The following is a 110065-nucleotide window of genomic DNA, read 5'->3' on the forward strand; positions in this document are numbered from 1 at the left end:
TATTTCGTCAGCATCGGTTACTTCCCGACTGGCAACTGCTTCCAATCGTTCAAACCAGTCCGGGAACGGATCAGCACCATCGAATTCACCATAGACCTCCCAATCCGTACGCTGGACCGTCGAAATATAATCCCCAATACTCGCTTCGAGATTGTCTCCTTCGTCATGGAACTCAAGTAGAAGTTCACCAGTCGACAGAGACGTATCATGGTTCCCGAGAATGACACCGAGAATCTCGTTTCGAATATTCCGTCCTGTCCGTGTTTCACGAGCTCCGTACTTCCCGGTATTGAGGATGTTATGAAGCGTGTAGAGTAGCATCGGACCGGTCGCCGCTTCGAGAGTGATGAAATGAACGAGATCGTTTCCGGGCTGTACCTTCACGAAGTCGAACAAAGCCTCGGATTGGTTGCCTTCATCATCTCTCATCGTTCCCGATTCGTAGACAGCATTCCGGGTTTCCTTATTCATTAGGTCGTACTCCTCGGTCGTGTACGTGTAGCCTTCCACAACTCGTGATTTGATGGCGAAGTCCTGGTCCCCAGTTCCTGCCAGCCCGTAGGTTAGGGTTCCAACGTTCAGCGAACTTTCGAGATCCGTGGGTTCGTTGTACGCGTAGTCATCATCAACGAAGTCGTCATCAAGCTCTCTGAGTAGCGAAAGACCAGTCAACCGTTCCTTGCTGGTGAATTTCTCGCCGTTGACCTGTGCGTGTAGCTTGTCGCCGAATTCCTGTGTTTCAGCACGGTCGTGACTGGAGTTGCGGAACAGAGTCGGCTCTGTTACGTTTCGTTTGACGACGAGTGTGACCGAGGGCTTTCGCTTACGGTAGATGTCGAACGATTCTTCGAGGCCTGTTGGTGGGTATTGGAGTGTCATTGTCGGATTATAGTGATTGCTCGTATGCGTAGTAGTACGAGTTGACCAGTGCGTTCTCCCAGTCGGAGAGCTTCTTGAGGTCGTACAGATCGTTTTCGACGAGGTATTCGCGGATCGCCTCAACGAAGGCTTTGGCCTGTTCAGGCGTTGCGTGTCCCGCGTAATCTTCTCGATCAGCAGCGGCGTACACCTGGCTCTCGACGTACTCAATAAGCCGGTCATCATCCATCTGCTGGTTCTTTCCGCTGAGGAAGGCATCGAGTGCCTCGCGGAATATTTTTGTTTTCTTATACTTGCTGTCGAACTGTTTACCGAAGAGGTCGATACCTCGTTCGGCGACGGTTTTCATTTCCATGAATTCGGTTTCATGATAGTTTTCGAAGTACTCTTTGAGGTCTGTCAGCCTGACTGCGTGGTCGTGGTTGACAACCGCGAAGTTCGCAATGCTGTGGAACGTGTCACGGTCGAGTTGGAGGTACGGATTGCTCATACCAGCATCCTGTCCGACCATGCTCATGAGTTTGAACAGCTGGAGTGCGCGCCGAAGGTGGGAATCGGTTCGGTCGTTCTCAATGAACGACGGTAGTGGCCCAAACCGTTCGGCTTCATCCAGCCCGAGGAGTTCTTGTGGTCGGGTGGTCTCCTCGTCAGCGAAGACCGCATCCGCGCTTTCAAAGCGCGTGAACGGCCGTCCGATGACCACCTTCATCCCTGATTCCTGGGCGGCTCGCATCACCTGCCGAACCACCGCCATACGGTGGTTTTCGTCCAGCACGTAAACCGGCTGGAGGAAGTACTGCGGTTGGATGAGACTGTTTGCTATCTCCGGATCGTCCAGTTCATCTCCATCTCCCTGAACGATATTCCCAACGCGGTTACTCCGTAGTCGAACATCGCCGAGGAAATCATCGAAATAGAAGTAGGCGATCTCAAGACTGTTGTTGGTACTTACATCGTACTGCTCACAGATAGAGGAGAGAAGTGCATATTCGAGGTTACAGACTTCACAAATGGATTTGTATTTCGCGTGAGGTGGAACACGGCGTGAGTATTCCTGTGTCCGGTAGACAGCACTCAATCCTTTCTGGTATTTAGTGTCCGCCTGTGCCCCACAGAGGAAACACATCTCATCCTTCGAACCGAGAGCCGGAGCGATCCGTCCCTCGAAGAGGCGGTCTACGACAGCCCCGATCGCGTCGATCTCAGGTTCAAGATCATCATGGAGAGAGTGCTGTACTTCATCACGCAAAATTTCCAAATCAGATCTGTAGTCTTCATAATTCTCACAAAGATGTGCGAGAAATTGTACCTTCACTTTCTGTCCTTTGGTGCTTTTTCCCCCTTCGATGGAATCATACACCTCATTGAATGTGGTAGTTAGCCTCTCTGTGGGGTATTCCTTCCACCCATTCTCATATATCGCTTTGATTAGTACTGGAAGGTATTCCTCAAATCCATCTGGAACGCGCTCAAAAGAATCATCTCGGCCAGAGCCGGATTTGAGTAGATTCTTCGCTTTTTGTCGGATATTCTCCTCTTTTCTCTCTACAGGTATTGCAATTTCTTCAAGGATATCATAATCAAATGAATTCCAAGTGAGCTTACACTCGAACTGAAACGTACTGATCTGATCTGGAACACGTTCGGCAACGGCTTCTTTCAATGTTGATCGGTCAATAGGTTCGCCGAGATAGACGATTGAATCTGGAGAGCTACCGACGATGACACCGTAAGTATGATCCCCGATTTCACCTGCAATGACTTCTTTTGCCGTCCCCAGTAGTGTATCGTTCAAAATCGGTTGTTCAAGTCGAGTGAACTCGATACGCTGAACATCTTCAGTACTCATTAAGGTGCTGAGCTGATCATGGACACCTTCAACACCCTGTTTGAGCGCGACAGAGGCAGTACTATCCCCGATTCGGCAGTAGCGTTCTAATCCGTTGAATGAAGTGGCAACTCCTCGTGTCTCGGTACTGTTTTCTCTCGTTTCAGTCCGTTGTACGAGATACTGTAGATCGTCTCGGTAACCTTCACCGAGGAAGTCTTCTATGCCGAACGGGTCACCGTCTCGGTCTTCTCCATCTTTGTCCGGTCCCGGATCAAAATACCAGTTGAACGCTTCGCTGGTGTTGCCCTCGACATCGATGCCGTAAGCTTCGCGTACAAATTTATCCGTATCATGGAGAGCAAGTGCGGCAGCGAGAACCTGTACATCCTCGCCGTAATCTTCATACAAGTCTTCGTCCTCTCCCACAGCTTCGTAGACAAATGCGTTCACACCAACCGTGACCGCGTTCAGTATATGCGCCGCCAGAGAACAGTTCGCGGAGGAATCGACTTTCGCATCATACTGTCCAGCCGCATCAATGACGTTCGCATAGAGATCTGTACTCCCAACGATCGTTTCATGCGCGTCACGAGCAGCATCCGGATTCATTGATCAGTCACCTCTGTAGTAATATCACCACATCCGCGAGCAACGGCACTTCCGACACCTGAGTACTCACCGAATAACGCGAGTGCGGTCACCGCGTTCTGTACGGAGTCACTTGCGTCTTTGAACGCGTACTCACAGGTACCTGAAAATCCCTGTCGAAATATCGGACGGGCGTTCCCGTCGCTGTCGTCGACACGGTTCACGAGCACGCTGTGAGTCCGATAGCTTCGGGCATCGGGTTTCTCGATCACCGACGCGGCCAATGTCTCGCGATCGATGTCGAGTTCCAGCTCATCCGGAGCCGTCTTGTTCCACTTGCCGAGCAAGCTCGAAAACACAGCCGTCCGAGTCGGGAACATCGTTGTCACCGAGCCAGCCTCCTCGATACACGTCGCCGTCCGAAACTCGATCTCGACGCTCGGGTCATCGTGAGCCGCCGCCTCCGAGAGCAACGTCTCATGGGACGTGTTTTCACTCTCGAACGAATCGATGTGGAGCCGGCCGTGCGTCAGTTCAAGTGGTTCGTCGGCGAGAACCAACGCCGAGACGAGTCCCTCGAAGATCGCCTCATCCTCGGGATCGGTGATGCCGAGCGCAAGCCTGTACTCGCTATCGGGGAGTACGCGTTTGTGGTGAGAACGGTTGCCCTCGCCGAACGGTCCCTGAAGCCCGCTGTTGTGAAGGCTTCCGATCTCCGAGTCGTGGACACGGGCACTGACGTCTTCGTCCGCCGACTCCAACAGGGCCAACAGCGCGCTGTAAACCGAATAGCCGTCGGACTGTGGTACGTCGAATCGCTCGTCGGAATGGAGCGATAATTCGACCTGTCGAAGACGGCTCGCCGATTCCGAATGGGTTTCCATGTGATCGACACCGAGAAATTGCGATCAACTATCATAAAACCAGCGACCTATCGGATCTGGAACTGTTAGGACACGATTACAGGATACTGCAACGTTATACGTCTACGATCAGACGTGATCGACGAATGACTACGTACGTCTCGCCGATAGGGTTCAACACGACCAGTGTGACGCGGACGTTACTTGACTACGGTATCGACGGCGAGGATACGGTTATACTGGTCCGACCTGCCACTGAGACAGACGACAACCGGGCTGCCGAGGCTGTTTCAGATGTCGAGCGACTATTGCAAGAGATCGAACCGCAGATCTCGGTTACTGTCCGTCGGATCCCCCACGATGATTTTGAGACTGCGGTCATGAACTGTAGTGAATTGATTCGGACAGCCACGGGAAGGGTCGTTGTAAGTCTCAGTGGCGGCGCTCGTGACGTGTTGCTTCCGTTGACGGTTGCGACGATGGCTCATCATGGTGAGATCGAATCAACGTTGGGATACAGCGATATCGACGGTCAGGTCCGTGAGTGGATGCTCCCAAATATTACGGTTACGCCATCAGATGGAGCCCATCAGACCCTTGCGGTGATCGGAAATCATGATTCCGAGATATCGATACCAAATCTCACGAAGCGATCGGGATCCGCGAAAAGTACGATCACGAGACATGTGAACGTACTTGAGGAGGATAGATTGGTTACAGCACGAATCAAAGACCGAGTTAAGTACGTCTCGATTACATTTACTGGTCAACTCTTCCTTGTAACAAATGAAAAACCAGATTAGTCTGAGATATTTGAATACGTATGTTTAAAACAATCATTCGTCCGTCTCCTCAATTTTGACCTGGATCGAACGATCTGGAACCTGGGGATAGTATTGGGACGCTCACGGACACCGAGAACATACATGACTGAATCCGGTCACGACAGCTAACCCTACAAGTCGGTGATTCTCATATAAAATCTGATATTTTCTGACTACACTGCCGAGAGTATCAGCGCACTACGGCGATTGGATCAGTATTTGCTCGAGAAATCTAGCTCCGAATATTCGTACGTGTAACACTTGATCCCGTTCTCCTCACAGTGCTTCGCAAGCTCTCCCGGCGAGACGTTCTCCTCCTCGAAATCAGCCAAGAACGCGACTACCACGTTGTCATCGCCACGCTCCTCGGAGCCTTCCACCACGACGGCCGTGTTCGGATCGTTGTGGCTGGTCTTGAGTACCCGGTCCCCCGGCACATACGGGTTCTCCGCGAACGCGAGATTCTCGTGTTTGTACGTCCAGAGCTTGATGTCCTGGTCGTCACAGTACGACGCGAGGATCGCTGGGTGGTAGTCCCGCCACGCACCCGGCCCTTCATCGAGCGAACTCGGGAACGCGACCCGCACCGCTTCCCCGTCCATTTCGTGTCCGAACGCCCCGGTGTTCTGCTCCGGCGGTAACACCTCGACGACGATCCCCACCGACGGCTCCGCGTCGCCGGCCTTCACCACTCGATCCCCCGGTGAGAACGGATTCTCCGGCTTCTGATTCATGTGGGCGGTATTAGGCCCGAGGTCGAGCAACTCGTTCATCGGTCGTGCCGCGAGGTGGTCGAGTTTCTCCGGAGAGTCCCCGGAGAAGGCCGCCTCCGTTTCGACCTTCGACTTCAGGGTCTCGAGGCGCTCCCACCCGAGTAGCATCAGACTGTCCTCGTTGTCCCGGTGCCAGACCATCACCACGATGTCGTCGTCGGGGTCCCGCTCAACCAAGGACTCGGGAAGAAAGGCAGAGACGTCCCGTGAGGACTTCACATCGACCGTGTAGTCGAACACCTCGAAGTCATATCCGGAGAAACTCTCGGAGTTACACCGCCGGATCGCCTCCTCGTTTTCCCACTCCCACATCTCGACGGGGAGGTACTCGCGACAGAACTGCTCGAACGCGAGCTCGCCGAGGTTGCCGATCCGCTTGACGTCCAGATCGTCGGCTCCCTGAATGACCGCTTGGTGGTGGGCTCGCTCGTGATCGATCTCGTCCGGAATGAACCGGTACATTACTTGAGTATTAGACACCGGATAAATATACGTTCAGTACGAGATATCAAATTAAAGAACGAGAGGAGAAGAAGCGTTGCGATCTCGTCCCCCAACGATAGCGATCGGTCGTTCGTGGGACGCCGAAGCCAGACTGCCCTGGCACGAGGAAACGGCCGACCACCCAAAGGACGTTACCACAACTCCGTCACGTGTATTTCACGAACCGCACGACGGCGACGATCACCCGCCACGCTGCGTGACGAACGCAAATTCGTCACTGCGGTTCGTCTTATATACACCCGGCCGCCGTCCTGTCAATTCATCCCCTCAGAAAACGTGACAGGCGCGACGAGCGCTGATTCGACTGTCGAACGACGAGACCGTTCAGGCGTGAGGCGGTCGAATTCGGGCTGTGGTCAGCCGGGTGGGGTCCCAACTATCGCTGAGATGGCGGCAGTCGTCGGATCGGAACTCTCGAAGACTTCCCTGTCGGAGATACCCAAAAAGAACTCTTGCTCGCCATCGACGTGTTCCAATATCGTTTCGGTCAGCGTCTCGGAATCTCGGTGGATCATCCGCTGGAAATAGGACCCCTCTCGCTGTAGGTTCGATTGTACGTACTCGGAGCGTGTGTTCAACACGAGTGTCACGAGGGTTCCCTCGGAAGCGAGGACGCGGGTCGCCTCGGAAAGTGCTGAATCGACATCGGGAATGAATTCGAGTGTTGAAACGAAGACGACAGTATCGACCGACGCCGTTGCAATGGGAAGTGCGGTCGCATCACCGAGAACGATCGGTACAGCAACTCGGTCTCGGGCTGCTTGAACCATCTCCTCCGAGCGATCTAACCCGAGTATGTCGTACTCTGGAAAGCGCTCTTCGAGTGAACCGATTCCGCATCCTACGTTCAGAATCCGGTCATCTCCGGTGACGTGCTGTTTGACGTAGGCGGCCTCTCGATCCATGATCGTAGTCCCAAACTCGGTCTCACAGAATCGAATGAAACTCTGGACGTCGGTCATCTTAGTGGGAGAGTTGTGTTGAATAACGTAAATCGTTGTCTGGAGGACCGATGACGGACTAGTCGGCGGCTCGTTCGGTCCGTCGAGTCTTCTCTACTTGTAGCGGATCGCCTGTCGATGTCGCGGTAACCAGTCGCAGGAACTGTCCCGCGTTCGTGAGGAGTTTATTCTCTGCTTTCCGGAGGTGTTCTTCGTACGTCGAACGAGCGACTGCCGTCTGATCCGCCAGATCCCGGAGCGAGGTGTTCCGCGGTTGCTCGTAGTACCCACGTTCCAGTGCTAGCTGGAGTGCTGCTAACTGCCGGTCAGTGACGTTCTCGAACAGTTGATTTGCCGGGGCCAACATACTGTGCGGAATCTGCTTCTCCGAAATCGACGTTTTCGAGAGCAGTTCGATCTCCCGATCGGAGCGAAGATCGCCGAGCAGCTCTCGGATGTCTTCGCCGTCGAACGCGACTACCGTGTAGTGCTCCCAGCCTTGGCGGTAGATCGTCGGCGACTGATACAGGCAGTTGTGTTTCTCGAAGCGGTCGATAATCGACTGTTCGAGTGAACAGAGACACGACTGTGTGACGACGTGATACCCGTCGTCATTCCTCGACTCGTGTAGAACGGTTCCGAGGTGGTCGATATCGTCACGCAGCTCGTCGGTCGGAGTCGTCTCTGAGGTGATTTCCAGCACCTGGCAGTCGCTCAGCGGCCACTCACGGACGGTCAAGTCCGGATGTCGTTCCGAAATCTCTCGGTACGGACACTCGTGTTTAACCCGAATCGAGGCCTCGTACAAGCTCATACCGATCGTTTTGAGCTAGTCAAAATTAACAGTGCCGGTCATGTCCGGCAGTATTCATATACAAGTATACCTCCGATCCACAAACACCGATGCAAGAGATCTCGCCGGAAAAACTCAGTGAGCAGTTACGAACTGGCGACGGCAAGCCACTCGTCCTCGATATTCGCCACCGAGAAGACTTCGAGGAGTGGCATATTCCGGGTAGTATCAACGTCGACGTCTACGACGAATTAACTGACAACCCTGAACAAGCCAAGGGACCGCTTTCGGACCTCCCCCGTGAAGAGGCGATCGTTACTGTCTGTGCCGCGGGTGTCGTCTCGGAGACCGCGACGGAAGCGCTCCGAGAGCTGGACTACGACGCGGTGACGCTCACGGACGGAATGAACGGCTGGAGCCGCGTACACCGACACGCGGAAGTATCGGCGGATCTCGATGGCACGCTCATTCAGGTCGCCCGTCCGGGGAAGGGATGCCTCTCACACGTCCTCGTCTCAGACGGCGAAGCCGCAGTCTTCGACCCCTCACACTATCTCGATGAGTACGATGCGATTCTGGATGAGCACGACGCCGACCTCGTCGGTGTCTTCGACACCCACGCCCACGCGGACCACGTCTCGGGTGCTGCGGAACTCGCAGGTCGTCACGGCGTCCCGTACTATCTCCATCCGAAGGATGCGCTTGCCATCGACGCGACGCCGGTTGAGGATGGACAGACTCTCACGGTCGGCAGTCTCGATATTGCGGTCATTCACACACCGGGACACAGCGAAGGGAGCGTCTCGTTCGACATCGACGGAACAGCGTTGATCACGGGTGATACGCTCTTCCACGAGAGCGTCGGGCGTGTCGAGCTCGGCGTCGAAGCCGGTATCGAAGACTCCGACGTCGAACAGAATGCTGCGACGCTTTACGAGAGTCTTCAGCGGCTGCTGAACGGGCCAGACGATGCGGTTGTGCTGCCTGCACACGATCCCGGCTCGCCTGAACCGCCGGTGACTGCGACCCTCGCTGAGGTAAAAGAACGGAATACGGATCTCGGCCGCGACCGCGACGAGTTCGTCGAAGAACTCGCGTCGGACATCCCGGATCATCCCCCGAATTTCGAGCGGGTCAAGCGAACGAACGTCGGTCGAGAGTCGGTTCCTACCGACGAGTTGGCTGAACTGGAGCTGGGTCCCAACAACTGCGCTGCCGAATGAACATGAGTACGGGAACTGAAATCAGACAGGGAATCCGCGAGCACCTCGGGCAGTTCTCGCTACACGTCCTGCTGGTGTTCGCCACCGGATTGACCATTGGGTCCGAACGGACCGTCGTCCCCGTTCTGGGAGAGGAGGTCCTCGGCGTCACGTCGTTCCTCGTTATCGGTTCGTTCGTCGTCTCGTTCGGGATCGTGAAGTCGATCCTCAATCTCTTTGCCGGCAAATGGGGCGAGGAGTACGGCCGGAAGCCAGTTCTCGTCGCCGGATGGGCGACGGCACTCCCCCTACCGATCATCCTCATCTTCGCTCCGAGTTGGGGGTGGATCACGGTCGGAAACGTCCTGCTGGGTATCAATCAAGCGTTGACGTGGAGTATGGCGATCAACGCGAAGATCGACCTCGCAGGACCCGACCAGCGCGGCCTCGCGGTCGGCATCGACGAGTCGTTCGGCTACACTGGTGTCGCCGTCGGTGCGTGGCTCACTGGCGTCATCGCCGGGCAGTGGAGTCTCCGGCCCGAACCGTTCTACTTCCTCGCAATAGTCGTCGTGCTGGCGTTCCTCATCTCGATCTTCCTGATCAAGGAAACCGTCCAGTACGCCCAAGCCGAAGGTGACGACGACCACCGCGACGCGAACTTGCCGTTCAACGAGGTGGTGAAGCGAGCGACCTACGGCGACAGAACGCTGTTCGCTGCGGCGCAGGCCGGCCACATCGAGAACTTCGTGGACACGTTGTTCTGGATCGCCGTCCCGCTGTATCTGGTAAGCCAGGGCCTCGATATCGCGGCCGTCGGTGTCGTCGTCGGCGTCCACAGCGCGATGTACTTCCTCCAGATTGCGACCGGTGGGCTCGCTGACCGTATTGGCCGCCGACCACCCGTCATCTGGGGGATGTTCCTCGCGGGAGCCGGCGTCCTCGGGATGGTACTCGTTGAGGGGTATCTCGCGTGGGCCGTCTTGGCCGCTGTCTCCGGTCTGGGTATGGCGTTACTGTATCCGAACCTGATGACTGTGCCGAGCGACGCCGCTCACCCGACGTGGCGGTCAGCGGGTATGGGTGTCTATCGAATGTGGCGTGACTCCGGCTACGCCGTCGGTGCGATCCTGATCGGGCTTTCGATGGAGTTCGTCAGCGCCGAGGCCGCATTCTACATGACTGCAGTTCTCATGTTCATCTCCGGCGCGATCGTGTACGTCTGGATGGAAGAGACTCACCCGGACTTCGGGACACACGAGCCGCCCGCCCCTGCGACGGAGCAACCAACCAAAACGGTTCCTCAAGACTAGTGTAGTATATACGCAGGCGCGTTCGCTCGGCTAATTCAAGGATTAGATGAAGAACACGTCTCGGTTCCCGTGCTGGCTATACTCTGGATACGGTAGTTGGATCTTGGTCGGATATGAAGCGATCCCTCCGACCACCTGCGGAGGATACGTCAATCGAAATTGGTTCTCTCTACTGGATCCAGTTCGGCTGTACACGAATCCCGCCGAGACACCCGTGGACGATCGCCCGTCGAACGAAAGCACGCATCTCGGAGTATCACCGTATCTACCCCGTCGCAGTCTTGCGATGAGAACGATAGGGGCGCGACGGGCGCTGGTCCAACTGTCGAACGACGAGACGGTTCAGGCGTGAGGCGGTCGAAATCGGCGTCCCGAAAACGGGGAGTTCTGACACCCTCACCCGACCTCATCCATAGCAACACCTACACTGGCGGAGCATCGAGGTCGGAACGAATGGCCGACTCGCTGTGGTACCCGTCCGTCGAAGACGTCATCGCCATCCACGGCGACGTCGTCGCGGAGTACCTCGATACTCCCGCCGGTGTTCGGAACCGTGGCGACATCGAATTCGCGGTCAACTACATCGAAGAGGGCAGTTTCGGTTCCGCACCGGACACCATCCACGAGAAGGCGTATCACCTCCTCCGGCTCCTCGTCGCCACCCACCCGTTCGTCGATGCGAACAAACGGACTGCACTCAACGTGACGGTCGTCTTCTACTTCCTTAACCGGTATCGGTTCAAATACGACAACGAAATCAGAACGATTCTGAAACGGTTCGGGACTGACGAGGTGGCCGTCGATGAGGAGGACACCACTGAGTATCTGCGATCCCACACCGAGGAACTGGATCTGGCCGGTGAGATCGAGGAACGGCGAGAGGAGCTCGTCCGGTACGGGCTCGACCGGCTGACCGGCGATTCCGTGGACCCGAACGATTAACGGCCCTCGAAGCGTCCGTTCAGACATGGACACCGAAGAAGGCGCAGAAACGACCTCTCCGCTTGACGACGTGATGGAGGACATCCGGCGGGAACTGGTTCGGCGGGTCGCGGCGGACGACCGAGATGCGAACCGAGAGGTCTACGACGCCCTCGAAGACGAATAATCGGAACTGCTGCAATTCGCCGAGTTGACTGCCCTCTACAGATCTAATCGCTCGGTGCAGGCCGTGTAGTTAGCACAACGGCACTCCGTCTTACCGAGAACTGTCACAAACAGCGTTCTCGGTCCAGACGGAATATCCGCTGCCCGGTACCCCCAACTGCGCTGGTCGAGTTGCTCAGCCGCACGAACGAGCCGTGAGACGGTACGTGAACAAAATGACTATGAGCGCTCGATGAACAGTGGTCATCATGCGCCGTCGTGCCCTCCTCTCGGCCGCTGTTGGCGTGACCGTAGGTAGCGTGGGGTGCCTCGCATCGATACGCGATTCCAACCGCCAGATGGCCCAGCTCGGCTGGTTCGGCGTCCATAACGTCGATCCAGAGTCCAGCCATACCTTCACGCTCATTGTTGAGAGAGATGGCAATGTCGTTCACGAATCATCGCATGAAGTCGATACAGCAGAAGACCATGACCCCGGCGTAGCAAGTGATGGTGCCGTCGCTGAGTGCACGTGGGGGGGCACTGCCGGTGATTACTCAGTTCGTGTTCGTAGGAACGGAGAAGAAGAGACCGAGAGATCAATCAGCGCGTTTGCGGCAGAAAGAGGAGCTAACTGCGTGGTTGCGGACGCCGAATATCAAAACTACGATGCCACCTCTGAGTTCCTCGACGGGAAGGCCTGTCCATTTCCCTTCTAGAAGCCTGTGACAACGACGACTACGTTAGACGGTGTTCCTTTTTACCCAAGAGTGACGCACTCTGAGTACCGTACTTACCGCAGAGGATTCTGCTCCGAATCTAGTCTCGGTCAAGATACGCGTCTTCTATTCCTCGGGCGATATCAACAATATCAACAATCTCGCTGTATTATCACTTCAGATACAGTTATTCTTCTTGATCAATTGGGTGCCAATCGAAGTCGTGTTGCCGTTCACAACTGGGTACGGAAAGCCGATCTACAGCCAGCTGACGGTGAGAGTCCGGATCGCGTTGCGGTGGCCTTGTTGAAATCCTTGGTCGCTGATAGTTCGTCGAGGCCGTGCTACATACAGAGCGCGTGTCGCGTGTGACGCCTTCTCAGTGTTTGGAGATTGACCAGCACAAGTTGAAACGAAAGGTGTGTGGAAAGACCTCTCACCGTCTCTGCGCTTAGCCCGCCGGCTATTACTCGCCACGGAGGATTCCCCGGATCGCACTGACAGTCTCTCTGAACGCGCTGACGTCCATGGAGTCGGTGGTGAAGAGCACGCCGGAATCGCCCTCAAGCGCCCTGACGACAAATCCGTCGTCGTGGAATCGAACGGTGAAGTTGTACGGTCCGATATCTGGACCGTCGTCACTGTGTGCGATTTCGGTCCGCGCCGACCGTTCCGCAAACCCCACCCGTTCGAGTCGGACCAGTTGCGCCTTCCGGTCTCTAGCGGCCTCATCAGACGGATAGAGGTCCTGCCGTACGTACAACAGATCGAACGACGAGGGGGTGAAGTACACAATGCTCCGGAGCGTGTCCCCGAGGCTGGTTCGGGTGGCACTCAGAATGCTGTCGGCCATCCCCTCGCTGATCCCCGTATCGAACGTTTCTGGTCTCATGCGATGTAATAACGCGCCCGGTGATGATTGGGACATCGATAGCCACGTGCGAGACTCAACTGTGGCATTTGACGAGTGCCGTCGCATACACTGTCTTGCGTTTCGAGAACAGTCCCGTGATGGTGTAACTTGGCGGTAGCATATTCTCCGAACCTGTGAAAAGTGATGTCGCTAGGGAGCGAAGAGCTACGGTACCTCCGGCCCAACAGTAGTGTATGCCCGAAGACAGTGAGGCAGCGTCTGCGGATCGAGTACTCAAACCAGGACGGCGAGTGTACGATGAGGCTGGCCGGGTGATCGGAGTCATCCAGGCTATCACGGACATCGGTGTTGAGGTTAACACCGACAGCGACGTCGAGAGGCTCTCGCTCCGGCAGTCTCCCAGCGTGAACCTCGGTGAAGGGTATCTCGTGTGGAGGTGTAGTGAGTGTGGTGAGTTGGGAGACATCAACCAGATCCCCGATCACTGTCCGAGCTGTAGGGCCAGCAAAGACACCCTCTACGCCTACTTAGAGGATTAAGTGTATGTCTGAAAATCACCCTCCACGCGATTCGCCGGAGTGGGACAGCCCCGACCTGTGTCCGTTCTGTGGTGTTGCACTGTCGGACGGCGGAATCGGATTTATCGACCACATAGCGGACGCCGCTGTGTGCGAAGAGCGATTCGACGCCTGGCGGGAGCAGATTCGGGACGATATCGGTGGGGAGTGGGGTGGTTAGCTGTGGTTTGCCTGCTAAATCCACCCTCTGTATCTCGCACGCCGATCCTATCAGCTCTTAAGAATTTCAACAGAGCCAAATCAAATTAGGCAGCCAAAGTCGATTTATAAATGACCAGCCGCCGTCTGTCAGATTTGGATCGTTCGAAAATCAAGCGGGCGCGACGGGACTTGAGTCCCGTAATTATCGTGTAGTAATCGGCTTGAATTTGTATGACACTCATTGTTGTATAATTCTCCATCGGCGATCTGCTTTCTCGCGCTCCGAGGCGCGATCGTAGTGCTTGTCGAGAACGTCCTCGCTCGCGTTGAGCTGGTCCGAAACGACACCTCGAGGAACCCCGTCGTTCCGGTACTTCGTCACCCGCGCCTTCCGGGCGTCGTGCGGTGACCGAGCGGACGGGCACCCGCTCACGTGACGGAACGTCGCGAACTTACACGACTCCGGATCCTCGTCGTGCGGGCACTCCTTTCCGATGAAACACGGGCGAGTCCATCGGTAGAACGCCTTCCGGACGGTTCCGGCCGCGATCCGGCCCGCGTCGGTCGTCACCAGCGGGTTTCGTCCGTACTCGTCGACGGTGTCCGTCCGCGGACCGTCGATGTAATCCTGTAGGATCTGGGCGACCCGGCGGCTGATACGATTGACTCGCTCGCTCGCGGCGTCGTTCTTGAGCGGCGTACCCGTTTCCGGGCGGTGAGCGAACTCGATCGAGGGCTTGTTTCCCTCCAGCTCGAGATCCTGAAGATCCAGCGATCGTACGGCACCCAACCGAGCACCCGTATGCCAGATCAACGCCCATACGACGTGGTCGCGGCTCGCGTACTCGTACCGCGAGAGGTACTCGATGATGTCTGCCGCTCGCTCCGGCCGTAGATACGAGTCGCTCACCTCGTCGTCGCGGGTGAGCTTCACGAGCGGCACCTTTTCGTACAGATCCGACGGGACCGCCTCGATCTCCCCGCAGAACCTGAGGAACGACCGCAACGTGGAGAGGTTCGAGTGAAGCGTCTTCTTCGCGAGTTCATCGACCTTGCTCTTGCTGTATCTTCCCTCCCGACGCCAGATCCGGTATTCGTAGAGGTCGCGGCCGGACAACTGGTTCATGTTGTCGACAGCTCCCTCCTCGCGACACCACTCGACGAACGGCCGGAGTTCGCTCCGGTGGGTAGTCTGGGTCCACTCGGCGCGGTCTTCTTTCATCTTTTCGAGATGCATCTCGACCGCCCGCTCCGGAGGGATCGGTTCGAGGTCGTCACTCATTCCGATCCCTCCGTCTTCCCGTCACCGTCGTCGTCCTCATCGTTCTCGTCATCCTCGTCGTCGTACATCGCGAGCTGCTCCGCGATCCGCCGGGCGTGTCCTCGCGCGTCGTCGGTCACGCCGGCCCCTCTCCGTCGAGATCGCGATCGTAAGGGCCGACCTGGGTCACGAGTCGCACCCGATCGCGTGCGAGGAGTGCGCCCGTTTTCCGGTCGCTAAGCTCCTCGAAAACGCCGTCCACGTCGTCGTGAGCGGCGCACTTCTGACACCAGAAATGGTGGTTCGTCGGCTCCCAGGAACGGTGCCCGCGAGGGCACACATACCGCCACCTGTCCTGCCGGTCTTCGATCCGCACGACTTCTTTCGAAACCATCGCCTCGGGTCGACGGACGGGGGTTAAAAAGAGCCGATCCAGACGTGCGGAGTGTAACTGAAAGTGGTCGGTTCCTGTGGTTGTGTTGCGGTTCCTCGATCGATCGGGGATTTCAAACCCCGGCGCGTTGTGTCCGAACATGGCTTTCGTGGCCTTAGCACGGAAGCCCGCGCGGACCCGAGCCCCACCTCGGGGTCCGCTTTGATTCTGCGAGGGACCCACCGACGAGCGACGGGTCCGCGTGAGTGCTTCCGTGATCTTCTCCAGGAACACCGCCGACTTAACTGTAACCCATCAAATCGTGTAGTTACAAACACGGAAAGCTACTTGAACCGAACCGAACCGGTATCTGTTATATGAACCGGTATGACGCGGACGTATGCGCCCTCGGGTGGAGTGGATGAACCAGACGGACGATCGGGTCCTCGAGCTGCTCGCCGAGTCCGATCTCATCCTCACACCCGCCGTGATCGCGAAGAATCTCGAGTACACGCGAAACTGGGTATCCCGTCGGATCGGGAAACTCGAAGCCGCCGATCTCGTCGAACCGGTCGACGCCGGATACTACCGGATCACCGGCCGCGGTCGCGCCTACCTCGCGGGCGAACTCGACGCCGACGATCTCGAGTGATCGGCGGACTGGCGTCTTCCCGTTCGTTGTGGGATCTGAAGCTCCCTCGCAGCGTCGGCCGAGATCGTGATCCCGGTAGGACCGATCGACACTTCATCGGTCACACACTCCGTGATGAGCCGGTGGAGGTCGTCGAGGTATGAGTCGGGGCGTTCCTCTTGGATCCGCGTCGTGGCCTTCCCTTCGAGGTACACCCCACGGTGGGCGACGTATATCTCGACGAACCGACGGCGCGTCGGGGCCGGGCTCTCCCACACGACGGTAGGCACGGCGGAGAGTTCGGTCTTCGAGCCCTTCGGCGCGCCCATCGCGACGAGACACCGCCCGAGGACCGACGCGTCCGTGGCCGGATAGAGTTCTGTCGACCGGGAGTCGCTGTCGGCGTGGCGCGTCCGTGCGTCGACACCGACCGCTTCGAACGCCTCGGAGATCGCCGCAGGACCGATCCGCCGGCCGGACGACACCGCCGGAACGAACACGTCGCTGACGGTCCCGCCCGCGAGGACGTGCGCGAGCAGCTCGACGAGCGCTGCCGCCACGCCCCCGTCCGGGTCGGGGTCGATCCACCCGTGATCGATCGCGGTCTGGATGCCGCGAACCGGGTCGGGCTTCCCGCCGTCGAGCCAGCCGCGGACGCGGCTCGGCGGGAGGTCGATGGCGTTCCCGACGCGAGTTCGGCCGTGGTTGGGGTGGTCGGCGGCGTACTCCCGAACGCGTCGGTAGTCGAGGACTTTCTCCCACGGGTCGGGGTACTCCCGGTCGCTGTAGGTCCGCGCGAGGGCCTGCGCCGTGGGGGACATACACGTGATTCCGCGCAAACAGGATTAGAAGATGCCGGCCCAATTTTCAGTCCTGATACGTACGCCATTAAGTACATATACCGGATCCGCTTCCGTTCAGATAGCCAGCAACCGACGAACGCGGATCGGGGGGTTCTCGTAACCGCGTTCTCGGCCCCAGCTGGGTTCAATCATGAAACCACGCAACCTGTTCAAAGCGGACGACCGCGGTGTGAGTCCCGTAATCGGGGTCATCCTGATGGTCGCGATTACCGTCATCCTGGCCGCCGTCATCGGGACGTTCGTGCTCGGACTCGGCGACTCGCTCGGCGACAGTCAGCCGACAGCACAACTGAGTGCCAGTATTGATGATGATGATAGTGATAACAAGTCGGTTGTTATTGATCACGACGGAGGCGATTCAATCGATTCTGAAACACTACGTGTGATTGTCGAAGACGAAGATAATAATCAAGTTGAGGCCACCGACCAATTCAGCGAGTCATTCGGTGTCGGAGACTCTGAATCTGGTTCGTTTGTAGCTAATGGTTCAGACGGAACTACCCTTCAGGTCCGTGTTATACATGTTCCCAGTGATTCGATTATTCTTGATCGCTCGATTGAGGTCTCCGACATAGATAATGTTGATGAGGACGAGGACGACGGTATTGATTTCTCCTAAGAATTAGTTTTTACCGCCACCGGCTTTTTATTCGCGTTCGGTACTGTAACCCAACGACTGACGTATTACACAACTCCTGAATAGTTACTGGGTCGTACTCGTCGCGAGCGTTCTGGATATTCTCTTTACTCTCCACCAGGTGCGCGAGCGCCGCGTCGATCACGACGCTCATCGGCGGGTCGTCGTCGGGACCGCTCGCCACGATCTCGCTCGCCTTTTCGAGCTGACGCTCTCGTTCGTCGGAGGGCTTCAGGCTGGTTCGACGGCTCATTCATATACCTCACCGTATGTACGGGGGTCGCGATCCCGTCGATCTCGGGTGACTGAACGCGTTGAAGTGGTCTGGGCGGATCGCCCGCGATCGCGACGACGGCCACCCGCAACCCAACCGAGTTCTATGTACTTCGGCAGTCTTCGAGGACCGCTTCATTCGGTGTATTCGGGAGTATCGATGCCTCTACGGTGCGTTCGCTGTTGGTCGGTGATCGTCCCGCGAGAAGGCGGGCGCGACGGGATTTGAACCCGCGGCATCTTGGTCCGGAACCAAGTGCTCTGTCCGCTGAGCTACGCGCCCTCACGAGGTGGTCGTCCGGGCGAGCGTTTAACGCTTCTGACTCTCGTTTCTCAGTCGACGAACAGCCCGTCGACGATGGTCTCGATCAGCCGCTCTTCGACCTCTTCGTACTCGGAGACGTGGAGGACGGAGATGGGGGAGTCCTGTGCGCGGGTGACGAAGACCAACGAGCGGAACAGCCCGTTTATCAGGTCGGGGTCGTCGTAGCGGACCTCGTCCATCGCCGCCCAGCGGCTGGCGTAGGGGAGTTCGCCCTCGCGGGGGTCGGATCCGATCGACTCTCGGTCCTCCTCGGAGAGCTGGTCGTGTAGCTGCCGGAGTTCGCCCCCGACGATCAGTCGGGAGGCGAGCGGGTTCGACCGGACCTCCCGAAACGTGGTGTGGAGCATCGTCCGCACTTCCTCGCGTGGCGTCTCGGCCTCCGATATCGCCGCTTCGATGTGCGCCTCGATCCGCTCCTGTTCGGCGTGGAGCACCGCCGCATACAGCGTCTCCTTCGAATCGAAGAACTGGTAGAACGTGCTGGTGCCGATGCCGACCGCCTCGGTGACGTCCTTGATCCGGGTGCGGTCGAAGCCGAACCGGGCGAACAGCTCGCGACCGTTCTCGACGAGCTGTGACCGGATCCGGTCGCGCTCGGACTCGGAGAACCGACTCATTGGTCTTCTCTCGGGTGGTGTCTTCGGTGGCGTATGCCTTTGCTCATGGCGGCAATACGAACTCAAAAACAAAGGCATTATTGATTCGTAGATTCACGTACGGGTATGAGACGGACACGGGACCACACCGGAGGTCGACCGAAACGCGTCGGTTCCCGCACGGATCGACCGGGCGATCGAACGGCCTCGAACCGGCCGGGGCGGCACCGCTCGCCCGCCGTCGGTCGGAGGGATAGATGAACGCGCGGTCGGTCCTCGTCGCGCTCGTGTCGGTGACGCTGTTGACGAGCGGGACGGCCGGCCTCGCCGTCGCGGCGACGACGGGCGGGGCGGGCGGGACTAGTGGGGGAGTCGGCGACGCCACGGCTCCGACGACGACCCCCCAGCAGTCCGAGGGACTGCTCCGCGGCTCTCCGGAACTGTCGGTCAGCACGTCGGACCCGACCCTCGATCCGGGCGAGGTCAACACGCTCCCGCTTCAGATCACCAACGACGGCGACCTGGACCTCGGCACCTCGTCGTCGCGGGCGGTGGTCACGACCGCGCGAAACGTCCGCGTCGAGGCGGACGCCGAGGAGACGCCACTTTCGGTCGAGACCGGGACGCTCGCGATCGGCTCCGTCACGGAGAACCGGCCGGGCGAGGCACCGATCGCCGTGAGCGTCCCCGAGGACGCCGCGGAGGGGACCTACACGATCGACGTCGAGGTGAAGTACTCCTACACCTACCAGCAGTCGGGCGGGGTTACCTACGACCGCGACGAGACGCTCTCGACCGAGGTCGACGTCGAGGTCGACGAGGACGCGCGCTTCGAGATCACGAACGCGACGACCGACGCGAAGGTCGGCGAGGAGGGCGTCCTCGAGGCGGAGGTGCGCAACGTCGGGGCGGACGGCGCGCGCGACCTCTCGGTGGCCATGGCGTCGTCGAGTCCCCAGGTCGGATTCGGCGGGGCCACGAGCGACACGGCGCAGATCGACGCGCTCGCGCCGAACGAGACCGCGACCGTCCGCTACGACGTCGGGTTCACGCCGGGCGCATCGGTGCGGGAGTACGTCCTCGACGGGACCGTCCAGTTCGAGACGCCGGAGGGCTACGCGCGCGTCGACGAGGACCCGTCGGTCGGCGTGACGCCGCGGGGAGAACAGCGGTTCAGCGTCGGCGACGTGGAGGCGGACCTCTACGTCGGCGAGCAGGGCGACCTGTACGGGACGGTGACGAACGAGGGGCCGGACCCGGCGCGCAACGTCGCCGTCCAGTTCGCCGAGGAGTCGCCGAACGTGATCCCGCGGGAGTCGTCGGTCGCGGTCGGGACGCTCGAGGCGGGCGAGTCCGGGTCGTTCCGGCTCCCGATCGACGTCGGCGGCGAGGCGGAACCGATCGATCGAACCTCCGACGTCGTCGTCCAGTACCGCAACGAGGAGAACGAACGGCGGGCCTACGAGGACCTCGAACTGCTGTACACGGTCGAGCCGCAGCGAGACCAGTTCGGGATCGCCGTCGAGACGCGCGAGATCGAAGTCGGCGGGCAGGTCGATCTGGCCGTCGAGGTGACGAACGAGCTGGACGAGCCGGTCACGGACGTGGAGGCGCGGCTGTTCGCGGACAGCCCGCTCGACAGCGAAGACGACGAGGCGTTCGCGTCGACGCTGGATCCCGGCGAGTCGACCACGATGACGTTCGACCTGTCGGCGTCCGCGTCCGGGACCGCGAAGACGTACCCCGTCTCGTTCGACTTCCGGTACGACGACGCCGACGGCGACAGCCAGCTCTCGGACACGACCCGTGTGCCGATAACCGTCGTCGAGGCCGAGGAGCGCTCCCCGCTGTCGGGGATCGGCACCCTCCCGCTCGTGCTCGGCGTCCTCGCCGCGCTCGCCGTCCTCGGGGGCGCCCTCTACGTCACACAGAGAGAATAGATGACCCGAGCCGGACGGTGGATCGAGGACGCCACCACGCGACTCAACGAGGTCATCGTCTCGCGGCCGCGAGCGGTCGTCGTCGCGTTCCTGCTCGCGACCGCGGTCTTCGTCGGCGGGATGACCGCCGTCGAGACGCAGACGAACCCGACGGAGGGGTTCTCGGAGGACCTCCCCGAACAGGAGGCGCTCGACGCGATCGAAAGCGAGTTCGACGACCCCTTCGCGGCGGAGACGGAGACGACGCAGCTGATCCACGAGGGTAACGACGTCCTCACCCGCGAGGAGACGCTGGTGATGTTGCGGCTGATAGAGCGGATCGACTCCCGAGAGGACCTCCACATGGAGTCTGCGAACGGGGCCGCGACGGCCATCGCTCGGGGGATCGATCCCTCGTCGGAGAGCCCGGCGGAGATGCGGGCGGCGGTCGCGGGCGCGACCGACTCCGAGTTCCGCCGGGTCGTCAGACGGCTGAGCGAGAATCCGGAGTTCTCCGTGAGCGTCTCGGACGACTTCAACCCGACCGAGGCGTCGGCCTCGACGACGATCACGGTGATCAGACACGACGTGCCGCAGGGGTTCGACGACCTCCAGTCGGTCCAGACCGAGATCCGGACGCTCGCGAACGACGAGCCCGCGGACGTCCGGACGTTCGGGACCGGGATCATCAACGCCGAGACGGGACGCGTCATCGCCGACTCGCTGCTCATCGTGATGCCCGTCGTCGTCGTCCTGCTGTTGGGCTTTCTGGTGGTCGCGTATCGGGACCCGATCGACTTAGCGCTCGGGCTGTTCGCGCTGTTGATGACGCTCATCTGGACGTTCGGGTTCCTCGGCTTCTCGGGGATCCCGTTCGACCAACAGCAGATCGCCGTGCCGGTGCTGCTTCTGGCGGTCGGGGTCGATTTCGGGATTCACTTCATCAACCGGTACCGCGAGGAGACCGTCCAGGGGTACGACCCGATGCCGGCGATGCGGACCGCCGCGAACCAGCTCGCGATCGCGTTCGTCATCGTCACCGTGACCGCGGTGTTCGGGTTCGGCGCGAACGTGACCTCCGGACTCGACCCGATCCGGAACCTCGGGATCGTCTCGGCGGTCGGGATCGTCTTCACGTTCCTCATCTTCGGACTGTTCTTGCCGGCCGCCAAGCTCGAACTCGACCGGCTCAGGGAGCGGTACGGCGTGCCCGAGTTCGGCACCACCCCGATCGCTTCCGAGGAGTCCGCGCTCGGTCGGCTGCTGGCCGTCTCCGTCGACGTCGGCCAGCGCGCGCCGGCGGCGTTCGTCGTCCTCCTGCTTCTCACCGGCGGGGCGTTCGGCGCGTACGGCGCGGGCGTCGACACCACGTTCGAACAGGAGGACTTCCTCCCGCCGGAGGAGGAGCCGGGGTACGTCGCGTACATCCCCGAGCCGTTCGCGCCGAGCGAGTACACGGTCACCGAGACCCTGAGCCTGCTCGAGGACAGCTTCACGGCGAGCCAGGACGCGTCGCTCACGGTGTACGTCGAGGGACCGTTCGAGGAGGACCACGCGCTGGAGGCGCTCGCCGCGCCGACCGACGACCCGCCCGACACGCTGGCGGTCGGCGAGGGCGGGCGCGCGGAGACGACGAGCATCGTGACCGTGATCCGGTCGCACGCCGAAAACGACGAGAAGTTCGCCGCGCTCGTCGCCCGCAACGACCTGGACGACGACGGGATCCCCGACCGGAACCTCGAGCGGATCTACGAGGAGCTGTTCGACTCGTCGGCGGGCGAACGGGCCGGCCGGTATCTCACCGACGATCGGCGCGGCGCGCAGGTCGAGTACACCGTCGAGAGCGGCGCGACCCAGAGCGAGATCTCCGCGGACGGCCGCGAGCAGGCGGACCGGTACCGCTACGCGGCGACCGCGACGGGACAGATCGTCGTCTTCGACGCGATCACGGCCATCATCTTCGACTCGGCGATCCAGGGGCTCGTGCTCGCCGTGGGCCTGAGCGGCGTGTTCCTCGTGATCACCTACGGCGTGTTGGAGGGGATGCCGATGCTCGGGATCGTGAACGTGTTCCCGATCACGATCTCCGTCACGTCGCTCGTCGGGACCATGCGCTTTCTCGGATACCCGCTCAACGCGCTGACGGCGACGATCCTCTCCATCGCGATCGGGATCGGGATCGCCTACTCGGTCCACATCACCGCCCGGTTCATCGACGAGTACCGCGAGAACGGCGACGTGGCGACGTCGCTGCGGACGACGCTCACGGGCACCGGCGGGGCGCTCGTCGGGAGCATGCTCACGACCGCGCTCGGGACCGGCGCGCTCGGGCTCGCGATCACGCCCGTGCTCGGCGACTTCGGCGTCCTGATCGCGATGAGCGTGTTCTACTCGTTCGTCATCTCCGTGATCGCGCTCCCGCCCGCGCTGTTCCTCTGGGACCGGATCCGGTCCGCCTCGTCGACCGCCGAGCCGGCCGACCCCGTCGAGCCGACCGGCGAGGCGTGACCGCGCCCGTCGCGTTTATTCCGGGCGCTCCCGAAACGCGGACGTGACCCCCGCCGAGGCGACGATCCGGCCGGTCGAGCGCGCCGACCTCCTGGCGGTGCTCCGGATCGAACGCGAGTGCTTCTCGGATCCGTGGCCGTACGACGCCTTCGAGCGGCTGATCGACGCGCCGGCGTTCCTCGTCGCCGAGCGTGACGGCGAGGTCCTCGGCTACCTCGTCGCGGACGTCACCCCGAACGCCGGCCGCGACATCGGGCACGTGAAGGACCTCGCGGTCCGCCCCGACGCCAGAGGACGGGGCGTCGGGCGGGCGCTGTTGCGCGCCGGGCTCGCGCGGCTCCGGGCCGCCGGGGCCGCCGTCGCCAAACTCGAGGTCCGCGAGGGGAACGACCCCGCCCGGTCGCTGTACGCGGCGGAGGGATTCGAGCCGGTCCGGCGGGCGCGGCGATACTACCGCGACGGCGAGGACGCGCTCGTGCTCGTCGTCGACCTCGCGGAGTGGGTCCGCGGCGGATGACGGTCCCGAGGGGTTCGGCTCCTCGGAGAGTTCGGGTTCTGGAGGATCGCGACCCCTCAAGGGCGTCCGACCTCGGGGCGTCGGTTCCGCCTTTGACAAGGCTTAGTGCCGAGGGGATCGACGAGAACGTATGAGTTCGGTTCCCGAGCGGTCCGAGATCGACGAGGCGTACAAGTGGGACCTCGAGAGCGTGTTCGCCGACGACGAGTCGTGGGCGGCGGCCTACGAGGCCGTCGAGGGACGGATCGACGAACTCGGTGCCTACGAGGGACGCGTCACGGAGAGTCCCGGAACGCTCCTCGAACTGTTGGAGCTCCGCGAGGAGGTGTTCCGCGAGCTCTCGAAGGTCGCGGTGTACGCTCGGCTCCGGAGCGCGGAGGACACGCGAAACCAGGAGTACCAGGCGATGTCGGCGCGGGCGTCCTCGCTCCAGTCGGAGGCCTCGAGCGCGATCTCGTACCTCCAGCCGGAGCTCCAGTCGCTGACCGAGGAGACGCTCGCGGAGTTCCTCGAGGCTGAGCCCGCCCTCGCCGAGTACGAACACTACCTCGAGGACGTGCTGCGGATGAAACCGCACACGCGGTCGGCGGAGGTCGAGGAGGTGCTCGCGGACCTCTCGGAAGTCACGAGCGCGCCGAGCGAGATCTACTCGATGCTGACGAACGCGGACATGACCTACGGCGTCGTCGAGGACCCCGACGGCGAGGAGGTCGAGATCACCCAGGCGAACTTCACGAAGCTCCAGACGAACCCGGACCGCGAGTTCCGCCGCCGGGTCCACGAGACGTTCTACGACGAGTGGGCGGACGTCCGCAATACCGTGGGGACGAGCCTCGAGAAGGCGGTGCGCGAACACGTCGCGAGCGCCGGGATCCGCGACTACGACACCGCCCGCGAGGCCGCCCTCGACGGCTCGAACGTCCCGGTCGCGGTGTACGACACGCTCGTCGACACCGTCGACGAGGAGCTCGACACCCTCCACCGACACGCGGAGTTGAAGCGGGCGGCCCTCGGCGTCGACACCCTGGAGAGCCACGACCTGTACATGTCGCTGACGGGCGACCAGGGGCCGGACGTGGAGTACGACCAGGCGGTCGAGTGGGTCATCGAGGCGGTCGCGCCGCTGGGCGACGCGTACCAGGAGCGGATGGCGGAGGGGCTCGAGAGCCGCTGGGTCGACGTGTACGAGAACCGCGGGAAGCGCTCCGGCGCGTTCTCCTCGGGCACCTACGACACCCAGCCGTACGTCCTGATGAACTACCAGGACGACGTGGCCTCGATGTACACGCTGGCGCACGAACTGGGCCACTCGATGCACTCCGAACTGGCGGGCGACGCCCAGCCGTGGCACGACGCGAGCTACGAGATCTTCGTCGCCGAGATCGCCTCCACCGTCAACGAGACGCTCCTCACCCACCACCTGCTCGAGACCGTCGAGGACGAGACGCTCCGCACGCACGTGCTCGACGAGTACCTCGAGCGCTTCCGTTCGACCCTCTTCCGCCAGACGATGTTCGCGACGTTCGAACAGCGGATCCACGAGCGCGTCGAGGCGGGCGAGGCGCTCACCCCGGACGTCCTCGACGAGACCTACGCCGACCTCAAGGGCGACTACTACGACCCCGCCGACCTCGCCGGCGGCATCGAGCGCGAGTGGGAGCGAATCCCCCACTTCTACTACGACTTCTACGTCTACCAGTACGCGACCGGCATCTCCGCGGCCGCCGCGATCGTCGAGCGCGTCCTCGAGGAGGGCGAGCCCGCCGCGGCCGACTACCGCGAGATGCTGAAGGCGGGCGGCTCCGACTACCCGCTCGACGTGGTGGAACTCGCCGGCATCGACATGGCCTCGCCCGATCCGATCGAGTCCGCCGTCGGGATCTACGACGACTACCTCGACGAGGTCGCGGCGCTTCTGGACCTGGAGTAGCGAGTTCTCACGCGTCGTACGCGTGGGCCTCGAGCGTCTCCAGGTCGACCGCGTCGAGGACGGCCTCGTTGGTCGCCTCGAGGACGACGGGCGGGACCGTCGTCTCCGGGAGCCGCCGGTCCCGCGTGGCCTCCAGCGCCTCGACCCAGCGCCCGAGACAGAGGCACCACCGGTCGCCGGGATCGAGTCCGGGGAACGAGAACGCCGGGCGGGGCGTCACGAGGTCGTTGCCCCGCTCCCGGCTGAACCGCAGGAACTCGGCGGTCATCACCGCACAGAGTTCGTGTCGGCCCCGGTCGTCGGGGTGGGTTCCGCAACACCCGTCGCGCTCGAAGCCGGTCGTCGGGTCCGTGCTACAGGCGGCGAGGTCCTCCCCGTGGACGTTCCGGTCGGCCATACGCTCGGGTGGGGATGCGTGAACAAAAAGCCACGCGCGGTGGCGCGCCTCCGAGTGCCCCAGCGGGGCACGAGGAGCCCGCGAGGGACGCAGTGAGCGCTCGGAGAGCGCGAACTGCGAGGCTGGGGAGGTGTGAGGTGCGGTGCGGTGCTGTGTGTGTGGTGCTGTATGGGTGGGGTGGGACTCAAAGGGGCAGCCGCGAGGACGCCGTAGGCGACGCAAGCACCGCAACGAGTGAGCGAACGAAGTGAGCGACCGAGTGAGGAGCACAGCGAGCGTAGGGCGTCCTCGCGGCTGGGGCTTTGGTGGTGGTCTCCGAGGTGACCTCAACTACGTATCGCCGAGCGGCTGGGGCTTTGGTGGTGGTCTCCGAGGTGACCTCAACTACGTATCGCCGAGCGGCTGGGGCTTTGGTGGTGTTCGCCCCGCGAACAACCCCGTTCAGTCGACGGCCGAGGTCGTCGTATCGTTCACCGCGCCGGCACCGATTTACCTCCCGCCCGCGACTCGCCGATCATGGACGAACGCGTACGCGAGCACGCCGACGTGCTCGTCGACTGGAGCGCGCGGGTCGATCCGGGGGACCACGTCGTCGTGAGCGTCGCGGAGGACGCCCACGACCTCGGTGTCGCCGTCGCCGAGGCGCTCGGCGAGCGGGGCGCGGCCGTGACGACGCTGTACGGCTCCGAGGAGATGACCCGCGCGTACCTGAAGGGGAGCGAGGCGGCCACCGAAAACGCCCGCGACGAGGACGGCCTCGACGACCCCGACTCCGCCGCTCCCGGCTTCCCCGATCCCGCCGTCGACCGCGCACTCTTCGAGGCGGCCGACGTCTACCTCCGGCTGGGCGGCGGACGCAACACGGCCGCGACCGCCGACGTCGGTCGGAGGACCCGCAGGGCTTACGCGAGGACCCGCCAAGGGGTCCGCGAGGCGCGGATGGACACCGACTGGGTGTCGACGGTCCACCCGACCCGAAGCCTCGCCCAGCAGGCGGGGATGGCCTACGGGGAGTACAGAGACTTCGTCTACGACGCCGTGCTCCGCGACTGGGAGGCGCTCGCCGGGGAGATGGCGGAGATGAAGCGTGTCCTCGATTCGGGCGAGGAGGTCCGGCTCCGCACCGAACGCGAGGACGCCCCCGACACCGACGTGACGATGTCGATCGCGGGCCGGACCGCGGTCAACTCCGCCGCCTCCGTCGCGTACGACTCCCACAACCTCCCCTCCGGCGAGGTGTTCACCGCCCCCTACGACGCCGAGGGCGAGGTCTTCTTCGACGTGCCGATGACGATCGACGCGACCCGCGTCCGGAACGTCCGCCTCGTCTTCGAGGCGGGCGAGGTGGTCGAGTTCGCGGCCGACTCCGGCGAGGAGGCGCTCGAGAGCGTGTTGGAGACGGATCCGGGAGCCCGACGACTCGGCGAGCTGGGCATCGGCATGAACCGCGGGATCGATCGGTTCACCGACTCGATCCTCTTCGACGAGAAGATGGGCGACACGGTTCACCTCGCGGTCGGCCGCGCCTACGACGCCTGCCTCCCGGACGGGGAGTGCGGCAACGAGAGCGCGGTCCACGTCGACATGATAAGCGACGTGAGCGCGAACTCGCGGCTGGAGATCGACGGCGAGGTCGTCCAGCGAAACGGGACCTTCCGGTGGGAGGACGGCTTCGAGGCGTGAGTCGCGGGGGCGTGCGCCGCACGATCGTACGGCGTGCTACCGAGCGTCGTGCTACCGAGCGTCGAGCAGCCGCACCGGATGCGCGGGGCGGCGCGTGAGCAGCGCGTCGAGCTGTTCCAGACACGACGTGCCGCTGGCGACGACGGTGCGGTCCGCGGCGTCGTCCGTCGTGAACTGGTCGACGAGCGTCTCGCCGACGTCCACGCTGAGGTCGTAGTACTCCGATTTGTATCCGAAACTCCCGGCCATGCCGCAACACTCCACGTCCGAGGTCACGACGTCGAACCCGCGCTCCTCGAGGACCGCCAGCGTGTAGGGTTCGAGACCGAGCGTTCGCTGCTGGCAGTGACCGTGGTAGGCGATCCGCTCGCCGTCGCCCGCCGAGAGCGCGTCAGCGTTCGCGCCGTCCTCCAACAGCCCGTAGACGTACTCCATGACCTCGTAGCTGTTCTCGCTCAGGGCGTCGTAGTTGTCCTCGGGGAGGAGCCGCTCGTACTCCCGACGGAACATCGCGAGGTCGGACGGCTCGATCACGACGACGTCGCGGCCCGCGGCGACGGCGGGCGAGAGCGCCTCGTAGACGGCCTCGGCGTTGGACCGGGCGGTCGCCACCATCCCCTGTGAAAGCGGGGCGCGTCCGCTCTCGCCGGCGGCGGGAACATCGACCCGGACGCCGAGCGACTCGAGGACGCGGACGGCCGCCTTCCCGCGCTCGGTGCGCACGTAGTTGGTGTACGCGTCGGGGTAAAGCGCCACCTTCCGGCGGGCCTCGTCGGGGTCGACGCGCGGTCCGCGGTCCGCGAACCAGTCGACGAGCGACTCGCGCTCGAACTGCGGGAGCTCGCGACGGCTGTCGACGCCGACCGTGCGCTCCATCATCGATCGGGCGGGGGCGCTCCGTGCGACCCAGTTCGAGAGCGGTGCGAACGCCGACCCGAGCCTCGCGAGCGCGTCGAAGTTCCCGAACAGGCGTTTCTGGAAGTCGACGCCACCGGGCTCCGCGTCCGGCGTGAGCCCCTCGACGAGGAAGTCGAACTTCCCCTCCTTCCCGCGATTGATCCGGTCGCGAACGACGGTGTTTATCCACGGGATGTCGATCTTCACCGGGCACTGGTTCACGCACCGGCTACACCCCGTACAGAGGTCGTTGAACTCGGCGGCGCTCTCCTGCCCGTGGACGCCGGCCTCCCAGCCGGTGGCGATACCGCCGGAGTACGTCTCGCCACCGAAGGCGTGTCCGCCGACGTGCTGGAAGTTCGCACACGAGTTCGCGCACGCCGAACAGCGGATACAGTACAGCGTCTCCCGCAGATCGTCGTCCTCGCGCATCGCCATGCGGCCGTTGTCGATGAGCACGAGGTGGAACTCGCGGTCGTCGCCCGACTCGAGTTCCCGGACCTCGTCGCTCGAACCGCGCCCGTCGTCACCGTCTGTCCCGCCGAACGTCGGCGAGTCGCCGGGGGGCGTGAAAAGCGAGACGTAGGAGGTGATGTCCTGTCCGGTCCCCGATCGGCCGATGAGTTCGACGAACGGCTGGAGGTCCTCGACGCTCGGAACGATCTTCTCGACGCCCGCGACCGCGACGTGGGTGTCCGTGGCCTGCACGCACTTGCGGGCGTTGCCCTCGCTCGTGACCAACGCGAGCGTGCCGGTGTCCGCCGCGACGAAGTTCGCGCCGGTCATGCCGACCTCGGCGTCCAGAATCTTCTCGCCGAGATATTCGCGCGCGAACCGCGTCAGCTCCTCGGCGGTCTCGAGCGGCTCGTCGGGGTCGAACACCTCGTTGAACAGGTCCGCGATCTCCTCGCGGGACTTGTGGATGGCCGGCGCGACGATGTGTGAGGGGGCCTCGTCGGCGACCTGGAGGACGAACTCGGCGAGGTCCGTCTCCCAGACGGTCGCGCCGCGCTCCTCGAGGGCGTCGTTCACGTCGATCTCCTCGCTCGTCATCGACTTCGATTTCACCACGGTCCGGCCGTCGACGACCTCCGAGACGTACCGGTTCGCGTCCGCGGCGTCGTCGGCGACGTAGACGCTGCCGCCGTTGGCCTCGACCGTCTCCGTGACCCGGTCGAGGAGTTCGGGGAGGCGTTCGATGGCGTTCTCCTTTATCGCGCGGGCCTCGTCTTTGAGCGCCTCGTAGTCGTCGAGGTCCGCGGTGGACTCGTACCGCCCCTCGTTGAACACCCGCGTGTTCTCGTGGACGCTGTCACCTTCGGTCTCGAGGAGGTGGCGGATGCGTTCGGCCTTCCGTCGGCGGTCGTCGGCGCTCATCTACCGGTCCTCCAAGAGCACGACCGCGACCTCGATCGGGCCGTGCGCCCCCTTCACGAGCGCGCCCATGTCCGCGGTCGCGCTCGGCCCGGTCGCGATGACGGCCTGTCCGGTTCCCTCGCGCGCGTCCTCGGCGAGCCGGTCGAACGTCGCGTCCATGTCCGGGAGGACGTCGCTCGCGGCGACGACGGCGACGTGTTCGTCGGCGTAGAGGCTGACCGGCTCCTCCCCGGCGGGGCCGCCCTGGATCACCACGGAGCCGTAGTCGGCGATGCCGTATCCGGCGGCGGTGACGCCGGTTCTCGCGGCCTCGAGATCCGCCACCGTCGGGTCGGTCTCCACGGCGTCCGGCAGGGAGACGCCCGCGAACGGGAGCGGCGTGCCGACCGCGGGCGCGTCGAGAAGCGGGGCGAGCGCCGACTCGAACTCCGCCGCGGGCGCCCGAACGAGTTCGACCCCGATCTCGTCGAGCGACGTCTCGAACGTCGCGATTGGCTCGACTGACATAACCGGAGATTACTGAAACGGCCTAATGGGTGTTTCCCTCCACCCGGTTCCTCCGCGAGATATGTAACATATGTTTATTATTATTCCGCCGTCGTATCCCTCGATTTCTGCCGACTGCTATCATCTAGAAAGAAAATTACATATAGTTCGTTGTCCGACGGTGGAATACGGTCGAGAACTCCAACCATGACCAACGTGCTCACACTGGCACTCGTCGGGGTCATCCCGATCGGCGTCGCGTTCGTACTGCTCGCCGGGCTCCGGTGGTCGGCGGCCCGCGCGATGGGGGTCGGATGGCTGCTCGCGAGCGGTATCGGACTCACGTACTGGCGAATGGATCCCGACTGGCTGCTGGCGTCGGCCGTCTACGGTACGCTCCAGGCAGTCGACATCATTCTCATCGTCTTCGGGGCCATCCTGCTCATGAACTACCTCGAAGGAAGCGGCGCGATCGCCACCATCAGGTGGTACTTCGGTCAGATAGAGGAGGATCGACGCGTTCAGGTGCTGCTCATCGGGCTCGGGTTCATGACGGTCATCGAAGGCGCGGCGGGATTCGGCACGCCGGGTGCCCTCGCGGCGCCGCTTTTCATCGGTCTCGGCTTCCCCCCGTTGGCCGCGGCGGTGTTCGGGCTCTTCTTTAACGCCCCGAACCCACCGTTCGGCGCGGCCGGGACGCCCGTCATCGGCGGCACCGGTGCCGTCATCGAACCGGCGCTGTCGGGCTCGATGGGCGTCTCCGAGTTCCTCTCGATGATCTCCGCGTGGTCCGGCGTCGTCACTGGGATCGCGTACACGTTCTGGGGGCTGCTCGGCGTCTTCTTCCTGACGTACTGGTTCGGCGACGCCGACGGCGGACGGAGTCTCGGAGACGCGACGCGTAGCACGCTTCCGATCGCACCGTTCGCGCTCCTTCTCGGCGCCGTCACCGGGGGGACACAGCTTCTGATCGCGTGGTTCGTCGGCCCCGCGCTTCCCGACATCGCAGCCGGGTTCGCCGTGCTCGCGGTCGGTCTCGTGCTCGCGAACAACGACGTGCTCATTCCCGAGCGGGAGTGGGATTTCCCCGACGACTCGGCGTGGAGCGACACGTGGCTCGGCGGTCTCGAGCTCGACGAGATCTCCAGGGATCGGCCCAAAAAGGAGATGTCCGTGCTGCTGGCGTGGACGCCGTACCTGCTCGTCGCGGTCGCGCTGCTTCTCACGCGGTGGCCCGACCTCACGGTCGCCGGCGTCGACGTTCTCGCGTGGATCCAGAGCTTCTCCGTCAGCATCGACTCGATCCTCGGGACCGATCTCGGGTACACGCTCCAGTACCTCTACCTCCCTGGAACGATGCCGTTCATCCCGATCGCCATCCTCACCGGACTGCTCCACGGGATGGACACGAGCGAGATGGGTGCGGCGTGGCGGCGATCGATCGAACAGGTCGCGCCCGCCGCGCTCACCCTCATCATCGCCGTGTCGATGACGCAGGTGATGATCCAGTCGCAGACGAACACGGCCGGCCTCCTGGGCATGATGGAGGCACTCAGCCGAGCGCTCGCGATGGGTGCCGGCGGGCTGCTCCCCGTCATCTCGCCGTGGATCGGCGCCATCGGTTCCTTCATGACCGGAAGCAACACGTCCTCGAACATCCTGTTCAGCGTGCTCCAGTACGACGCCGCCGAGGCGGTCGGCCTCTCCCGCACGATCGTCGTCAGTCTCCAGAACGTCGGCGGCGGTCTCGGGAACATGGTCTCGGTGTTGAACGTCGCCGCCATCTGTGGCGTCGTCGGGATCACCGGACGCGAGGGCGACCTCCTGCGGAAGGCCATCGTCCCGATGACGGTTTTCGCCCTCTTCGTCGGTCTGTTCGGCATGCTGCTGACGTACGTTCTGGTCCCCGGCCTGTTCTGAGTTCCAGGTCGACGGCCCTCGGTCGGACCGGCATACCGGGAACCGTCGGCGCGCCCGGTCGCGGGCGGGTCGCCCGCGACCGTCCGCCCGCCGAGGCTGGGGAGGTGCGAGGTGCGGAGCGGGATGGTGCGGAGCGGGATTTCGGAGGCCACCGCGCCGGCGGCGTACCGTCGATCGGCCGGAGACCCGACGAGGTTCCCGCGGGCGTGTCTCGCGACCCGAATCCGGTCAGCGCAGCGCGTCGAGGTCGAACTCGAAGGCGGCGACGGGAACCTCCAGATCGTGCTCGACGAGGACCTCCGGATGGACCTCGCCGATCACGCCGACCGACTCGCCGTCGACGACGACGCCGGCGGTCCGGCCGTCGATGAACGTCGGGTGGTCCGTTCGTGGGGTCTCGAGGTCCGCGCCGAAGTCGTCACACACCGCCTGGAGTCGGCCCTTCGCGGCCTCGTAGGAGGCGTCGCGCCGCGCGACCGCGCCGGCGACGTGACGGGACTCGGCCACGCCCGTGTTCTCCGCCTCGTCGCGCTCGGCGACGAAGCCGATCTCGGCGACGTCCTGCGGGTAGGCGTTGTGGGTGTTGCCCTCGAGCAGGATCAGAAGCGACGGGAGCGCCCACGTCCGAAGCTGGGTGTACTCCTCGCTGTACGGCTCCGTGATCTCGACGGGGTCGCCGCCGCCGAGGACGCCGCCGTCCCCGTCGACCGCCGCGCCGCCAGTGCCGGGCTCGATCCGCATGCGGTCGTAGTTCTCCTCGCCGCTCGTCATGTGGAAGTTGAGCAGGTCCTCGAAGCCGAGCCCGACGAGGCTCGTTCGGACGGCGTCCTCGAGCCGGGTGCGCTCGTGACGGCCGCCGACGGTCCCCGCGTCGGGGTAGCGCGGCTCCAGGCGGTCGAAGCCGTGCGCGCGCCCCACGTCGTCGACCAGATCGAGCGGGTGGAGCACGTCGACGCGGTACGGCGGGATCTCCACGTCGTAGGTCACCTCCTCGCCGAGCGAGTACGTCGCGTCCAGCCCGGAGCGCTCGAAGCAGTCGACGATCTCTTCCGGCTCGAAGTCGACGCCGAGCAGCGTCTCGATCCGGTCGTGGGTCACCGACTTCTCGTCGATCTCGAGGTTCGGTCGGACTAGGTCGGAGCCGTACTCCTCCGGATGGGTCGCGCCGTCGGCGTACGCGATCTCGACCTCCTCGATCGTCGCGCCGCGCGCGGAGAGCGCGTAACAGACGATCGTACACATCTTGTCTATCGTCCACTGGTCCGTGCCGGTGAGCTCGACGAGCAGCTCGCGGGATTCGGTGTCCACCTCGGTCCGTCTCCCGTTGATCACGGGCGGGAACGAGAACAGCCCGAGCTCGTCGTAGATCGCCGGATAGCGGTCGTACTCGCTCACGATGTCGGCGTACGTTCGGCCGGTGTCGTGCTCCTCGAGCACCTCGGCCGGCGTCAACTCGTCGGTCGAGTCCAGCGGGACGAACGTCTCGCCGTCCGGCTCGATCCCGCGGTAGGTGATCGAGCGCTCCGCACCCTCCCGAAGCGGCGCGCCCTTGACCATCGCCAGGTCGTGGATCCCGATCGCGCCCTTCGCGCGGCCGCGACCCATCGTGGCGTGAAGCTTCTCCTGGAGCTGGATCAGCGACTCCAGTCCGGCCTCGTCGAGGTCGACGCCGCGGACCACCGCGCCCGTGACGTAGGGACGCTCGTCGGGAACCGACTCGTCGACCTCGATCGTCCACTCGGCGTCGTTGGTGTCGGGGACGTACACCCCGCGGTCGTCCCCGTAGTGGTAGCGCAGCGAGCGGGCGACGCCCTCGACCGAGAGCCGGTCGAGCCGGTCCGGCGCGAACTCGAACCGGAGGTCGCCGTCGTCGGTCTCCCCCTCGAACTCCAAGCCGAGCCCGAACAGGTCCTCTCTGAACTCCTCGTCGGTCTTGTCGGTACGGCCGGTGAGCCCCCGGAGCGCGTCGGGGTCGACGTCGACGACGGGCATCAGTAGCTCACCTCCGCGTTCCGCAGGAAGTCGATGTCGGCGAGCGTCCCGTGGAGGTCGCGGATGTCCTCCGCGCCGGTGGTGAGCATCGCGAGTCGCTCCAGGGCGAGCCCCCACGCCATCACGTCGCAGTCGACGCCGAGCGGACCGGTCACCTCCTCGCGGAAGATGCCGGAGTTGCCGATCTCGATCTCCTCGCCGGTCTCGGGGTGGTCGCCGAACAGCTCGAAGGAGGGCTCGGTGTAGGGGTTGTAGTGCGGCTTGAAGCGGATGTCCGTGATCCCGAACTGGCGGTAGAACTCCTCGAAGGTGCCCATCAGGTCGCGGACGGAGAGGTCCTCGGCCATCACCCATCCCTCGATCTGGAAGAACTCCAGGAGGTGCGTCGGGTCGAGCGTGTCGTTGCGGTACACCTTTTCGACGGAGAAGTAGCGCTGGGGCGGCTCCAGCTCCGCGCCGGCGTACCCCGAGAGGTACCGCATCGACAGCGAGGTGGTGTGTCCGCGCAGGGCGACTTCGCGGGCGAACTCCTCCGACCACGGCGAGTGGTAGCCGTCGCCGTCCTCGCCCCACCCGTCGCGGTGGGCGGTCTCGACCCGATCGATCAGGGCCTCGGGGATCTCCGCCATCGGCTCGACGTCGAGCGCGAAGCGGTCCCAGTGGGTCCGGGCCGGGTGGTCCTGCGGCATGAACAGGCAGTCGTTGATCCAGAAGTCGCTGTCGGCGTGGGGACCTTCCATCTCCTGGAAGCCCATGCCGACGAGCACGTCCTTCACGCGGTCGGCGGTCCGCCGGAGGACGTGTTTCCGGCCGCCCTCGACCGCGGGAGCGTCCGCTTCGACGTTGTACTCGGCGAACTCGACGTCCGCCCACGTCCCGCTCGCGAGGAGGTCCGGCGTCACCTGGCCGACCGTCTCGGCCGCCTCGACGCCCTCCATCAGCGCGTCGACGGCGGCGTCGGTGAGCATGACCGCGCGCGTCGTGTGCTCCGCGAGGTCGACGAGCCCGCGCGAGGCGAGCCGGTCGAGGACGGACGCGTCGTCGACGCGCCCGCCGTCGGCGAGCGTCTCGAGCGCCGCCGCCTCGGGATCGGCGTCCGGGTCGGCGTCCGGATCGACGGCGAGCTCGCCCGAATCGATCGTCCCGAACCCCTTCCGCGGGAGGTTCGCGAGCGCGATGTCGACCTCGGGGCCCGCCAGGTCGGCGCGACCGATGACCTCGCCCATCGAAACGGCCTCGTCGGCCGCGCCGGCGTCGACCGCAGCGCGGTAGAGCCTGGTCTCGGGGAGTCCCTCGGCAACGTACTCGCGCCCCTCCTCGGTGAGTTCGGCGACCTCGGTCGTCGTCTCCGTCACGGTGAGCAGCCCCTCGTCGCGCAGATCGAAGGCCGCGCCGGTGACCGTCTCGGGTTTCAGGCCCGTCTCGGCCGCGATCTCGTCCATCGTCCGTTCGTCCGTCGCGCTTGCGGCTTCGAGGACCGCGAGCTGTCGTTCCGGGAGTCGCATTCGGTTGTGTGGATACGTGTGTGGCTGCGTGGTAACGGTTCCGGCACGTCGCCGGCGCGGTACGCGGCGATCGAACCGCGCGGTTTCACCGCCCCGCGGCGGGGCGGCTCCGCCGCGCGCGGCTCACACGAAAAACGGCCCGAACGCGTCGCCGACGGCTTCCCTGGCGATACTCACGCTGGCGCGTTCGGGTGCCATGTGCTCCCGTGAACCGTGTGCCCAATTATACGTTTCGCTCGACTCGCCGTGCCGGACGCGGGCCCTCTCGACGCGCCGGGCGATTATCCGTAGTGATAACAGAAAATGAAGTATTATATAGAGACGTGCGGTCGGGACGGTATGAGCAGCGCTACGACGGACGTCTCTGACGACGGTCCGACTTCGGAGTCGGTCCACGTCGCCCACGGTCGTGACGAGCGACCGCCGAGCCTCGCAGTCGCCGACGCGGTAGCCGACCTCGCCGGCGTCGATTCCGACGCGCTCGACGAGGAGGCGGGGATCGTCCTGTACGACCACGTCGATCCCGACGCGCTCGACGCGCTCGTTACTCATCGTTCCGACGGCGACGTCACGCTCGCGTTCACCGTGGACGAGTACGACGTGCGAGTCGACGCCGACGAGGCCGTCGCCAGACCCGCAAAGTAGCGATCTCCGCGAAACGACGCGACCTCATTCCCCGTCTGCTCGCCGACGCAGCGCCGCGATCCGGTCCCCGAGCGGGGGTTGGACCTCGAACCACGTCGACCAGTCCCCGGTCTCGGGCTCGACGCCGCGTCGTTCCGCGACGCGTTCGAAGGCGTCGGCGACTCGATCGGCCCCCACCGCGTCTGCGGCGCGATCGTCGGCCGCGTACTGGACGCGCCGCCCCACCCAGAAGGAGGCGAGCCCGATCGCGACGAGCGCGAGAAAGCCGGCGTCGAACGCGATCGTCGCCGTCACGATCGCCGCGAGGACCCCGACGACGACCGCGACCGCGACGGCACGGAACTCGGCGTAGTACGTCCCGACGCGACCCGCCTCGGCCGCGAGAAGCCCGACGGCGACGTCCTCCTCGAGACCCCCGACGACGGCCTCGGTGACGAAGAGCACCCGTCGGCGGGGCGGACCCTTCACCGAGACGTCGATCGCGTCCGGATCGGCGGCCTCCACGATCGCGACCCGGTCGACGCCGAGGCCGGCCTCGCGGCGGAGCTCGTCGAGCGCCGCACGCTCGGGATCGGTCGGATCGCGGAGGTCCCGAAACCGGTCGGCCGCGTAGAGCGGCCCGATCTCGACGGTGAGGAGCGCGAGAACGGCGACGCCAAGGAGGAAGACGGCCGTGAGCATCGGGCGATCGTCGGAGGCGTCGCCGGTAAAACCACGCGGTCTCGCCGGCTGCGGCCGCGACCGCCCCCGTCACCGCGGCACGCGACGCGCGAGCTCGCGGACGGCGTCGGCGGCCGCGCTGTCGGGGGCGGCGTCGACGACGGGGCGTTCCCCGACGACCGAGCGGCCGACGCGCGGGTCGGCCGGAACGACCGCGGCCGGCGCGCCGAGCGCGTCCGCGATGGCGTCCACGGGCGGCTCCTCGACGACCCGGTTGACCGCGCAGGCGACGAGCCCGGCGTCGAGCTCGCGCGCCAGCTCGCGGGTCCGGATCGCGTCGGCCAGCGCGAACGCCCGCGGCGAGACGACCACGAGGCAGGCGTCGGCGACCGCCAGCGGGACGCCCGCGTCGGCGCGCCGGCCCGCCGGGCAGTCGATCACGACCGTCCCGTGCGTCCGTTCGACGTCCTCGACGGCCTCGGTGAGACGGGTCGGATCGGACGCCCGCGCGCCGGCGAGCGTTCGACCGCAGGGAACCACGGCGACCGGGCCGGGGCGAAGCGTCTCCGCGACCGACGCGCGGCCGGCGAGCACGTCGTGGAGGTCGGGGCCCCGACCGGCCGGGAGGTCCGCCATGCCGAGGTCGGCGTCGACGACGACCGCGTCGAGCGCGGCCGCGACGTTGTACGCGAGCGTCGTCTTCCCGACGCCGCCCTTGCCGCCCGCGACGGCAAGGATCACGCGAGCCGCTCCAGCGCCTCGGTCGGCACGTCCGTGCCCTCCGCGCGCGAAGCCAGCGACGCCGCGCGCTCGCTCAGCCGTCGGAGCGCCGCCGCGTCGGCCGCGACGCGCTCCTCGAGGATCGCGACCGCCGCCGCGCCGCCGAGACGGTCGACCGCGTCGGTCGCCGTCGCGAGGTCGGCGCCCGTCAGCCGCTCCGCTCGCTCGATGCGCCGCTCGATCCGCCCGAGGCGGCGTTCCGCCCGCTCGAGCGGTTCGGCGAGCCCGTCCGCTTCCGACGAAACGGTGGGAGGGTTCTCGAGTTCCGATCGAGAAGCACGAGGGTCCGTCCCGTCGCCTACGTCATCCACGTCGTCGCCGGCCGGTCCGGAAGGTGGATCATCGTCCTCGATCAGCGGTGCCGCATCGTCCTCGATCAACGGTGCCTCGACGACGTCGGGGGCGTTCTCCGCGTACTCATCGACGGCTACGGACGGGGTCGTCCCTCCGGAACCGACGAGCGCGTCACGCGGCGGACGATGGTCGCCGAGGGACCGGACCGCCGCGTCCGCCGTGGCGTCGGGCGCGTCGGCGTCGTCGATCGGGTGAGCGTCCACGATCTCGACCGGCGGGTCGACGGCCGGCCCGTCGGCCGGCGGAACGACGGCGAACCCGACACCGCGGTGCTCGTCCGGTTCGAGACGGAGCGTCACGCCCGCGGCGTCCCACCCCGCCTCCGGAACGCCCGACCGCCGCGGCGGGAGGACCGGCCCCTCGGTCCGGCTCCGGACGCGCACGCGTCGAGGGACGGCGGCGGCGTTGTGGACGCGACAGGCGACGAATCGCACGCCGTCCTCGCGTTCGGCGGTCCAGGAGAGATCCACGCTCATGCGCCGGCTGGAGCCGCATCCTATCTAAAGGTCCGGGCGAGTCACGGGAACGCCGAGGACCGCCTCCGGACGCCTCCCACTCCGCGCATCGAGGGCGGTGGCCGCCGCCGGCTGGAGGGTCACCGGGCCCTCGACGTCCGCGATCCGTATCGCCGCGAGCGAGGCGGCGAGAGCGGGGCCGTCGTACTCGCTCGGGGTCGCTCCGGCGTCGGCGGGATCGCCTCCCGGAACCGCCGACAACGCCTCGCGGAACGCGGGGTACACCTCGAGCGCGAGCTCCGTCCGCGCGTCCCGCCTCCGGTTTTCCAGCCGATCGCGGAGGGCGAGCCGGCGCTCTCGTTCGTCACGCGCCGCTGCCGCCCGCTCGCGCTCCCGTGCGAGCGTCTGTTCGGCGGCGATCCGGGCGGTCTGCGCCTCGGACAGCTCCGCCGCGGCCGACTCGAGATCGGCGAGCGCCGCCGCGGGATCGGCGTCGACCGCCCGTCGAGTCCGGACGTCACCGCGGGCGGCCGCGACGCGTTCTTTCAACCGGTCCTCCTCTCCGGTGGCGTCGGCGAGGCGTCGTCGAGCGCTCTCGAGGTCGACCTCCGGGACCTCGATCGTCGTCAGATCCGCGTAGATCGCCGCGATCTCGTCGGCGACCGACGCTGTCCGGCCGCGGGAGCGGGCCGCGGCGGCGAGCTCCCGCCGCAGGCTCGTCCCGGTCGGAACCCGACCGAGAACGGCCTCCGGGTTCGGGATCGGTGCGTCGTGGGAGCCGGCAACCGACTCGCCCTCGATTCCGGGAGCGGTCACAGCTCTCGGCGTTTCATCACATCCGGATCGGGGTGATCCGTGCCGGCAGCGAACGACGCGTACGGCGTCGATCTCGCGTCCCGGTCGGCGTAGGCGCTCGCGGCCTCCCTGATCGCGTCGTCGACGAGCGCGAACTCGTTGAACGGCTCGGTCCGCTCGATCTGGACGGCGTTCCCGTGTGTCTCGCGGAGCCGTAACGCCAAGAACGCGCCGTAGGCGGTCGCTTCGAGCAGCGCCGCGCGGCCGAACCGCCTGACCACCTGATCGTCGTGGCGGCGGCACGCGTTGCGGAGCCCGGTCCGGGCCGCTTCCGAGTACGTCACGACCAGTAACACGACCGTCGGTGCTCGGTTATGGAATAAATCGTTTCCGAAGGCGGACGGCGATCGGTGGCCCTGATCGCCCGACAGAGGCCGGGCTCAGACGCGTTCGAGGTCGAACTCGGGGATATCGCGGTCCGTCGGAGGATCGGCGTCCCGGAGAGGTTCGATCCCGGCGGCCGCCAGCACTCGCTCGCGCGCCGCCGGCTCGGAGGGTGCGACGACGACGCGTCCGTCGACCGGCGGGTCGCCGACCGCGCGGAAGACGGCGTCCTCGCCGTCGAACTCCGTCGCGTACGTCCGGAGCACGGCCGCGACGCGACGCTCGGTTTCCGAGAGGTCCTCCTCGCCGTTCTCGAACGCACGGAGGGCGTCCTCGACGTTCCGTAGCGCGGAGATGCGGTCCATCTACGTCGTCCGCAGGTGGCCCTGCTGTGGCTCGTACACTTCGCCTTTGGTCCGGAGCTTCTCGATCTCCCCTTCCGCTTTCCCGGGATCCATGCCGATCTCGCCCGCGCGGTCGAGCACCTCGTCGACGGGCGCGCCCTCCTCGTACTCCGTCTCGATGTCCGCGATGAGCCCCTTGATGTTCTTGATGCGGTCGCGCTGGCTCTTCGAGGTGCCCGTCTCGACGACGTCGGCGTCGAATTGGCCCGTCTCCGGGTCGACGCCGATGTCCTGAAGACACGACTCGACGATGTCGGTCGCGCGGTCGGCGTCCTCGCGTTCGACCGTGTCCGAGAGGCGGACCCGCGCGCTCGCCTCCGAGAGCCGGACGAGCGCCTCCAGCTTCCGGGCGGTGACCGGGACGGGGGCGTCCTCGTCGGCGCCCTTCGCGCGGAGGTCGACGTAGAACTCCTCGATGAGCTCCTTCGCCTCCTCCGTCATCGTCGGGTAACAGGACCGTTTCGCGTGCGCGACGTACTTCCTGAGCAGTTCGGCGTCGATGGCCGGGGCGACCTCCTGAGTCACCTCCGCGACCTGGTCCGAGGTGAACTCCGAGGTCGCCAGTTCCTCGCGCTGGGTGTTGAGCTCGCCCGCGTAGTTCGTCTTGATGATGTGTTTCGCCAGCCGGGAGTCGTGCTCGGGATCCGGCTGGTCGGTCACGGTGAAGATCAGGTCGAACCGCGAGATGAGCGCCGGCTCCAAATCGATCTGCTCGCCGATCGGCTCGTACTGGTCGAACCGGCCGTACTTCGGGTTCGCCGCGCCGAGCAGCGAGCACCGCGCCTTGAGCGTGGCGTTGATCCCCGCCTTCGAGACGGAGATCTTCTGCTGTTCGAGCCCCTCGTGCATCGCGGAGCGGTCCGAGGAGTTGTGGACGACCAGCCCGTTCGCGACGAAGTTGTGCGTCTCCTCCACGGTCAAGTCGTACACCTTCGGCCGTCGTCCATCCTCGATCCGCGTCAGTATCGACCGGAGTTCCGGCTTGACGGCGTCGACCTCGGCCGCGACGGCCTCACGGAGCTCCGCGAGCCGGTCCGTCTCGACTGCCCCGGACAGCCACCGCGACACGGTCGCCTGGCTCACGTCGAGTCGCAACGCCACGTCCGCCTGACTGACGCCGTACGCATCGAGCGCGGCCGACAGTTCCGTCCGCGTCTCGCCGACCGGACCGCGGTCGAGCAGCTCACGAGCACGCTCTTCGACCGTCTCTATCGGTCCCTCGATGACGTCTGCGAGACGCTGTCGGAGTACCTCGCCGCGGTGTTCGGTCGATTCCGGTGGAACGGTTTCGACCGACTCCACCCGTCGCCACTTCACGTCGCCGCGGACGAACTCGCGAAGGTCCTCGAGGTCGGTCTCCGCGACTTCGGTGAGGACCTCTCGGAGTCGCTCGATCACCGTTCGACGGACCTCGTCGCACTCGCCCCACGCACGAGAGATCTGCTGTTGGGACGACGCGGTTCCGTCCGCGAGTTCGGACTGCGAGACGTGGTACCGCCATCGGAGATCCGCGAGCGCCTCCCACGTCGGTTCCTCGTCGAGTCGACGCCGGTCCTCGGCGGCCGTCTCTCGTCGGTCCTCGAACGCCGCAAGCACCCGACGGGCTCGGTGGAGCGAGACGTTTGCAGCCCCGCTCTCGAAATCGTGGTACGTGACCGCGTTGAGACCGCACTCGCGCTGGTGAAGCCGGAGCGAATCGCGAGCCCGCACGAGCGCGTCACCGACGTCCGGGATCACGTCGAGGATCGTGCGATCGCCGTCGGCCGAATCGACGACGCGGTCGAGGGCTTCGGCCTTTCGCGTGGCCGTGAATCCGACGAAACGCCGGAACGCCGCGAGCGAGTCCGCGTCGGTCACCGTGAGGTAGTACACGTCGCGACGTCCGTCTCGTTCGCGGTGCTGGAGCTGGCTCGACACGCCGAACTGTCGGAGGAGGTTCCGCGTGCCTCGAAGCAGATCCCGGCTCGCCGACGCTATCCGAACGTTTCCGGCCGACTCGTCGACGTGCCCCTCGCTGTCGGCGAGCGCCCGGACGAACGCCGCCTTCGCCGCGCGGCTTCCGGTCGAAACGAGGGTCGGGAAGCACTTCTCGTCGTACCGACCGAGGTTCATTCCGGCGTCGAGAACGGCGTCGGCGTGTGCCTTCCCGGTGATACGGACCGTCTCGACGCCACCGTCGCGTTTCTCGCTCGGCGGACGGACCGGCTCCGCGTCGAACGCTGCCCGCGCTGCGCGTTCGAAGTCATCTAGGAGTTCGTCGTCCGTGTTGGTGAACCGAACGCCGTAGACGCCCTCGTCGCGGTCGTAGAAGACGTTCCCATCGCCTGAAAGGTACCCGAGAACGCTCGCCATCGAGGCGTCTATTCCGTCGCCATCGACGGATTCGTGGTCGAGCGGTTCGACGCTTCCGGTGTCGCCCGCCATCGTCGCCGCCCCGGCGCCGTCGGCGGCCTTCGTCGGAACCTCTCGGGGAACGTACACCCAGTCGCCGTCGTCGAGCGCAGCCGCCTCGCGCTCGACGCGCTCCCCGTCGTCGAGGACGAAGAACGGATGATCGGCCGTCGCGGTCAGCGACTCGCCCGTCTCCATCGTCACTCGAGTCAGCTCCGACGGTGCGTCGTACTCGTGGACTGCGGAGACCGGTCGCTCGACCAGCTTCCCGTCCTCGTCCATCGTCCAGACGTCGAGGTCGACGTCGCGGATGTGGCGACCGTTCGAGAGTTCCTCGATGTCGCCGTCCTCGGCGGCCTCCCGCGCGAGTTCGTCGATTCGCTCGACGCGCCCGTCCGCGAGCGAAACCAGCGTGTCGCCGGTGACGCAGTCCATCTTATCGAGCTCGTCGACTGCGGCGATTCCCTTGTCGGCGAGCACGAGCGCACCGGCCTCGAGCGACCACTGCTGGCCGTCGCCGAAGTCGTCGCGGACGGCTGCAGCCGTAAGCCCCGCCGCGCTGCTGCCCTTCCCCGAGGTGTAGACCGATCGGGGCGCGATGTTTTCTACATACGAAATCATCTGGGAGTTGTGTGAGATGATCCCGTTCGAGACGTAGTTGTGCGTGCCCGTTACCTCGAGATCGTACACCCAGTCGTCCTCGGATTCGACCCGTTCGATCGACTCGATTCGATCCCATCGAACGTCTCCGTCGACGAATTGACGCAGTGCGGCAAGGTCACGCGCGGTAGAGCCGCCGTCCGCTCTAGCAAGCACCTTGGCTTCGGAGCCGTTCGAGGATCGACATGCGTCCTCGAACGCATCGGTGATCCGACGAAGCGCGGTCCGACTCGGGTTTCGATTTCCGGCTTCGTAGTGTCGGAACGTGCTCCGCGGGACGCCGCATTCGTACTGCGTCAGCCCGAGCGACTCACGTAACCGGCGAAGGGTCGGACCGACGCCGGGGACCACGTCCACGTTCGTGTTCTGATCCGTTTGGAGGTGTTCCTCCGCTGCGGTCCGTTTCCGATCGGTGATGAATCCGATCTCGGTAACGTATCGATCGAACTGTGACCCGCTGATACGGAGACGGTGACTGCCGTTGTGCCGCTCGTGTATTTGGGTAGTTATCCCGTGCTGAAGCAGGAGAGAACGAACACCCGTGAGCAACTCCTCGCTCATCGACGCGACGGTTATCTCGCGTTGTGAGGTCGAGACGTGACCTTCTCCCTCGACAAATCCTTTGACGAATGCTGCCGTGATAGCCTCAGAGGTGCCGAAGATACTCTGAGGAACTCGCCTTCCTGACGAGTTTTCGAGTATAGTCTCGTCGATCCCTTCGAGGAAGCTGACGAACTCTCCCGCGGAGCAGAGCAATTCGCGTGCGCTCTTCCCGTCGTGTGGTTTTCGGATGGTGAATTCGAGTCCGAGGTTTGCGAGCGTGTTGCCGGCGTCGTCGAGGATTGACTCGTCGTTGTTCGTGATCGAAACGAAGCCGGAGTGGTCGTCACGTTTCTCCACGTATCCCTCCGCTACGACGTATCCAATGAGACGAGCTAGCGCCGTAGTCCACTGCGTCGGAGGGTCGAGACGAACCGCGTTGTACGACCGTGCCCTACGGAAGTCGACGTCAAGCGTGTCATCGGCGTCGAGGTCGAGTCGGCCGGGAGCCGCCACGAACTCGCCCGCGTCCAGATCGTCGGCCACCACCGGAGTGAACCGTGCGTTGCGCTGGACGAACAAGGGGTGAGACGGCGTCACTTCGATCCTCCGTCCCGACGCGGTTTCTATCCGATACATCGTTTCGGGGGCTTCTCGCTTCCAGACCTTCGTCGCTCGCGACCGTGCGATCGATCCCTCCTGCTGGAGGGCAGGAACCTCGAAGTCGACGTCGTCCCAAACGCCGTCATCTACTTCCTTGGGATCGTCGAGGTTCTCCTCGACGAGTTCCCTTATTTGACGTTCTCGACCGTCTCCGAGCGTGATACGCGTGTCTCCGTGAACACACTTTCCAGTTCCCGGATCCCCGATAAGGAGCATGTGGAGGTCGCCGCGGATCCGCGAGCCGTCGGGGAGGTGTTTGGTGACGCCGGAGAAGAGCTGGAGGATCATCGCGAGCTTCTCCTCCTCGTAGCCGTAGATGGCGGGCGCGATGGAGTCGACCATCGCGTCGTAGATGTCGTCGCGGTTCGAGAGCTCGATGATCTCCCGGCGGTCCGCGTCGGTGATGTCCATGTCCTCGAACTCCTCGTCCTCGATGGCGATGGAGACGCCGTCCATGTAGAGATCGAAGATGGCGGACTTCTCGTTGCCCTGCTCGACCTGCTCGATGTGGAGGACGCCGACGCAGGTGACGTGGTCGCCGGGGCTCACCTTGCCGGTGATGTCGTCGACGATGTCGACGTCGAGCGACTGAGGCGTCTCGCCGCCGCGGAGCCCCTCGGGCGACTCCTGGATCCGGAGCTTCTGGGAGTCGATGAACTCCGACTGGTCGAAGTTGACGCGGAAGGGGCCCTGCCGTTCACACCCCTGACACTCGTGGGGCTCCTGGAAGCCGCCGTCGCTCTGTGGGATGTACGTCATCGTCCCGCAGCGCTGGCACTCGAAGGCCGCCTCCGTCACCTTCGGGCGGACGTCGGTCGCCTTGCGGACGATCCCTTGAACCGAGACGAGCTTGCCGATGTGGTCGTCGTGGACCCGGATCCCGCGAATGTCGATGTTCTCGGGCAGGTTCCGGAGCCGGACGTGCGCGCGACCGAGGCTGACGTCCGCGGGGAGGTCGTACAGCCGCAGCGCCTCCTCGGCGTACTCGCGCATCTGGTCGGGCTTCGTGAGGAAGTCCTCGGCGAGGTCGCGGTCGAACTGGAAGAGGTCGTCGTACTCGACGTACAGCGAGCGCTGTTCGTTGGGGTACTTCTGTGCGAGGGTGCCGATCTCCTCGCGGTAGTAGTTACGGTAGAACTGAATGAACCGCTCCGTGAGGTCCTGATTCCCGGCCTGAGCCATTACGGCAGCCATTCGTCGGCATCACGTATGAACCTCATGCTCGGGGCGGAGGTGGTCCGGCTTGCCGATCGCTCGCTGCCCCGTCCACGGCGTCGTCCTCACGCCTTCGTCACGAACGTCGCGTCCGCGGAGGTCCGCCCCTCGTTGAACGAGAGCACCTTCGCGCGGATCACGTCGCCCTTTCCGATATCGTTCGGGACGTCCTCCGTGAAGACGACGAACCCCTCGACCTTGCCGACGGCGACCTCGCTCCCGGAGTGGTGATCGGTGAGCTCCGTCACGCCGAACTCGTAGGTCTCGCCGATCTCGACCGGTGGATCGCGCTCCTGGGCCGCCTCGTGAGCCCGCTCGGACTCGCGCGCCTCCGAGGAGGAGCCGCGAACGCGGGTGACGACGGCTAGCAGGACGAGCAGAACGACCGCGGCGGCCGCGGCGACGACGAGCGGTGAGCCGGGTATCATACCTCCCCGTCCACCCGCGATCACCTAAACGGCCAGGGTCCGGACCGACCCTCGGGGAGACCCGTCCGCATGAGAAACGCCTTTGCCCTCGAAGCCCCCCTCTGGGAGTGATGCGAACCAGCCTCGGTTTCGGAGGGACTCCCCACGGGCGTGGTACCGAATGAAGGTCGCGGACGCGGTGCCGGAGTTCGCCGACGCCTTCGGGTTCGAGGAGTTCAACCGGATGCAACGCGAGGCGCTTCCGGGGATCGTCGAGACCGACCACAACGTCGTCGCGTCCGCGCCGACCGCCTCGGGGAAGACGGCGCTCGCCGAGCTCGCGATCTGTAAGACCCTCGCCGCGGGAGGGACGGCGCTGTTCATCGCGCCGCTGCGGGCGCTCACGAACGAGAAGGAGAGCGAGTGGGAGCGGTTCGAGGAGCTGGGGTACTCCGTGTACGTCGTCTCCGGCGAGCGCGACCTCAACCCCCGGCGGGCCGAGCGCGCCGACGTGCTCGTGACGACGCCCGAGAAGGCCGACAGCGCGACCCGCAAACACGACTCGGCGCGGTACAGCTTCATCACCGACGTCGACTGCGTCGTCATCGACGAGGTCCACCTTCTCGACTCGGAGAAGCGCGGCGCGGTGCTCGAGGTCACCGTCTCGCGGCTCCGTCGGCTCCAGGACCCGCGCGTCGTCGCGCTCTCGGCGACGATGCCGAACGTCGACGACGTCGCCGAGTGGCTCGACGCGCCGCCGGAGACCACCTACTCCTTCGGCGACGAGTACCGCCCGGTCGACCTCGAGACCGGCGTCAAGACGTACAGCCACGGGTCGAACGCGTTCGCCGACAAGTACCGCCGGCTCTACCGCGCGATCGACCTGGCCGAGCCGCACGTCCGCGAGGACGGGCAGGCGCTGGTGTTCGTCTCCTCGCGACAGGACACGGTCCAAGCCGCGAAGAAGGCGCGCGACGAGATCACGGAGCGTGACGTCCCGATCGACTCGCGGGGCGACTACGACTTCCACAACGCGGCGACGGAGCTCTCGAACGACACCCTGCGGCAGTCAGTCCTCGACGGCGTCGGCTTCCACCACGCCGGGCTCTCGAAGGGCGACCGCGACCGCGTCGAGGCGTGGTTCAAGGAGGGGAAGATCAAGCTGCTCTTCTCGACGTCCACGCTCGCGTGGGGCGTGAACCTCCCGGCGCGCTGCGTCGTGATCCGCGACACGAAGTACCACGACCCGCTGGAGGGCGAGACCGACATCTCGCCGCTCGACGTGCTCCAGATGCTCGGGCGTGCCGGCCGGCCCGGCTACGACGACGTGGGGTACGGCTGGGTGGTGTGTGACCGCGCGGACGCCGACAAGTACCGCACGCTCCTCCGGGACGGCAAGGAGATCGAGTCGCGGCTCGCGGCGGAGCTCGAGTCCCACCTCAACGCCGAGGTCGCGATGGGGACGATCCGCGGGCTCGAGGACGTGATGGAGTGGCTGGAGACGACGTTCTACTACGTCCGCGCGCGCTCGGAGCCGGAGGCGTACGACTTCGCGACCCTCCGCGACCGCGTGCGCGACACCCTCGACTCGCTGGTCGAGGAGGGGTTCGTCGCGGCCGCCGACGACCTCGGAGTCGAGCCGACGACGCTCGGCCGGCTCGCCTCGAAGTACTACATGCGCCTCGAGACCGCCCGACAGTTCCGCGACCTCGCCGGGCGCGACCGGCTCACCGTCGACGCGGTCCTGGAGACGGTCGCCGCCGCCGGCGAGTTCGACTCGGTCTCGGCGCGCTCCTCCGAGTCCGACGCGGTCGACCGGATCCTCGAGGGTCACGACACCGACCTCGAGGACGGCCACCGGAAGGTGTTCGCCATCCTGCTGGCGGGGATGGCCGACTCGACGCCGTCGGACCTCCGCTCGGACGCGTGGGTGATCCGTCAGAACGCCCTGCGGCTGCTCGCCGCGCTCTCGGAGTTCCTCGACCGCTTCTCGGGCCCGCGGGCGGCCAATCTCGCCTGCCGGATCGAGGCGCGAGTCGAACACGGCGTCTCGCGCGAGGCGGTCGCGCTCACCGCGATCGACGGCGTCGGCTCCGGGCGCGCCGAGCGACTCGCGAACGCCGGGCTCACGTCGCCGGCCGCGGTCGTCGACGCCGGGGTCGACGGGCTTTCCAACGCCGGGATGAGCGACTCCGTCGCCGAGCGGATCGTCGCGGCCGCCCGCGAGTGCCCGCGGATCGAGGTCGACTGGGGTGCGTTCCCCGAGACCATCGCCGTCGGCGAGAACGAGATCCGCGAGGTCGCGGTCTCGACCGCGGGCGGCGGCGCGCGCGTCGGGATCCGCGTCACCGTCAACGACGTGGAGATGACCGAGACCGCGACGTACCTCGACGGGGAGACGACGACCCCGGTCGGCGTGTTCGGCCCGCCGGACGCCGACGAGCTGGAGTTCGTCGTCGAGGTGGTCTTCCCCGACCTGCCGCTGATGCCCGTGCGCGCGAGTCGAACCGTTCGGGTGGAGTAGGGAACGAGTGCGGTGCGGTCGGCGCGCCTCCGAGTGCCCGATAGGGCACGAGGAGTCCGCGAGGGACGCCACGAGCGGAGCGAATGGCGAGGCTGAGGAGGCGTGAGGTGCGGTTGCGGTGCTGTACGGGGCGGGACTCAAAGGGGCAGCCGCGAGGACGAAGCACGGCGACGGAAGCACCGCAGCGAGCAATGCGAGCGAGGAGCGCACCGAGCCGCGCGAGTCCTCGCGGCTGCCCCTTTGATGGTGTCTTCCGTAGTCGTGTTCATCGCATCAGCACCAACAGATGATTGATCGGCTAGAACTTTCGCGGAGTGGATCTCGAGTCCGCCGCCGTTTCTGGACTCGGCTACCCGTACCTAGTGAGTTTAGTGAAGCGGAGTTTTTGCGAGGGAAGAACGCTCCGAGAGCGCCCTTCCGCACTGTTGCCAGTGCGAGGGGAGGGATTTGAACCCACGGACCTCTACAGGAGCGGATCTTGAGTCCGCCGCCGTTTCCGGGCTTGGCTACCCTCGCACGCACTCGTGGACTCGACGCCGCAGCCCTTTATCCCGTCGGTTCCGCGCCGACCAGCCGCGCCTCGAACCCGCCCGCCCGCGACTCGCCGACCTCCAGCGTCCAACCGTGGGCGGCCGCGACGCGCTCGACGATCGCGAGCCCGATCCCGGTCCCACCGTCCTTCGAGACCCCGAACTCGGTCACCTCGTCGCAGGCGTCCTCGGGGAGACCCGGACCGTCGTCGGCGACGTACACGCCGCGGTCGTCGACGCCGATCCGGACCGTCGGAGCCTCCCCCGCGTGTTCGAAGGCGTTCGCGAGCAGGTTCCCGAGCGCCCGTCGGAGGAGGGTCGGATCCGCGAGCACCGGTCCCGCGTTTTCCACGACGAGGGTCGCGTCGGCCGGCGGATCGCCGAAGTTTCCGGATTCCCAGCAATCGCGCGCGAGGTCGTCCAGATCGACCGTGGTCTCGGCGACGTCTATCGCCGCCGGCTCGCGCGCCAACACCAGCGCGTCGTCGATCAGCGCCCCGATCCGGTCGAGCGCCTCCTCGGCGGAATCCAACCGCTCCACTTCGCCGGTCTCGCGGGCCAGGTCGACGTACCCCTTCGCGACCGAGAGCGGGTTCCGCAGGTCGTGTGAGAGGAACCCGGAGAGGCGCTCGAGCCGCTCGTTGAGCCGCTCGAGTTCGCGCTCGCGCTCGACGCGATCCGTGACGTCGCGGATGACCCCGACGACGCCGACGACCGGGGCGTCGGATGCGTTCGACGTATCGGCGTCGTCGGAGCGTTCCCCGATCGCGACCCGATCGAGGTCGTCGGGCGTCAGCGGCGTGAGCCGCGTCTCCGTGGTCACCGACGACCCGTCGCCGAGCGTCGTCGTCAGCTGGATCCGCTCCTCGCGGGAGTCGCCCGCGAGGACGCGCTCGACCGCCTCTCGGTACCGGTCGCCCTCGCGTTCGTCCCAGTAGCCCGCCTCGACGAGCCGCTCCGGGTGTTTCGCGAGGAGGAGGTCGTCGTCGAAGCCCGTCACCTCCCGGAGGCGGTCGTTGGCGAACACGCGAACCCGGTCGGCGTCGAGCACGTACGCCCCGTCGCGGGTGGCGTCGACGACCGCGGCCGCGTACCGGGCTCGCTCGTCGTTTCGGGCCCGGTCGTGGCCCCGAACTCGTTCGTCCGCCGAGACCCCCTCGTCCGGGGTCCCCTCGTCGTCCATGGACCGAACACGGAGGCGAACGGTAAGTGTACGGCGATGTCCGCGAAACGGTTAGGTCGCTGGCGACGCGACGGGGCGGCATGGACGACCACACTCGGGATCCGGGGGTCGCCCCGCCGATCTCGGGCGAGCCCGCCGGCTGGCGGCGCGACCGGACCGCGTCGAACGGGTGGGAACACGGGACGCTCCGGCGCGCGGTGGTCCACGGCGTCCGGCTGTACAACGACGGCGCGTACCACGAGTCACACGACTGCTTCGAGTGCGAGTGGTACAACTACGGGCGCGGCACCACGGAGAGCGCGTTCCTCCACGGGATGGTCCAGGTCGCCGCCGGCGCGTACAAGCGCGTCGACTTCGGGAGCGACGCGGGCATGCGGAGCCTCTTCGAGACCGCGCTCCAGTACCTCCGCGGCGTCCCGGCCGACTACTACGGGGTCGACGTCGACGACGTGCGCGCCACGCTCGCGGCCGCGCTCGAGGACCCGACCGCGATCGACGGCTGGCGGATCGAACTCGACGGTGATCGCCCGACTGCCGGCCCGGACAGCTACGGGTACGCCGAGAAGTTCGACTGAGCGGGGAGGGCCGGAACGGAACGTCCCGCCCCGACGACCGGTTTATCCCGTCGGAGCGCGGAAGGGGGTACAACGATGGAGCGTCCCGGATCCGACTCCCGATCCCGCCGTCGATACCTCCGCGTGATCGCCGGACTCGGGGGCGTCTCGCTCGCCGGGTGCCTGAATCGCGAGGAGTCTGGTGACCCGACCGACGTCGACGCGGGCGAGGTCGACGCCGAAAGCGACGGCGACACCGGAATCGAGGGGGAGAACGCGACCGGAAGCGAGGAGGAGGAGACTGGCGCGGGTGCGGACGACGTCGACGGCGACGACGAGAGCGACGCCGGCTCCGACGGCTCCGCGGACGCGGAGAGCGATCCGATCCACCCCGGATACGAGACCCGCGAGGTCGTCGTCGAGACCCCCGACGGCGACGCCCTCGGGTCGGTGACAGCGGCGGTCGCGGACACGGGCAAACTCCGACGCCTCGGACTGAGCGACACCGAGTCCCTCCCCGAGGACCGCGGCATGCTGTTCGTCCACGCGTCGGTCCAAGATCTGACGTACGTGATGCGCGAGATGGACTTCGGGATCGACATCGTGTTCGCCGACGCCGACGGCGTCATCACCGAGATCCACCACGCACCCGAGCCCGGACCCGGAGAGGACGGCGAAGATCAGGGATACGAGGGCCGCGGGAAGTATGTCCTCGAGGTCATTTACCGGTGGACCGAGGAGCGCGGCGTGAGCACGGGCGACGTGCTCGTCTTCGATCCGGTCGAGTGAGCGGGGTCGAACTGATCGGTCGGCTTCGGTGAGTTCTGGAAGAAAGACCCATCCCGATCCAGTTCGGTCAGTACAGACGAAGCAACGAGCGATCGCGGTGGCGCGCCTCCGAGTGCCCGACAGGGCACGAGGAGCCCGCGAGGGACGCTGCGAACGCAGTGAGCAGCGAGGTTGGGGAGGCGTGAGGTGCGGTGCGGTGCGGGGTGGGTGGGACTCAAAGGGGCAGTCGCGAGGACGAAGCCCGGCGAAGCAAGGACCGCAGGAACGAGCGGAGCGAGTGACGAGGACCACAGCGAGCCGCGCGAGTCCTCGCGACTGGGGCTTTGGGGATCGTCACCGCGACAGCAAGGGTCCCGTTCTACTCACCCCGATCCCCACCAAAACACCCGTACCACAAGCACGCGAGGTATACCGACCGTCTCACACGGGAACCGTCCAAAGAGAACGGATCCAACGAAACGGCCGAATCCCGATCCGAACGCGACTTACCCGCCGGCCGCGTGGGTCGAGTATGGACGTCTACGAGCTGGGCGAGGGCCCGGCGGAGGTCGCGGTCGTCGCGGCGATCCACGGCGACGAACCCTGCGGGGTTCACGCCGTCGAGCGGCTCGTCGCCGAGGAGCCCGACGTCGAGCGGACGGTGAAGCTGGTCGTCGCGAACGAGGAGGCGCTCGAGGCGGAGGTCCGCTACCTCGAGGCCGACCTCAACCGATCGTTTCCCGGCGACCCCGACGCCGGCGCCCACGAGGTGCGGCTCGCCCACCGGCTCCGCTCGGAGCTGGTCGGCTGTACCACCCTCGCGATCCACTCGACGCGGTCGTACGCGGAACCGTTCGCGGTCGTCGACTCGATGGACGAGGTCGCCCGCGCGGTCGCGCCGCACCTCCCGGTCGACGCCGTCATCCAGACCGACGCCTTCACCGAGGGCCGGCTGATCGAACACCCGCACACCATCGAGATCGAGGCCGGCCTCCAGGGGAGCGAGGCGGCCGCCGACAACGCCTACTGGGTCACCCGCGCGTTCCTCGCGGCGACCGGCGCGCTGCCCGCACCCGGCTCCGACGACGTGATCGACGCCGGCGGACGCGAGGACGTGCCCGTCTTCCGGCTCCGCGACCGGATCTCGAAGCCCGACGCGGAGGAGTACGAGGTGTTCGCGCGCAACTTCGAGCGCGTGGAGGCCGGCGACCGCTTCGCGACCGCCGACGGCGAGCCGCTCCGCGCCGAGGAGCCCTTCTATCCCGTGTTGCTGTCGGCGTACGGCTACCGCGACCAGTTCGGGTACGTCGCCGAGCGGGTCGGCGCGATCGAGTAGTTCGGCCGTTTTTTTGAAGACCGCTTGGCCGAGCGGCCCGTCGTCTACTCGACCAGTTCGATCGTGTCGTCGCCGTTCGGGACCGCACAGAGGAACGTGCCGGGCTCGTCGCCGTCGTTGCGGTACCAGTGCTCGACGCCCGCCGGGATCAGAAGGGAGTCGCCCGCCGCGACCGTGTACTCCTCCTCGCCGATCCCGACCACGTACTCGCCCGCGAGGACGTGCTGTTCGTGTTCGACCGCGTTGGTGTGTCGCGGGACCTCGCTGCCGGCGGCGAGCTCGAACCGCCGGATCGCGAAGTTCGGCGCGCCGTCCGACTCGTCGAGGAGGACGCCCTTCCGGAGCCCGTCGGCCGCGTCGACGGACTCGTAGGATATCTCGCTCGCGCGCTTGACGACCGGTTCCGGATCGCTGATCGCTTCGCTCATACCGCTCGTGTCGTCCCGACCCGGTATAAATGGATTTATTGTGATATAGGGGCCATGGAGTCGTATGCAAGAGAACGTACCGCATGCCGGTCGCGGCGAAGCCGGCGGGGAGGCGATTCCACACTGGCACGATCCGGGAAGCGAGGCGATGACCGTCGTCGAGGGCGAGGACGCGACGGTGTACGACGACGAGGGGAACGCGTACCTCGACTTCGTCTCGCAGCTCTACTGTACGAACGCGGGCCACAGCAACGAGGCGATAACGGACGCGATGACGGCTCAGCTGGAGCGGGTCCCCTACGTCTCCTCGGCGAAGGGCAACGACGTCCGGGACGCGCTGGCGGCGGATCTCGCGGAGATCGCTCCCGGCTCGCTCTCGGAAGTGTACTTCGCTATCTCTGGAAGCGAGGCGAACGAGTCGGCCGCGCAGATCGCGCGGACGGTCCAGGACGCCCCGAAGGTGCTGACGCGCTGGCAGTCCTACCACGGCGGAACCGCCGGCGCGGGCGCGCTCACCGGCGACCCGAGCACGCGCTCGACGGTCGGCCGATACGCCGCGACGACCGGCTCCGGGAAGTTCCTGCCGCCCCTGCCGACGGCGTTCGACGCCGACTCGCCGGAGGATCTGGCCGAACAGGCGGCCGACCACGTGGAGTTCGTGATCCGGAACGAGGGGGCGGACTCGGTCGCCGCGATCATGATGGAGCCGGTCGGCGGATCGAGCGGCGGCTACCCCGCGCCGCCGGGATACTTCGAGCGGCTCCGCGAGATCTGTAACGAGTACGACGTGCTGTTGATCGCCGACGAGGTGATCACCGGGTTCGGCCGCTGTGGCGACTGGTTCGGCATCGACACCGAGGACGTCGAGCCCGACATGCTCACGTTCGCGAAGGGCGTCACGAGCGCGTACGCCCCGCTGGCCGGCGTGATCGCCGACGAGTGGATCGGCGAGACCGTCCGCGAGGAGGGGTACGACCTGGGACAGACGTTCGCCGGACATCCCGTGGCCTGTGCCGCCGGCCGCGCCGCCATCGAGGAGTACGACTCTCACCTCATCGACGACGTTCGGGAGCTGACGCCGTTGCTCGAGTCCCGCCTCGAGGAGCTCGCAGAGACGCACGACGCGGTCGAGACCGTGCGCGGCCGCGGATTCCTCTGGAGCGTCGTCTTCGCCGATCCCGAGACCGGCGAACCGTTCGTCCACCCCTGGTCCGCCGACGAGGAAGAAGCGGAGAACCCGGTCGCCGCGGTCCGGGAGGCGGCCGCCGATAAGGGGGTCATCTACGGAAGCGGGCGGCCGGACGTACAGATCCTCATCGCGCCGCCGTTCTGCGTCACCCGATCCGAGCTCGAGCGAGGTCTCGACGCCCTCGACGAGGCGATCGAGGAGACCGTCGAGTAGCCACTCCTCGCCGCCTCCTCGCGCGGTCGCCCGTATCCGCTTCCCGCGACGAGAGCGACGATCCGCCGCCCATCAACAGTTAAACGGCCGCCCGATCAACACGGAGGTATGCGTGGACTCCGGATCGGGACCGTCGTCGGCATCCCGGTCAGGCTCAACTGGACGTTCCTGATCGTGTTACCGCTTTTCGCGTACCTCATCGGGTCGGAAGTGACGACGATAGCCGGGGTGATGAACGAGACGCTGAACGCGGGCATCGACACGGCGGCGGTCGGCGCGGGGACGACCCCGTGGCTTCTCGGACTCGCCGCCGTGGTCGGGCTGTTCGCGGGTGTGTTGCTCCACGAGTTCGGCCACTCGCTCGTCGCGATGCGGTACGGCTACGAGATCGAGTCGATCACGCTGTGGCTGCTCGGCGGGCTCGCGAACTTCGCGGAGTTCCCCGAGGACTGGAAACACGAGTTCTGGATCGCGGTCGCGGGGCCGATCGTCAGCCTCGGCGTCGGGGCGGTCTGTTACGGCGCGTTCGTCCTCGCGCCCGCCGGCGCGAACGCCCTGCTCTTCGTGTTCAGTTACCTGGCGGTGTTGAACGTCGTCCTCGCCGGGTTCAACATGCTCCCGGCGTTCCCGATGGACGGCGGGCGCGTCCTCCGGGCGCTGCTCGCGCGCAACCAGCCGCACGCGCAGGCGACCCAGCGGGCGGCCGGCGTCGGCAAGGTGTTCGCGTTCCTGATGGGCGTCTTCGGGCTGTTGACGTTCCAGCTGCTGCTCATCGTGCTCGCCTTCTTCATCTACATCGCGGCCTCCGGCGAGGCCCAGCAGACGACGCTGAAGGCGGTCTTCGAGGACGTCACCGTCGCGGACGTGATGACGCCCCGCGAGCGCCTCCACACGGTGACCGAGACCACCTCCGTCGCAGACCTGATGAGCCGAATGTTCGAGGAGCGGCACACCGGCTACCCGGTGATGGACGGCGACGACCTCGTCGGCATGGTCACGCTGGAGGACGCCCGCGAGGTGCGGGAAGTCGAGCGCGACGCCTACCACGTGGAGGACGTGATGGAGACGGACGTCGCGTCCGTCACCGCGGGCACGGACGCGATGAGCGCCCTTCAGGTGATGCAAGAACACGGCGTGGGGCGGCTTCCCGTCATCGACGCGGACGGCGAACTGGTCGGGCTCATCTCACGGTCCGATCTGATGACCGCGTTCAACATCATCCAGACCGGCGGCACGCCGAGCGTGATCACCGGTCGGCGCGCCGAGGAAGAGGGTCGGCTGCTCTGAGCGGTCGAGGTCCGCACCGACCCTCCAGCCGCCTCCGAGTCAGTCGTCGGCGGAGCCGACCGGCGTCGACGTCGACGCTCCGTCCGCGTTCCCTTCGTCCCCGTCATCGCCGAGTTCCGAGAGTCGGTCCAGCGCGTCGACCATCGCGACGACGCTGGCGCGCGTGATGTCGGCGTCCGACGCCGACACCGAGACGGAGCGGTCGCCGCGAGAGAGGTCGACCGCCACGGTGACGACGGCGTCCGTCCCGCCGGTGATCGCGTCCACGTGGTAGGAGTCGAGCTCGAAGGAGACGGCGTCGACGCCGCCGGTCTCGTCGGCGAGCGCCGCGCGAACCGCCTCGAGACCGGCGTCGACCGGGCCGGAACCGGTGCCCGAGGCGACCCGCTCCTCGTCGCCGACGCGGAGCCGCACGGAGGCGGTCGGGAGATTGCCGCCGGAGGTCGCGGACAGATCGATCAGCTCGACGTGGCGGTCGCGCTCGCGACCCTGAACGTCCTCCGTGATCGCCAGGAGATCCGCGTCGGTGACGCGTTTCCCGCGGTCGCCGAGCTCCTTGACTCGGGCGACGACCTCGCCGAGCTCGTCGTCGTCGACGTCGACGCCGTGGTCGGCGAGCGCGGCCGCGACGCCCGCGCGCCCGGCGTGTTTGCCCAACACGAGCCGGCGCTCGCGGCCGACCGTCTCGGGCGGGTACGGCTCGTACATCGTCCCGTCCTTCAGCGTCCCGTCGGTGTGGATCCCCGACTCGTGGGCGAACGCGTTCGCGCCACACACCGCCTTGTTGGGCGGGATCGCGACGCCCGTCACCTCCGAGACGCGCCGGCAGAGCCGGTAGAGCCGCTCGACCGCCACCGTCTCCACGTCGTAACAGCGGTCCAACGCGATCGCGACCTCCTCTATGGCCACGTTGCCGGCGCGCTCGCCGACGCCGAGGACGGTGCCGTGGACCGTGTCCGCCCCCGCCTTCAGCCCGGCGTGGACGTTCGCCAGCCCGAAGCCGAGGTCGTCGTGGGTGTGGAGGCTCGTCGGGCCCAGGTCGGCGAGCCGGGAGGCGACCTCGGCGGTTCGCTCCGGACCGGCCGCGCCGACGGTGTCACAGTAGCAGACGCGGTCCGCGCCCGCGTCGAGGCCGGCACCCATCAGACGTTCGAGGTAGTCGAGGTCGGCCCGCGAGCCGTCCTCGCCGAGCACCTCGACCCAGAGGTCGTGCTCTTTGGCGTACTCGACGAGCTCGACGGTGGTGTCGACGACCTCCTCGCGGCTCGAGCCCACCTTCGTCTCGACGTGTTTGTCCGAGGCGGGCACGACGAGGTTGACGCCGTCGACGTCGCAGTCGAGCGCGCGGTCGATGTCGGACCGGACGCCGCGGGCGAAGCTGGTGACCGTGGCGTCGAGCCCCTCGCGAGCGACGCGACGGATCCCCTCGCGTTCGCCCTCCGATGTACACGCCGAGCCGGCCTCGATCACGTGGACGCCCGCGGCGTCGAGCTCGCGGGCGACGTCGAGTTTGTCCGCGGGCGTGAGCGAGACGCCGGGCATCTGCTCGCCGTCGCGCAGCGTCGTGTCCAGCAGCTGTACCTCCTCGAGGTCGGTGAGTGGGTTCGGGTTCAAAAGGGTCTCCGTGGTCTGCGTCGGTGTCGTTCGGTCGGGTCCGCCGTCGGGAACGAGGCCCGGTGAGTCGGCGTCGGACGCGTCGGCTGACGCGCCGTCGAACGCGGCGTGATCGTTACTGTCGGCGAATTTCACGGCCAGCCGCCGCGAGGCGACTTGCTCTATCCTCCGAACGACCACGAGTGTCTCGTGTCATTCGTACCCGTGCGGACGGTCCTCAGGGTAATAAAACGGACGGTTCGCGTCCGAACTCGCCGACCGATCGTCAGTGAGAGCACCTCAACGGTGACGATCCCTCACCGCTCACCCCAGAAGCGACCGGAGCGTTCGGCGACGAGTCCCGCACTCCTCGCGGTACTCACACGTCGTACACCGGTCGTCGTCGACGCGAGCCGGCGGGCCGTCCATCGCGCGCACGGCCCGAAGCGCCCGTCGATACCCCGCCTTCCGTCGGGTCGTGAGCCGGACCTCCCGGACGACGCCGACGGCGGGGTACTCGATGAGCGCCCGCGGGACGGGTCGTTCCCGCTCCCACGCCAGCGCCTTGGCGGCCGCGACCGCCCGGACCGACTGCGGCTCCCAGACGCCCGACTCGGGCGGCTCGCCGGGCGAGCAGATGACGGGGATCGGCGGCCCGTCGTCGACACCCGCCAGCAGCTTGTGGACGACCCCGTGACACTCGCGTCCCGAGAGGAACGCCCGCGTCTCGGTCGGATCGACCAGCCGGTCGTACGGGTCGCGCTCGCGGAGCTGAGAGAGGTTTCGGCGGTAGGCAGCCGGCTCGCGACGTATCGGGAGCCGGCGGAGGACCGAGTCCGGGGCGTCGATCAGTTCCGGGTAGCGGTAGGCCAGATCGATCCGGTCGCGGACCTCCGCCGGGAGGCTCCGGTCCTCCTCGCGGCGGCGGTAGTAGAGCTGGCGGGGACAGTACGCCGCGGCCGCGAGGTCGCTGAAGGGGGTCACGGGGTGGATCGCCGCGATATCGTGTATAAGGAGTCGGCTGGACGCTGATCGGTCGCGGTGGCGCGCGCGAAACGAGCGGCGGAGCCGCGAGTCGCGTGCGAGGGAGTCGGGGCGGCGGTGGGAAAAGCCCAGCCCCCGAGGCGGGGGGTGCGGGTGGTTGGGGGGGGGTGCCGGCGCCAACGTGGGGGGGGCGCGGGGGGGCGGGTGCGGGGGTGTGGGCTCGGCGTTCGTAAACGCCGAGCCGACGAGGCTGGGGAGGCGTGAGGTGCGGGGCTGTGCACGGCTGAGGTTTCGAAAACGATCCTCCCTGCGCTGTCGAGTCACCGAATCGGACGCGACACGAGAGTCACGATCTACAGCGACACGTCGGTCTCGATGTCCTCGGTCGCCTCCCGGAGCCCGTCGTCGCGGGCGGTCGCGGCGTGGGCGTCCTCGATGTCGGCGTCGGTGAGGAGCGTGCGGAACTCGTCGCGGAAGCGGTCGTTCACGCGCGTGGACGCGAGGTCGGCGCGAGCGGCCGGGACGAACTCGCGAACCGTCTCGACGTCGGCGTCCAGCTCCGCCGCGACCGCCTCGACCGAGCGGTCGGCCGCGAGCAGGCGCTTCAACGCCGCGTACTCGAAGGGAGCGTCGCGGTCGGCGTCGGCGACGAGGTGGAGGTCGAACCGCGCGTCGCGGACGGTTCGAGCGTCGACCGCCGAACCGGAGCCGCCGAGGGCGTCGGCGATCGCCGCGTCGCCCTCGCCCTCGAAGAAGCCGGCGACGACGCGCTCGTAGTCGGCGTCGTCGAGGCCGGCGGCGTCGACCCCGCCGTCGATCCCCGCGTCGAACCCGTACCGCTCCCGCATCGTCGCGACGAGCGCCGCGACCCGGTCGGCCGCCGCGCCGTCGTCGCGGTCGACGAGGCTTCCGGGCGACTCCGCCTGCCGCTCGGTCACCGTCTCGGAGCCCGTGGCGTCGACGAAGAGGTCCCGGAGCTCCTCGGTCTTCTCGTCCATGCCCCCGAAGACAGGCGACGAGGCGGAAAAAACGTGTCGGCGGGGCCTCGCGGACCCTCGGCCCGAACGGGGAGGCCCGAACCGAGAGGCCCGCCCGGATGCGACGGGAACGCCCCATGGTCGTAAACCAGTACTCTCAAATGGGTTTACGAGAGACGGAGGTCCATGTCGACCCGAACCGAGTCGGTGGATCTCGTCGGCGACGAGGCGGCGACCAACCTCGCGCGCGCGGCGCTCTTCGCCGCGCTCGTCGGCGCGTTCGCGTACGTCACGTTTCCGAACCCGGTCTCGCCCGTCTCCGTCACGCTCCAGGTGCTCGGCGTCTTCCTCGCGGGGGTCTACCTCGGTCCGGCGTGGGGACCGGCCGCGCTCCTCTTATATCTGGCCGCGGGCGCGCTCGGCGCGCCGGTGTTCGAGGGCGGCTCCGCGGGCGTCGGCGCCCTCCTCGGCGAGTCCGCCGGCTACCTCTGGTCGTACCCGCTGGCCGCGGGCGTCGTGGGCGCGGTCGTCCACCGCGGGACCGCCCTCCGCGACCCCTCCGCGGCCGGGCTCGGGACGCTCGTCGCCGCGATGGTCCTCGGGACGGTCGTCATCTACGCGCTCGGGGTCGCCGGCCTCGCGCTCGTCCTCTCGCTCGGGCCGGTCGAGGCGGTGGCGGTCGGAGCCGTCGCGTTCCTCCCCGCCGAGGCGCTGAAGATCGCAGCCGCGGTCGGGATCGTCCGATCCGACGCGATCACGGCCGCCTGAACGGTGATCGCCCTCGAGAGCCTCACGTGTCGGTACGAGGGTCGCAACCGCGAGGAGGGCGACGAGAACGGGACCGACGAGAACGGAGTCGACGACGTCGGGACCGTCGCCGTCGACGACGTCACCCTCACGGTTCCCGACGGCGAGTTCCTCGTCGTCGCCGGGGCGAACGGCTCGGGCAAGACGACGCTCGTTCGCACGTTCAACGGGCTCGTTCGGCCGGATACGGGGACCGTCTCGGTGAACGGGACGCCCGTCGACGAGGACCTCGTCGCCGCCCGCGCCGCGATCGGGATGGTGTTTCAAGAGCCCCGCGACCAGCTGGTGTCCGCGACCGTCGGCGGCGACGTCGCCTTCGGCCCGGAGAACCTCGGGTGCTCCCGCGCCGAGATCGACCGGCGGGTTTCGGCCGCGCTCGACGCGGTGAACATGGTCGGCCGCGAGGACGACCGGATCGCGGCGCTGTCGGGTGGCGAGCGCGAACGCGTCGCGATCGCCGGCGCGCTCGCGATGGAGCCCGACCACCTCGTCTGTGACGAGCCGTTCGCCGGGCTCGACGATCCGGCGCGCGAGTCGGTCCTCGCCCGCCTGCGCGTCCTCCACCGCGAGGGGACCGGCGTCGTCGTCGTCACCCACGACCTCCGCGACGTGGTCGGTCTCGCCGACCGCGTCGTCGGTCTCGCCGACGGGCGGGTCGTCGTCGACGGATCGCCCGGCGCGACCCTCCCGGATCTCGCCGCGCTCGGCGTGCGGATTCCGGAGACCTGCGACACCGACGCCGGCGGCGAGGCGGGGAGGTCGACGGACCCGTGACGCTCGCGTACGTCCCTGGCGACTCGCTCGCCCACCGGCTCGATCCCCGGACGAAACTGCTCGTCCAGATAGGGTTCGCCGCGGCGGCCTACGCGCACGCGACTCCGCGGGGATTGGCGGCGCTCACGGCTCTCGCCGGCGGCTGTCTGTGGGCCGCCGACGGCGATATCGCCGACCTGTGGGCGTACCGGGTCGCGTTCCCCGTCCTCTTTTTGGCCCCCCTCGTCGCCGGCGCGACGCTCGGCTCGCCGTGGTTCCGGGCCGCCCGCGCCGCCGAGACGGCGCTCGCGAGCTACCGGGTCCTGCTCCTGCTCGTCGTCGCCGCGGCCTACGTGCGGTCGACCCCGGTTCGCGACTCGCGGGCGGCGCTCCAGCGGACCGTTCCGGGGCGGGCCGGAACGTTCCTCGGGGCCGGCGTCGCGCTCGTGTTCCGCTTCCTCCCGCTGCTCCGTCGCGACCTCCTGACCGCCCGCGAGGCGGTCCGCGCCCGTGGCGGGGACCGGCTTCCGGTCCGCGAGCGGATCCGGCTCGTCGCGGTCGCCGGGACGAACCGGGCGTTCGGCCGGGCCGATCGACTGGGAACCGCGCTGGCCGCGCGGTGTTTCGCGTGGAACCCGACGCTCCCGCGGCTGTCGTTCGAGCCTGCGGACTATCCCGCGCTGGCGCTCGGCGTCGGACTGCTCGCGGTCGCGGCGGCGGCCGTGATCTGACCGCGCGAGCGACCACGACCAGGCCCGGAGGGCGGGCCCGTCCCGGCTCCCGCGTGGCAAGCTTTAACCCGACCGTATGCCCGTGATAGATCATGACCGCGCTGCAGGCGGCCACCCGCGAGACGTTCTGGACCATCAGTCCGGTCGGGAAGGCCGCGTTCTACTGGCTCGCCGCGGTGGCGATCCTCGCGTTCGGCTACGGCGTCTACGCCCGATTCGCGGCGTACGCGCGCGGGTGCGAGGACCCGCGTGATAGACTCTCGAACCTCCCCGGCCGCGTCGTCACCGCGACGCGGACCGTCCTCTCGAACGAGAACCAGTTCGACGGGGACCTGTACGCCGGCGTGATGCACACGTTCGTGCTCTGGGGATTCCTCGTCCTGCTCGTCGCCACGACGATCCTCGGGATCGACATCGACGTCTACCGCCCGCTCGCCGGCGAGTCCTTCTGGGTCGGCGACTTCTACCTGGTCTACCAGTTCGCCGTCGACGCGTTCGGCCTGCTGTTCGTCGTCGGCGTCGGGATGGCGATGTACAGACGCTACCGGGAGCGAGAAGGACGGCTGTGGGGCAAACACACCTCGCTCGAGGACGACGCGTTCGTCTGGATGCTCCTCCTGCTCGGCGTCGGCGGCTTCGTCCTCCAGGCGATCGGTATCGTCGGCCAGCCGGCGCGCGCGGACGAGACGGTGAGCTTCGTCGGCATGGCGATGGCGGCCGGCTTCGAGGCGGCCGGGCTGACCACCGCCGGGGCGGAGGCGGTATACGGCGTCGTCTGGTGGAGCCACTCGCTTCTCGCGTTCGCGTTCATCGCGTGGATCCCGTACGCGAAGCCGTTCCACATGATCTCCTCGTTCGCGAACGTCGTCGTCCGCGACGAGAAGGCCGGGGCGCGGCTCCCGAACGTCCCCGCCGACCTCGATCACACGAACGCGGAGTCGCTCGAGGACTTCACCTGGAAGGAGCTGCTGGACGGCGACGCCTGTACCAAGTGCGGCCGATGTACCGACGCCTGCCCGGCGGACACGGTCGGACGGAACCTCGACCCGCGGGACGTCATCCTCGATCTCAAGGCGTACCGCGAGTCCGTGGTCGACGACCCGGTCGCGGGGAGACGCGACGACGCGGCGGTCGCGACCGACGGCGGGAGGGGCGGCACCGTCCCCATCGTCGCCGACGAAGGGGGCGTCATCGCGAGCGAGTCGATGGAGTCGTGTATGTCCTGTATGGCGTGTATGGACGCCTGTCCCGTCGACATCGAGCACCTCACCTCGTTCACGCGCATGAACCGCCAGCTGGTCGACGAGGGCGCGGTCGACTCCACCCTCCAGGACGTCTTCCAGGACGTGATGCAGAAGGGGAACACCTTCGGCGAGTCGCAGTCGAGCCGGGGCGACTGGGCGGACGAGCTCGAGTTCGAGGTCGACGACGCCCGCGAGACCGAGGTGGAGTACCTCTGGTACGTGGGCGACTACCCGAGCTTCGACGACCGAAACGAGAAGGTCGCCCGCGCGCTCGCCCGGCTGTTCGAGGAGGCCGACGTGTCGTTCGGGATCCTGTTCGACGACGAGCGGAACGACGGCAACGACGTCCGGCGGATCGGCGAGGAGTTCCTCTACCTCGAGCTCGCCGGCCACCACGTCGAGACGTTCGCCGACTGCGAGTTCGACTCGATCGTCTGTACGGACCCGCACTCGTACAACACGATGAAAAACGAGTACCCCGAGGTCGACTTCGCGGAGTTCGCCGACGACCCGATGATGCCGTTCGACCGCGAGGAGCCGTGGAACCCGGAGGGGGAGATCGACGTGCTCCACTGGACGCAGGTCGTCGAGGAGCTGGTGAACGACGGCCGGCTCGGTCTGTCCGGCGACGAGCTCGACTACACCGTCACCTACCACGACCCCTGCCACCTCGGGCGGTACAACGACGAGTACGAGGCCCCCCGCGAGCTGATCCGCGCGACCGGCGCGGAGCTGTACGAGATGCCGCGCTCCCGATCGGACTCCTTCTGTTGTGGCGGCGGCGGCGGCGGGCTCTGGACGGAGCACGACGAGGAGGTGAAACCGAGCGAGGAGCGGCTCCGCGAGGCGCTCGAGGACACCGACGCAGGCGACGCCGTCGAGAAGTTCGTCGTCGCCTGTCCGATGTGTACGACCATGTTCGAGGACGGCCGGAAGACGGGCGGCTTCGAGGACGACGTCGAGATCGTCGACGTCGCGGAGCTGTTGATCGAGGCGGTGGAGACGGGACGGTAACGCGAAAGCAGCGGAGTGAGGACCGGCCGGGTTCAGGCGCGACGCGGGGTCGAATCGACGGCGTCGTCGGTCCGGCGGAGCAGCGCTCGGCCGGGCGCGCGATCGCGGACGGGCGCGTCGCCGAGGTAGTCGACGAGAGCGTCCCGGAGCAGCGCCGTCCCGTCCGCGTCGAGTTCGTCCCCGCGTTCGATGCGGGCGATGGGCCGGCGGTACGGGGAGGCGTCCCCGCCGGCGTCGACGGCGCGCTCGCAGGCGTCGAGCAGCGCCGCGTGCGCGACCCACGCCTCCTCGCGGGAGAGCGTCAAGTCGATCGCGTCGGTCCTCCGGGAGGGCATTCACCTGGGTCCTCCAGAGGGAGGGTCTTAAAAGTATGCCCGAGTTCGATGGTTTAAGAGTCGTCGCACGAAAGCGCCGGTATGGCGCGGGATCCGTCGCACGAGGAGGACACACCCGACGCCGCGGAGGTGCTCGACGCGCTGGCCGACGAGTCGGCTCGGCGGATCGTCGCGGCGCTCTCGGAGCCGAAGACGGCGAGCGAACTCTCCGAGGAGTGTGACGTCCCGCTCTCGACGACGTACCGGAAACTGGAGAAGCTCACCGACGCGTCCCTGTTGAGCGAGTCGACCGACATCCGGCGCGACGGCCAGCACACCACGCGGTACAGCGTCGCGTTCGAGGAGGTGGTCGTCTCGATCGACGAGGAGGACGGACGCGACCTGGCCGTCGAGTTCGAGCGTCCGGAACCGACGCGCGACGAGCGGCTGGCCGACCTGTGGTCGGAGCTTCGTGAGGAAACATGACAACGCAAATCGATTTGACGATAATCGTGGCAAAGACTGCCATCCTCGTGTTGGGTGGCTCGATCACCTACTACGCGCTTCGGGCGTTCGAGCGCACCGGTGACCGCTCGCTGCGGGCGCTCGGGATCGGCTTCGGCGTGGTCACCGTCGGCGCGTTGGTCGGCGGCGTCTCCCACCAGATCATCGGCGCGGACCTGGCCGTGGGGATCGCGATCGACAGCCTGCTGACGGCCGCCGGGTTCGCGGTGATCGTCTACTCGCTGTACGTGGAGTGATCGGTCGGTCGCGGATCCCCGGTCGAGCCCGTCGACGAACGGTAGCCTTTTGCGGGGCTCACGCGTGGTACCGGACAGATGAGCGAGGCCGCACGCGAGGATCTCTCCCGCCGGATCGCCGGGGAAATCACGCTCAGCGACGATCCGGGAGCGACCCTCCGGAAGTGGCGGACCGACTTCGACGTCTCACAGACGGAGCTGGCCGACCAGCTCGGTGTGTCCTCCTCCGTGATCTCCGACTACGAGAGTGGCCGGCGCGAGAGCCCCGGAATCGGCGTCGTCCGCCGGACCGTGGAGGGGCTTCTCGACATCGACGAGAAGCGCGGCGGCGGCCGACTCCGCCAGTACGCCCGCGTCCTCTCCGCGGGGTTCGAAAGCGACATCGTCCACGACCTCCGGGAGTACGCGACCGCCGTCCCGCTGGAGGACTTCTACGAGGCGATGGGCGCGACGGAGGTCGTCCGCGGCGACCGCGACCACGTCAACGGCCACACCGTGATCGACTCCATCCAGGCCATCACCCGCCTGTCGAGCGAGGAGTTCTATCGGCTGTACGGCCAGTCGACCAACCGCGCGCTGGTGTTCACGCGGGTCACCCGCGGGGAGTCGCCGCTCGTCGCGATGCGCGTCGTCAGCCCGACACCGAACGCGGTCGTGCTCCACGGGATCGACGCCGACGACCTGTGGGAGCACGCCGGTGACCTCGCTCGCGTCGACGGCTTCTCGCTCGCGACCTCAACGCGCGATTTGGAGGCGTGCCTGGCGGACCTCCGGGAGCTGTGAGCGGCGTCGGGTCGACGCCGGAGGCGCCCTCGAAGCCGCGACCGGGGATCTGAAACCGTTGGCCCGTCTCGGTTCGCCCATGAGCGACCGAGGATACGCCGACCGGCTCACCGCCAACCGCGAGGAGAAGGACGAGTTCTTCGCCGAACACCCGCAGTCGCCGATCCCGCCGGAACACCGGGAGGGGTTCGACGGCCTCGAGTACTTCCCGCCCGATCCGGACTACCGCGTCGAGGCGACCGTAACCGTCCACGACGAGCCCGACCCCGTCGAGATGGAGACGACCGCGAGCAACCCGGTCCGCTACCTCCGTGTCGTGACGTTCGCCTTCGAGATCGACGGCGAGGAGCACGATCTCGCGGGGTATCGACAGGAGGACGAGGAAGGCGAGATATTCGTTCCGTTCCGCGACAAGACCACCGGCCAGCAGACGTACTACCAGGGGCGGTACATGGAGCTGGATCCGGCCGAGGAACTCGAGGACGGCGACGCCGTCATGATAGACTTCAACCTCGCGTACAACCCCTTCTGTGCGTACAGCGAGACGTTCGCGTGCCCCCTCCCGCCCGAGGAGAACTGGCTGGAGATCGTGATCCCCGCCGGCGAGAAGGCACCGCAACTCGACTGAGCCGATCGCCCCGATCGCCCCGATGGACGCCCCGGCGCGCCGGCGAGCGCCCGATAGGGCGCGAGTCGACCGCGAGGGAGGCGGCGGACCGGTGCGACATCGCCCGCACCGGTCCGTCCGCCGAGGCTGGGGAGGCGTGAGGCGCGGTCGCAGTGCGGTCGCGGGCGGTCGCAGTGCGGTCGCGGGCGGTCGCAGTGCGGTCGCGGCGCGGTCGCGATATCAGTACACCCGACGGTTCACGGTCGGCTCGCGGCTCGAACGCGACGGATCGGTCCCGCCGGTCTCGAGGCCGCGACGCGAACCGACACGGGTCGACACGAGCCGAGCCGACCGACCGGACACGAGCCGAGTCGATCCCGTCCGGAGGACCCGACTCGATTCAGACGCGCTCCTCGAACCGCTCGATCGCCCGGTCGGCCCCCACGGAGAGGAAGCCGATGTCGGTCCCGGCGATCAGGTAGTCGTAGCCCGCCTCCACCCATCGGTCGATCTGGGCGTCGCTCGTCGCCAGCGTCCCGACCGGCACCCCCTCGTCGTTCGCGGCGGCGAGGGTCTCCTCGATCGCGTCCGCGAACGCGGGATCGTCGTACTCGCCGAACCGCCCCAGCGATGCCGAGAGGTCGGCCGGGCCGACGAACAGCGCGTCGATTCCGGGAACCGCCGCGATCTCGCCGGCCGACTCGACCGCCCGCGGAGTCTCGATCTGGGCGATCACCGCGATGTCGTCGGCCCCGCTCCGGAGGTAGCCGTCGAGCCGCCGACCGAAGTCGGACGCCCGGCTGCCGGCGACGCCGCGCCGGCCGCGGTAGCCGTCGCTGTCGACGCGGTCCGCCGGGTCGGTCGAATCCGTCGCGTCGGCCGACCCCCCCGCGTCGCCCTCGGCTCCGTCCCCGACCTGCGGCGGATATCGGCACAGCTCGACGAGCTCGCGCGCCGCCGCCGGCGAGTTGATCTGCGGGGCCATGATCGCCGACGGTCCAGCGTCGAGGACGCGCTTGATCCGGGCCGGCTCCGCGTCGGCGACGCGCACCAGCGCCTCCGCGTCGCCGGGAGCCGCCTCGATCGCCCGGAGCATGTTCTCGACGGACTCGGTCGTGGCCGACGAGTGCTCGGTGTCGACGGTCACGAAGTCGAAATCGGCCGTCGCCAGGGCCTCCGCGACGCCCGGCGAGGGCAGCGCACACCAGCCGCCGACCGGACGGTCACCCTCCGCGAGCTTGCGTTTCAGGTCCATGCGCCACGTTCGCGGACGGGACACAAAAACGCCGGTGCGGCGGCCATCGTCGGGGGGTTCGGGGACGCCACGGCTCACCGACACGGCGCGCGCTCGCGGGGGGAGCGCGAAAACGTGAACCAGGAAAAACGCGGGTCGGTCCGGCCTACAGCCGGCCGACGTTCTCGACGGCGACGGACTCGACGTCCTCGACCGCCGCGAACGCCTCCTCGACGGCCTCGGTGCCGCCCGCGTCGTCGGGGACGATCACGGTCGGGAGCAGCGCGACGAGTCCGAAGGCGACGTCGTCGCGTTCGAAGCCCCGGATGCGCGCGCCCTGTGGGAGGGCGGCCTCGAGATCGTCTTGAAGCTCGTCGAGGTCGACCTCCGGGCTGTTCGGCATGACCTTGATCTTGGCGGCGACGTCCCCCATCTCAGGGCCCCCGGAACCCACAGTCGTGACACTCGTAGAGGTTGCTCTGCTTCCGGCACTTCGCACACCGGTGGATCGTCGCGCCACAGTCCGGGCAGGCGAACCGCGCGGCGTTCATCCCGGACACCTGGATGCCACAGGAGACACACTGCTTCGTGCCCCGGCTTTCGGTATCGCTCATACCAGTTCTCACCGGCGCGCGACGTTTAACCGTTGTTCTTTGCCCTCGATTCCGGGTTCGATCGCGCGAACGACCGCACGCTCGACCGATCCCGATGGCCCGGTCGACCGACCTCGACCGCTCACCCCAGCATCAGCGGCCCGATCAGCACGCCCATCAGGTGGACGCGCCGCGCGCCGAGCCGCGGCGGAACGAGGCCGAGGACCGCGGCGACGAGGAAGACGCCGACGCCGAACGAGCCCGCGAACGCGTAGGAGACGCAGCCGAGCAGACAGAGGACGCCGACCGAGAGCCGAGTGTAGTCGGCGTTCCCGACCACCCGCAGGTACGCGTCGCCGACGAGGAGGAGGAGCGTGAACCCGCAGGCCGCCGCGGTGGCGCAGGCGACGAGGAGGATCGGAAGCGCGAGCGGCACTTCGGCGCGGTCGACGGCGACCGTGACCCCGGTCCGCGGCGTGCCGAGCGCGGCGAGCGCGAACAGCGCGAAGACGGTGTTCGCCGTGTTGGCCCCGCTCGTGGCGACGATGAACCCGCGGTCGGCCTCGCTTTTCGGGACCGCGGGCAGCGCCGCGACGCTCGCGATCGCCGCCGAGATACCGGGAACGTAGCCGACGACCGCGCCGGCGAGCGAGCCCGCGGTCGCGCTGACGCCGAGGTCGCGTCTCCCCATCGTGATTCGTGCGTCCGACTGCGGGGGGACGCCGTCGCCGCCGAGCGCGTCGACGAGGACCGGCGCGCCGAACAGCCCGGCGAAGAGGGGCGCGAGCACCCCGCCGGCGTCCAGCGGTGCGGACGGGTCGACGTCGAGGGTGGCGACGCCGAGCGCCGCGCTCGCGAGGAAGGCGACGAGCCCGACGACCGCGGCCCGCCTCGACGACTCGGTGACGACGAGGAAGGCGACGACCGCCCCGAGCAACAGCGGGAGGTGCGCTCGGACGATCGGGTAGCCCCGCGCCATGACCCAGGTGACCGGGACCGCGAAGGGTACCGCCAGCGCGACCGCGAGCCCGGACCCGACCGCAGAGAGACGGAGCGCCTCGCGGCCGCGACCCGCGATCACGAGCCGGTGTCCGGGGAGCGCGGCGACCGCGGTCGCGGCGTCGGGCACCCCGAGCGCGAGCGCGGGGACGATGTCGAGAAACGAGTGGACGACCCCCGCGCCGAGCATGGCGATGCCGACGAGCAGCGGGTCGGCGGGGATCGAGGGGGCGAGCCCCGCGAGCAGCAGCGCGAAGTTGTTCGCGTGGAGTCCGGGAACGAGTCCGCTCACGGTTCCGAGCGCAGCGCCACAGAACAGGAAGGCGAGTGCGGCTCCGGCGAAGGTCGGATCCAGCACCGGCCGGACGAGCGCGTCCATCCCGGCGAGGTGGCCGCGGCTTCGGGCATAAAGGTGCGCCGGCGTGTCGGGCTATCGGAGCGGACGACGAGATCCGAGAATCAGGCCGAAGCGGCCGCCTGCGACTTCTTCTGGGTGATGTAGCCGGCGATGCGGTTGCGGACGCCCTTGGACTCGACGGTCGTCAGCGCGGAGACGCTCTCCTTGTTCGTCTCGAAGTCGGTGTTGAACGACTCCGGATACTGCTCTAAGAGGACGTTCGCGAGCTGTTTGATGTACTTGGGCTTGATGGCCATACCGAGCGATACCGGCGGACCGAACTAAAAGGGTTCGTTCCCGCGCGAGCGGCCCTACGGGGGAACGACGCCCCCGTAGCACCGCGACGGCGGATCACGGCGAGTCGACCGAGTCATCCGAATCGACCGAGTCGTAGTCGTCGTCGTCCGCGACCGCGTCCGCCTCGAGTCCGCGTTCCGCCGCGATCGCCCGCCAGCCGGTCGCCCCGTCGATCCGCGCGAACGCCTCGCGCTCCGCCGGACCGCCGCACCGGTCGACGACGTCGGCGAAGTATCGCAGACGATCGAGCAGCTCCGCCGTGTCGTACGCGGGGACGTCGAGCCGCGAGGCCGCCACCGTGGCGTCGACGACCGCGCCGAACCCCCGATTGATCGTGGGCACCCGCTCGGAGACGACCGCGCTCTCCACGGGGTCGAGCGCCCACGTCCGCACGGTGAGGTCCCCCCGCGTCTCGTCGGCGACCTCCCTCGCGTCAACCTCGACCCAGGCGTCGGCGCCCGGGAGGACGGGATCGGTCTCCTCGCGGACCGTGAGCGCCGCGTCGACGAACTCCCGCGGGTCGGCGGTGAACTGGACCACGCCGCCGCCGCGCTCGGTGAAGTTCCGCCAGGTTCGGGTCCGACCGTACGTCCGGGCGGTGACGGGGTCGCCTGCGGTCTCGGGCGCGTGGAGTCCGAGCGCGGCGACGTTCCACAGGCCGTTCGGGCCCAGGGTGGCGACGACCGACTCCGTGACGCCACGGAGGTCGACCGGCCAGCCGTCGGGGCTCGCGGTCACGGGTCGTCCCCCGTTCGTTCGCCCACGCCGCCACCCATCTCCGCCCCGCGCCGGAGCGCGACGTACAGCGCCGCGCAGGTGAGATCGGCCGTCGTCCCCGGATTGATCCCGCGCTCGAGGAACGACGCCGCGAGCGACTCGACCGCCTCGAGGTCGATCGCGTGGACCGCGCCGGCGTCGGGTGGGGTTCCGGCGAGGGGTTCCGTACCCGGAACATCCGTCGTGTCCGCCTCCGCCACCGGGTCCGCCTCTGCCACCGGGTCCGCCGCCGAGACGAGCGCGCGCGCCTCCGCGCTCGCCTCCCGCGCGACCGCCGACCCGTGGGCCGTCGCGACGAGCGTGTCCGGCTCGGTCGCGAGCAGGCCGAGGAAGGCCCTGGCGGCTCGGTCCGCCAGCGGTCCCTCGTCGGCGAGGATCCAGTCGGCCGCGCGGAACGTCCGGGGAAACCCCTCGACCCACTCCTGGGCGTTGCGGTCGGGGACCCGGTCGGTACCGTCGGCGTTGCTTCCGCCCCCGACGCTCGCCGACGTGGCCATCACGTCGTGGAGCGTGAGCCCACGGTCGCGGAGGACCGGCGCGGCGTCGGCCCCGCGGCGCACGTCGAGGTCGGTCGCGTCCTCGGGGGGATCCCCGACCGCGACGTCGACGCGCTCGAACGCCCGGTAGAACGCGACCGCGTCGTCGACCGTGGCGTCTCGGGTCACGCGGTCGAGGCCCTCCGGCGAGAGGTCGTCGCTCCGGGTCGCACGGAGGAGCGGGACGAGGAGCAGGAGACAGCCGAACTGCGTGTTCGTCCGCGCTCGACCGGCCATCCCGGCGACTGCACGGTCGAAGGCGTGACCGATCGCCGCGCCGCGGGCCGCGCGGGCGAGCCCCTCACGAGCGCCGACGGCACCGCCGAGGAAGGACTCGAACCGGAGGTCCGCGAGGTCGCGCCGGCGGTCGACGTTCCCCGGCTTCGGCGTCCCCGCGACCTCGAGCAGGAGCGCGAGGACGGCGTCGTCCGCGGGAGACCGCCTCGTCACCGGGACACCTCTCTCCGCCCATCGGGACCATCGGTCAGGTCCCCGTCGCGCCACGCGTCGACCGCGTCCGCGACTCGAGACAGGACCCGCGGGTCGTCGCTCGGCCGGCCGACGCTCACTGCGTCGGCCCCGTACGCCGCGTACTCGCGAACCGTCTCGCGATCCCTGACGCCGTTGTTGGCGACGATCGTCGGGGAGACGAGGGCGTCCGTTTCGGCGGACGCGGACGCGCCGGCGGCCGCCGAGCGCGCCGCCGCCGTGACCTCGGCGACGACCGCCTCCGAGTCCATCGCGTCGACGTGGATCCACTCCGCGCCCGCCTCGACGACCGCGCGGGCGACCGCGGCGAGATCGACGCCTTCGACCTCCGTGCGGACCTTCACGCCCGTCGTCGCGCCCGTTTCGGCCGCGGCCGCGACGTAGTCGGCGAGACGCTCGCGGTTCGCGAGCAGGGCTTCACCGCAGCCGACCGCGCGGAGTTCCGGCTGCCGACAGTGGGCGTTTATCTCACAGATCGCCCCGTGATCGGCACACACCGCGGCCGCGTCGCGGACCGGCTCGACCGTCGCGCTCCGGACGTTGACCGCGGAACGGACCGGGGCGTCGGCGAGCGCTCGCAGCTGTCGGTCGATCCACGCGATCGGCTCCGCCGGGAGGAACTCGGACCGGCCGCGGGCGACGAGGTCGCGGGCGGCCTCGCGGCTCGCCGGGTCGAGCGCGATCCCGCCCACCACCGCGCCGTCGACGTGGTCGGCCGCCGCCCGCGCCCACGCCGCGTCCGACGCGCCGCTGAGGCTGGCGGCGACGAGGAACGGGCGGGCGCGGGAGGACGGGCCACCGGCGGTCTCGGAGTCGGCGTCGGCCGGCGAGTTCGACGGGGAGGGCGGGAGCGTCACGACGCCGCCTCCAGCGCCCGGTCGCACGCGCGGGCGACGCGCTCGGCGTCGTCGGCGTCGTCGATCCGGGTGTCGGTTCGCTCGACGTGGCGGTCGGGATCGGTCGGGTCGTCGCGGTCGAGGACGAACGCGTCCGCGAACGGGTAGGCGTCGACGACGCCCGCGGTCGAGGGGTCGAGCCCGACGCCCGCCATTAGCTCGGCGGCGGGGCCGGAGAACACCTCCTCGCCGACGAACGGCGAGACCGCGACGACGGACGTCGCCTCCAGGGCGGCCTCGATCCCCGGCACCGCGAGCATCGGTCCGATGCTCGTCACGGGGTTCGACGGCCCGATCACGACCGGCTCCGCGAGCGCCTCGCGGACCGCGTCGGTCGGCTCGGCCGCGTCCGCGCCGCGGAACTCCACGTCGACGACCGCCGGCTCGCCGCGCCGGGCGACCCAGTACTCCTGGAAGTGAAGGGTCTCGCCCTCGGCCGTGTGGACCAGCGTCGCGATCGGGTCGTCGGACATGGGGAGCAGGTCGACCGCGAGGCCGAAGGCGTCCGCGAGGATTCCGATGACCTCGGTGAGCGTGTGGCCCTCGTCGAGGAGGCCGGTCCGCGTGAGGTGGACCGCGCGGTCGCGGTCGCCGATCTCCATGAACTCCGCGACGCCGGAGAAGCGCCGCCAGCGGGCGAGCCGCCGACCCGCGACCTGGGCGTCGTCGTCGAGGTATCGCGGGCCGGAATCGAGTCCCGCCGCCTCGGCGAGCCGGACGAGTTCGTCGTGGGTCTCGGTGGTGTCGTCGGCGATCCCCCACCAGCGCTCGCGGTCGAGGACGTCGCCGCCCGCGAACAGCACGGTGTCGACGTCCGGACAGACGAGGTGGCCGCCGAGCTCGACGTCGTCGCCCGTGTTGGCGACGACCGTCACGTCGTCGAGGTCCCAGCGGACGCTCGCGCCCTCGAGCAGCTTCGGCGTTCCCGTGCCGCCCGCGAGGAACGTGACCATACGCCCGCAAGGCGGGGGGCGGATTTGTATCCTCGGCTCCGCGACGACGGCGATGGCGACGACGCGATCGGCCGTCGGCGCGCGCCTCCGAGCGCCCCAACGGGGCGCGAGGAGTCCGCGCGAGGGAGGCGAGGCGACCCGCCGGCGGCTCCGGCGGGTCGCCGAGACCGAGGCTGGGGAGGCGCGAGGTGCGGGGCTGTGGCGGGGGCGGGACTCAAAGGGGCAGTCACGAGGGCGAAGCCTGACGACGCAAGGACCGCAGGAGCGAACGAAGTAAGCGACGAGGACCGCAGCGAGTCACGCGAGCCCTCGCGACTGGGGCTTTGGCGGTGTTCTCCGCCGGGAAATCGACTGCGTAGTACCGAGCGGCTGGGGCTTTGGCGGTGTTCTCCGCGCTAGCAACCGCGTATGGTCGAGCGACTGTGGATCTCGCGGTGGTCACTGCGTCAACAGCGTCGATCACTCGCGCCGATTCCACGCTCGCTAGACCGGATCTCGATCGCCGATCGTAGTCAGGATCGAGCCGCTCACTCGCTCGTGGCGACGCTCGTCTGCATCCCGGCGGAGTTGAACGCGCTGCCGACCTCCTCGTCGCCGAGGACGATGACCCCCGCCTCCGCCCCGGTTACGTCGTCGAACTCCGCGATGGCTCGCTCGGCCGCGGCCTCGGCACCGACGCCCTCCTCTAACAGGTCGACCGCCCGGCGCGTCAGGGTGACGCGCGTGATGTCCTCGCCGGCCCCCGTCGCGCTCGCGCCGCCAGCCTCCGTACAGAAGAAGCCCGACCCGACCTGGGGGACGTCGCCGACGCGGCCCGCGAGCGCGAACGAGCGCCCGCCCGTCGAGGTCGCCGCCGCGAACGTCTCGCCGTCGGACGCGACCGCGCCGACGGTGTCGTGGTCGGGCGCGCCGCGCTTCGACTTCCCGTCGCCGCCCACGTCCGTCTCCCCGCCGTCCGCCTCCGTACCCTCCTCTCCGTCCCCCACCCCGCCCACCTGGTCCGCGCCCGAGGCGAACCGGGTCTCCAGCCATTCGAGGTGCTCGCGCGGGGAGCCGTCGGGCGGGGACTCGGCCTCGTATCGCTCGCGCGTCTCGTCGGTGAGGAGGTCGACGCCGGTCTCGACGCCGAACGCCGCGGCGAGGTCGACCGCGTGGTCGCCCGAGACGAGGACGTGCGGGGTCTCCTCCATGACGACGCGGGCGGCCGAGACCGCGTGTTCGACCCCCGGCATCGAGCAGACCGCGCCGACGGCGCGCTCGCTCGTCATCACGCCCGCGTCCGTGCGGACGACGCCGTCGGACTGGACCGCGCCGCCGACGCCCGCGTTGAACCGGGGGCTCGACTCGAGGACCCGGACCCCCGCCTCGACCGCGTCGAGGGGGGTGGACGCGGCCGCGCCCGCCTCGGCCGCCTCGTCGAGGACCGACTGTCTTGGTTCCGGTTCGTCGGGAACGCCGCCCGCGCCGCCGTGAAGTATCACGCGCATGGTCGCCCCCTCCGCGGGCGAGCCCATAAGGCTCCGGAAAGCGGCGGGGTTGGTGGTCGCGCGCGGGACCGCTCGAACGCCGGAAACCGGGATACGCGGCCGGGCGCTCGCGGCCCCGTTCCGGGCTCACACTACTGGCCGAAAGCGGCAGGCACTTTACCGGGGTGTGAGAACCTCCGACCGTTATGAGCTACGACAAGGTCGACGTACCCGAAGACGGCGAGCGGATCACCCTCGCCGACGAGGAGACCGGCGAGCTGGACGTTCCCGAGAACCCGATCATTCCGATCCTCCACGGGGACGGCATCGGGACCGACGTCGGTCCGGCCGCCCAGCAGGTGCTCGACGCCGCCGCCGAGGCGACCGGCCGCTCCATCGCGTGGATGCGCGTGTACGGCGGCGAGAGCGCCCGCGAGAAGTACGACGAGAACCTCCCCGAGGACACCGTGAACGCGATCCGCGAGTTCCGCGTCGCGATCAAGGGCCCGATGACGACGCCGGTCGGCTCCGGCTTCCGCTCTTTGAACGTCGCGCTTCGGCAGACGCTCGACCTGTACGCGAACGTCCGCCCCACCTACCACCTCGAGGGCGTCCCGTCGCCCGTGAAGAACCCCGAGGCGATGGACATGATCACCTTCCGGGAGAACACCGAGGACGTCTACGCCGGCATTGAGTGGGAGGCCGGCACCGACGAGGTCGAGCAGGTCCGCGACTTCCTCGAGGAGGACATGGGCGTCGAGGACGTGCTCCACGACGGCCCCATCGGGATCGGCGTCAAGCCCATCTCCGAGTTCGCCTCCAAGCGGCTCATCCGCGAGGCGCTCGACTACGCGCTCGCGAACGACCGCGACTCCGTCACGCTCGTCCACAAGGGGAACATCATGAAGTTCACCGAGGCGCAGTTCCGCGACTGGGGCTACGAGCTCGTCGAGGAGGAGTACGGCGACGAGTTCATCACGGAGGACGAGCTCTGGGAGGAGTACGACGGCGAACAGCCCGAGGACGCGATCGTCGTGAAGGACCGCATCGCCGACAACATGCTCCAGCAGCTTCTCACCCGGACGGACGACTACTCCGTCATCGCGACGATGAACCTCAACGGCGACTACATGTCCGACGCCGCCGGCGCGCAGATCGGCGGCCTGGGGATCGCGCCCGGCGTCAACTACGGCCACGGCCGCGCGCTCGCCGAGCCCGTCCACGGCTCCGCGCCCAAGTACGCCGGCGAGGACAAGGTGAACCCCACCGCGATGATCCTCTCCGGTCGCGAGATGCTCGAGTACCTCGGCTGGTCGGAGGCCGCCGACCTCGTGCGCGACGCCGTCGAGGAGACCATCTCCTCCGGGAAGGTCACCTACGACCTCCACCGGCAGATCGAGGGCGGCGAGAAGCTCGCGACGAGCGAGTTCGCCGACGCCGTCGTCGAGAACATCGAGAAGCTCGCGTAACGCGAGCCACCCCGTCCGTCGGCTGACGACGGCGACACCGAAAACCCCGCGCAGGCGACTCGCCGCGTGCCCGGAACTTCCCGATCGTCCGGATTCGAGTATCATCGCGGAGAATCGATCACCGTGTTTTAAATACGGATAGCGCCTAGTTGGAGTAATGAAAGTCCAGTTCGAGTGCTCGTGTTCCGAGGAGATCTCGGAGTTCACTCGGGGACAGACGAGCCGGGGGGTTCACGTCGAGTGCGGCAACTGCGGAGCGGTGTACGCGGTCACGATCACCGAACTCGAGTGACGGGACGGCCTCGGAGCTTACCCGTCCGGCGGGCTCTCCGCCGATCGAAACCGGAGCAGGACGGTGGTGCCGTCGTCGGTGGCGTCGAACCGTACCGTACCGCCCTGAAGCTCGCACATCCACTTGACGAGCCACAGCCCGATGCTGCTGGCGTGTGAAAGCGGGGTCTCCTCTTCCGCCCGCAACACCGCCCGCTCGTCCTCGGGTATCCCCGGCCCGTTGTCGTGGATCTCCAGGCGGGTCGTCGTCCCGTTCGTCTCGACCCGTGCGCGGACTCGTCGACCGGGGTCGTCGTTGTGGGCGACCGCGTTCTCGAACACCTCACGGACCGGATAGCTCACCGACTCGTCCGCACGTATCCACGCGCGCTCGGGGAGGTCGAGCGAGACCTCCGCGTCCGTCCGTTCGTCGTGTAGCTCCTCGACCGCCTCGTGGACGACCGTCGTGAGATCGACGCGGTCCTCGACGGGGCCGGTCGAGGCGTCCTCGATGACCCGGAGCTTCTCGCTTATCTCGACCATGTCCTCCGTGGTCTCGCGGATCGTCGCCAGACACTCGCGGCTGCGCTCGTCGTCCAGCCGACGCTCGAGCAGGTCTGCGTACCCCTGGACGACGTTGAGGTCGTTCCGGACGTTGTGTCTGAACACCCGGCTCAACACCTGGAGCTGCTGGTTCGAGGTCTCCAGCTCCTCGCGAGCGGTGACGGCCCGACGGGAGTGGTGACGCACCGCGCCGTAGACGAAAAGCGAGGAGGCCCCGACGAGCGCCAGACCGCCCGCGAGCCGGGCGGCCGAGAACGGAACGGCGGAGTCCGAGAGGGTCCCGACCGCGACGTCGACCGCGACCACGCACGCCGCGCCGAAGAGGAGGTACAGGCCGGCGACGGCGCGGGGTGACCGATCGAAGAGCCGGTCCGGGTCTGACTTCATATATCACTTAACCCCAGCGGATATCGTCCGTAACTAACGGGTCGATCCGACGTGTATTAAGTGTTCACCGTAGCGGAACGAGGCGGTAAATCGGGGGACAGAGCGCCCGTTCTCCGGGTGGCGGGTTCCGTAAGTCGGTACCGGAACCGGTTACCACTCCGTACAGTCGGCACAGACGAGATCGTCGCCGTCGCGCCAGCGCCGCTCGACCGTCGCGCCGCATCGGTCGCAGTCGGCCCCGTCCGCCGACCACGTCGACGTCGACTCGGCGGGCTCGACGTCGGCGGGAGCGTGTCCCTCCGAGTCGTCCCCGCCGGAGCCGTCCTCGCCGGAACCGTCCTCGTCGGCCGGATCGTCCTCGACCCTCGAACCGTCCTCGACTGCCGGGTCGTCCTCGACCCTCGAACCGTCCTCGACTGCCGGGTCGTCCTCGACCCTCGAACCGTCCTCGACTGCCGGGTCGTCCTCGACCCTCGAACCGTCCTCGTCGGCCGGATCGTCCTCGTCGGTCCCGGCGGATGCGAAGTCGTCGAGCGAGCGGTCCTCGGGCATTCACGCCTCCCGCCGGAGCCTGGCGACGACGAACTCGCGTTCCAGCTCGCCAAGGAACTCGCCGAGCCGGGGGCCCTGCGGCTGGTCGAAGAAGAGGCGGTAGCCCGCCTCGAAGAAGTCGGCGACCTCGACCCCGTGGTCGCGGGCGGTCTCGTACATCGCCGCCTGGATCGCCTCGCCGTCGTGGCCCGCGGCGACGAAGTCGGCGAGGTCGTCGAGCGCGGCGGCCACGTCGTCGTCGAGGTCGACGGCCGGGAGATCGGTCTGGAGCCGGTAGTTGTACTCGTTGTCGGTGCGCTCGGCCCACGTCCTCGCGCGCTCGACGCGGGCGAGCGCCTCCCGGACCGCCCACTGCGGGGTGTCGTCGTCGACGTGCCCCTCGTCGCGGGCGAGCTGCTCGCGCAACTCGTCGTCCTCGACCATGCCGAGGACCGCGGCGAAGGTGTACGGGAACCGGACCCGGTCCGCCGGATCCGCGTCGTCCGGGCGGTCGGCGTCGGTGGCCGGATGGCCGGACCCCCACCCCATCACGAACGGATACGCGCGCTCGGCGAACCGGGTCAGCTCCTCGTCGTCGACCTCGCCGAAGTACGCCCGCTCGAAGCGGTCGAAGCGGTCGACGAGCAGGTCGATCCGCTCGAGGTCGAGGTCGCGCGCCTTCTTCGGGTGGAGCGCGAAGAAGTACCGGATCACCTCCGGCTCGAGGACCTCGAGGAGTTCCGGCACCGTGACGACGTTGCCAGCCGACGAGGAGAGCGCCTCCCCGCCGAGCGTGAACCACTCGTACACCATCGGCACCGGGGGCTCGATGCCGAAGACGGTCCGCGCGAGGGCGACGCCGGAGGGCCACGACCCCTCGGCGTGGTCCTTGCCGAACGGCTCGAAGTCGACGTCGAGGACGTCCCACTGGGCGGGCCACTCGAGACGCCACGGGAGCTTCCCCTCCCGGAACGTGGCGGTTCCCTCGTGGCCGCAGCCCTCGATGACGTCGTCGCCGACCTCGAGGTCGGTACACGCGTACTCGACGGTTCCCGCCTCGAGGTCGACCGCGGTCACCGTCTCCGTGACCTTCCCGCACGCCGCACAGACCGGGTTGAAGGGGACGTACTCGTCGTCGACCTTGTCCTGGTAGCTCCCGAGCGTCTCGCGGACCGCCTCCAGGTCGGCGAGGACGGTCCGGACCGCGTCGTCGAAGCTCCCGTCGGCGTACAGATCCGTGTTCGAGACCATCTCGACGGGGACGCCGAGCCGCTCGGCGTCGGCGGAGAGCAGCGCCGCGAAGTGCGCCGCGTACGACTCGCGCTCGCCGAACGGGTCCGGGATGGACGTGTACGGCTTCCCGAGATTGCGGCCGAGCGCGCCCGCGTCCACGTCGCCGAGGCCGACGATCTCGCCGTCGGCGTTCGCCAGCTTCCGCGGGAGCTTCCGGAGCGGGTCCTTGTCGTCGGAGGTGAACAGCTGTCTGACCTCGTGGCCGCGGTCGCGGAGCACCTCGGCGACGAAGTAGCCGCGCATGACCTCGTTGACGTTGCCGACGTGCGCGACGCCAGAGGGGGAGACGCCCCCCTTGATCACGATCGGGTCGTCGGGGTCGCGCGCCTCGATCTCGTCGGCGACGACGTCCGCCCAGAAGGCGTGGAACTCGTCGTCGCTACCCGAGACCGCACTCTCGGAGTCCGTCTGCTCGGAGAGGATGTGGGGGGAGTCGGCGTTCGTCGGGTCGTCGCCCGCCGGGCCGTCGCTCGCCGGGTCGGCGTCCGCCGGGTCGTCGCCGGTCATCGCTCCCTCGCCCACGCCGCCGGCTCGGTGCTCCCCTCGGGGATCACGTTCGTTCCCGTGTGCTCGCCGCGGAGGACCGCGTCGACGACGGCATCGGGATCGGTGCCGTCGAGGACGACGGAGCGGACTCCGGCGCGGTCGATCAGCTTCGCCGCGAGCAGGTCGACGGGCGCGGAGGAGCCGGCGTCCCGGCTCATCGGGAGCACCACGTCGACGAGTTCGGCGGGCGACAGCGACTCGAACCGGGTCGCGTCGTCGTGGCGGTTCGGGTCGACGTCGTAGACGCCGTCGGCGCTCGTCGCGAACACGAGCAGGTCGGCGTCGACGGACTCCGCGAGCGCGACCGCGACCGCGTCGGTCGTCTGTCCGGGCGTGATCCCGCCCATCACGGGGACCTCGCCCCGGCGGAACGCGGCGGCGGCCTCGTCGTACCCCGTCGCCGGCGCGGGCGCGGCCGCGTCGTCGAGCGCGGCGATCAGCAGGCGGGCGTTGAGCCGCGTGGTGCCGATGCCGAGCTCGTCGAGTTCGACCTCGTTGCCGCCGAGCTCGCGGGCGGTCGTGATGTACTCGCGGGCGACGCCGCCGCCGCCGACGACCGCGGCGACCGAACACTCCTCCGTCGTCAGCCGCCTGACCGCGTCGGCGTAGGCGGCGACACGTTCGGGATCGAGCTCCGGCGCGAGCACGCTCCCGCCGATGGAAACGACGACTCTCATTGCGGCGAGGTAGCCGTGTCGCCGGCTTAAGGATTGTCAAGCGGGGACGGCGAGGGCGGAGATATCCGGAGGTTCCCCCATGGAAAACAGTTTAGGACCGTCCGAGAGTCCACCCGCCATGAAGGTCCACGTCGGGTCGGCGGCGACGCCCGAGGAGGCCGAGGCGATCGCCCGATCGCTCGCGGCGCACCTCGGCGTCGGCGTCGAGGTCCACCTCGGGGAGAGCGGGGAGCCCGCGGCGAGCGCCGATCCCCCGGAGACGGCCTATCCCCTCGAGGACGATCTCGGACCGACCGACCGGGAGCGGGACCTCCGAGCGGAGATCGCGGACGTCCGGGAGGGCGGCCCCGCGAAGTACCGCGAGCGGCTCGAAGAGCAGGGGAAGCTGTTCGTCCGCGACCGGCTCGACCTCTGGTTCGGCGGCGAGGGGGGAACGCGCGGCGCGGGCGATCCGAGCTCCTCGGACGACGGCCCCGTCGGGATTCGCTTCGAGGACGGCACGTTCGCCGCGTTCGACGACTGGCACCCGAACGCGCCGGACCACAGCGGAGACGAGGCGTCCGAAGGAACGGACGACCGCCTCCCGGCGGACGGCCTCCTGACCGGGGGCGCGGAGTTCGAGGGACGCGACGTCCACTTCATGGCCAACGACTTCACCGTGAAGGCGGGATCGATGGCGGCGAGGGGCGTCGAGAAGTTCCTCCGGATGCAACAGCGCGCGCTGAAGACGGGCAACCCCGTCCTCTACCTGATGGACTCCTCGGGCGGGCGGATCGACCGGCAGTCCGGCTTCTTCGCCAACCGCGAGGGGATCGGGAAGTACTACTACAACCACTCGATGCTGTCGGGGGCGGTCCCGCAGATCTGCGTGCTCTACGGGCCGTGTATCGCCGGGGCGGCCTACACCCCCGTCTTCGCCGACTTCACCGTCATGGTCGAGGGCGTCTCCGCGATGGCGATCGCCTCCCCGCGGATGGTCGAGATGGTCACCGGCGAGGAGGTCGATCTGGAGACGCTCGGGGGACCGCGGCTCCACGCCGAGGAGTCGGGATCGGCAGACCTGATCGCTCGCGACGAGGAACACGCCCGCGAGCTCGTCGCCGACCTGATCGCCTACCTCCCGGACCGGGCCGGCGAGAAGCCGCCGCGCGCGGAGCCGAAGCCGCCGAAGTTCTCTCCCGAGGGGATCGACGAGCTGATCCCCGAGTCGCCCACCCGCCCGTACGACGTGCGCGACCTCCTCGACCGGATCGCGGACGCGGAGTCCGTCTTCGAGCTGCGGTCGGGGTACGGCTCCGAGATACTCACCGCGTTCTGTCGGATCGACGGGCGACCCGTGGGCGTCGTCGCCAACCAGCCGACGGAGCGGGCCGGGGCGATCTTCCCCGACGCCGCCGAGAAGGCCGCGGAGTTCGTCTGGACCTGTGACGCCTACGAGATCCCGCTTCTGTACCTCTGTGACACGCCGGGGTTCATGGCCGGCTCGCAGGTCGAGCGGGACGGCATCCTGGAGAAGGGAAAGAAGCTGATCTACGCCACGTCGTCGGCGACGGTCCCGAAACAGACCGTCGTCGTCCGGAAGGCGTACGGCGCGGGGATCTACGCGATGGGCGGCCCCGCCTACGACCCCGAGAGCACCATCGGGCTCCCCTCCGGCGAGATCGCGATCATGGGACCGGAGGCCGCGATAAACGCCGTCTACGCCCGGAAGCTGGCCGAGATCGACGACCCCGAGGAGCGCGCGGCCGAGGAAGCGCGGCTCCGCGAGGAGTACCGCGAGGAGATCGACGTCCACCGGATGGCGAGCGAGGTCGTCATCGACGAGATCGTCCCGCCCTCGGACCTCCGCGCCCAGCTCGCCGCCCGCTTCGACTTCTACGAGGACGTGAAGAAGGACCTCCCCGAGAAGAAACACGGGACGGTGCTGTGACATGTTAACATTTTTGAGATCTCGAATCCCTATGGATCTCCATGGACGGGGAAGAAACGGGTGATGACGGCGGCGAGTGGAGCGACGAACTCCGGGAGGAGTACCGAAACGCGTTCGTCGAGGCGTCGAAAGAAGACGTTCGGGACCTGAGGGTCGTCCTCTCTGATGGGTCACTGGACGGGAGCGGACTCGTGGAGAGGTATCCGATCTCGGCGGGCGATGGACAGGACAGTCGTCCGAGAACGGAGCCGGAAGGTCGGATAGATCGGGAGCTGGCGGAGTATCACGACGTCAAACGGGAGCAGGAAACCGTTCTGAAACGCGAAGAGCAGTTAATCCGGTCACTGGATCTCCTCGAGCGAGGATTCGACGAGGTGGATGGATCGAACGACGCCGACGGAGCCGTATCCATTCGGGAGGCCGCCTACGCGACGCAGTTGTGTTCCCAGCGGCTCACGATGTTGCGCTCGTCCGTCACCGCGAGTGTGGGGAGTAGACTCAAGAACCTGTTCGGCTGGCTCAAAAACGTCATCTCGTCGGTGTCGGCGAAGCTGTGGACCCTGGTCTCCTCACACACCAGTCTCCGGGAGTGGAGCGTCACCGGCGGGGCCGGCGTCTCGATGTTCGGCCTCCAGGGCAACGCCGATCTGTCGTTGACGTTCGGTCCCTGATCGTCTCCGGATCGGTCCGATCGTTGGAGCCCCGCGGATGGTGATTTTATACGTGGCGCACGCGACCGTGAGCGAGCGATGATCGAGACCGGCGTCAAAGCCCCCGACTTCGCCGCGCCCACGGTCGCCGACGGGAGAGGGACCGAGATCGCGCTGTACCGGCTCGTGGAGTCGCACCGCGCGGTCGTCCTCGCGTTCGCGCCGGCGACCTTCGTCCCGACGAGCACGGCGGCGTTCGCGGCGGTCCGGGACGCCGGGTGGCACGACCGCGAGGACCTCGCGGTGGTCGCGCTCACCGGCGACTCGCTGTACGCCGGGTTCGCGTACGTCGACCGCTTCGATCTCCCGTTCCCCGTCGTCTCCGACTTCCACGGCGGGATCGCCGACTCCTACGACCTGCTGGCCGACTCGTGGGAGGGGCACGCCGACATCCCGCGCCGCGCGACCGTCGTGATCGACGGCGACTGGCGGGTCCGGTTCGCCGAGGCGACGACCGACGCGCTCGACCGCCCCGCGCCCGCGCCGGTCGAGAACGCGACCGCGACGCTGCGGGACCTCGGCGTCGACGTCGACCGCCCCCGCGTGAACTACGACGGGCCGTGGTGAACGACGGACCATGGTGAACGACGGGCCGTGGTGAGACCGGCGGAGTCGTTCCCACCGCCGAGTTCACACCACCGATACGACCGGCGCGCGCCGGTGAGCGCCCGACGGGCGCGAACCGACCGTGCGAGGGAGCCCGCGGCCGCCGGCGGCGGCCGCGGCGAGGCTGGGGAGGCGTGAGGTGCGGGGGCTGTGCGGTTGCGGTTCGGGTGGCTTTTTGGCTGTTCGTCTCTCCGTCGCCCGCGGATCGGTCTCGGATCGGTATCAGATCGGGATCGCGACGGTCGTTATTTGTGTCTCGACGAAGACGCACGCACGATGCCCTCCGTCCTCTCCGATCTCGTGTTCAGCGAGCCGTCCGGCCGGACCAACGCGCTCGTCCAGTTCGCGGGAGCGCTCGCGTTCCTGGGGCTGTACGGCTACTCCCGGATCGCGGGCGACGCCGACCCGAGCGACTGGCTGCTCGTCATGGCTCTCGGGGCCGTCCTGGCGGGGACCGCCGAGTCCCTCCCGAACGACCGGAAACGCACGGCCGGCGTGCTTCGGCTCGCGGCGGTCCTCGTACTGCTGTGTCTGCTCGTCGCCATCGTCCTCGCTCCGGAGTTCGTCGTTGGATAGTGTGGGACAGCTTGTCTCCGTTGAAACGCTCGTTTTCAGAGACGATTTGGGCTGAAACGGCCGTTCTATTTCGAGTGCTTGTAGAACGGGTGTTTCGTGAGAGGCCGAGGTGATACGAAGGGGATCCTGGCTGGTGCGGTGACCACCGCCAAAGCCCCAGCCGCGAGGACTCCTGCGCCTCGCTGCGCGCTTCGGTCGCTCACTTCGTTCGCTCCCTCCAGTGCTTACGTCGGCGGAGTTCGTCCTCACGACTGCCCCTTTGAGTCCCACCCCGCACAGCCCCGCAACCGCGCCTCACGCCTCCCCAGCCTCGCCGCTCGCTCGGGCTCCCTCCGGTCGCCCCAGTCGCTCGCGGCGTCCCTCGCGGTCGGGTTCGCGCCCTCCGGGCGCTCACCGGCACGCCACCGCAATCGCTCGCTCCTTCGTCTGTACTGCCCACCGCCGGAGTATGACATCTCATCTACGGAGGATTTCAACAGAGCCACGAGTGTTATATCGGTACTGCCGATCGAAAGCGGTCGATAGCGTCGAACCTCTCGGTGATTTCGACCACTTGGTTCACAAAAGCACCGGCCGAGACTCCCGCGAGTGAAACGAGCGGGAGTCAGGCCGGTGGATCTTCGAGCGTAGCGAGAAGATGCACCGGCCGAGATTTGAACTCGGGTTGCAACCATGGCAAGGTTGCGTGATACCACTACACTACCGGTGCGTGCTTCGCGATCGATGCTCCGCCGGTGAGACACTTAAACCTGTCACATTCCCGGCTCCGTGAGATCGATCGTCACCGACTCGGTCGACAGGTCGTAGAGGTTCATCTCGCGTCCCTTCGTCGAGTAGCGCACTCCGACGGGCGTGATGAGGTCGACGCGCTGGAGCCGGCGCAGGTGGTAGGTGACCGCCTGAAGCGAGACGTCGAGTTCGTCGGCGATCTCGGAGGGCGTCGACGGCGACTCGCGGACGACGGCGATCACCTCGCGGGCGGTCGCCGACGCGAGAACCTCGAGGAGCGCGTCGGATCCCTCGAGCGAGGCGGTCCGGCGGTCCCGGTCGGCGTCGGACGTCGTCGGCGGCGGGGAGAGCTGTTCGAGCGTCATCGTCGGAGATCGGTGAGGGGCGATCGGCGGGCCGCGACGCCTCCGTCGTCGACTGAGGCGTCGGCGGGAGCGTGGGAGGGCCGTCGGTCGAGGGGGAACCGCTCGTTCGGCTGATCGTTCACTCTCGATGAAGCGAGCATCGGCTCTCTGAAGCGACGGGATGCGGCCGCATAGGTATTATGTCGTCACAAACGTCACGATCGACTGTATCGGCACAACAATCAATACCTGCGGCCCGTATCCGCGAACATGGCGGAACTAGACGCACCGAGACGGGTCCACGTCGTCCCGCTCGGGTACGAGAAGGACCGCATCGTGGAGCCGGTCGTCGACGCCGACGCCGACGAGGCGCTCTTCCTCGAGCCGAACCCCGACGACGAGGGCGTCGACCGGCCGGCCTACCACGAGGAAGTCAGAGAGCGAATTCGGGCGGCCGGGATCCGGACGGAGACGATCGAGTGTGACATCTTCGACCTGTACAGCTCGCTGGGGACGATCGCGGAGGTGGCAAACCGGTTCCGCGAACACAGCGTCTACGTCAACCTCGCGTCCGGCTCGAAGGTGACCGCGATCGGCGGGATGATCGCGTGTATGGCGACAGGAGCCGTCCCGTACTACGTGCGCGCGGAGACGTACGCGGGCGGCGAGGATCGACCGGTCGCCTCGGGCGCGAAACCGCCGGAGACGCTCCCGAAGTACCACATCGAGGAGCCGAAGCGCGAACACGTCGCGGTCCTCGGCCACGTCGAGCGCGAGGGGTCCGTCACGAAGCGAGAGCTCATCGAGTACGGCCGTCGCGAGGGGCTCCCGTTCGTGGATCGGTACGACGCTGAGGGCGTCCAGAACCCCGACCGGGGGTACTACCGCCGGCTCAACGCGCGGATCGTCGACCCGCTCCGGAGCCGCGGGTTCATCGAGATCGAGGAACACTCCAAGTACCAGTACGTCTCGGTCACGGAGAGCGGCGAGAACCACCTCCAAGCGTTCGGATACCTCCTCGAGGAGTGAGCGGGGAGCTCGGGCCACCACTCCGCGATCCGCGACCCCCGTCAGCCCTATGTCGCTCTCGTGCCGAGGGGACCGCATGGGGATCCATGACACGCTCTCGGCGGCCCTCGACCGGCTCGAGCCGCCGGAGCGGCTCGTCGACTGGTCGCTCCTCGCCGTCGTGCTCGCGGAGACGGCCACCGGACTGGTCTCGTTCACCGTCGGAACGCCCGCCGGCTGGCCGGTCTTCTGGCTCCACCGCGCGCTCGGGCTCGCGATCGTCGTCCTGCTCGGCTGGAAGCTCGCCCGCGTGCGTCACCGCCTGACCGACCGGACGCTGTGGCGGCCGTCGACCGCCCTCTCGGTCCTCACGCTCGTCGCCGCGGTCGGGACGGTCTCGACGGGGGTCGTCTGGGTGTTCGGGCTCGACGTCCGGCTCTCCTACTGGACGCTGCTGTCCGTCCACGTCGGCTTCGGGCTGGCGCTCGTCCCCCTCGTCGCCGCCCACGCCTCGACCCGGTTCCGGCCGCCGAGGCGGGTCGACTTCGAGGGGCGGCGGACCGCGATCCAGTACGGAGCGTTGTTGATCGCGGGCGCGGTCGTCTACCGGCTCCAGCAGGGCGCGAACCGGCTGCTCTCGACGCCCGGCGCGGACCGCCGGTTCACGGGCTCTCAGCCGCGTGAGGGTGAGGGGAACGGCGCGTTCCCGGTCACCTCCTGGGTCGCCGACGACCCGGACCCGATCGACCGGGCGAGCTACCGGCTCTCGGTGAGCGGGCTCGTCGCGGAGCCGCGGGAGTTCGCCACGGACGACCTCGAGCGCGTCGGCGGCGACGAGACCTCGGCGTTGCTCGACTGTACGAGCGGCTGGTACACGGTCCAGGAGTGGGGCGGCGTGCGGGTCGGCGACCTGATCGCGGCGGCCGGCGGCGTGGAGGGGAACGGCCGGGCGGAGGGGGACGACGGGGTGGAGGGAGGCGACGGGGCGGAGGACGACGAGCGGTACGTCCGGTTCGTCTCCGTCACGGGGTACCGGTGGACGCTCCCGCTCGCGGAGGCCGAGGACGCGCTGCTCGCGACCCACGTCGGCGGCGACCGACTCGCGCACGGCCACGGCGCGCCCGTTCGGCTCGTCGCGCCCGGCCGTCGAGGGTTCCAGTGGGTGAAGTGGGTGACCCGGATCGAGGTCCGTTCCGAGCGCGACCCCGCGCAGTGGATCGTCACGCTGGTGAGCGGGTTCGACTGAAGCGCCTCGGTGAAGTCTGTTTTCAGGCCGTTTGCGAACGAAACGCCCGGTACAGGTCTCGTACTTATCTAGCGGGATAGGGCGCTAAAACCTCGCGCTTCAGCGCGGGGATACAGCGCCCGCATGTGGTTTTAAGGGATTCTACGACGTGTTGAATGCTAACCGAGGCGGTCTACTCGCCCTATCCCAATGAGACAGTATCGGGATTCGCCCTTTCGTCGTGGAAGGCACCCTTCCATCAGACGAACAGGGTGTAAGAAGCCCAAGATACCCCCGAATCCCCGCCTCACCGCCGAGGATAGGGGTAACGGTAGCGTGGCACTGCCAGCATTCCCTCGGGAATGTTAAACCGTAAATCTCCCAAACTAGCAAGCTTTCGCTTGTGGGAAGCTCCGCCGTTTACGGCGGAGAGGATGTCACAGAACGGTTGTTTTGGTGGAGATTGAGGTGAGTAGAAGAGGATCGTTGCTGGCGCGGTGAACGCCGGCAAAGCCCCAACGCCGAGAACTCGGGGACCTCGCTGTGGTCCTCAGTCGCTCACTGCGTTCGCTCCCTGCGGTCCTTGCGTCGGCCGCCGTCGCCCCCGGCGTTGCCCCTTTGAGTCCCACCCCACCCCGCACAGCCCCACACCTCACGCCTCCCCAGCCTCGCGGCTCGCTATCGAGGTGCTCGTTTCACTCGCACCTCGCTCGCCGCGTCCCTCGCGGGCTCCTCGCGAGCCGATGGCTCGCTCGGAGGCGCGCCACCGCAGGATCGCTCGTTCACCCCCCTGTCTTGACTACAACCACTCCGAACCGTCCCACGCGCCGAGGACGTCGGCGAGGGTAACTGGACGATCGACGACCGATCGATCCCGAAACCTCCGGATAGCCCCGTGTGAACGCTCCACAGCCCGGAAACCGGACCGCTATCCTTTTAGTCCGTCGTCCGGAATCACGGGGTACAGTCTCGCCACGATGCGCACCGAGGACGGACTCACGATCTGTGTCCCGTCCTCGGTCGTCCGGGAAGCCGAGGACGATCGCGAGGCGACTCGCAAACTCGGCTACGTCGCCCGCGCGGCGGCGGTGTTCCGGGCGGACCGGCTCGTCGTCTTCCCCGACAGGGAGGGCGAACGACGCCGGGGCGGGGAGTACGTCCGCGCCGTGCTGGGGTACGCCGCGACGCCCCCGGAGCTCCGAAAGGACCTCTGGGGCGAACGCGAGGAGCTCCGGTACGTCGGCGTGCTGCCGCCGCTGCGCGTGCCGTGGCGGACCGGCTCGGCCCCGAACGGGGACGAGTCGACAACACAGGGACTCGTGACCGAGGTCGGACCTGAAGGCCGCGTCCGGGTCAATTCCCCGCTGGGGGAACACCCGATCTCCCTGCTCGTCCCCTCCGGAATGGAGGTCGAGCGAGGAGAGCGCGTCACCATCAGGGTCTCTTCGAGAGAACCGGTCCGCGCCCGCATCACCGGGAAGCCGGAGGTCGGCTTCCAGGTCGTGGAAGCGGACCTGTCGGAAGCGCTCGCCGCCGACGACGTCGCCGTCGCCACGTCGCGACACGGGGAGGAACTCTCCGTCTCGCGGCTCGGCGACCTCGTCGTCGACGCGCGGGAGGCCGGCGGATACACCGTCGCCTTCGGCGCACCGGAACGGGGGCTTCCGGAGATGCTCGGGCTCTCACCCGAGGACGTTCGGGCGGCCGTCGCCGACGGCCGCCGAGTCGAACCCGATCCGGGGTTCGACCTCTGGCTGAACACGATCCCGGCACAGGGCAGCGGGGTAGTCCGAACGGAGGAGGCTCTGTTCGCGACCCTCGGCTCGCTCACACTCACGGAGTAAACACATGCCACAACCAAGCCGACCACGAAAAGGCTCGCTGGGCTACGGCCCACGCACCCGCGCGGACAGCGAGGTACCGCGCATCCGCTCGTGGCCAGACGACGACGGGGCGCCCGCACTACAGGGCTTCGCCGGCTACAAGGCCGGAATGACCCACGTCATGATGGTCAACGACGAGGCGGACTCGCCGCGTGAGGGGATGGAGGAGTCCGTCCCCGTCACGGTGGTGGAGACGCCGCCGATGCACGCCGTCGCCGTGCGAGCCTACGAGGAGACGCCGTACGGACAGAAGCCGGTTGCCGAGGTCTGGGCGACCGAGTTCCACGAGGAGCTCGACCGCGCGCTCGACCTGCCGGCGGAGGACACCTTCGAGGAGGACCGAACGGAGCTCGAGGAGCTGCTGGAGGAGGACGTGATCGACGACGTTCGCGTCATCACCCACACCAGCCCCTCGGAGCTCGCGAACGTACCGAAGAAGAACCCCGACGTGATGGAGACGCGCGTCGGCGGCGGTTCCCTCGAGGAGCGCGCCGACTTCGCGCTCGAGCTCGTCGCGGACGGCGGTGCCCACGAGTTCGGCGACGTCTTCCGCGCCGGACAGTACACCGACGTCTCCGGCGTCACGAAGGGGAAGGGGACGCAGGGTCCCGTCAAGCGCTGGGGCGTACAGAAGCGGAAGGGCAAACACGCCCGCCAGGGATGGCGGCGTCGGATCGGCAACCTCGGTCCGTGGAACCCCTCCCGCGTTCGCTCCACCGTTCCCCAGCAGGGCCAGACCGGCTACCACCAGCGCACCGAGCTCAACAAGCGCCTCATCGACTTCGGCGAGGGCGACGACGCCTCCGTCGACGGCGGCTTCGTCAACTACGGCGAGGTCGACGGCGAGTACGCGCTCATCAAGGGCTCGCTACCGGGGCCGAACAAGCGCCTGCTGCGCTTCCGCCCGGCCATCCGGCCGAACGACCAGCCGCGCCTCGACCCCGAGGTCCGGTACGTATCCACCGCATCCAACCAGGGATAATCCATGAACACGACAGTACACGACCTGGACGGCGGGGACGCGGGCAGCGTCGAGCTGCCGGCGATCTTCGAGACCGCGTTCCGACCGGACCTCATCGGTCGGGCGGTCAGCGCCGCACAGGCTAACCGGAAACAGGCCTACGGGGCCGACGAGTTCGCCGGACTGCGAACCCCCGCGGAGTCGTTCGGCTCCGGACGTGGGCTCGCCCACGTTCCGCGCTCCGAGAACGTCGCCCGCCGCGTCCCGCACGCGGTGTCGGGCCGCGCCGCACACCCCCCGAAGGCCGAGAAGGACCAGACGAAGAAACTGAACGACAAGGAGCGCCAGCTCGCGGTTCGGTCGGCCATCGCCGCCACCGCGGACGCGGAGCTCGTCGCCGAGCGCGGTCACGCGTTCGACGAGGACCTCGACCTCCCGCTCGTCGTGAGCGACGAGTTCGAGGACCTACAGAAGACCCAGGAGGCCCTCGGCGTTCTCGAGGCCCTCGGCGTCGACGCCGACGTCGAGCGCGCCGACGAGGGGCGCTCCGTCCGCGCGGGTCGCGGGAAGACCCGCGGTCGCAAGTACAGCCAGCCGAAGTCCGTGCTCGTCGTCACGAGCGAGGAGCCGTCGCGCGCCGCTCGCAACCTCGCGGGCGTCGACGTCGCGACCGCTGGCGAGGTCAACGCGGAGGACCTCGCGCCCGGCACGCATCCGGGTCGGCTCACGCTGTGGACCGAGTCGGCGATCGAGGAGGTGGCCGACCGATGAGCTCGCTCATCGAACACCCGCTCGTGACCGAGCAGGCGATGAACGAGATGGACTTCAAGAACAAGCTGCTGTTCTTGGTCGACATCGACGCGACGAAACCGGAGATCCGCGACGAGGTCTCCGAACGGTACGACGTCACCGTCACCGACGTGAACACGCAGGTGACGTCGAAGGGCAAAAAGAAGGCGACGGTCACGCTCTCCGAGGACGACGACGCGACCGACGTCGCCTCCCGGATCGGGGTGTTCTGACGATGGGACGACGAATCCAAGGACAGCGGCGAGGACGCGGCGGCCCGACGTTCCGGGCCCCGTCCCACCGCTACAAGGCGGAACTGTCGCACAAGACGCTCGAGGACACCGACCTGATCACCGGCGAGATCGTCGGGATCGAACACGACCCGGCGCGTTCCGCGCCGCTCGCGGAGGTCGAGTTCGACGACGACGACCGGCGGCTCGTGCTCGCGCCGGAGGGCGTTCGCGTGGGCGAGACGATCCAGGTCGGCGTCTCGGCGGAGATCAAGCCGGGGAACACGCTTCCGCTCGCGGAGATCCCCGAGGGAGTCCCCGTCTGTAACGTCGAGAGCAACCGCGGCGACGGCGGGAAGTTCGCCCGCGCCTCGGGCGTCTCGGCGACGCTTCTCACCCACGACCGCGACGTCGCGGTCGTCCAGCTTCCCAGCGGGGAAGTCAAGCGGCTCGACCCGCAGTGTCGCGCCACGATCGGCGTGGTCGCGGGCGGCGGTCGGACGGAGAAACCCTTCGTCAAGGCCGGCAACAAGTACCACAAGATGCAAGCACGCGGGACGAAGTACCCGCGCGTTCGCGGCGTCGCGATGAACGCCGTTGACCACCCCTTCGGCGGGGGCGGTCGCCAACACCCCGGCCAGCCGAAGTCGGTCTCGCGGGACGCCCCGCCGGGACGCAAGGTCGGTGACATCGCATCCAAACGGACCGGACGAGGTAGCAACAAATGAGTTCCGAATACCGCACCGGCCGCGAGGGCGAGGAGTTCGCCTACCGCGGTCACTCGCTCGACGAGCTGCAGGAGATGGACGTAGAGGAGGTCGCGGAACTGCTCCCCGCACGCCAGCGGCGAAGCATCACCCGAGGGCTGAGCGTCGAGAAGGAGAAGCTCCTCGAGAAGGCTCGAAGTCGCGACAAGGAGACGACCGCCGACGACCCGATCCGGACGCATCTGCGCGACATGCCGATCCTTCCGGAGTTCGTCGGCGTCACGTTTGCCGTGTACAACGGTCACAGCTTCGAGCGCGTCCAGGTCGAACCCGAGATGATCGGCCACTACCTGGGCGAGTTCCACCAGACGCGAAGCACCGTCGAACACGGTCAGGCCGGCATCGGCGCGACCCGGTCCTCGAAGTTCGTGCCCCTCAAATAATCCATGGGAATCAACTATAGCGTCGAGGCCGACCCGGAGACCACCGCCAAGGGGATGCTCCGCGACCGGCCCATCAGCGTGAAGGACAGCAAGGAGATCTCCAGGGAGATCAAAGGCGAGACGGTCGCCGACGCCGAGGAGTTCCTCCGGGCGGTAATCGACGAGGAGACCTCGGTACCGATGCGCCAGCACAACGCCGGCGCGGGCCACCGCTCCGACATCGACGGCTGGGACGCGGGTCGATACCCCGCGAAGGCCGCCAAGGACTTCCTGAAGCTCCTCGAGAACGTCAGCAACAACGCCGACGAGCAGGGGTTCGACGGCGAGGAGATGGTGATCAAACACGTCGCTCCCCACAAGGTGGGCGAGCGACCCGGTCGGAACCCGCGCGCGGCGGGGGCCACGCAGTGGAACACCACGCTCGCGGACGTCGAACTGATCATCGAGGAGCCGGAGGCTGAGAACTAATGGCTGACGAACACCAATTCATCGAGGACGGCCTTCGCCGTTCACAGATCAACGAGTTCTTCGCGGACGAGCTCGGCCGAGCCGGCTACGGCGGCATGGACGTCGCCAAGACGCCGATGGGCACGCAGATCGTCCTGAAAGCGGAGAAGCCCGGCATGGTGATCGGGAAAGGCGGGAAGAACATCCGAAAGATCACCACCGAGCTGGAAGAGCGGTTCGACATGGACGACCCGCAGATCGACGTTCAGGAGGTCGACGAGCCCGACCTGAACGCCCAGATCGTCGCGGACCGGCTCGCGAACGCCCTCGAACGCGGCTGGTACTTCCGGAAGGCGGGCCACACCACGATCGACCGGATCATGGACGCCGGCGCGCTCGGCGCGGAGATCGTGCTGAGCGGGAAGGTCACCGGGGCGCGATCGCGCGTCGAGAAGTTCAATCGCGGCTACATCAAACACAACGGCGAGCCCGCGGAGGAGGTCGTCGACCACGGCAAGGGAGTCGCGGTGATGAAGCTCGGCACCATCGGGGTCAACGTCAAGATCATCCCGCCGGGCGCGAAGCTGCCCGACGACTTCGGCGTCCGCGAGGACGCCGAGGTGCCCGAGGTCGACCAGGCCGACGCGGCCGGCGACGAGGGCGTCGAGTCGCTCCTCGAGGAGGAGCCCGAGGAGGTCCCGGACGTGGGAGCCGACGACGACGACGTCGACGTCCCGGACGACGATCCGGCGGACGTCATCGACGAGGAGATCGTCGAGGAGGTCGTCGAGGAGACGGGCGAGACCGCGACGGAGGCGACCGACGCCCGCGCGGAGGAGCCGGGCGAGACCGGCGACGTCGACGAGGAGTCGGAGGAGCTCGACGAGCTCGACGAGGAGATCGAATCGGAGGCGGCCGACCTGGTCGCCGAGATGGAAGAAGCCGACGAGGAAGCCGAGGAGGACGAGTAACATGGCGATCCTCTACACCGACGAGATCCGCGACATGACCGCGGCGGAGCGGGAGGTCGAACTCGAGGAGCTCGAGACCGAACTCCTCAACACGAAGGCACAGCAGGCGGCCGGCGGGATGCCCGAGAGCCCCGGCCGGGTGAACGAGCTGAAGAAGACGATCGCCCGGATCAAGACGATCCAGGCGGAAGAAGGCGACTTCGACGACGAATAAGATGATCTCCCCCGAAACCCTCGCACGGCACGAACTCGTCGGCCTCCCGGTTCGGGTGGCCGACGCCGACAGCGATGCCCACGTCGGGATCGCCGGTCGCGTGCTGTTCGAGACGGAACGCACCCTCGTGGTGCGGACCGGACGGGGGGAGAAACCGAAGGACAAACGCGTGCCCAAATCGGGCACGACCTTCGAGTTCGCGGTCGTCGAGACGGCGACCGCACGCACAGATGAAGCCGCCGACGACGGCCAGTCGTCGGGGTCCGCGTCCCAACTCGGGTCGGATACTGCGGGGGTCCGCCCCCGTCAGTCCGGCCCGTCCGCGGCCGGCGCACGGAGCGCCGACGCGGCGAGCCGGCGAGGCGAGTGCAAAGACGCGGTCTACGTAACGGTGGATGGCACGCGGCTGCGGGACCGGCCCGCCGAACGCACCGAACGAGGTGTCTCACAATGGCGATAGGAATCGACGTACCCATGCCTCCGGAGCCAGACGACCCGGAGGATTACGACTACGAGAAGTGTCCGTTTTACGGACAGCTTCCCGTCCGCGGCCAGCTCCGAGAGGGGACGGTCGTGTCGACGGATATGGAAAAGACCGTCATCGTCGAGCGAGAATACGACGTGTTCGTACCGAAATACGACCGGTACATGAAGCGTCGGTCGCGCATCCCGGCACACGTGCCGGGCGTGCTCGACTCGCTCGAGGAAGGTGACGAAGTGACGATCGCGGAGACGCGGCCGCTCTCGAAGACGAAATCACACGTCGTCGTCGAGAACCTGTCGGGTGATGCGTGATGGAGGCGCTCAAAGCCGACGTCACGCAGGGGCTCTCGAAGGGCTCCCTCATCACGTGTGCCGACAACACGGGCGCACGTGAGCTGAAGGTGATCTCCGTCGCCGGCTACTCCGGGACGAAGAACCGCCACCCGAAGGCGGGCATCGGCGACAAGGTGACCGTCTCGGTCACGAAGGGGACGCCGGAGATGCGGCGGCAGGTGCTGGAGGCGGTCGTCGTCCGCCAGCGCAAGCCGATCCGCCGTCCCGACGGCACGCGCGTCCGCTTCGAGGACAACGCGGCCGTGATCATCGACGACCTCGACGAGCCGCGGGGCACGGAGATCAAAGGCCCCGTCGCCCGCGAGGTCGCCGAGCGCTACGGGAGCATCGCGTCCACCGCGACGATGATCGTGTAACCATGACGAAACAGCCACGCAAACAACGAAAACAGTCGGAGACCGCGTCGCTTCACGAGCGACAACGGAAGGTCCGATCCCCGCTCACGCCCGAGCTCCGCGAGGAGTACGGCCAGCGGAGCGTCCGCGTCAACGCGGGCGACACCGTCGAAGTGCTCCGCGGCGACGCCGCGGGGACCGAAGCGGAGGTCCTCTCGGTGGACCTGTCCGCCGAGCGGATCACCGTCGAGGACGTCACCGTCGAGCGAGCGGACGGGGAAGAGGCTCCCCGTCCGATCCCGGCGAGCAACGTCCGCGTGACGGAGCTGGACCTCTCGGACGACCGCCGCGAGGCGCGGCTCCAGGAGGACAACGAATGACGCGACATCAGAAACGACTGGCGGTACCGAACTCCTGGCCGGTCGAGCGGAAGACCCAGACGTTCACCGTGAAGGCCGGCGCAGGCCCGCACGGCGAGGCTGGCGTCCCGCTCGTCGTCCTGCTGCGGGACGTGCTCGGCTACGTCGACTCGACGAAGGAGGCGCGCTACGCACTGAACAACGACTCGGTCCTCGTGAACGGGGACGCGGTGTCGGACGAGCAGCGTCCGATCGGGATGTTCGACATCCTGGCGTTCCCCGTCCGCGGGGAGTACTTCCGGGTGTTCCCCGACGAGGGGGGCCGACTCGCGTTGACCCCCGTCGACGAGGAGTCCGCGGGCAGCCGGCTCGGGAAGGTGGCGAACAAGGCTGTCGTCCCCGGCGGGGACGTCCAGCTGACGCTCCACGACGGGACGAACGTCCGCGTGGACGCCGACACCGAGTACGACACCAAGGACTCGATCGTCATCGACAACGAGTCGAAGGAGATCGTCGCCCACTTCGAGTACGAGGAGGGTTCCCTGGTCACCGCCATCGCCGGCCAGCACGCCGGTCAGATCGGCGAGATCGAGACGATCGACGTCACGCTCGGCTCCGGCTCCAACACGGTCGTCGTCGGCGACGGCGAGGACCGCTACGAGACGGTCGAGGAGTACGTCGTCGTCATCGACGAGAACTTCACCGACGACGAGGACGCCGCGGACGCGGCGGCCGACTCCAACGCCGACGAGGCGGGTGACACGGATGAGTGACGCCGAGAGCGCGTCCCACGAGATGCGCGAGCCGTACCTGGAGAAGGTCGTCGTCCACATGGGCGTCGGGCAGGGCGGCGAGCCGCTCGCGGACGCCGAGGAGATCATCGAGGAGGTCACGGGCCAGCAGTCGGTCCGGACCACCTCCAAGCGCACCATCGCCGAGTTCGGGATCCGCAAGGGCGACCCGATCGGCGTCAAGGTGACGCTGCGCGGCGAGGACGCCCACGCGTTCCTCGAGACGGCACTCGAACTGGTCGACGTCTCGTCGAGCCAGTTCGACGACACGGGGAACCTGAGCTTCGGGGTCGACGACCACACCGACTTCCCGAGCCAGGAGTACGACCCGAACATCGGCATCTACGGGCTCGACGTGACGACGACGATCGTCCGACCGGGTTACCGCGTCTCCAAACGTGACAAGGTGACCCGCTCGATCCCGTCGAACCACCGGATGACCGCCGAGGACGCCATCGCGTTCCTCGAAACCAACTTCGACGTTGAGGTAACGGAATGAGCGAAGCGAACAACGAGACGGGCGAGCACGCGGCGAAGCGCACCGGCCAGGAACACGAGTGCCGGCGGTGCGGCCGCGAGCAGGGGTTAGTCGGGAAATACGACATCAACCTCTGCCGGCAGTGCTTCCGCGAGGTCGCTCGAGACATGGGATTCGAGAAGTACAGCTGATCATGACGGGAAACGATCCATTCGCCAACGCACTCGCCGGCGTGGACAACGCCGAGAGCGTTGGCCACCTGTCGTACACGGTAGAGCCCGCTTCGAACATCATCGGCTCCGTCCTCGAGGTCCTCTACGACCGCGGGTACGTCGACGGCTTCGAGTACGTCGACGACGGGAAAGCCGGGAAGTTCGAGGTCGAACTGAAAGGCGCGATCAACGAATGTGGCGCCGTCAAGCCCCGCTACTCCGCGGGTGCGGACGACTTCGAGAAGTGGGAGAAGCGATACCTCCCCGCCCGTGACTACGGGACGCTGGTCGTCACGACGAGCCACGGCGTCATGAGCCACTACGAGGCCCGCGAAGAGGGCATCGGCGGCCAAGTGATCGCATACGTCTACTAACAATGAACAGAGTCGAAATCGAGATTCCGGACGACGTCTCCGCCGAGACCGATCACCTCGAACTCACCGTCGAGGGCCCCAACGGGAGCGTCACGCGACGCCTCTGGTACCCCGACATCGAGGTGTCGGTCGAGGACGGCGCGGTCGTTATCGCCTCGGAGAACGAGGACGCGAAGACGAACGCCACGGTCGGCACCTTCGAGAGCCACGTCTCCAACATGATCCACGGCGTGACCGAGGGATGGGAGTACACGATGGAAGTGTACTACGCCCACTTCCCGATGCAGGTCGGCGTGGAGGGCGAGGAAGTCGTCATCGAGAACTTCCTCGGCGAGAAGGCGCAGCGACGCACTCCGATCCGCGGAGACACGGACGTACAGGTAGACGGCGAGACGGTCACCCTCTCGGGCTCCGACAAGGAGGCCGTGGGACAGACCGCCGCCGACATCGAACAACTGACCAAGGTGACCGACAAGGACACGCGCGTCTTCCAGGACGGCGTGTACATCGTCGAGAAACCGGCCGGAGGTGCCTGACATGGCCGAGGAACTCGAAGACATCAGCGGCGTCGGTCCCTCGAAGGCGGACGCCCTTCGAGCGGCCGGCTACGAGACGGTCGAGGACGTGAAGGCCGCCTCCCAGTCGGAGCTCTCGGAGGTCGACGGCGTCGGAAACGCGCTCGCCGCGCGGATCAAAGCCGACGTCGGCGGCCTGGAGGTCGACGAGGAGGCCGAAGCGGAGATCGAAGACGAGACCGACGAGGAGGAGGCCGCGGCGGCCGACTCCGACGAGGCGGTCGAGACTGAGCTTCGTCCCCGCGGCCACGCCGAGAAAACGCCGGAACTGGACGAGGAGACCGCTCGCGCGCTCGCACAGAAGCACCGCGAGGGGAAACCGCAGTTCAACCGGCAGGACTACCACAAGAAGAAGCGGATCCCGACGTCGTGGCGCAAGCCGCGCGGCGGGCTCTCCAAGCAGCGCCGTCGCATGAAAGCGAAGGGGCCGATCGTCGAGGCCGGCTTCCGCTCGCCGACGGCGTCGCGCGATCTCCACCCGAGCGGCTTCGAGGAGGTCCGCGTCCACAACACGGACGACCTCGAGGGCGTCGACGGCGACACGCAGGCGGTGCGGATCGCCTCGAAGGTCGGCGGTCGGAAGCGCGAGCTGATCGAGGACGAGGCGGAGGAGCGCGGCATCCGCGTGTTGAACCCGACCTACGTCGAGGTGGAGGTGAACGATGAGTGACCTGAAAGCCCAGAAGCGACTGGCCGCGGACGAGCTCGACGTCGGCAAGGGCCGCGTCTGGCTCGACCCCGACGCCCAGGAGGAGATCGAGGACGCGATCACCCGCGAGGACGTTCGCGAGCTCATCGACCAGGGAACGATCCGCGCGAAGGACGCGAAGACGAACTCCCGCGGTCGGGCCCGCGAGCGCGCGGAGAAGCGCTCGTACGGCCACAAGAAGGGTGCCGGATCCCGGAAGGGGAAGGCCGGCGCGCGACAGAACACGAAGGACGACTGGAAGGCGCGGATCCGCGCACAGCGGGCGCGCCTGAAGGAACTGCGTGACGAGGAGGACGTCCTCGACGCCACGGAGTACCGCACGTTGTACAACAAAGCGAGCGGCGGAGAGTTCGAGGACGTCGCCCGGCTGGAGGCGTACATCCGGACGCAGTACGGTTACGAGGTGAACGACTAATGGCGACAGGACCACGATACAAGGTGCCGATGCGGCGCCGCCGCGAGGTCCGGACCGACTACCACCAGAGGTTGCGCCTGCTGAAATCGGGCAAGCCTCGCCTGGTCGCCCGGGTGAGCAACGCTCACGTCAGGGCGCAGCTGGTCACCCCCGGACCCGACGGCGACGAGACCCACGCGGCCGCCTCCAGCGAGGACCTCGCGGAGTACGGCTGGGAGGCCCCCACGGGCAACCTCCCCAGCGCGTACCTCACGGGGTACCTCGCGGGCGCTCGCGCGGTCGAGGCCGGCCTCGAGGAGGCGGTCCTCGACATCGGGCTCAACACGGCGACGCCCGGCAACAAGACGTTCGCGGTACAGGAAGGAGCTATCGACGCGGGCCTCGAGATCCCCCACAACGACGACGTGCTGGCCGACTGGTCGCGCACGCGAGGCGAGCACATCGCCGCGTACGCCGATCAGCTCGACGAGCCGCTGTACAGCGGGGAGTTCGACGCCGGCGAGTTACCCGAGCACTTCGACTCCGTGCTCGACGAGCTACAGGAGGACCATGAGTAGACACAACGACGGCTGGGAACCGCGAACGCGGCTCGGCCGCAAGGTACAGGACGGCGACATCACGTCGATGGAACAGGCGCTCGACTCCGGCCTCCCGCTGAAGGAGGCCGAGATCGTCGACCAGCTCCTTCCGGGGCTGGAAGACGAGGTGCTGGACATCAACATGGTCCAGCGAATGACCGACTCCGGCCGGCGCGTGAAGTTCCGGTGTGTCGTGGCGGTGGGCAACCGCGACGGCTACCTCGGCTACGCACAGGCGCGGGACGACCAGGTCGGCGGCGCGATCCAGAAGGCGATCGACGTCGCGAAGCTGAACATCATCGCGGTCGACCGCGGCTCGGGGTCCTGGGAGGACCAGCCCGGCGGCACGAACTCGCTGACCCGGACGGCGAAGGGGAAGGCCGGCTCCGTCACCGTCGAGATCAAGCCCGCTCCACAGGGACTGGGCCTCGCGGCCGCGGAGACGGTCCGGAACATCTTGGAGCTTGCCGGCGTCGAGGACGCCTGGACGAACTCCGACGGCAACACCCGGACGACGGTGAACCTCGCGAAGGCGACGTTCAACGCCTTAGAGAACGCGGCGCAGTCCCGCACGCCCCAGCACGCGCGCCAGGTCCACTACGACGAGGTGAGCGAGTGATGCAGGCGATCGTTCAGCTCCGCGGAGAGGTCAACGTGAACGAGGGCGTCGTCGACACGCTCGACATGCTGAACGTCGGGCGCGTCAACCACGCGACGTTCGTTCCGGAGACCGACTCCTACCGCGGCATGATCACGAAGGTGAACGACCTCGTCGCCTTCGGCGAGCCGAGCGTCGAGACGGTGGCGGCCACCATCGAGCGGCGCGGCGAGCCCCTCGAGGGCGACGCCGACGTCGACGACGCGTGGGTGGCGGAGCACACCGACTACGACGACGTGGCGGCGCTGGCGGAGGCGATCGTCGACGAGGAGACGACGCTGCGCGAGCAGGGCCTCTCCCCGACGCTCCGTCTTCACGCCCCGCGTGGCGGTCACGACGGCATCAAACACCCGATCGTGGAGGGTGGCGAACTCGGTCGCCACTCCACGGAGGAGATGGACGCGCTCCTGGAGGCGATGCGATGACGGACAAGAACCGTCGACAGCGCGGCTCCCGGACGCACGGCGGCGGCACGCACAAGAACCGGCGCGGCGCAGGTCACCGCGGCGGCCGCGGCGCGGCCGGTCGCTCGAAACACGAGTACCACAACTACGGGCCGCTCGGCAAACACGGCTTCAAGCGTCCCGAGGACTCGAAGACGGACGTCCTCGAGGTCAAAGCCCAGAAGCTCGACGAGGACGCGGCGCTGTACGTCGCGGAAGGTCTCGCCGAGGAGGACGGTGACGCGTACGTGATCGACGCCCGCGACGTCGTCGACGACGGGTACGACGTCGACGTGGTGAAGGTGCTCGGCGGCGGACAGGTCCGCCGCGAGCTCCGCGTCACCGCCGACGCGTTCACGGCCGGGGCGGTCGAGGGGATCGAGTCCGCCGGCGGCGAGGCGACGCTCTCCGAGCGCGCCGAGACCGCGTCGGACGGATCAGAAAACACTTCCGACGACGAGACTGACGAGGCGTAACGATGAGTTGGAAGGAGGTCGCCGAACCGGTGCTCTCGCGGATGCCCGTCGTGGAGCGGCCCGCTGGTCACGTCCCGTTCAGGCGCAAGCTCATGTGGACGGCGGGGATCCTGCTCGTCTACTTCTTTTTGACCAACATCAATCCGTTCGGCCTCGCCGCCGAACAGGGGAGCGACTTCTTCGGGCAGTTCCGCTCGGTGTTGGCCGGCCAGCAGGGATCGCTGTTACAGGTCGGCATCGGGCCGATCGTCACCGCGTCGATCGTCTTACAGCTGCTCGGCGGCGCGAACCTGCTCGGGCTCGACACCGACGACCCGCGCGACCAGGTCCTGTATCAGGGCCTCCAGAAGCTGCTCGTGGTCATCGTGACCGCGCTGACGGCCGCACCCATGGTGTTCACCGGCGAGTTCCTTCCAGCCGATCAGGCCGTCGGACAGGCGCTCGGCATCGGCGAGTTCGGCGTTCAAGCCCTGATATTCGCACAGATCTTCGTCGGCGGCATCCTCATCCTGTTCATGGACGAGATCGTGAGCAAGTGGGGGGTCGGCTCCGGCGTAGGGCTGTTCATCATCGCCGCCGTGAGCCAGCAGATCGTCGGCGGGTTCTTCAGCTTCTCCGCGCTCGGCGCGACCGGCTTCTTCGCGAGCTGGTACGGGATCGTCTTCGGCGACGTGCCCGTCTCGCTGTCGCCGTTCACGGCCGAAGGGCTCCAGAACCTGCTTTTCGCGCCCGGTAACGTCCTGGCGCTGTTCACGACGGTGTTCATCTTCGGGATCGTCGTGTACGCGGAGTCGGTCCGCGTCGAGATCCCGCTGTCGCACGCCCGCGTGAAGGGCGCTCGGGGACGGTTCCCGGTGAAGCTCATCTACGCGTCCGTGCTGCCGATGATCCTCGTCCGGGCGCTCCAGGCGAACGTCCAGTTCCTCGGGCAGATCCTCTCCTCGCAGTGGGCGGGGATGCCGACGTGGCTCGGCGAGTACAGTGACCGGGGCGAGCCCCTCTCCGGGCTGTTCTACTACCTGAACCCGATCCAGGCGCGGACCGAGTGGATGTGGTTCCTCGGAGAGATCCCGGCGTCGGTCGAGCCGTGGATGATCGCCGTCCGACTGCTCATCGACCTCACGTTCATGGTCGTCGGCGGCGCGATCTTCGCGATCTTCTGGGTCGAGACCACCGGCATGGGGCCGGAGGCGACCGCCCAACAGATCCAGAACTCCGGGATGCAGATCCCCGGCTTCCGACGGAATCCACAGGTCGTCGAGAAGGTCATGGAGCGGTACATCCCGCAGGTGACCGTCATCGGCGGGGCGCTCGTCGGACTGCTGGCCGTGATGGCGAACTTACTCGGCACCATCGGCCAGGTCTCCGGAACCGGTCTGCTGCTCGCGGTCTCGATCACGTACAAGCTGTACGAGGAGATCGCAGAGGAGCAGCTGATGGAGATGCACCCGATGATGCGCCAGATGTTCGGCAACGAGTAACACGATGTGTACACACTCGGTCTGACGATCGAGTGCTTCCACGTCGGCTATTTTATCTGGCTATCTGAAGTCGGGCAGTCGTGACTGATTACTCCCGATGACGCGGCAGCAGTGGCGCGCTCACAGGGGCACACACCGGCTACTGGCGATGAGAAATTACCAGCTTTCGTATAACTGATTAATTGACGTACTCAAAACACAGGAGGGTTGTCGAAGCGATAATGAAGAGGTTGACCGACCGGTGATTGAATCGCAGAGGTACAACTAACCAGGTCTCAACGTTCCGGCTCGGTCGCGTCGTTCGCCGCTACGCTCCGCCGCCCCTCCATCCCTTCCCCTACCGTGCCCGGAACGCGGCCCTTTTGTCCCATATCGACGAAGCCGACGCATGGACATCGAGGAGGGCGGGGTCACGGTCGAGGTCCCAGAGGCCCGAGACGGCGCGAGCGAGGGGACCGGCGGCGGCGTCTTCTTCAACCCTACACAGGAGCTGAACCGGGACGTCACGGTCGCGGCCTTGCGCGCCTACCGCGACCGCGAGCCGCGCGCGGCGACGTACCTCGACGCGATGGCCGCTTCGGGGGTCCGAGGCGTTCGCGCCGCCGCCGAAGGGTACGACGTGACCTGCGCCGACGTCGACGCCGACGCGGTCGACCTCGCCGAGCGGAACCTCGAGGCGAACGGTCTGGAGGGAGAGGCCGTCCGCCGGGACGTCAACGCCCTGTTGTACGACGAGGGACCGTTCGACGTGGTGGATCTGGACCCGTACGGGACGCCGGTCCCCTTCGCCGACGCCGCGTTCGCGAACGGGCGGAACCTCGTCTGCGTCACCGCCACCGACACCGCGCCGCTGTGTGGCGCACACCTCAACAGCGGGATCCGCAAGTACGGCGCGGTGCCGCGCAACACCGACTACCACCCGGAGATGGGACTCCGGACGCTGGTCTCGGCGCTGGTCCGGACAGCCGCGCGGTACGACAAGGCCGCGCGGCCGATCCTCTCGCACGTCTCACGGCACTACGCGCGGACGTACCTCGAGCTCGAGTCGGGGGCACGCGCGGCCGACGACGCCGTCGGGGAGCTGGGGTACGTCGACAACTGCGAGGACTGCCTCTGGCGGGAGGCGACCGCCGGGCTGATCGCGGATCCAGTCGACGCCTGTCCGGTCTGTGACGGCGACCGCGTGCTCACGGCGGGGCCGATCTGGCTGGGGCCGGTCGCGGACGTCGAGTTCGCCCGCGCGGTCCGCGAGCGCGTCACGGACGACATGGGCGAGGCGAAACGGGCGCGGAAGCTGCTCGGAACCGTCGCCCGCGAGCTGGACACGCCGACCCACTACGACCAACACCGGCTGTACAAACAGTGGGGCGAGCCGGCGATCGGCATGGAGGAGTTCGTCGAGCGGCTCCGCGCGGCCGGCCACGAGGCGAGCCGCGCCCACTACCGCGGGACGGCGGTCAAGTCCTCGGCGTCGATCCCGGAGATGCGCGAGGCGGTCCTCGGCGACGGGGCGTAGCCGGTCGGCGAGAGGAGCGCCTCCGAGCGAGGGAACCGATCGAGCCCGGCGCGTTTTTGGTTCCGTCGTCCGAACCCCGGACGTGTCCCGCCGCCAGACAGCCGCAGTCGACACCGTCCGTCGCGTCGTCGACATCTCGTTCGACCGACAGGTGACGTTCCTCGCGGCCGCGATAGCCTACTACGCGTTCGTCTCGCTCGTCCCCGCCCTGCTATTGCTCGTGGTCGTCGCGAGCGCGGTGTTCGGCGACGCGATCGCCGTCCAGCTGGCCGCGGTCGCGGGCGACTTCCTCACGCCCGCGGGCGAGGAGGCCGTCGCCGCGGCCGTCTCCTCCGCGAGCGGGCGGACCGGCGCGGGGATGCTTGGGATCGTCGTCCTCCTGTGGTCGACGCTGAAGGTGTTCCGCGGGCTCGACACCGCCTTCGGCGCGCTGTACGGCGACGCGTCGCCGCCCGGCTTCCGCGAACAGGTCACGGACGCGATCGCGGTCGTGGTGGGCGTCGGAGTGGGCATCGGCGTGATGGTCGCCGTGGGGACGTTCCTCGCGGCCGTGGACGCGATCCCGGCGGTCGAGGCGGCGAGCATTCTCGCGTTGCCCGCCGTTCTCACGGTCGTGTTCCTCCCCCTGTACTACCTGCTCCCGGAGCCGGCGATCGGGGTCGGAGAGGCGCTGCCCGGCGCTGCGTTCGCGGCCGGCGGCTGGACGCTGCTCCAGGCCGGCTTTCAGGTGTACGCCGCGAACGCCGGTCAATACCAGGTGTACGGCGTCATCGGCGGGGTCCTCCTCCTCGTGACCTGGCTCTACCTCGCGGCCGTCGTCGTCGTCGTCGGTGGCGTGATCAACGTCGCGGTCGCCGGACGGAACGCCGACGGCGGGCTCGCGGGCGAGCACGACCGCGACCGCGACGATCGTGAGTCGGACCGGCAGTTACAACACGACCGCGGCCGACCCACGGGTATGAACGGCGAGTCGGACGGTTCCGGAGGCGCCGGCGACGCGGAACGCCCCCGCGGGGCACCGGACGTCGCGGCGCTCGAGGAGGAACTCGGCGAGTTGCGCGCGGAGTTCGACGAGTTCGAGACGAACGTCGAGGAGCGAACGGTCGACAAGCCGAAACTGGAGTCCGAGCTGAAACGCTACGTCCGTTCCCGGATGCGTCGCGGCCACGCTCGCGGCTGGGGACCGTACCTCGTCCTCCTGTACGGGACGGTCCTGACGCTCGGGGCGTTCACCTTCCTCCAGGGGATCTACGCGATCGCCGCGATGATCGTCCTCGGGCTGTCGACGCTGGGGCTGTACACCCTCTTCGTCCTCGTCGGCGTCGGCCTCAACCTGATCGAGACCCCAGGAAAGGCGATCGAGTACGCGCGCAACCGGGGAGACGACTGACCGGACCGTGACCGGGCTCGTCTCCGCGGAGCGCGGGATCGGCGGGATCGCGCTCGCCGACGCGCTCCCCGAGGTCGTCGTCGTGGTCTTCGCGGCCGTCACCCACCTCGCGGACCCGTGGTTCCTGTTCGCGCTGCTCGCGGTGGGCTACTGGTTCGCCGACGACCGGCTCGCGGGGTCGCCCCGACGAGCCGGCGCGACCGCCATCGCGGTCGTCACCTGCGCGTACGCCGCCGTCGCGGTCGCGAAGGCCGGATTCGCGGTCCCGCGGCCGCCGGGCGCGACGGGTCCCGCAGACGTGCCGACGTGGCTTCCCGTCCTGCTCTCGGGGTGGTACGAGGCCCAGGTGCTCTCGGACGGATTCGGCTTCCCGAGCGGCCACGCCACCGGCGGGGCGGCCGCGTACGGCGCGTTAGCGCTCGCGTACGACCGGCTCTGGACGGGTCGGACACGCGTGGCCGCGGCGGTCGCGATCGCGGTCGCCGTGGCGGTCTCGCGGGTCGTCATCGAGGTCCACTACGCCGTCGACGTGATCGCCGGGCTGCTGCTCGGCGCGGCCGTCGTCGCCGGCGCGCTCGCGCTCGCCGGCGACCCGCGGCTCCGGCCGGGCGGCGACTCCTCCGGGGACCCCACCGCCGCGCTCGACCCGACCCCCGCGTTCGTCCTCGCGGCGGCCGTCTCGGTCGTCGCGGCCGGCGTCGCGGTCGCCGGCGGACACCCCGGCGAGGTGATCGAGGCGGGGATCGGGATCGCCACCGGCGTCGGCGGCGCGGTCGGTTGGCTGCTCGTCGACGGCGACGAGCCGCCGGTGTCGGTCGGGGTCGCCGTCCCGGCGCTCGCGGTCACCGGCGCGCTCTGGGTGGGCGCGTACGCGCTCGCCGACTCGCTTCCCGTCACGCTGGTCGCCACGACCGTCGCGGTCGTCGCCGTGGTCGCGTTGCCGGCGGCCGCGCGAGAGGGACTCGACGGGATCCGGGCGGCTGTTTAACACGACCCGCACCGACACCACGATCGATGGTCGGTAGCCCCCTCGTCAACGTCGCCGTGATCGCCGCGACCGTCCTCGGCCTCTGGATCGGCGCGAGCTCGCTGGTGGACGCCGTGGTCCGCATCGCCCGCCGGTTCGGCGTCTCGGAGCTGACGATCGGGTTGACGATCGTGGCGATGGGGACCTCGACCCCGGAACTCGTCGTCTCGATCGACGCCGCGTTCGCGGGGCTTGGGGACGTCGCGGTCGCGAACGTGATCGGGAGCAACGTCTACAACCTCGCGTTCATCCTCGGCGTCGTCTCGCTCCTCCGGGTCGTCCCCGTCGAGCGCTCGCTGGTCCACCGCGACGGGGTCGCGCTCGTGCTCGCGACGTTCGCGGGCGTCTGGACCGTCGCCGACGGCGTCGTGACGCGCCCCGAGGGACTCGCGCTCGCGCTCGGCTTCGTCGCCTACACGGCCTACCTGCTCCGCGACGAGCGCGGCGACCCCTCGATCGTCACGGAGTACCCCGACTCGCGGGTGACGGAGACGCTCGCCGATCACGCCCGGTTCCGCGGCCGCGACGCGGTCCTGCTCGTCGGCGGGCTCGCCCTCGTGTTAGTCTGCGGGCACTTCATGGTGGAGGCGGCCACGTCGCTGGCGCTACGCGCCGGGATCTCGGCGTGGGTCGTCGGCGGGACGATCGTGGCCGCGGGGACGTCGACGCCGGAGCTCGCGGTGTCGCTCGTCGCGATGCGGCAGGGCCACGTCGGGATGTCCGTCGGCAACGTCGTCGGCTCGAACGTGTTCAACGTCCTCGGGATCATGGGCGTCGCGGCCGCGCTCCGACCGCTCGCGGTGAGCGGGGCGGCGGCGGAGACGGGGGCGTGGCTCGCGGTCGTGACGGTCCTGATGGTCGCCGCGCTGTGGACCGGCCGCCGACTCTCGCGGATCGAGGGCGCACTGTTCGCGCTCTCCGAGGGGCTCCGCTGGGTCCTCGGACTGCTCCGGACGTTCGGGTGACGCGGACGCGTCGCCGGGCATCGCTGGGCGGCGCCGACGCGGCGAAAAAACGGGAGCGTTCGACGGCCTCAGAACGTCTCGAGGTAGCGGTCCTCCTCCCACTCGGAGACCTGGGTGAGGTACTCGCTGAACTCCTGGGATTTGGCCTCCGCGAACTTCTCGGAGACGTGCGGGCCGAGCGCGTCCTGGATGACTTCGTCCTCCTCGAGCGCCTCGACGGCCGCGCCGAGGTTCGGCGGGAGCGTGTCGATGCCGTACTCCTCGCGTTTGGCGTCGTCGAACTCGTAGATGTCCTCGCGGACCGGGTCGCCGGGGTCGGCGTCGTTCTCGATCCCGTCAAGGCCGGCGGCGATGAGCGACGCCATGCCGAGGTAGGGGTTACACGACGGGTCCGGGCTGCGGACCTCGAAGCGCGCGGAGACGCCCGCGGCGTCGGGGACGCGCACCAGCGCCGAGCGGTTCGTGTCGGACCACGCGACGTAGATCGGGGCCTCGTAGCCGGGCACCAGCCGCTTGTAGGAGTTCACGGTCGGGTTCGTGACGGCCGTGAACGCCTGCGCGTGGTTCAGGATGCCGCCCATGAACTGGTAGGCCGTCTCGCTCAGGTTGAACTCGTCGTCGTCGTCCGCGAAGGCGTTGCCGTCCTCGTCGAAGAGCGAGATGTGGCTGTGCATTCCCGAGCCGTTGATCTCGGCGATCGGCTTGGGCATGAACGTCGCGTGTAGGTCGTGTTGGGCGGCGACGGCGCGGACGACGGCACGGAACGTCGCGATGTTGTCCGCGGTGGTGAGCGCGTCGGCGTACTTGAAGTTGATCTCGTGTTGGCCCTCGGCGACCTCGTGGTGGGAGGCCTCGATCTCGAAGCCCATCTCCTCTAACGTGAAGATGATCTCCTTGCGGACGTCGCTCGCGAGGTCCTTCGGGGCGAGATCGAAGTAGCCGCCGTTGTCGTGGGGGATCGTCGTCGCGTTCCCCTCGTCGTCGGTCTTGAACAGGAAGAACTCCGGCTCGGGGCCGATGGAAACGGTGTACCCCATCTCCTCGGCTCTCGCGAGGACGCTCTTGAGCACCTGCCGCGGGCCGCCGACGAAGGGTTCGCCGTCGGTGTCGACGATGTCACAGATCAGGCGAGCGGCGGCGGAGTCGTCGTCGCCGTTGCTGCGCCACGGGAGCACCGCGAACGTCTCGGGGTCAGGGACGAGCCGCATGTCGGACTCCTGGATGCGGACGAACCCCTCGATCGAGGAGCCGTCGAAGTAGATACCCTCCGTGAACGCCTTCTCGGCCTGGTGGGCCGGTACGGAGACGTTCTTGACGACGCCGAGGATGTCGGTGAACTGCAACCGCAGGAAGTCAACGTTCTCCTC

General features: G+C 67.5%; 115 protein-coding genes, 3 tRNA genes and 1 pseudogene (2 of these 119 only partly in view). 69 read left to right on the forward strand and 50 right to left on the reverse strand.

Annotation, left to right across the window (positions count from 1 at the left end):
* The 3 genes in view from cas7d to cas6 are tightly spaced (at most 7 nt apart) and all read right to left on the reverse strand, a layout consistent with a single transcriptional unit that may run on beyond the window.
* Positions 1-879, reverse strand: partial view of a type I-D CRISPR-associated protein Cas7/Csc2 gene (gene cas7d, locus NO889_RS00550; protein ID WP_256410305.1) — the 5' portion only. Its footprint begins 63 nt before the window's first position; only the first 879 of its 942 coding nucleotides appear in the window; it begins with the start codon at positions 877-879; its stop codon lies beyond the left edge, outside the window.
* A 7-nt stretch (positions 880-886) separates the two neighbouring features.
* The gene (locus NO889_RS00555) at positions 887-3319 is read right to left on the reverse strand and encodes a hypothetical protein (RefSeq protein WP_256410306.1); all 2433 of its coding nucleotides are present in this window, start codon (positions 3317-3319) and stop codon (positions 887-889) included.
* A complete protein-coding gene (gene cas6 / locus NO889_RS00560; RefSeq protein WP_256410307.1) occupies positions 3316-4182 on the reverse strand; it encodes a CRISPR system precrRNA processing endoribonuclease RAMP protein Cas6 in 867 nt (288 codons plus the stop codon). Before cas6 ends, NO889_RS00555 begins: the two co-directional genes overlap by 4 nt.
* 125 nt (positions 4183-4307) lie before the next feature.
* Here cas6 and csa3 point away from each other — a divergent pair, with 125 nt between their 5' ends.
* The gene (csa3, locus tag NO889_RS00565; RefSeq protein ID WP_256410308.1) at positions 4308-4964 is read left to right on the forward strand and encodes a CRISPR-associated CARF protein Csa3; all 657 of its coding nucleotides are present in this window, start codon (positions 4308-4310) and stop codon (positions 4962-4964) included.
* Between the two features lie 233 nt (positions 4965-5197).
* On the opposite strand, the gene NO889_RS00570 is transcribed toward csa3, so the two are convergent.
* The 3 genes from NO889_RS00570 to NO889_RS00580 all read right to left on the reverse strand — a co-directional run bounded on the left by NO889_RS00570 (position 5198) and on the right by NO889_RS00580 (position 8017).
* On the reverse strand, positions 5198-6220 hold the full coding sequence (locus NO889_RS00570) for a DUF7961 domain-containing protein (RefSeq protein WP_256410309.1): 1023 nt from the start codon (positions 6218-6220) through the stop codon (positions 5198-5200).
* A gap of 398 nt (positions 6221-6618) precedes the next feature.
* The gene (locus tag NO889_RS00575) at positions 6619-7224 is read right to left on the reverse strand and encodes a class I SAM-dependent methyltransferase (RefSeq protein WP_256410310.1); all 606 of its coding nucleotides are present in this window, start codon (positions 7222-7224) and stop codon (positions 6619-6621) included.
* Between the two features lie 58 nt (positions 7225-7282).
* Positions 7283-8017, reverse strand: coding sequence for a helix-turn-helix domain-containing protein (locus tag NO889_RS00580; RefSeq protein ID WP_256410311.1), 735 nt, complete (start codon positions 8015-8017; stop codon positions 7283-7285).
* A gap of 89 nt (positions 8018-8106) precedes the next feature.
* Here NO889_RS00580 and NO889_RS00585 point away from each other — a divergent pair, with 89 nt between their 5' ends.
* From NO889_RS00585 to NO889_RS00610, 6 genes and pseudogenes are all read left to right on the forward strand, one after another.
* Complete coding sequence (locus NO889_RS00585; RefSeq protein WP_256410312.1) at positions 8107-9219, forward strand: MBL fold metallo-hydrolase; 1113 nt, start codon at positions 8107-8109, stop codon at positions 9217-9219.
* Positions 9220-9221: 2 nt separating this feature from the next.
* Positions 9222-10511, forward strand: a complete 1290-nt coding sequence (locus NO889_RS00590; protein ID WP_256410627.1) for an MFS transporter — start codon at positions 9222-9224, stop codon at positions 10509-10511.
* A gap of 453 nt (positions 10512-10964) precedes the next feature.
* A complete protein-coding gene (locus tag NO889_RS00595) occupies positions 10965-11453 on the forward strand; it encodes a type II toxin-antitoxin system death-on-curing family toxin (protein WP_256410313.1) in 489 nt (162 codons plus the stop codon).
* Positions 11454-11478: 25 nt separating this feature from the next.
* On the forward strand, positions 11479-11619 hold the full coding sequence (locus NO889_RS00600) for a hypothetical protein (RefSeq protein ID WP_256410315.1): 141 nt from the start codon (positions 11479-11481) through the stop codon (positions 11617-11619).
* A 337-nt stretch (positions 11620-11956) separates the two neighbouring features.
* Positions 11957-12316 carry a hypothetical protein gene (locus NO889_RS00605; protein ID WP_256410316.1) on the forward strand — a complete coding sequence of 120 codons (360 nt, stop codon included), beginning with the start codon at positions 11957-11959 and terminating at the stop codon, positions 12314-12316.
* Positions 12317-12493: 177 nt separating this feature from the next.
* Positions 12494-12616 (forward strand): annotated as a pseudogene (locus NO889_RS00610) (IS6 family transposase); the annotation flags it as partial.
* A gap of 166 nt (positions 12617-12782) precedes the next feature.
* Here NO889_RS00610 and NO889_RS00615 read toward each other — a convergent pair.
* Complete coding sequence (locus NO889_RS00615; RefSeq protein WP_256410317.1) at positions 12783-13208, reverse strand: DUF7522 family protein; 426 nt, start codon at positions 13206-13208, stop codon at positions 12783-12785.
* 215 nt (positions 13209-13423) lie between these two features.
* On the opposite strand from NO889_RS00615, the gene NO889_RS00620 reads away from it, so the two are divergent.
* Positions 13424-13729 carry a DUF7130 family rubredoxin-like protein gene (locus tag NO889_RS00620; RefSeq protein WP_256410318.1) on the forward strand — a complete coding sequence of 102 codons (306 nt, stop codon included), beginning with the start codon at positions 13424-13426 and terminating at the stop codon, positions 13727-13729.
* A gap of 4 nt (positions 13730-13733) precedes the next feature.
* Positions 13734-13928 (forward strand): DUF7501 family protein, encoded by a 195-nt coding sequence (locus NO889_RS16485; RefSeq protein WP_425498811.1) that lies wholly within the window; start codon positions 13734-13736, stop codon positions 13926-13928.
* Positions 13929-14147: 219 nt separating this feature from the next.
* Here NO889_RS16485 and NO889_RS00625 read toward each other — a convergent pair whose 3' ends face one another.
* Positions 14148-15191 (reverse strand): tyrosine-type recombinase/integrase, encoded by a 1044-nt coding sequence (locus NO889_RS00625; RefSeq protein ID WP_256410319.1) that lies wholly within the window; start codon positions 15189-15191, stop codon positions 14148-14150.
* Positions 15188-15310 (reverse strand): hypothetical protein, encoded by a 123-nt coding sequence (locus NO889_RS00630; RefSeq protein WP_256410320.1) that lies wholly within the window; start codon positions 15308-15310, stop codon positions 15188-15190. The genes NO889_RS00625 and NO889_RS00630 overlap by 4 nt, the downstream gene beginning before the upstream one ends.
* A gap of 633 nt (positions 15311-15943) precedes the next feature.
* Between NO889_RS00630 and NO889_RS00635 the strand changes: the two genes are divergently transcribed.
* A complete protein-coding gene (locus NO889_RS00635) occupies positions 15944-16195 on the forward strand; it encodes a MarR family transcriptional regulator (protein ID WP_379787142.1) in 252 nt (83 codons plus the stop codon).
* Here NO889_RS00635 and NO889_RS00640 read toward each other — a convergent pair.
* A complete protein-coding gene (locus tag NO889_RS00640) occupies positions 16156-16995 on the reverse strand; it encodes a hypothetical protein (RefSeq protein ID WP_256410322.1) in 840 nt (279 codons plus the stop codon). The two genes, NO889_RS00635 and NO889_RS00640, sit on opposite strands and share 40 nt — an antisense overlap.
* Before the next feature lie 172 nt (positions 16996-17167).
* Here NO889_RS00640 and NO889_RS00645 point away from each other — a divergent pair, with 172 nt between their 5' ends.
* The gene (locus NO889_RS00645) at positions 17168-17656 is read left to right on the forward strand and encodes a type IV pilin domain-containing protein (RefSeq protein ID WP_256410323.1); all 489 of its coding nucleotides are present in this window, start codon (positions 17168-17170) and stop codon (positions 17654-17656) included.
* A 10-nt stretch (positions 17657-17666) separates the two neighbouring features.
* Here the strand turns inward: NO889_RS00645 and NO889_RS00650 are convergent, their stop codons facing one another.
* The 3 genes from NO889_RS00650 to NO889_RS00660 form a co-directional block, all read right to left on the reverse strand.
* Positions 17667-17927 carry a DUF7386 family protein gene (locus NO889_RS00650; protein ID WP_256410324.1) on the reverse strand — a complete coding sequence of 87 codons (261 nt, stop codon included), beginning with the start codon at positions 17925-17927 and terminating at the stop codon, positions 17667-17669.
* Positions 17928-18157: 230 nt separating this feature from the next.
* Positions 18158-18230, reverse strand: a tRNA-Arg gene (locus tag NO889_RS00655).
* Positions 18231-18280: 50 nt separating this feature from the next.
* Positions 18281-18889, reverse strand: coding sequence for a TetR/AcrR family transcriptional regulator (locus NO889_RS00660; RefSeq protein ID WP_256410325.1), 609 nt, complete (start codon positions 18887-18889; stop codon positions 18281-18283).
* A gap of 236 nt (positions 18890-19125) precedes the next feature.
* Here NO889_RS00660 and NO889_RS00665 point away from each other — a divergent pair, with 236 nt between their 5' ends.
* The 4 genes from NO889_RS00665 (at position 19126) to pepF (ending at position 25742) form a co-directional block, all read left to right on the forward strand.
* Positions 19126-20808 (forward strand): COG1361 S-layer family protein, encoded by a 1683-nt coding sequence (locus NO889_RS00665; protein ID WP_256410326.1) that lies wholly within the window; start codon positions 19126-19128, stop codon positions 20806-20808.
* Positions 20809-23295: an efflux RND transporter permease subunit gene (locus NO889_RS00670; RefSeq protein ID WP_256410327.1), complete on the forward strand. Its 2487-nt coding sequence runs from the start codon at positions 20809-20811 to the stop codon at positions 23293-23295.
* Positions 23296-23338: 43 nt separating this feature from the next.
* Positions 23339-23812 carry a ribosomal protein S18-alanine N-acetyltransferase gene (rimI, locus tag NO889_RS00675; RefSeq protein WP_256410328.1) on the forward strand — a complete coding sequence of 158 codons (474 nt, stop codon included), beginning with the start codon at positions 23339-23341 and terminating at the stop codon, positions 23810-23812.
* Positions 23813-23942: 130 nt separating this feature from the next.
* On the forward strand, positions 23943-25742 hold the full coding sequence (gene pepF / locus NO889_RS00680; protein ID WP_256410329.1) for an oligoendopeptidase F: 1800 nt from the start codon (positions 23943-23945) through the stop codon (positions 25740-25742).
* Positions 25743-25749: 7 nt separating this feature from the next.
* On the opposite strand, the gene NO889_RS00685 is transcribed toward pepF, so the two are convergent.
* Positions 25750-26139 carry a DUF2237 family protein gene (locus tag NO889_RS00685; protein WP_256410330.1) on the reverse strand — a complete coding sequence of 130 codons (390 nt, stop codon included), beginning with the start codon at positions 26137-26139 and terminating at the stop codon, positions 25750-25752.
* Positions 26140-26655: 516 nt separating this feature from the next.
* Between NO889_RS00685 and NO889_RS00690 the strand changes: the two genes are divergently transcribed.
* Positions 26656-27822, forward strand: coding sequence for an aminopeptidase (locus tag NO889_RS00690; RefSeq protein WP_256410331.1), 1167 nt, complete (start codon positions 26656-26658; stop codon positions 27820-27822).
* A 51-nt stretch (positions 27823-27873) separates the two neighbouring features.
* Here the strand turns inward: NO889_RS00690 and NO889_RS00695 are convergent, their stop codons facing one another.
* Entirely contained in the window at positions 27874-30096 is a 2223-nt protein-coding gene (locus tag NO889_RS00695) for an LUD domain-containing protein (RefSeq protein WP_256410332.1), read from the reverse strand.
* Positions 30097-30603, reverse strand: coding sequence for a LutC/YkgG family protein (locus tag NO889_RS00700; protein ID WP_256410333.1), 507 nt, complete (start codon positions 30601-30603; stop codon positions 30097-30099). It abuts the gene before it with no gap.
* Positions 30604-30789: 186 nt separating this feature from the next.
* Between NO889_RS00700 and NO889_RS00705 the strand changes: the two genes are divergently transcribed.
* Positions 30790-32502 carry an L-lactate permease gene (locus tag NO889_RS00705; RefSeq protein WP_256410334.1) on the forward strand — a complete coding sequence of 571 codons (1713 nt, stop codon included), beginning with the start codon at positions 30790-30792 and terminating at the stop codon, positions 32500-32502.
* A 228-nt stretch (positions 32503-32730) separates the two neighbouring features.
* Here NO889_RS00705 and pheT read toward each other — a convergent pair whose 3' ends face one another.
* Both pheT and pheS read right to left on the reverse strand, forming a co-directional pair.
* Positions 32731-34494, reverse strand: coding sequence for a phenylalanine--tRNA ligase subunit beta (gene pheT / locus NO889_RS00710; protein WP_256410335.1), 1764 nt, complete (start codon positions 34492-34494; stop codon positions 32731-32733).
* A complete protein-coding gene (gene pheS, locus NO889_RS00715; protein WP_256410336.1) occupies positions 34494-35999 on the reverse strand; it encodes a phenylalanine--tRNA ligase subunit alpha in 1506 nt (501 codons plus the stop codon). Before pheS ends, pheT begins: the two co-directional genes overlap by 1 nt.
* A 339-nt stretch (positions 36000-36338) precedes the next feature.
* Here pheS and NO889_RS00720 point away from each other — a divergent pair, with 339 nt between their 5' ends.
* Positions 36339-36644: a HalOD1 output domain-containing protein gene (locus NO889_RS00720; RefSeq protein ID WP_256410337.1), complete on the forward strand. Its 306-nt coding sequence runs from the start codon at positions 36339-36341 to the stop codon at positions 36642-36644.
* Positions 36645-36668: 24 nt separating this feature from the next.
* On the opposite strand, the gene NO889_RS00725 is transcribed toward NO889_RS00720, so the two are convergent.
* From NO889_RS00725 to NO889_RS00760, 8 genes are all read right to left on the reverse strand, one after another.
* Complete coding sequence (locus NO889_RS00725) at positions 36669-37325, reverse strand: M48 family metalloprotease (protein WP_256410338.1); 657 nt, start codon at positions 37323-37325, stop codon at positions 36669-36671.
* Positions 37326-37394: 69 nt separating this feature from the next.
* Positions 37395-38045 (reverse strand): nucleotide-binding protein, encoded by a 651-nt coding sequence (locus NO889_RS00730; protein ID WP_256410339.1) that lies wholly within the window; start codon positions 38043-38045, stop codon positions 37395-37397.
* On the reverse strand, positions 38042-38914 hold the full coding sequence (locus NO889_RS00735; RefSeq protein ID WP_303653005.1) for a DUF7857 domain-containing protein: 873 nt from the start codon (positions 38912-38914) through the stop codon (positions 38042-38044). Before NO889_RS00735 ends, NO889_RS00730 begins: the two co-directional genes overlap by 4 nt.
* Positions 38915-38938: 24 nt before the next feature.
* On the reverse strand, positions 38939-39709 hold the full coding sequence (locus NO889_RS00740; protein WP_256410340.1) for a DUF7856 family protein: 771 nt from the start codon (positions 39707-39709) through the stop codon (positions 38939-38941).
* The gene (locus tag NO889_RS00745; RefSeq protein WP_256410341.1) at positions 39706-40044 is read right to left on the reverse strand and encodes a DUF7855 family protein; all 339 of its coding nucleotides are present in this window, start codon (positions 40042-40044) and stop codon (positions 39706-39708) included. Before NO889_RS00745 ends, NO889_RS00740 begins: the two co-directional genes overlap by 4 nt.
* 84 nt (positions 40045-40128) lie before the next feature.
* Positions 40129-40437, reverse strand: coding sequence for a DUF7854 family protein (locus tag NO889_RS00750; protein ID WP_256410342.1), 309 nt, complete (start codon positions 40435-40437; stop codon positions 40129-40131).
* On the reverse strand, positions 40438-45912 hold the full coding sequence (locus NO889_RS00755; RefSeq protein ID WP_256410343.1) for an LAGLIDADG family homing endonuclease: 5475 nt from the start codon (positions 45910-45912) through the stop codon (positions 40438-40440). It lies immediately after the preceding gene.
* 98 nt (positions 45913-46010) lie between these two features.
* A complete protein-coding gene (locus tag NO889_RS00760; RefSeq protein ID WP_256410344.1) occupies positions 46011-46373 on the reverse strand; it encodes a TRAM domain-containing protein in 363 nt (120 codons plus the stop codon).
* A gap of 160 nt (positions 46374-46533) precedes the next feature.
* Between NO889_RS00760 and NO889_RS00765 the strand changes: the two genes are divergently transcribed.
* Positions 46534-48876, forward strand: coding sequence for a DEAD/DEAH box helicase (locus tag NO889_RS00765; protein ID WP_256410345.1), 2343 nt, complete (start codon positions 46534-46536; stop codon positions 48874-48876).
* Positions 48877-49308: 432 nt separating this feature from the next.
* Here the strand turns inward: NO889_RS00765 and NO889_RS00770 are convergent.
* Positions 49309-49392 (reverse strand) — tRNA-Leu (locus NO889_RS00770).
* A gap of 30 nt (positions 49393-49422) precedes the next feature.
* A complete protein-coding gene (locus NO889_RS00775; protein ID WP_256410346.1) occupies positions 49423-50589 on the reverse strand; it encodes a PAS domain-containing sensor histidine kinase in 1167 nt (388 codons plus the stop codon).
* 80 nt (positions 50590-50669) lie between these two features.
* Here NO889_RS00775 and NO889_RS00780 point away from each other — a divergent pair, with 80 nt between their 5' ends.
* The 3 genes from NO889_RS00780 (at position 50670) to NO889_RS00790 (ending at position 53247) form a co-directional block, all read left to right on the forward strand.
* Positions 50670-51164: a DUF309 domain-containing protein gene (locus tag NO889_RS00780; protein WP_256410347.1), complete on the forward strand. Its 495-nt coding sequence runs from the start codon at positions 50670-50672 to the stop codon at positions 51162-51164.
* 75 nt (positions 51165-51239) lie between these two features.
* Positions 51240-51932, forward strand: coding sequence for a DUF192 domain-containing protein (locus tag NO889_RS00785; protein ID WP_256410348.1), 693 nt, complete (start codon positions 51240-51242; stop codon positions 51930-51932).
* Positions 51933-52443: 511 nt separating this feature from the next.
* Positions 52444-53247: a M14 family metallopeptidase gene (locus NO889_RS00790; protein ID WP_256410349.1), complete on the forward strand. Its 804-nt coding sequence runs from the start codon at positions 52444-52446 to the stop codon at positions 53245-53247.
* Positions 53248-53291: 44 nt separating this feature from the next.
* Here NO889_RS00790 and NO889_RS00795 read toward each other — a convergent pair whose 3' ends face one another.
* On the reverse strand, positions 53292-53675 hold the full coding sequence (locus NO889_RS00795) for a cupin domain-containing protein (RefSeq protein WP_256410350.1): 384 nt from the start codon (positions 53673-53675) through the stop codon (positions 53292-53294).
* Positions 53676-53739: 64 nt separating this feature from the next.
* On the opposite strand from NO889_RS00795, the gene NO889_RS00800 reads away from it, so the two are divergent.
* Positions 53740-55077, forward strand: coding sequence for an aminotransferase family protein (locus NO889_RS00800; RefSeq protein ID WP_256410351.1), 1338 nt, complete (start codon positions 53740-53742; stop codon positions 55075-55077).
* A gap of 108 nt (positions 55078-55185) precedes the next feature.
* Complete coding sequence (locus NO889_RS00805; protein ID WP_256410352.1) at positions 55186-56364, forward strand: CBS domain-containing protein; 1179 nt, start codon at positions 55186-55188, stop codon at positions 56362-56364.
* 39 nt (positions 56365-56403) lie between these two features.
* Here the strand turns inward: NO889_RS00805 and NO889_RS00810 are convergent, their stop codons facing one another.
* The 3 genes from NO889_RS00810 to NO889_RS00820 form a co-directional block, all read right to left on the reverse strand.
* Positions 56404-57978, reverse strand: a complete 1575-nt coding sequence (locus tag NO889_RS00810; protein ID WP_256410629.1) for a 2-isopropylmalate synthase — start codon at positions 57976-57978, stop codon at positions 56404-56406.
* A 303-nt stretch (positions 57979-58281) separates the two neighbouring features.
* Positions 58282-58941: a CRISPR-associated protein Cas4 gene (locus NO889_RS00815; RefSeq protein ID WP_256410353.1), complete on the reverse strand. Its 660-nt coding sequence runs from the start codon at positions 58939-58941 to the stop codon at positions 58282-58284.
* Positions 58942-59294: 353 nt separating this feature from the next.
* On the reverse strand, positions 59295-59939 hold the full coding sequence (locus NO889_RS00820) for a hypothetical protein (protein WP_256410354.1): 645 nt from the start codon (positions 59937-59939) through the stop codon (positions 59295-59297).
* A gap of 165 nt (positions 59940-60104) precedes the next feature.
* Here NO889_RS00820 and NO889_RS00825 point away from each other — a divergent pair, with 165 nt between their 5' ends.
* From NO889_RS00825 to NO889_RS00840, 4 genes are all read left to right on the forward strand, one after another.
* A complete protein-coding gene (locus NO889_RS00825; protein WP_256410355.1) occupies positions 60105-60686 on the forward strand; it encodes a biotin transporter BioY in 582 nt (193 codons plus the stop codon).
* Between the two features lie 3 nt (positions 60687-60689).
* Positions 60690-61499, forward strand: a complete 810-nt coding sequence (locus NO889_RS00830) for an energy-coupling factor ABC transporter ATP-binding protein (RefSeq protein ID WP_256410356.1) — start codon at positions 60690-60692, stop codon at positions 61497-61499.
* Positions 61496-62209: an energy-coupling factor transporter transmembrane component T family protein gene (locus NO889_RS00835; protein WP_256410357.1), complete on the forward strand. Its 714-nt coding sequence runs from the start codon at positions 61496-61498 to the stop codon at positions 62207-62209. The genes NO889_RS00830 and NO889_RS00835 overlap by 4 nt, the downstream gene beginning before the upstream one ends.
* A gap of 92 nt (positions 62210-62301) precedes the next feature.
* Entirely contained in the window at positions 62302-64467 is a 2166-nt protein-coding gene (locus NO889_RS00840; RefSeq protein ID WP_256410358.1) for a (Fe-S)-binding protein, read from the forward strand.
* Positions 64468-64499: 32 nt separating this feature from the next.
* Here NO889_RS00840 and NO889_RS00845 read toward each other — a convergent pair whose 3' ends face one another.
* Positions 64500-64802, reverse strand: a complete 303-nt coding sequence (locus NO889_RS00845; RefSeq protein ID WP_256410359.1) for a DUF7853 family protein — start codon at positions 64800-64802, stop codon at positions 64500-64502.
* Between the two features lie 81 nt (positions 64803-64883).
* Here NO889_RS00845 and NO889_RS00850 point away from each other — a divergent pair, with 81 nt between their 5' ends.
* The 4 genes from NO889_RS00850 (at position 64884) to NO889_RS00865 (ending at position 66953) form a co-directional block, all read left to right on the forward strand.
* Positions 64884-65267 carry an ArsR/SmtB family transcription factor gene (locus tag NO889_RS00850; protein ID WP_256410360.1) on the forward strand — a complete coding sequence of 128 codons (384 nt, stop codon included), beginning with the start codon at positions 64884-64886 and terminating at the stop codon, positions 65265-65267.
* A complete protein-coding gene (locus NO889_RS00855) occupies positions 65264-65542 on the forward strand; it encodes a DUF7521 family protein (protein ID WP_256410361.1) in 279 nt (92 codons plus the stop codon). Before NO889_RS00850 ends, NO889_RS00855 begins: the two co-directional genes overlap by 4 nt.
* A gap of 78 nt (positions 65543-65620) precedes the next feature.
* Positions 65621-66325 carry a helix-turn-helix domain-containing protein gene (locus tag NO889_RS00860; protein ID WP_256410362.1) on the forward strand — a complete coding sequence of 235 codons (705 nt, stop codon included), beginning with the start codon at positions 65621-65623 and terminating at the stop codon, positions 66323-66325.
* 79 nt (positions 66326-66404) lie between these two features.
* Positions 66405-66953, forward strand: coding sequence for a DUF1684 domain-containing protein (locus tag NO889_RS00865; RefSeq protein ID WP_256410363.1), 549 nt, complete (start codon positions 66405-66407; stop codon positions 66951-66953).
* Between the two features lie 379 nt (positions 66954-67332).
* Here NO889_RS00865 and NO889_RS00870 read toward each other — a convergent pair whose 3' ends face one another.
* From NO889_RS00870 to NO889_RS00915, 10 genes are all read right to left on the reverse strand, one after another.
* Positions 67333-68187: an HpcH/HpaI aldolase family protein gene (locus NO889_RS00870; RefSeq protein WP_256410364.1), complete on the reverse strand. Its 855-nt coding sequence runs from the start codon at positions 68185-68187 to the stop codon at positions 67333-67335.
* Positions 68188-68332: 145 nt separating this feature from the next.
* Complete coding sequence (locus NO889_RS00875; RefSeq protein WP_066413425.1) at positions 68333-68599, reverse strand: elongation factor 1-beta; 267 nt, start codon at positions 68597-68599, stop codon at positions 68333-68335.
* Between the two features lies 1 nt (position 68600).
* The gene (locus tag NO889_RS00880) at positions 68601-68780 is read right to left on the reverse strand and encodes an HVO_2753 family zinc finger protein (protein ID WP_122106307.1); all 180 of its coding nucleotides are present in this window, start codon (positions 68778-68780) and stop codon (positions 68601-68603) included.
* Positions 68781-68901: 121 nt separating this feature from the next.
* Complete coding sequence (locus tag NO889_RS00885) at positions 68902-70137, reverse strand: tripartite tricarboxylate transporter permease (protein ID WP_256410365.1); 1236 nt, start codon at positions 70135-70137, stop codon at positions 68902-68904.
* A gap of 80 nt (positions 70138-70217) precedes the next feature.
* Positions 70218-70412, reverse strand: a complete 195-nt coding sequence (locus NO889_RS00890) for a 30S ribosomal protein S17e (protein ID WP_066413442.1) — start codon at positions 70410-70412, stop codon at positions 70218-70220.
* 94 nt (positions 70413-70506) lie between these two features.
* The gene (locus NO889_RS00895) at positions 70507-71190 is read right to left on the reverse strand and encodes a DUF447 domain-containing protein (protein ID WP_256410366.1); all 684 of its coding nucleotides are present in this window, start codon (positions 71188-71190) and stop codon (positions 70507-70509) included.
* Entirely contained in the window at positions 71187-72215 is a 1029-nt protein-coding gene (locus tag NO889_RS00900) for a triphosphoribosyl-dephospho-CoA synthase (protein WP_256410367.1), read from the reverse strand. Before NO889_RS00900 ends, NO889_RS00895 begins: the two co-directional genes overlap by 4 nt.
* Positions 72212-73111: a tRNA-dihydrouridine synthase gene (locus NO889_RS00905; protein WP_256410368.1), complete on the reverse strand. Its 900-nt coding sequence runs from the start codon at positions 73109-73111 to the stop codon at positions 72212-72214. The genes NO889_RS00900 and NO889_RS00905 overlap by 4 nt, the downstream gene beginning before the upstream one ends.
* Positions 73108-74103: a 2-phospho-L-lactate transferase gene (gene cofD / locus NO889_RS00910; protein WP_256410369.1), complete on the reverse strand. Its 996-nt coding sequence runs from the start codon at positions 74101-74103 to the stop codon at positions 73108-73110. The genes NO889_RS00905 and cofD overlap by 4 nt, the downstream gene beginning before the upstream one ends.
* Positions 74104-74630: 527 nt before the next feature.
* Entirely contained in the window at positions 74631-75590 is a 960-nt protein-coding gene (locus NO889_RS00915) for an isoaspartyl peptidase/L-asparaginase (protein WP_256410370.1), read from the reverse strand.
* A gap of 185 nt (positions 75591-75775) precedes the next feature.
* Here NO889_RS00915 and icd point away from each other — a divergent pair, with 185 nt between their 5' ends.
* Together icd and NO889_RS00925 are read left to right on the forward strand one after the other, a co-directional pair.
* Positions 75776-77038, forward strand: coding sequence for an isocitrate dehydrogenase (NADP(+)) (gene icd / locus NO889_RS00920; protein WP_256410371.1), 1263 nt, complete (start codon positions 75776-75778; stop codon positions 77036-77038).
* Positions 77039-77195: 157 nt separating this feature from the next.
* Positions 77196-77330, forward strand: a complete 135-nt coding sequence (locus tag NO889_RS00925) for a hypothetical protein (protein ID WP_255417605.1) — start codon at positions 77196-77198, stop codon at positions 77328-77330.
* A gap of 17 nt (positions 77331-77347) precedes the next feature.
* Here NO889_RS00925 and NO889_RS00930 read toward each other — a convergent pair whose 3' ends face one another.
* The 4 genes from NO889_RS00930 to pyrH all read right to left on the reverse strand — a co-directional run bounded on the left by NO889_RS00930 (position 77348) and on the right by pyrH (position 81306).
* Entirely contained in the window at positions 77348-78259 is a 912-nt protein-coding gene (locus NO889_RS00930; RefSeq protein ID WP_256410372.1) for a sensor histidine kinase, read from the reverse strand.
* A 150-nt stretch (positions 78260-78409) separates the two neighbouring features.
* Entirely contained in the window at positions 78410-78811 is a 402-nt protein-coding gene (locus NO889_RS00935; protein WP_256410640.1) for a DUF7573 domain-containing protein, read from the reverse strand.
* On the reverse strand, positions 78812-80590 hold the full coding sequence (lysS, locus tag NO889_RS00940) for a lysine--tRNA ligase (protein ID WP_256410373.1): 1779 nt from the start codon (positions 80588-80590) through the stop codon (positions 78812-78814).
* Positions 80587-81306, reverse strand: a complete 720-nt coding sequence (gene pyrH, locus NO889_RS00945) for a UMP kinase (RefSeq protein WP_256410374.1) — start codon at positions 81304-81306, stop codon at positions 80587-80589. Before pyrH ends, lysS begins: the two co-directional genes overlap by 4 nt.
* A gap of 118 nt (positions 81307-81424) precedes the next feature.
* Here pyrH and NO889_RS00950 point away from each other — a divergent pair, with 118 nt between their 5' ends.
* The 4 genes from NO889_RS00950 to NO889_RS00965 all read left to right on the forward strand — a co-directional run bounded on the left by NO889_RS00950 (position 81425) and on the right by NO889_RS00965 (position 85128).
* Positions 81425-83236 (forward strand): acyl-CoA carboxylase subunit beta, encoded by a 1812-nt coding sequence (locus NO889_RS00950; protein ID WP_256410375.1) that lies wholly within the window; start codon positions 81425-81427, stop codon positions 83234-83236.
* A 41-nt stretch (positions 83237-83277) separates the two neighbouring features.
* Entirely contained in the window at positions 83278-83907 is a 630-nt protein-coding gene (locus NO889_RS00955) for a hypothetical protein (RefSeq protein ID WP_256410376.1), read from the forward strand.
* Between the two features lie 78 nt (positions 83908-83985).
* Positions 83986-84513, forward strand: a complete 528-nt coding sequence (locus tag NO889_RS00960) for a redoxin domain-containing protein (protein WP_256410378.1) — start codon at positions 83986-83988, stop codon at positions 84511-84513.
* Between the two features lie 315 nt (positions 84514-84828).
* The gene (locus NO889_RS00965) at positions 84829-85128 is read left to right on the forward strand and encodes a DUF8011 family protein (protein ID WP_256410379.1); all 300 of its coding nucleotides are present in this window, start codon (positions 84829-84831) and stop codon (positions 85126-85128) included.
* Between the two features lie 638 nt (positions 85129-85766).
* On the opposite strand, the gene NO889_RS00970 is transcribed toward NO889_RS00965, so the two are convergent.
* Both NO889_RS00970 and NO889_RS00975 read right to left on the reverse strand, forming a co-directional pair.
* Positions 85767-85837: transfer RNA gene (locus NO889_RS00970), tRNA-Gly, on the reverse strand.
* 43 nt (positions 85838-85880) lie between these two features.
* Positions 85881-86222 carry an ArsR/SmtB family transcription factor gene (locus tag NO889_RS00975; protein WP_256410380.1) on the reverse strand — a complete coding sequence of 114 codons (342 nt, stop codon included), beginning with the start codon at positions 86220-86222 and terminating at the stop codon, positions 85881-85883.
* Between the two features lie 249 nt (positions 86223-86471).
* Here NO889_RS00975 and NO889_RS00980 point away from each other — a divergent pair, with 249 nt between their 5' ends.
* The 31 genes from NO889_RS00980 to NO889_RS01130 all read left to right on the forward strand — a co-directional run bounded on the left by NO889_RS00980 (position 86472) and on the right by NO889_RS01130 (position 108698).
* Complete coding sequence (locus NO889_RS00980; RefSeq protein ID WP_256410381.1) at positions 86472-87230, forward strand: HFX_2341 family transcriptional regulator domain-containing protein; 759 nt, start codon at positions 86472-86474, stop codon at positions 87228-87230.
* 76 nt (positions 87231-87306) lie between these two features.
* Positions 87307-88455, forward strand: coding sequence for a molybdopterin-dependent oxidoreductase (locus tag NO889_RS00985; RefSeq protein ID WP_256410382.1), 1149 nt, complete (start codon positions 87307-87309; stop codon positions 88453-88455).
* A gap of 956 nt (positions 88456-89411) precedes the next feature.
* The gene (locus NO889_RS00990; RefSeq protein ID WP_256410384.1) at positions 89412-90278 is read left to right on the forward strand and encodes a putative RNA uridine N3 methyltransferase; all 867 of its coding nucleotides are present in this window, start codon (positions 89412-89414) and stop codon (positions 90276-90278) included.
* A gap of 4 nt (positions 90279-90282) precedes the next feature.
* Positions 90283-91299, forward strand: a complete 1017-nt coding sequence (locus tag NO889_RS00995) for a 50S ribosomal protein L3 (protein WP_256410385.1) — start codon at positions 90283-90285, stop codon at positions 91297-91299.
* 3 nt (positions 91300-91302) lie between these two features.
* Positions 91303-92049 carry a 50S ribosomal protein L4 gene (rpl4p, locus tag NO889_RS01000; protein ID WP_256410386.1) on the forward strand — a complete coding sequence of 249 codons (747 nt, stop codon included), beginning with the start codon at positions 91303-91305 and terminating at the stop codon, positions 92047-92049.
* Positions 92046-92300: a 50S ribosomal protein L23 gene (locus tag NO889_RS01005; RefSeq protein ID WP_256410388.1), complete on the forward strand. Its 255-nt coding sequence runs from the start codon at positions 92046-92048 to the stop codon at positions 92298-92300. Before rpl4p ends, NO889_RS01005 begins: the two co-directional genes overlap by 4 nt.
* Before the next feature lie 2 nt (positions 92301-92302).
* Positions 92303-93025, forward strand: coding sequence for a 50S ribosomal protein L2 (locus NO889_RS01010; RefSeq protein WP_122106327.1), 723 nt, complete (start codon positions 92303-92305; stop codon positions 93023-93025).
* Positions 93022-93447 carry a 30S ribosomal protein S19 gene (locus tag NO889_RS01015; RefSeq protein ID WP_256410389.1) on the forward strand — a complete coding sequence of 142 codons (426 nt, stop codon included), beginning with the start codon at positions 93022-93024 and terminating at the stop codon, positions 93445-93447. The genes NO889_RS01010 and NO889_RS01015 overlap by 4 nt, the downstream gene beginning before the upstream one ends.
* 3 nt (positions 93448-93450) lie before the next feature.
* Entirely contained in the window at positions 93451-93915 is a 465-nt protein-coding gene (locus NO889_RS01020) for a 50S ribosomal protein L22 (RefSeq protein WP_256410390.1), read from the forward strand.
* Positions 93915-94865, forward strand: a complete 951-nt coding sequence (locus NO889_RS01025; RefSeq protein WP_256410391.1) for a 30S ribosomal protein S3 — start codon at positions 93915-93917, stop codon at positions 94863-94865. Before NO889_RS01020 ends, NO889_RS01025 begins: the two co-directional genes overlap by 1 nt.
* A gap of 1 nt (position 94866) precedes the next feature.
* A complete protein-coding gene (gene rpmC / locus NO889_RS01030; protein ID WP_066413526.1) occupies positions 94867-95079 on the forward strand; it encodes a 50S ribosomal protein L29 in 213 nt (70 codons plus the stop codon).
* Position 95080: 1 nt separating this feature from the next.
* Positions 95081-95539, forward strand: coding sequence for a ribonuclease P protein component 1 (locus NO889_RS01035; protein ID WP_256410393.1), 459 nt, complete (start codon positions 95081-95083; stop codon positions 95537-95539).
* Entirely contained in the window at positions 95530-95874 is a 345-nt protein-coding gene (locus tag NO889_RS01040; protein ID WP_094531054.1) for a 30S ribosomal protein S17, read from the forward strand. The genes NO889_RS01035 and NO889_RS01040 overlap by 10 nt, the downstream gene beginning before the upstream one ends.
* Positions 95874-96272: a 50S ribosomal protein L14 gene (locus tag NO889_RS01045; RefSeq protein ID WP_066413534.1), complete on the forward strand. Its 399-nt coding sequence runs from the start codon at positions 95874-95876 to the stop codon at positions 96270-96272. The genes NO889_RS01040 and NO889_RS01045 overlap by 1 nt, the downstream gene beginning before the upstream one ends.
* 2 nt (positions 96273-96274) lie before the next feature.
* On the forward strand, positions 96275-96631 hold the full coding sequence (gene rplX, locus NO889_RS01050; protein ID WP_256410394.1) for a 50S ribosomal protein L24: 357 nt from the start codon (positions 96275-96277) through the stop codon (positions 96629-96631).
* A complete protein-coding gene (locus NO889_RS01055; protein WP_256410395.1) occupies positions 96628-97383 on the forward strand; it encodes a 30S ribosomal protein S4e in 756 nt (251 codons plus the stop codon). Before rplX ends, NO889_RS01055 begins: the two co-directional genes overlap by 4 nt.
* Positions 97376-97900: a 50S ribosomal protein L5 gene (locus tag NO889_RS01060; protein ID WP_256410396.1), complete on the forward strand. Its 525-nt coding sequence runs from the start codon at positions 97376-97378 to the stop codon at positions 97898-97900. Before NO889_RS01055 ends, NO889_RS01060 begins: the two co-directional genes overlap by 8 nt.
* Positions 97897-98070, forward strand: coding sequence for a 30S ribosomal protein S14 (locus tag NO889_RS01065; protein WP_256410397.1), 174 nt, complete (start codon positions 97897-97899; stop codon positions 98068-98070). The genes NO889_RS01060 and NO889_RS01065 overlap by 4 nt, the downstream gene beginning before the upstream one ends.
* Positions 98071-98072: 2 nt before the next feature.
* Complete coding sequence (locus tag NO889_RS01070; protein ID WP_142987147.1) at positions 98073-98465, forward strand: 30S ribosomal protein S8; 393 nt, start codon at positions 98073-98075, stop codon at positions 98463-98465.
* 2 nt (positions 98466-98467) lie between these two features.
* On the forward strand, positions 98468-99001 hold the full coding sequence (locus NO889_RS01075) for a 50S ribosomal protein L6 (RefSeq protein WP_256410398.1): 534 nt from the start codon (positions 98468-98470) through the stop codon (positions 98999-99001).
* Between the two features lies 1 nt (position 99002).
* Positions 99003-99710, forward strand: coding sequence for a 50S ribosomal protein L32e (locus NO889_RS01080; RefSeq protein WP_256410399.1), 708 nt, complete (start codon positions 99003-99005; stop codon positions 99708-99710).
* On the forward strand, positions 99703-100164 hold the full coding sequence (locus NO889_RS01085) for a 50S ribosomal protein L19e (RefSeq protein ID WP_256410400.1): 462 nt from the start codon (positions 99703-99705) through the stop codon (positions 100162-100164). The genes NO889_RS01080 and NO889_RS01085 overlap by 8 nt, the downstream gene beginning before the upstream one ends.
* Positions 100164-100721 carry a 50S ribosomal protein L18 gene (locus NO889_RS01090; RefSeq protein ID WP_256410401.1) on the forward strand — a complete coding sequence of 186 codons (558 nt, stop codon included), beginning with the start codon at positions 100164-100166 and terminating at the stop codon, positions 100719-100721. The genes NO889_RS01085 and NO889_RS01090 overlap by 1 nt, the downstream gene beginning before the upstream one ends.
* Positions 100714-101361, forward strand: a complete 648-nt coding sequence (locus NO889_RS01095; RefSeq protein WP_256410402.1) for a 30S ribosomal protein S5 — start codon at positions 100714-100716, stop codon at positions 101359-101361. Before NO889_RS01090 ends, NO889_RS01095 begins: the two co-directional genes overlap by 8 nt.
* On the forward strand, positions 101361-101825 hold the full coding sequence (locus NO889_RS01100) for a 50S ribosomal protein L30 (RefSeq protein ID WP_256410403.1): 465 nt from the start codon (positions 101361-101363) through the stop codon (positions 101823-101825). Before NO889_RS01095 ends, NO889_RS01100 begins: the two co-directional genes overlap by 1 nt.
* Complete coding sequence (locus tag NO889_RS01105) at positions 101822-102319, forward strand: uL15m family ribosomal protein (RefSeq protein ID WP_256410404.1); 498 nt, start codon at positions 101822-101824, stop codon at positions 102317-102319. Before NO889_RS01100 ends, NO889_RS01105 begins: the two co-directional genes overlap by 4 nt.
* 2 nt (positions 102320-102321) lie before the next feature.
* Positions 102322-103800 (forward strand): preprotein translocase subunit SecY, encoded by a 1479-nt coding sequence (secY, locus tag NO889_RS01110; RefSeq protein WP_256410406.1) that lies wholly within the window; start codon positions 102322-102324, stop codon positions 103798-103800.
* A 388-nt stretch (positions 103801-104188) separates the two neighbouring features.
* Positions 104189-105316, forward strand: a complete 1128-nt coding sequence (locus NO889_RS01115; RefSeq protein ID WP_256410408.1) for a tRNA (guanine(26)-N(2))-dimethyltransferase — start codon at positions 104189-104191, stop codon at positions 105314-105316.
* 82 nt (positions 105317-105398) lie between these two features.
* Positions 105399-106706 (forward strand): YihY/virulence factor BrkB family protein, encoded by a 1308-nt coding sequence (locus tag NO889_RS01120; RefSeq protein WP_256410410.1) that lies wholly within the window; start codon positions 105399-105401, stop codon positions 106704-106706.
* 7 nt (positions 106707-106713) lie between these two features.
* Complete coding sequence (locus NO889_RS01125) at positions 106714-107694, forward strand: phosphatase PAP2 family protein (protein ID WP_256410412.1); 981 nt, start codon at positions 106714-106716, stop codon at positions 107692-107694.
* Positions 107695-107720: 26 nt separating this feature from the next.
* Entirely contained in the window at positions 107721-108698 is a 978-nt protein-coding gene (locus NO889_RS01130) for a calcium/sodium antiporter (RefSeq protein WP_256410413.1), read from the forward strand.
* Positions 108699-108766: 68 nt separating this feature from the next.
* On the opposite strand, the gene glnA is transcribed toward NO889_RS01130, so the two are convergent.
* A protein-coding gene (gene glnA, locus NO889_RS01135; protein WP_256410414.1) for a type I glutamate--ammonia ligase crosses the window boundary here: on the reverse strand, positions 108767-110065 show its 3' portion. Its footprint extends 72 nt past the window's final position; only the last 1299 of its 1371 coding nucleotides appear in the window; the start codon falls outside the window, past its right edge; its stop codon occupies positions 108767-108769.

It is taken from the genome of Halorubrum rubrum (assembly GCF_024494685.1).
GTDB classification, from domain to species: domain Archaea; phylum Halobacteriota; class Halobacteria; order Halobacteriales; family Haloferacaceae; genus Halorubrum; species Halorubrum rubrum.

Bases quoted from the DNA above. Each gene is read 5' to 3' on its own strand.
- rpl4p (WP_256410386.1), top strand. From the start codon at position 91,303: ATGAACACGACAGTACACGACCTGGACGGCGGGGACGCGGGCAGCGTC.
- NO889_RS00860 (WP_256410362.1), top strand. From the start codon at position 65,621: ATGAGCGAGGCCGCACGCGAGGATCTCTCCCGCCGGATCGCCGGGGAA.
- NO889_RS00615 (WP_256410317.1), bottom strand. From the start codon at position 13,208: ATGAGACCAGAAACGTTCGATACGGGGATCAGCGAGGGGATGGCCGAC.
- NO889_RS00705 (WP_256410334.1), top strand. From the start codon at position 30,790: ATGACCAACGTGCTCACACTGGCACTCGTCGGGGTCATCCCGATCGGC.
- NO889_RS00555 (WP_256410306.1), bottom strand. From the start codon at position 3,319: ATGAATCCGGATGCTGCTCGTGACGCGCATGAAACGATCGTTGGGAGT.
- NO889_RS01035 (WP_256410393.1), top strand. From the start codon at position 95,081: ATGATCTCCCCCGAAACCCTCGCACGGCACGAACTCGTCGGCCTCCCG.
- NO889_RS00880 (WP_122106307.1), bottom strand. From the start codon at position 68,780: ATGAGCGATACCGAAAGCCGGGGCACGAAGCAGTGTGTCTCCTGTGGC.
- NO889_RS01040 (WP_094531054.1), top strand. From the start codon at position 95,530: ATGGCGATAGGAATCGACGTACCCATGCCTCCGGAGCCAGACGACCCG.
- NO889_RS00780 (WP_256410347.1), top strand. From the start codon at position 50,670: ATGGACGACCACACTCGGGATCCGGGGGTCGCCCCGCCGATCTCGGGC.
- NO889_RS00790 (WP_256410349.1), top strand. From the start codon at position 52,444: ATGGACGTCTACGAGCTGGGCGAGGGCCCGGCGGAGGTCGCGGTCGTC.
- secY (WP_256410406.1), top strand. From the start codon at position 102,322: ATGAGTTGGAAGGAGGTCGCCGAACCGGTGCTCTCGCGGATGCCCGTC.
- NO889_RS00600 (WP_256410315.1), top strand. From the start codon at position 11,479: ATGGACACCGAAGAAGGCGCAGAAACGACCTCTCCGCTTGACGACGTG.
- NO889_RS01055 (WP_256410395.1), top strand. From the start codon at position 96,628: ATGACGCGACATCAGAAACGACTGGCGGTACCGAACTCCTGGCCGGTC.
- NO889_RS00820 (WP_256410354.1), bottom strand. From the start codon at position 59,939: ATGGACGAGAAGACCGAGGAGCTCCGGGACCTCTTCGTCGACGCCACG.
- NO889_RS00695 (WP_256410332.1), bottom strand. From the start codon at position 30,096: ATGAGCGCCGACGACCGCCGACGGAAGGCCGAACGCATCCGCCACCTC.
- NO889_RS01045 (WP_066413534.1), top strand. From the start codon at position 95,874: ATGGAGGCGCTCAAAGCCGACGTCACGCAGGGGCTCTCGAAGGGCTCC.
- NO889_RS00765 (WP_256410345.1), top strand. From the start codon at position 46,534: ATGAAGGTCGCGGACGCGGTGCCGGAGTTCGCCGACGCCTTCGGGTTC.
- NO889_RS01080 (WP_256410399.1), top strand. From the start codon at position 99,003: ATGGCCGAGGAACTCGAAGACATCAGCGGCGTCGGTCCCTCGAAGGCG.
- NO889_RS16485 (WP_425498811.1), top strand. From the start codon at position 13,734: ATGTCTGAAAATCACCCTCCACGCGATTCGCCGGAGTGGGACAGCCCC.
- NO889_RS01085 (WP_256410400.1), top strand. From the start codon at position 99,703: ATGAGTGACCTGAAAGCCCAGAAGCGACTGGCCGCGGACGAGCTCGAC.
- NO889_RS01065 (WP_256410397.1), top strand. From the start codon at position 97,897: ATGAGCGAAGCGAACAACGAGACGGGCGAGCACGCGGCGAAGCGCACC.
- rpmC (WP_066413526.1), top strand. From the start codon at position 94,867: ATGGCGATCCTCTACACCGACGAGATCCGCGACATGACCGCGGCGGAG.
- NO889_RS01115 (WP_256410408.1), top strand. From the start codon at position 104,189: ATGGACATCGAGGAGGGCGGGGTCACGGTCGAGGTCCCAGAGGCCCGA.
- NO889_RS00635 (WP_379787142.1), top strand. From the start codon at position 15,944: ATGCGCCCTCGGGTGGAGTGGATGAACCAGACGGACGATCGGGTCCTC.
- NO889_RS00915 (WP_256410370.1), bottom strand. From the start codon at position 75,590: ATGCGCGTGATACTTCACGGCGGCGCGGGCGGCGTTCCCGACGAACCG.
- NO889_RS00720 (WP_256410337.1), top strand. From the start codon at position 36,339: ATGAGCAGCGCTACGACGGACGTCTCTGACGACGGTCCGACTTCGGAG.
- NO889_RS00625 (WP_256410319.1), bottom strand. From the start codon at position 15,191: ATGAGTGACGACCTCGAACCGATCCCTCCGGAGCGGGCGGTCGAGATG.
- rplX (WP_256410394.1), top strand. From the start codon at position 96,275: ATGACGAAACAGCCACGCAAACAACGAAAACAGTCGGAGACCGCGTCG.
- NO889_RS00925 (WP_255417605.1), top strand. From the start codon at position 77,196: ATGAAAGTCCAGTTCGAGTGCTCGTGTTCCGAGGAGATCTCGGAGTTC.
- NO889_RS00850 (WP_256410360.1), top strand. From the start codon at position 64,884: ATGGCGCGGGATCCGTCGCACGAGGAGGACACACCCGACGCCGCGGAG.
- NO889_RS00980 (WP_256410381.1), top strand. From the start codon at position 86,472: ATGGCGGAACTAGACGCACCGAGACGGGTCCACGTCGTCCCGCTCGGG.
- NO889_RS00620 (WP_256410318.1), top strand. From the start codon at position 13,424: ATGCCCGAAGACAGTGAGGCAGCGTCTGCGGATCGAGTACTCAAACCA.
- NO889_RS01020 (WP_256410390.1), top strand. From the start codon at position 93,451: ATGGGAATCAACTATAGCGTCGAGGCCGACCCGGAGACCACCGCCAAG.
- NO889_RS00575 (WP_256410310.1), bottom strand. From the start codon at position 7,224: ATGACCGACGTCCAGAGTTTCATTCGATTCTGTGAGACCGAGTTTGGG.
- NO889_RS00890 (WP_066413442.1), bottom strand. From the start codon at position 70,412: ATGGCCATCAAGCCCAAGTACATCAAACAGCTCGCGAACGTCCTCTTA.
- NO889_RS00785 (WP_256410348.1), top strand. From the start codon at position 51,240: ATGGAGCGTCCCGGATCCGACTCCCGATCCCGCCGTCGATACCTCCGC.
- NO889_RS00585 (WP_256410312.1), top strand. From the start codon at position 8,107: ATGCAAGAGATCTCGCCGGAAAAACTCAGTGAGCAGTTACGAACTGGC.
- NO889_RS00660 (WP_256410325.1), bottom strand. From the start codon at position 18,889: ATGAGTCGGTTCTCCGAGTCCGAGCGCGACCGGATCCGGTCACAGCTC.
- cofD (WP_256410369.1), bottom strand. From the start codon at position 74,103: ATGGTCACGTTCCTCGCGGGCGGCACGGGAACGCCGAAGCTGCTCGAG.
- NO889_RS00605 (WP_256410316.1), top strand. From the start codon at position 11,957: ATGGCCCAGCTCGGCTGGTTCGGCGTCCATAACGTCGATCCAGAGTCC.
- NO889_RS00985 (WP_256410382.1), top strand. From the start codon at position 87,307: ATGGGGATCCATGACACGCTCTCGGCGGCCCTCGACCGGCTCGAGCCG.
- NO889_RS00760 (WP_256410344.1), bottom strand. From the start codon at position 46,373: ATGATACCCGGCTCACCGCTCGTCGTCGCCGCGGCCGCCGCGGTCGTT.
- NO889_RS00650 (WP_256410324.1), bottom strand. From the start codon at position 17,927: ATGAGCCGTCGAACCAGCCTGAAGCCCTCCGACGAACGAGAGCGTCAG.
- NO889_RS01010 (WP_122106327.1), top strand. From the start codon at position 92,303: ATGGGACGACGAATCCAAGGACAGCGGCGAGGACGCGGCGGCCCGACG.
- NO889_RS00870 (WP_256410364.1), bottom strand. From the start codon at position 68,187: ATGGACCTGAAACGCAAGCTCGCGGAGGGTGACCGTCCGGTCGGCGGC.
- NO889_RS01130 (WP_256410413.1), top strand. From the start codon at position 107,721: ATGGTCGGTAGCCCCCTCGTCAACGTCGCCGTGATCGCCGCGACCGTC.
- NO889_RS00570 (WP_256410309.1), bottom strand. From the start codon at position 6,220: ATGTACCGGTTCATTCCGGACGAGATCGATCACGAGCGAGCCCACCAC.
- NO889_RS00670 (WP_256410327.1), top strand. From the start codon at position 20,809: ATGACCCGAGCCGGACGGTGGATCGAGGACGCCACCACGCGACTCAAC.
- NO889_RS01060 (WP_256410396.1), top strand. From the start codon at position 97,376: ATGAGTGACGCCGAGAGCGCGTCCCACGAGATGCGCGAGCCGTACCTG.
- NO889_RS00855 (WP_256410361.1), top strand. From the start codon at position 65,264: ATGACAACGCAAATCGATTTGACGATAATCGTGGCAAAGACTGCCATC.
- lysS (WP_256410373.1), bottom strand. From the start codon at position 80,590: ATGACCGGCGACGACCCGGCGGACGCCGACCCGGCGAGCGACGGCCCG.
- NO889_RS00725 (WP_256410338.1), bottom strand. From the start codon at position 37,325: ATGCTCACGGCCGTCTTCCTCCTTGGCGTCGCCGTTCTCGCGCTCCTC.
- NO889_RS00735 (WP_303653005.1), bottom strand. From the start codon at position 38,914: ATGAGCGTGGATCTCTCCTGGACCGCCGAACGCGAGGACGGCGTGCGA.
- NO889_RS00795 (WP_256410350.1), bottom strand. From the start codon at position 53,675: ATGAGCGAAGCGATCAGCGATCCGGAACCGGTCGTCAAGCGCGCGAGC.
- NO889_RS00805 (WP_256410352.1), top strand. From the start codon at position 55,186: ATGCGTGGACTCCGGATCGGGACCGTCGTCGGCATCCCGGTCAGGCTC.
- NO889_RS00700 (WP_256410333.1), bottom strand. From the start codon at position 30,603: ATGTCAGTCGAGCCAATCGCGACGTTCGAGACGTCGCTCGACGAGATC.
- NO889_RS00965 (WP_256410379.1), top strand. From the start codon at position 84,829: ATGCCCTCCGTCCTCTCCGATCTCGTGTTCAGCGAGCCGTCCGGCCGG.
- NO889_RS00580 (WP_256410311.1), bottom strand. From the start codon at position 8,017: ATGAGCTTGTACGAGGCCTCGATTCGGGTTAAACACGAGTGTCCGTAC.
- NO889_RS01100 (WP_256410403.1), top strand. From the start codon at position 101,361: ATGCAGGCGATCGTTCAGCTCCGCGGAGAGGTCAACGTGAACGAGGGC.
- NO889_RS01105 (WP_256410404.1), top strand. From the start codon at position 101,822: ATGACGGACAAGAACCGTCGACAGCGCGGCTCCCGGACGCACGGCGGC.
- NO889_RS00755 (WP_256410343.1), bottom strand. From the start codon at position 45,912: ATGGCTCAGGCCGGGAATCAGGACCTCACGGAGCGGTTCATTCAGTTC.
- NO889_RS00690 (WP_256410331.1), top strand. From the start codon at position 26,656: ATGGACGAACGCGTACGCGAGCACGCCGACGTGCTCGTCGACTGGAGC.
- NO889_RS00955 (WP_256410376.1), top strand. From the start codon at position 83,278: ATGGACGGGGAAGAAACGGGTGATGACGGCGGCGAGTGGAGCGACGAA.
- pheS (WP_256410336.1), bottom strand. From the start codon at position 35,999: ATGCGACTCCCGGAACGACAGCTCGCGGTCCTCGAAGCCGCAAGCGCG.
- NO889_RS00885 (WP_256410365.1), bottom strand. From the start codon at position 70,137: ATGGACGCGCTCGTCCGGCCGGTGCTGGATCCGACCTTCGCCGGAGCC.
- NO889_RS00840 (WP_256410358.1), top strand. From the start codon at position 62,302: ATGACCGCGCTGCAGGCGGCCACCCGCGAGACGTTCTGGACCATCAGT.
- csa3 (WP_256410308.1), top strand. From the start codon at position 4,308: ATGACTACGTACGTCTCGCCGATAGGGTTCAACACGACCAGTGTGACG.
- NO889_RS00800 (WP_256410351.1), top strand. From the start codon at position 53,740: ATGCAAGAGAACGTACCGCATGCCGGTCGCGGCGAAGCCGGCGGGGAG.
- NO889_RS00950 (WP_256410375.1), top strand. From the start codon at position 81,425: ATGAAGGTCCACGTCGGGTCGGCGGCGACGCCCGAGGAGGCCGAGGCG.
- cas6 (WP_256410307.1), bottom strand. From the start codon at position 4,182: ATGGAAACCCATTCGGAATCGGCGAGCCGTCTTCGACAGGTCGAATTA.
- NO889_RS01095 (WP_256410402.1), top strand. From the start codon at position 100,714: ATGAGTAGACACAACGACGGCTGGGAACCGCGAACGCGGCTCGGCCGC.
- NO889_RS00935 (WP_256410640.1), bottom strand. From the start codon at position 78,811: ATGCCCGAGGACCGCTCGCTCGACGACTTCGCATCCGCCGGGACCGAC.
- NO889_RS00645 (WP_256410323.1), top strand. From the start codon at position 17,168: ATGAAACCACGCAACCTGTTCAAAGCGGACGACCGCGGTGTGAGTCCC.
- NO889_RS00845 (WP_256410359.1), bottom strand. From the start codon at position 64,802: ATGCCCTCCCGGAGGACCGACGCGATCGACTTGACGCTCTCCCGCGAG.
- NO889_RS00975 (WP_256410380.1), bottom strand. From the start codon at position 86,222: ATGACGCTCGAACAGCTCTCCCCGCCGCCGACGACGTCCGACGCCGAC.
- NO889_RS00825 (WP_256410355.1), top strand. From the start codon at position 60,105: ATGTCGACCCGAACCGAGTCGGTGGATCTCGTCGGCGACGAGGCGGCG.
- NO889_RS00685 (WP_256410330.1), bottom strand. From the start codon at position 26,139: ATGGCCGACCGGAACGTCCACGGGGAGGACCTCGCCGCCTGTAGCACG.
- icd (WP_256410371.1), top strand. From the start codon at position 75,776: ATGAGCTACGACAAGGTCGACGTACCCGAAGACGGCGAGCGGATCACC.
- NO889_RS00865 (WP_256410363.1), top strand. From the start codon at position 66,405: ATGAGCGACCGAGGATACGCCGACCGGCTCACCGCCAACCGCGAGGAG.
- NO889_RS01075 (WP_256410398.1), top strand. From the start codon at position 98,468: ATGAACAGAGTCGAAATCGAGATTCCGGACGACGTCTCCGCCGAGACC.
- NO889_RS00995 (WP_256410385.1), top strand. From the start codon at position 90,283: ATGCCACAACCAAGCCGACCACGAAAAGGCTCGCTGGGCTACGGCCCA.
- NO889_RS00960 (WP_256410378.1), top strand. From the start codon at position 83,986: ATGATCGAGACCGGCGTCAAAGCCCCCGACTTCGCCGCGCCCACGGTC.
- pheT (WP_256410335.1), bottom strand. From the start codon at position 34,494: ATGCCCGTCGTCGACGTCGACCCCGACGCGCTCCGGGGGCTCACCGGC.
- NO889_RS01070 (WP_142987147.1), top strand. From the start codon at position 98,073: ATGACGGGAAACGATCCATTCGCCAACGCACTCGCCGGCGTGGACAAC.
- NO889_RS01005 (WP_256410388.1), top strand. From the start codon at position 92,046: ATGAGCTCGCTCATCGAACACCCGCTCGTGACCGAGCAGGCGATGAAC.
- NO889_RS00750 (WP_256410342.1), bottom strand. From the start codon at position 40,437: ATGGACCGCATCTCCGCGCTACGGAACGTCGAGGACGCCCTCCGTGCG.
- pepF (WP_256410329.1), top strand. From the start codon at position 23,943: ATGAGTTCGGTTCCCGAGCGGTCCGAGATCGACGAGGCGTACAAGTGG.
- NO889_RS01015 (WP_256410389.1), top strand. From the start codon at position 93,022: ATGAGTTCCGAATACCGCACCGGCCGCGAGGGCGAGGAGTTCGCCTAC.
- NO889_RS00590 (WP_256410627.1), top strand. From the start codon at position 9,222: ATGAGTACGGGAACTGAAATCAGACAGGGAATCCGCGAGCACCTCGGG.
- NO889_RS00640 (WP_256410322.1), bottom strand. From the start codon at position 16,995: ATGTCCCCCACGGCGCAGGCCCTCGCGCGGACCTACAGCGACCGGGAG.
- NO889_RS00665 (WP_256410326.1), top strand. From the start codon at position 19,126: ATGAACGCGCGGTCGGTCCTCGTCGCGCTCGTGTCGGTGACGCTGTTG.
- NO889_RS00990 (WP_256410384.1), top strand. From the start codon at position 89,412: ATGCGCACCGAGGACGGACTCACGATCTGTGTCCCGTCCTCGGTCGTC.
- pyrH (WP_256410374.1), bottom strand. From the start codon at position 81,306: ATGAGAGTCGTCGTTTCCATCGGCGGGAGCGTGCTCGCGCCGGAGCTC.
- NO889_RS01025 (WP_256410391.1), top strand. From the start codon at position 93,915: ATGGCTGACGAACACCAATTCATCGAGGACGGCCTTCGCCGTTCACAG.
- NO889_RS01090 (WP_256410401.1), top strand. From the start codon at position 100,164: ATGGCGACAGGACCACGATACAAGGTGCCGATGCGGCGCCGCCGCGAG.
- NO889_RS00875 (WP_066413425.1), bottom strand. From the start codon at position 68,599: ATGGGGGACGTCGCCGCCAAGATCAAGGTCATGCCGAACAGCCCGGAG.
- NO889_RS00595 (WP_256410313.1), top strand. From the start codon at position 10,965: ATGGCCGACTCGCTGTGGTACCCGTCCGTCGAAGACGTCATCGCCATC.
- NO889_RS00930 (WP_256410372.1), bottom strand. From the start codon at position 78,259: ATGAAGTCAGACCCGGACCGGCTCTTCGATCGGTCACCCCGCGCCGTC.
- NO889_RS00775 (WP_256410346.1), bottom strand. From the start codon at position 50,589: ATGGACGACGAGGGGACCCCGGACGAGGGGGTCTCGGCGGACGAACGA.